The 113,501-nt window shown below is 64.8% G+C and carries 104 protein-coding genes (2 of these 104 running past the window's edge); 52 read left to right on the top strand and 52 right to left on the bottom strand.

Features of this window, described 5'->3' with window-relative positions:
- Both ACN8M7_RS07220 and ACN8M7_RS07215 read right to left on the bottom strand, forming a co-directional pair.
- Positions 1-1,099, bottom strand: the 5' end (the start) of a protein-coding gene (locus ACN8M7_RS07220; protein ID WP_490260273.1) for a TRAP transporter permease. It extends 1,460 nt beyond the left edge of the window; only the first 1,099 of its 2,559 coding nucleotides appear in the window; it begins with the start codon at positions 1,097-1,099; its stop codon lies beyond the left edge, outside the window.
- 386 nt (positions 1,100-1,485) lie between these two features.
- Complete coding sequence (locus tag ACN8M7_RS07215; protein ID WP_490260272.1) at positions 1,486-2,457, bottom strand: TAXI family TRAP transporter solute-binding subunit; 972 nt, start codon at positions 2,455-2,457, stop codon at positions 1,486-1,488.
- A 315-nt stretch (positions 2,458-2,772) separates the two neighbouring features.
- On the opposite strand from ACN8M7_RS07215, the gene ACN8M7_RS07210 reads away from it, so the two are divergent.
- The 4 genes from ACN8M7_RS07210 to ACN8M7_RS07195 all read left to right on the top strand — a co-directional run bounded on the left by ACN8M7_RS07210 (position 2,773) and on the right by ACN8M7_RS07195 (position 7,192).
- Positions 2,773-3,090 (top strand): hypothetical protein, encoded by a 318-nt coding sequence (locus ACN8M7_RS07210; RefSeq protein WP_490260271.1) that lies wholly within the window; start codon positions 2,773-2,775, stop codon positions 3,088-3,090.
- 145 nt (positions 3,091-3,235) lie between these two features.
- Positions 3,236-5,488 carry a putative bifunctional diguanylate cyclase/phosphodiesterase gene (locus ACN8M7_RS07205; RefSeq protein ID WP_490260270.1) on the top strand — a complete coding sequence of 751 codons (2,253 nt, stop codon included), beginning with the start codon at positions 3,236-3,238 and terminating at the stop codon, positions 5,486-5,488.
- 193 nt (positions 5,489-5,681) lie between these two features.
- Positions 5,682-6,683, top strand: coding sequence for an LLM class flavin-dependent oxidoreductase (locus ACN8M7_RS07200; RefSeq protein WP_490260269.1), 1,002 nt, complete (start codon positions 5,682-5,684; stop codon positions 6,681-6,683).
- An 83-nt stretch (positions 6,684-6,766) separates the two neighbouring features.
- Entirely contained in the window at positions 6,767-7,192 is a 426-nt protein-coding gene (locus ACN8M7_RS07195; protein WP_490260268.1) for an OsmC family protein, read from the top strand.
- Positions 7,193-7,245: 53 nt separating this feature from the next.
- On the opposite strand, the gene ACN8M7_RS07190 is transcribed toward ACN8M7_RS07195, so the two are convergent.
- Positions 7,246-7,668, bottom strand: a complete 423-nt coding sequence (locus tag ACN8M7_RS07190; protein ID WP_061238665.1) for a PA0061/PA0062 family lipoprotein — start codon at positions 7,666-7,668, stop codon at positions 7,246-7,248.
- 124 nt (positions 7,669-7,792) lie between these two features.
- Here ACN8M7_RS07190 and ACN8M7_RS07185 point away from each other — a divergent pair, with 124 nt between their 5' ends.
- Positions 7,793-8,860, top strand: coding sequence for an aminopeptidase (locus ACN8M7_RS07185; RefSeq protein ID WP_490260267.1), 1,068 nt, complete (start codon positions 7,793-7,795; stop codon positions 8,858-8,860).
- Between the two features lie 57 nt (positions 8,861-8,917).
- Positions 8,918-9,148, top strand: coding sequence for a DUF1161 domain-containing protein (locus ACN8M7_RS07180; RefSeq protein ID WP_061238667.1), 231 nt, complete (start codon positions 8,918-8,920; stop codon positions 9,146-9,148).
- A gap of 9 nt (positions 9,149-9,157) precedes the next feature.
- On the opposite strand, the gene ACN8M7_RS07175 is transcribed toward ACN8M7_RS07180, so the two are convergent.
- The 4 genes from ACN8M7_RS07175 to ACN8M7_RS07160 all read right to left on the bottom strand — a co-directional run bounded on the left by ACN8M7_RS07175 (position 9,158) and on the right by ACN8M7_RS07160 (position 12,028).
- Positions 9,158-9,811: an HAD family hydrolase gene (locus tag ACN8M7_RS07175; protein WP_490260266.1), complete on the bottom strand. Its 654-nt coding sequence runs from the start codon at positions 9,809-9,811 to the stop codon at positions 9,158-9,160.
- Between the two features lie 65 nt (positions 9,812-9,876).
- A complete protein-coding gene (locus ACN8M7_RS07170; RefSeq protein WP_490260265.1) occupies positions 9,877-10,842 on the bottom strand; it encodes a hypothetical protein in 966 nt (321 codons plus the stop codon).
- Between the two features lie 146 nt (positions 10,843-10,988).
- Complete coding sequence (locus ACN8M7_RS07165; RefSeq protein ID WP_490260264.1) at positions 10,989-11,489, bottom strand: GNAT family N-acetyltransferase; 501 nt, start codon at positions 11,487-11,489, stop codon at positions 10,989-10,991.
- Positions 11,486-12,028 (bottom strand): gamma carbonic anhydrase family protein, encoded by a 543-nt coding sequence (locus ACN8M7_RS07160; protein WP_061238671.1) that lies wholly within the window; start codon positions 12,026-12,028, stop codon positions 11,486-11,488. The genes ACN8M7_RS07165 and ACN8M7_RS07160 overlap by 4 nt, the downstream gene beginning before the upstream one ends.
- Before the next feature lie 131 nt (positions 12,029-12,159).
- On the opposite strand from ACN8M7_RS07160, the gene prlC reads away from it, so the two are divergent.
- The 3 genes from prlC to ACN8M7_RS07145 are packed head-to-tail and all read left to right on the top strand — an operon-like array spanning position 12,160 to position 15,583.
- A complete protein-coding gene (prlC, locus tag ACN8M7_RS07155) occupies positions 12,160-14,208 on the top strand; it encodes an oligopeptidase A (RefSeq protein WP_490260263.1) in 2,049 nt (682 codons plus the stop codon).
- The gene (locus ACN8M7_RS07150; protein ID WP_490260262.1) at positions 14,205-14,492 is read left to right on the top strand and encodes a YheV family putative zinc ribbon protein; all 288 of its coding nucleotides are present in this window, start codon (positions 14,205-14,207) and stop codon (positions 14,490-14,492) included. The genes prlC and ACN8M7_RS07150 overlap by 4 nt, the downstream gene beginning before the upstream one ends.
- A 26-nt stretch (positions 14,493-14,518) precedes the next feature.
- A complete protein-coding gene (locus tag ACN8M7_RS07145; RefSeq protein ID WP_490260261.1) occupies positions 14,519-15,583 on the top strand; it encodes a hypothetical protein in 1,065 nt (354 codons plus the stop codon).
- Between the two features lie 52 nt (positions 15,584-15,635).
- On the opposite strand, the gene ACN8M7_RS07140 is transcribed toward ACN8M7_RS07145, so the two are convergent.
- Positions 15,636-16,400: an AraC family transcriptional regulator gene (locus ACN8M7_RS07140; protein WP_490260304.1), complete on the bottom strand. Its 765-nt coding sequence runs from the start codon at positions 16,398-16,400 to the stop codon at positions 15,636-15,638.
- A 108-nt stretch (positions 16,401-16,508) separates the two neighbouring features.
- On the opposite strand from ACN8M7_RS07140, the gene ACN8M7_RS07135 reads away from it, so the two are divergent.
- From ACN8M7_RS07135 to ACN8M7_RS07075, 13 genes are all read left to right on the top strand, one after another.
- The gene (locus ACN8M7_RS07135; protein ID WP_490260260.1) at positions 16,509-17,495 is read left to right on the top strand and encodes a bile acid:sodium symporter family protein; all 987 of its coding nucleotides are present in this window, start codon (positions 16,509-16,511) and stop codon (positions 17,493-17,495) included.
- Positions 17,496-17,571: 76 nt separating this feature from the next.
- Positions 17,572-18,633, top strand: coding sequence for a PA0069 family radical SAM protein (locus ACN8M7_RS07130; protein WP_061238677.1), 1,062 nt, complete (start codon positions 17,572-17,574; stop codon positions 18,631-18,633).
- Between the two features lie 61 nt (positions 18,634-18,694).
- Entirely contained in the window at positions 18,695-19,600 is a 906-nt protein-coding gene (locus ACN8M7_RS07125; RefSeq protein WP_061238678.1) for an AraC family transcriptional regulator, read from the top strand.
- 227 nt (positions 19,601-19,827) lie between these two features.
- The gene (locus ACN8M7_RS07120) at positions 19,828-21,138 is read left to right on the top strand and encodes an ABC transporter substrate-binding protein (RefSeq protein ID WP_490260259.1); all 1,311 of its coding nucleotides are present in this window, start codon (positions 19,828-19,830) and stop codon (positions 21,136-21,138) included.
- A gap of 130 nt (positions 21,139-21,268) precedes the next feature.
- Positions 21,269-22,201 carry a carbohydrate ABC transporter permease gene (locus ACN8M7_RS07115; RefSeq protein WP_490260258.1) on the top strand — a complete coding sequence of 311 codons (933 nt, stop codon included), beginning with the start codon at positions 21,269-21,271 and terminating at the stop codon, positions 22,199-22,201.
- A 9-nt stretch (positions 22,202-22,210) separates the two neighbouring features.
- Positions 22,211-23,044: a carbohydrate ABC transporter permease gene (locus ACN8M7_RS07110; protein WP_061238681.1), complete on the top strand. Its 834-nt coding sequence runs from the start codon at positions 22,211-22,213 to the stop codon at positions 23,042-23,044.
- A 15-nt stretch (positions 23,045-23,059) separates the two neighbouring features.
- Complete coding sequence (locus tag ACN8M7_RS07105; protein ID WP_490260257.1) at positions 23,060-24,163, top strand: ABC transporter ATP-binding protein; 1,104 nt, start codon at positions 23,060-23,062, stop codon at positions 24,161-24,163.
- Positions 24,164-24,189: 26 nt separating this feature from the next.
- Positions 24,190-25,665 carry a mannitol dehydrogenase family protein gene (locus ACN8M7_RS07100; RefSeq protein ID WP_490260256.1) on the top strand — a complete coding sequence of 492 codons (1,476 nt, stop codon included), beginning with the start codon at positions 24,190-24,192 and terminating at the stop codon, positions 25,663-25,665.
- A 15-nt stretch (positions 25,666-25,680) separates the two neighbouring features.
- Positions 25,681-26,643, top strand: a complete 963-nt coding sequence (gene tal / locus ACN8M7_RS07095; RefSeq protein WP_490260255.1) for a transaldolase — start codon at positions 25,681-25,683, stop codon at positions 26,641-26,643.
- A gap of 2 nt (positions 26,644-26,645) precedes the next feature.
- The gene (gene xylB, locus ACN8M7_RS07090) at positions 26,646-28,145 is read left to right on the top strand and encodes a xylulokinase (protein WP_490260254.1); all 1,500 of its coding nucleotides are present in this window, start codon (positions 26,646-26,648) and stop codon (positions 28,143-28,145) included.
- 29 nt (positions 28,146-28,174) lie between these two features.
- Entirely contained in the window at positions 28,175-29,128 is a 954-nt protein-coding gene (locus ACN8M7_RS07085) for a carbohydrate kinase family protein (RefSeq protein WP_490260253.1), read from the top strand.
- Positions 29,129-29,141: 13 nt separating this feature from the next.
- Positions 29,142-30,806, top strand: coding sequence for a glucose-6-phosphate isomerase (gene pgi / locus ACN8M7_RS07080; protein WP_490260252.1), 1,665 nt, complete (start codon positions 29,142-29,144; stop codon positions 30,804-30,806).
- Between the two features lie 157 nt (positions 30,807-30,963).
- Positions 30,964-31,692: a carbonic anhydrase gene (locus tag ACN8M7_RS07075; protein ID WP_490260251.1), complete on the top strand. Its 729-nt coding sequence runs from the start codon at positions 30,964-30,966 to the stop codon at positions 31,690-31,692.
- A gap of 251 nt (positions 31,693-31,943) precedes the next feature.
- Here ACN8M7_RS07075 and oadA read toward each other — a convergent pair whose 3' ends face one another.
- Positions 31,944-33,755 (bottom strand): sodium-extruding oxaloacetate decarboxylase subunit alpha, encoded by a 1,812-nt coding sequence (oadA, locus tag ACN8M7_RS07070; protein ID WP_061238688.1) that lies wholly within the window; start codon positions 33,753-33,755, stop codon positions 31,944-31,946.
- 8 nt (positions 33,756-33,763) lie between these two features.
- Complete coding sequence (locus tag ACN8M7_RS07065) at positions 33,764-35,179, bottom strand: acetyl-CoA carboxylase biotin carboxylase subunit (protein ID WP_061238689.1); 1,416 nt, start codon at positions 35,177-35,179, stop codon at positions 33,764-33,766.
- A gap of 154 nt (positions 35,180-35,333) precedes the next feature.
- Here ACN8M7_RS07065 and ACN8M7_RS07060 point away from each other — a divergent pair, with 154 nt between their 5' ends.
- Together ACN8M7_RS07060 and ACN8M7_RS07055 are read left to right on the top strand one after the other, a co-directional pair.
- Positions 35,334-36,308, top strand: a complete 975-nt coding sequence (locus tag ACN8M7_RS07060; protein ID WP_061238690.1) for a LysR family transcriptional regulator — start codon at positions 35,334-35,336, stop codon at positions 36,306-36,308.
- An 81-nt stretch (positions 36,309-36,389) separates the two neighbouring features.
- Entirely contained in the window at positions 36,390-37,577 is a 1,188-nt protein-coding gene (locus tag ACN8M7_RS07055; protein WP_490260250.1) for an XdhC family protein, read from the top strand.
- Positions 37,578-38,106: 529 nt separating this feature from the next.
- Here ACN8M7_RS07055 and ACN8M7_RS07050 read toward each other — a convergent pair.
- From ACN8M7_RS07050 to ACN8M7_RS07020, 7 genes are all read right to left on the bottom strand, one after another.
- Positions 38,107-40,341 (bottom strand): xanthine dehydrogenase family protein molybdopterin-binding subunit, encoded by a 2,235-nt coding sequence (locus ACN8M7_RS07050; protein ID WP_490260249.1) that lies wholly within the window; start codon positions 40,339-40,341, stop codon positions 38,107-38,109.
- Between the two features lie 14 nt (positions 40,342-40,355).
- A complete protein-coding gene (locus ACN8M7_RS07045; RefSeq protein ID WP_490260248.1) occupies positions 40,356-40,814 on the bottom strand; it encodes a (2Fe-2S)-binding protein in 459 nt (152 codons plus the stop codon).
- A gap of 212 nt (positions 40,815-41,026) precedes the next feature.
- Complete coding sequence (locus tag ACN8M7_RS07040) at positions 41,027-41,239, bottom strand: PA3496 family putative envelope integrity protein (protein WP_061238694.1); 213 nt, start codon at positions 41,237-41,239, stop codon at positions 41,027-41,029.
- 107 nt (positions 41,240-41,346) lie between these two features.
- The gene (locus ACN8M7_RS07035) at positions 41,347-42,633 is read right to left on the bottom strand and encodes an NAD(P)/FAD-dependent oxidoreductase (protein ID WP_490260247.1); all 1,287 of its coding nucleotides are present in this window, start codon (positions 42,631-42,633) and stop codon (positions 41,347-41,349) included.
- Complete coding sequence (locus tag ACN8M7_RS07030; protein WP_061238696.1) at positions 42,630-43,373, bottom strand: amino acid ABC transporter ATP-binding protein; 744 nt, start codon at positions 43,371-43,373, stop codon at positions 42,630-42,632. The genes ACN8M7_RS07035 and ACN8M7_RS07030 overlap by 4 nt, the downstream gene beginning before the upstream one ends.
- A complete protein-coding gene (locus ACN8M7_RS07025) occupies positions 43,370-44,026 on the bottom strand; it encodes an amino acid ABC transporter permease (RefSeq protein ID WP_061238697.1) in 657 nt (218 codons plus the stop codon). The genes ACN8M7_RS07030 and ACN8M7_RS07025 overlap by 4 nt, the downstream gene beginning before the upstream one ends.
- A 60-nt stretch (positions 44,027-44,086) precedes the next feature.
- Positions 44,087-44,842 (bottom strand): substrate-binding periplasmic protein, encoded by a 756-nt coding sequence (locus tag ACN8M7_RS07020; protein WP_061238698.1) that lies wholly within the window; start codon positions 44,840-44,842, stop codon positions 44,087-44,089.
- 169 nt (positions 44,843-45,011) lie between these two features.
- Between ACN8M7_RS07020 and ACN8M7_RS07015 the strand changes: the two genes are divergently transcribed.
- Positions 45,012-45,788 carry an IclR family transcriptional regulator gene (locus tag ACN8M7_RS07015; protein ID WP_061238699.1) on the top strand — a complete coding sequence of 259 codons (777 nt, stop codon included), beginning with the start codon at positions 45,012-45,014 and terminating at the stop codon, positions 45,786-45,788.
- Positions 45,789-45,794: 6 nt separating this feature from the next.
- Here the strand turns inward: ACN8M7_RS07015 and hexR are convergent, their stop codons facing one another.
- Positions 45,795-46,661 (bottom strand): transcriptional regulator HexR, encoded by an 867-nt coding sequence (hexR, locus tag ACN8M7_RS07010; RefSeq protein ID WP_061238700.1) that lies wholly within the window; start codon positions 46,659-46,661, stop codon positions 45,795-45,797.
- Between the two features lie 276 nt (positions 46,662-46,937).
- Here hexR and zwf point away from each other — a divergent pair, with 276 nt between their 5' ends.
- Positions 46,938-48,362 (top strand): glucose-6-phosphate dehydrogenase, encoded by a 1,425-nt coding sequence (zwf, locus tag ACN8M7_RS07005; RefSeq protein ID WP_490260303.1) that lies wholly within the window; start codon positions 46,938-46,940, stop codon positions 48,360-48,362.
- Between the two features lie 23 nt (positions 48,363-48,385).
- On the opposite strand, the gene ACN8M7_RS07000 is transcribed toward zwf, so the two are convergent.
- Positions 48,386-49,627, bottom strand: coding sequence for an MFS transporter (locus tag ACN8M7_RS07000; protein ID WP_490260246.1), 1,242 nt, complete (start codon positions 49,625-49,627; stop codon positions 48,386-48,388).
- Between the two features lie 226 nt (positions 49,628-49,853).
- Positions 49,854-50,792 (bottom strand): zinc ABC transporter substrate-binding protein ZnuA, encoded by a 939-nt coding sequence (gene znuA, locus ACN8M7_RS06995; RefSeq protein ID WP_490260245.1) that lies wholly within the window; start codon positions 50,790-50,792, stop codon positions 49,854-49,856.
- Positions 50,793-50,858: 66 nt separating this feature from the next.
- Here znuA and zur point away from each other — a divergent pair, with 66 nt between their 5' ends.
- The 7 genes from zur (at position 50,859) to ACN8M7_RS06960 (ending at position 56,531) form a co-directional block, all read left to right on the top strand.
- The gene (gene zur, locus ACN8M7_RS06990) at positions 50,859-51,344 is read left to right on the top strand and encodes a zinc uptake transcriptional repressor Zur (RefSeq protein WP_490260244.1); all 486 of its coding nucleotides are present in this window, start codon (positions 50,859-50,861) and stop codon (positions 51,342-51,344) included.
- On the top strand, positions 51,341-52,129 hold the full coding sequence (gene znuC / locus ACN8M7_RS06985) for a zinc ABC transporter ATP-binding protein ZnuC (RefSeq protein ID WP_061238705.1): 789 nt from the start codon (positions 51,341-51,343) through the stop codon (positions 52,127-52,129). The genes zur and znuC overlap by 4 nt, the downstream gene beginning before the upstream one ends.
- Positions 52,129-52,917, top strand: a complete 789-nt coding sequence (gene znuB / locus ACN8M7_RS06980; protein ID WP_490260243.1) for a zinc ABC transporter permease subunit ZnuB — start codon at positions 52,129-52,131, stop codon at positions 52,915-52,917. The genes znuC and znuB overlap by 1 nt, the downstream gene beginning before the upstream one ends.
- Positions 52,918-53,007: 90 nt before the next feature.
- A complete protein-coding gene (locus tag ACN8M7_RS06975; RefSeq protein ID WP_490260242.1) occupies positions 53,008-53,838 on the top strand; it encodes a PA5502 family lipoprotein in 831 nt (276 codons plus the stop codon).
- Positions 53,839-54,020: 182 nt separating this feature from the next.
- Positions 54,021-55,028, top strand: a complete 1,008-nt coding sequence (locus tag ACN8M7_RS06970; protein WP_061238708.1) for a methionine ABC transporter ATP-binding protein — start codon at positions 54,021-54,023, stop codon at positions 55,026-55,028.
- Positions 55,028-55,696: a methionine ABC transporter permease gene (locus tag ACN8M7_RS06965; protein WP_490260241.1), complete on the top strand. Its 669-nt coding sequence runs from the start codon at positions 55,028-55,030 to the stop codon at positions 55,694-55,696. Before ACN8M7_RS06970 ends, ACN8M7_RS06965 begins: the two co-directional genes overlap by 1 nt.
- 64 nt (positions 55,697-55,760) lie before the next feature.
- Positions 55,761-56,531 (top strand): MetQ/NlpA family ABC transporter substrate-binding protein, encoded by a 771-nt coding sequence (locus tag ACN8M7_RS06960; protein WP_061238710.1) that lies wholly within the window; start codon positions 55,761-55,763, stop codon positions 56,529-56,531.
- 75 nt (positions 56,532-56,606) lie between these two features.
- On the opposite strand, the gene ACN8M7_RS06955 is transcribed toward ACN8M7_RS06960, so the two are convergent.
- The gene (locus tag ACN8M7_RS06955) at positions 56,607-57,035 is read right to left on the bottom strand and encodes a GFA family protein (RefSeq protein WP_061238711.1); all 429 of its coding nucleotides are present in this window, start codon (positions 57,033-57,035) and stop codon (positions 56,607-56,609) included.
- Between the two features lie 3 nt (positions 57,036-57,038).
- Entirely contained in the window at positions 57,039-57,929 is an 891-nt protein-coding gene (locus tag ACN8M7_RS06950; protein ID WP_490260240.1) for a LysR family transcriptional regulator, read from the bottom strand.
- Positions 57,930-58,025: 96 nt separating this feature from the next.
- Here ACN8M7_RS06950 and ACN8M7_RS06945 point away from each other — a divergent pair, with 96 nt between their 5' ends.
- Entirely contained in the window at positions 58,026-58,451 is a 426-nt protein-coding gene (locus ACN8M7_RS06945; RefSeq protein WP_490260239.1) for a VOC family protein, read from the top strand.
- Here the strand turns inward: ACN8M7_RS06945 and ACN8M7_RS06940 are convergent.
- Positions 58,448-59,173, bottom strand: coding sequence for a hypothetical protein (locus ACN8M7_RS06940; RefSeq protein WP_490260238.1), 726 nt, complete (start codon positions 59,171-59,173; stop codon positions 58,448-58,450). The two genes, ACN8M7_RS06945 and ACN8M7_RS06940, sit on opposite strands and share 4 nt — an antisense overlap.
- Positions 59,174-59,294: 121 nt before the next feature.
- Positions 59,295-62,177, bottom strand: coding sequence for an EAL domain-containing protein (locus ACN8M7_RS06935; RefSeq protein ID WP_490260237.1), 2,883 nt, complete (start codon positions 62,175-62,177; stop codon positions 59,295-59,297).
- A 291-nt stretch (positions 62,178-62,468) separates the two neighbouring features.
- On the opposite strand from ACN8M7_RS06935, the gene uvrD reads away from it, so the two are divergent.
- From uvrD to ACN8M7_RS06915, 4 genes are all read left to right on the top strand, one after another.
- Positions 62,469-64,652 (top strand): DNA helicase II, encoded by a 2,184-nt coding sequence (gene uvrD, locus ACN8M7_RS06930; protein ID WP_490260236.1) that lies wholly within the window; start codon positions 62,469-62,471, stop codon positions 64,650-64,652.
- A gap of 26 nt (positions 64,653-64,678) precedes the next feature.
- The gene (locus ACN8M7_RS06925; RefSeq protein ID WP_490260235.1) at positions 64,679-65,773 is read left to right on the top strand and encodes a TRAP transporter substrate-binding protein; all 1,095 of its coding nucleotides are present in this window, start codon (positions 64,679-64,681) and stop codon (positions 65,771-65,773) included.
- Between the two features lie 154 nt (positions 65,774-65,927).
- Complete coding sequence (locus ACN8M7_RS06920) at positions 65,928-67,010, top strand: TRAP transporter substrate-binding protein (RefSeq protein WP_490260234.1); 1,083 nt, start codon at positions 65,928-65,930, stop codon at positions 67,008-67,010.
- Positions 67,011-67,176: 166 nt separating this feature from the next.
- Complete coding sequence (locus ACN8M7_RS06915; protein ID WP_490260302.1) at positions 67,177-68,031, top strand: Tim44 domain-containing protein; 855 nt, start codon at positions 67,177-67,179, stop codon at positions 68,029-68,031.
- An 88-nt stretch (positions 68,032-68,119) separates the two neighbouring features.
- Here ACN8M7_RS06915 and ACN8M7_RS06910 read toward each other — a convergent pair whose 3' ends face one another.
- A complete protein-coding gene (locus tag ACN8M7_RS06910) occupies positions 68,120-68,587 on the bottom strand; it encodes a GNAT family N-acetyltransferase (RefSeq protein ID WP_490260233.1) in 468 nt (155 codons plus the stop codon).
- Between the two features lie 104 nt (positions 68,588-68,691).
- Here ACN8M7_RS06910 and ACN8M7_RS06905 point away from each other — a divergent pair, with 104 nt between their 5' ends.
- Positions 68,692-69,099 carry an SMI1/KNR4 family protein gene (locus ACN8M7_RS06905; protein WP_037005543.1) on the top strand — a complete coding sequence of 136 codons (408 nt, stop codon included), beginning with the start codon at positions 68,692-68,694 and terminating at the stop codon, positions 69,097-69,099.
- A gap of 101 nt (positions 69,100-69,200) precedes the next feature.
- Here the strand turns inward: ACN8M7_RS06905 and ACN8M7_RS06900 are convergent, their stop codons facing one another.
- Entirely contained in the window at positions 69,201-69,854 is a 654-nt protein-coding gene (locus ACN8M7_RS06900) for a GntR family transcriptional regulator (protein ID WP_061238720.1), read from the bottom strand.
- A gap of 234 nt (positions 69,855-70,088) precedes the next feature.
- Between ACN8M7_RS06900 and ACN8M7_RS06895 the strand changes: the two genes are divergently transcribed.
- Positions 70,089-71,480, top strand: coding sequence for an aspartate aminotransferase family protein (locus tag ACN8M7_RS06895; RefSeq protein WP_490260232.1), 1,392 nt, complete (start codon positions 70,089-70,091; stop codon positions 71,478-71,480).
- Positions 71,481-71,570: 90 nt separating this feature from the next.
- Entirely contained in the window at positions 71,571-72,938 is a 1,368-nt protein-coding gene (locus tag ACN8M7_RS06890; protein WP_061238722.1) for a glutamine synthetase family protein, read from the top strand.
- A 42-nt stretch (positions 72,939-72,980) separates the two neighbouring features.
- Here the strand turns inward: ACN8M7_RS06890 and ACN8M7_RS06885 are convergent, their stop codons facing one another.
- Positions 72,981-74,234: a hypothetical protein gene (locus tag ACN8M7_RS06885; RefSeq protein WP_490260231.1), complete on the bottom strand. Its 1,254-nt coding sequence runs from the start codon at positions 74,232-74,234 to the stop codon at positions 72,981-72,983.
- Positions 74,231-74,953: a tetratricopeptide repeat protein gene (locus ACN8M7_RS06880; protein ID WP_490260230.1), complete on the bottom strand. Its 723-nt coding sequence runs from the start codon at positions 74,951-74,953 to the stop codon at positions 74,231-74,233. The genes ACN8M7_RS06885 and ACN8M7_RS06880 overlap by 4 nt, the downstream gene beginning before the upstream one ends.
- A 90-nt stretch (positions 74,954-75,043) precedes the next feature.
- On the opposite strand from ACN8M7_RS06880, the gene ACN8M7_RS06875 reads away from it, so the two are divergent.
- Positions 75,044-75,535, top strand: coding sequence for an acyl-CoA thioesterase (locus ACN8M7_RS06875; RefSeq protein WP_490260229.1), 492 nt, complete (start codon positions 75,044-75,046; stop codon positions 75,533-75,535).
- A 27-nt stretch (positions 75,536-75,562) separates the two neighbouring features.
- On the opposite strand, the gene ACN8M7_RS06870 is transcribed toward ACN8M7_RS06875, so the two are convergent.
- Positions 75,563-76,096: a zf-TFIIB domain-containing protein gene (locus ACN8M7_RS06870; protein WP_490260228.1), complete on the bottom strand. Its 534-nt coding sequence runs from the start codon at positions 76,094-76,096 to the stop codon at positions 75,563-75,565.
- Between the two features lie 126 nt (positions 76,097-76,222).
- Between ACN8M7_RS06870 and ACN8M7_RS06865 the strand changes: the two genes are divergently transcribed.
- The gene (locus ACN8M7_RS06865; RefSeq protein WP_490260227.1) at positions 76,223-76,618 is read left to right on the top strand and encodes a DUF3301 domain-containing protein; all 396 of its coding nucleotides are present in this window, start codon (positions 76,223-76,225) and stop codon (positions 76,616-76,618) included.
- Positions 76,619-76,630: 12 nt separating this feature from the next.
- Here ACN8M7_RS06865 and ACN8M7_RS06860 read toward each other — a convergent pair whose 3' ends face one another.
- Together ACN8M7_RS06860 and ACN8M7_RS06855 are read right to left on the bottom strand one after the other, a co-directional pair.
- Positions 76,631-77,509, bottom strand: a complete 879-nt coding sequence (locus ACN8M7_RS06860) for an alpha/beta fold hydrolase (protein WP_490260226.1) — start codon at positions 77,507-77,509, stop codon at positions 76,631-76,633.
- A gap of 37 nt (positions 77,510-77,546) precedes the next feature.
- Positions 77,547-78,524 carry a CobW family GTP-binding protein gene (locus ACN8M7_RS06855; protein WP_490260301.1) on the bottom strand — a complete coding sequence of 326 codons (978 nt, stop codon included), beginning with the start codon at positions 78,522-78,524 and terminating at the stop codon, positions 77,547-77,549.
- A 96-nt stretch (positions 78,525-78,620) separates the two neighbouring features.
- Between ACN8M7_RS06855 and ACN8M7_RS06850 the strand changes: the two genes are divergently transcribed.
- Positions 78,621-78,971: an NADH:ubiquinone oxidoreductase gene (locus ACN8M7_RS06850; protein WP_490260225.1), complete on the top strand. Its 351-nt coding sequence runs from the start codon at positions 78,621-78,623 to the stop codon at positions 78,969-78,971.
- 150 nt (positions 78,972-79,121) lie between these two features.
- Here ACN8M7_RS06850 and ACN8M7_RS06845 read toward each other — a convergent pair whose 3' ends face one another.
- The 3 genes from ACN8M7_RS06845 to dksA are packed head-to-tail and all read right to left on the bottom strand — an operon-like array spanning position 79,122 to position 81,410.
- Complete coding sequence (locus ACN8M7_RS06845) at positions 79,122-79,766, bottom strand: DUF1826 domain-containing protein (RefSeq protein WP_490260224.1); 645 nt, start codon at positions 79,764-79,766, stop codon at positions 79,122-79,124.
- Positions 79,766-80,971, bottom strand: a complete 1,206-nt coding sequence (gene zigA / locus ACN8M7_RS06840; RefSeq protein WP_490260223.1) for a zinc metallochaperone GTPase ZigA — start codon at positions 80,969-80,971, stop codon at positions 79,766-79,768. Before zigA ends, ACN8M7_RS06845 begins: the two co-directional genes overlap by 1 nt.
- Positions 80,972-80,987: 16 nt before the next feature.
- Positions 80,988-81,410 (bottom strand): RNA polymerase-binding protein DksA, encoded by a 423-nt coding sequence (gene dksA / locus ACN8M7_RS06835; protein ID WP_394326848.1) that lies wholly within the window; start codon positions 81,408-81,410, stop codon positions 80,988-80,990.
- Between the two features lie 69 nt (positions 81,411-81,479).
- Between dksA and folE2 the strand changes: the two genes are divergently transcribed.
- A complete protein-coding gene (gene folE2, locus ACN8M7_RS06830) occupies positions 81,480-82,376 on the top strand; it encodes a GTP cyclohydrolase FolE2 (protein ID WP_490260222.1) in 897 nt (298 codons plus the stop codon).
- A gap of 65 nt (positions 82,377-82,441) precedes the next feature.
- The gene (locus tag ACN8M7_RS06825; RefSeq protein WP_490260221.1) at positions 82,442-83,002 is read left to right on the top strand and encodes a gamma carbonic anhydrase family protein; all 561 of its coding nucleotides are present in this window, start codon (positions 82,442-82,444) and stop codon (positions 83,000-83,002) included.
- Positions 83,003-83,010: 8 nt separating this feature from the next.
- Here ACN8M7_RS06825 and ACN8M7_RS06820 read toward each other — a convergent pair whose 3' ends face one another.
- Positions 83,011-84,939 carry a DUF2207 domain-containing protein gene (locus tag ACN8M7_RS06820; RefSeq protein WP_490260220.1) on the bottom strand — a complete coding sequence of 643 codons (1,929 nt, stop codon included), beginning with the start codon at positions 84,937-84,939 and terminating at the stop codon, positions 83,011-83,013.
- Positions 84,940-84,941: 2 nt separating this feature from the next.
- A complete protein-coding gene (locus tag ACN8M7_RS06815; protein WP_490260219.1) occupies positions 84,942-85,508 on the bottom strand; it encodes a LemA family protein in 567 nt (188 codons plus the stop codon).
- 115 nt (positions 85,509-85,623) lie between these two features.
- On the opposite strand from ACN8M7_RS06815, the gene ACN8M7_RS06810 reads away from it, so the two are divergent.
- From ACN8M7_RS06810 to ACN8M7_RS06800, 3 genes are all read left to right on the top strand, one after another.
- On the top strand, positions 85,624-87,543 hold the full coding sequence (locus tag ACN8M7_RS06810; RefSeq protein WP_061238735.1) for a DUF294 nucleotidyltransferase-like domain-containing protein: 1,920 nt from the start codon (positions 85,624-85,626) through the stop codon (positions 87,541-87,543).
- A complete protein-coding gene (locus tag ACN8M7_RS06805; protein ID WP_061238736.1) occupies positions 87,540-88,247 on the top strand; it encodes a 3'-5' exonuclease in 708 nt (235 codons plus the stop codon). The genes ACN8M7_RS06810 and ACN8M7_RS06805 overlap by 4 nt, the downstream gene beginning before the upstream one ends.
- A gap of 289 nt (positions 88,248-88,536) precedes the next feature.
- Entirely contained in the window at positions 88,537-88,698 is a 162-nt protein-coding gene (locus ACN8M7_RS06800) for a DUF2986 domain-containing protein (RefSeq protein WP_490260218.1), read from the top strand.
- 99 nt (positions 88,699-88,797) lie between these two features.
- Here ACN8M7_RS06800 and ACN8M7_RS06795 read toward each other — a convergent pair whose 3' ends face one another.
- On the bottom strand, positions 88,798-89,700 hold the full coding sequence (locus ACN8M7_RS06795) for a LysR family transcriptional regulator (protein ID WP_490260217.1): 903 nt from the start codon (positions 89,698-89,700) through the stop codon (positions 88,798-88,800).
- Positions 89,701-89,843: 143 nt separating this feature from the next.
- Between ACN8M7_RS06795 and ACN8M7_RS06790 the strand changes: the two genes are divergently transcribed.
- Positions 89,844-91,232, top strand: coding sequence for an L-serine ammonia-lyase (locus tag ACN8M7_RS06790; protein ID WP_061238738.1), 1,389 nt, complete (start codon positions 89,844-89,846; stop codon positions 91,230-91,232).
- A gap of 422 nt (positions 91,233-91,654) precedes the next feature.
- Here the strand turns inward: ACN8M7_RS06790 and ACN8M7_RS06785 are convergent, their stop codons facing one another.
- Together ACN8M7_RS06785 and ACN8M7_RS06780 are read right to left on the bottom strand one after the other, a co-directional pair.
- Complete coding sequence (locus tag ACN8M7_RS06785) at positions 91,655-93,307, bottom strand: BCCT family transporter (RefSeq protein WP_490260216.1); 1,653 nt, start codon at positions 93,305-93,307, stop codon at positions 91,655-91,657.
- 192 nt (positions 93,308-93,499) lie between these two features.
- Positions 93,500-95,167 (bottom strand): BCCT family transporter, encoded by a 1,668-nt coding sequence (locus ACN8M7_RS06780; protein ID WP_061238740.1) that lies wholly within the window; start codon positions 95,165-95,167, stop codon positions 93,500-93,502.
- 325 nt (positions 95,168-95,492) lie between these two features.
- Here ACN8M7_RS06780 and cls point away from each other — a divergent pair, with 325 nt between their 5' ends.
- Together cls and ACN8M7_RS06770 are read left to right on the top strand one after the other, a co-directional pair.
- On the top strand, positions 95,493-96,938 hold the full coding sequence (gene cls / locus ACN8M7_RS06775; RefSeq protein ID WP_490260215.1) for a cardiolipin synthase: 1,446 nt from the start codon (positions 95,493-95,495) through the stop codon (positions 96,936-96,938).
- Between the two features lie 58 nt (positions 96,939-96,996).
- Complete coding sequence (locus ACN8M7_RS06770) at positions 96,997-97,722, top strand: substrate-binding periplasmic protein (RefSeq protein ID WP_490260214.1); 726 nt, start codon at positions 96,997-96,999, stop codon at positions 97,720-97,722.
- On the opposite strand, the gene ACN8M7_RS06765 is transcribed toward ACN8M7_RS06770, so the two are convergent.
- The 13 genes from ACN8M7_RS06765 to ACN8M7_RS06705 all read right to left on the bottom strand — a co-directional run.
- Complete coding sequence (locus ACN8M7_RS06765) at positions 97,705-98,916, bottom strand: PepSY-associated TM helix domain-containing protein (protein WP_490260213.1); 1,212 nt, start codon at positions 98,914-98,916, stop codon at positions 97,705-97,707. The two genes, ACN8M7_RS06770 and ACN8M7_RS06765, sit on opposite strands and share 18 nt — an antisense overlap.
- A gap of 50 nt (positions 98,917-98,966) precedes the next feature.
- Complete coding sequence (locus ACN8M7_RS06760; protein ID WP_490260212.1) at positions 98,967-101,102, bottom strand: TonB-dependent siderophore receptor; 2,136 nt, start codon at positions 101,100-101,102, stop codon at positions 98,967-98,969.
- Positions 101,103-101,267: 165 nt separating this feature from the next.
- Complete coding sequence (locus ACN8M7_RS06755) at positions 101,268-101,783, bottom strand: DUF3617 domain-containing protein (protein ID WP_490260211.1); 516 nt, start codon at positions 101,781-101,783, stop codon at positions 101,268-101,270.
- A 143-nt stretch (positions 101,784-101,926) separates the two neighbouring features.
- Positions 101,927-102,334: a DUF1850 domain-containing protein gene (locus tag ACN8M7_RS06750; protein ID WP_061238746.1), complete on the bottom strand. Its 408-nt coding sequence runs from the start codon at positions 102,332-102,334 to the stop codon at positions 101,927-101,929.
- On the bottom strand, positions 102,331-104,358 hold the full coding sequence (locus ACN8M7_RS06745) for a TRAP transporter permease (RefSeq protein WP_490260210.1): 2,028 nt from the start codon (positions 104,356-104,358) through the stop codon (positions 102,331-102,333). The genes ACN8M7_RS06750 and ACN8M7_RS06745 overlap by 4 nt, the downstream gene beginning before the upstream one ends.
- A 244-nt stretch (positions 104,359-104,602) precedes the next feature.
- Positions 104,603-105,556 (bottom strand): TAXI family TRAP transporter solute-binding subunit, encoded by a 954-nt coding sequence (locus ACN8M7_RS06740; protein WP_490260209.1) that lies wholly within the window; start codon positions 105,554-105,556, stop codon positions 104,603-104,605.
- A 471-nt stretch (positions 105,557-106,027) separates the two neighbouring features.
- The gene (locus tag ACN8M7_RS06735; protein ID WP_490260208.1) at positions 106,028-107,368 is read right to left on the bottom strand and encodes a sigma-54-dependent transcriptional regulator; all 1,341 of its coding nucleotides are present in this window, start codon (positions 107,366-107,368) and stop codon (positions 106,028-106,030) included.
- 213 nt (positions 107,369-107,581) lie between these two features.
- Positions 107,582-109,339 carry a sensor histidine kinase gene (locus ACN8M7_RS06730; RefSeq protein ID WP_490260207.1) on the bottom strand — a complete coding sequence of 586 codons (1,758 nt, stop codon included), beginning with the start codon at positions 109,337-109,339 and terminating at the stop codon, positions 107,582-107,584.
- Positions 109,340-109,379: 40 nt separating this feature from the next.
- Positions 109,380-110,564 carry a C17 cyclopropane fatty acid synthase CfaB gene (gene cfaB, locus ACN8M7_RS06725; protein WP_490260206.1) on the bottom strand — a complete coding sequence of 395 codons (1,185 nt, stop codon included), beginning with the start codon at positions 110,562-110,564 and terminating at the stop codon, positions 109,380-109,382.
- A gap of 126 nt (positions 110,565-110,690) precedes the next feature.
- Positions 110,691-111,494 (bottom strand): HvfC/BufC N-terminal domain-containing protein, encoded by an 804-nt coding sequence (locus ACN8M7_RS06720; protein WP_490260205.1) that lies wholly within the window; start codon positions 111,492-111,494, stop codon positions 110,691-110,693.
- Positions 111,491-112,330 carry an MNIO family bufferin maturase gene (gene bufB, locus ACN8M7_RS06715; protein ID WP_490260204.1) on the bottom strand — a complete coding sequence of 280 codons (840 nt, stop codon included), beginning with the start codon at positions 112,328-112,330 and terminating at the stop codon, positions 111,491-111,493. The genes ACN8M7_RS06720 and bufB overlap by 4 nt, the downstream gene beginning before the upstream one ends.
- Before the next feature lie 56 nt (positions 112,331-112,386).
- Positions 112,387-112,641: a BufA2 family periplasmic bufferin-type metallophore gene (gene bufA2 / locus ACN8M7_RS06710; RefSeq protein WP_061238754.1), complete on the bottom strand. Its 255-nt coding sequence runs from the start codon at positions 112,639-112,641 to the stop codon at positions 112,387-112,389.
- Positions 112,642-112,756: 115 nt separating this feature from the next.
- On the bottom strand, positions 112,757-113,501 hold the 3' portion of the coding sequence (locus ACN8M7_RS06705; RefSeq protein WP_490260203.1) for a FecCD family ABC transporter permease. Its footprint extends 263 nt past the window's final position; 745 of the gene's 1,008 nt are visible here — the last part of the coding sequence; its start codon lies off the right edge, out of view; its stop codon occupies positions 112,757-112,759.

Below are 113,501 nucleotides of genomic sequence, written 5' to 3'. Positions count from 1 at the left end.
TCAGCGCCGCGCCAAAGGCGAAGCCGGTCAGGCGACGCAGCCACGGCTTGGGCTGATGGCCGCCGATGGGCTGCAGGCCGAGCTTGAGCGACTCCAGGTGCACGATGTAGAGCAGCGCGATGTAGGAAATCGCGGCTGGCAGGAAAGCGTGCTTGATGATCTCGACATAGGGCATGCCGATGTACTCGACCATCAGGAAGGCCGCAGCCCCCATTACCGGCGGCATGATCTGGCCATTGACCGACGAGGCCACTTCGACCGCACCGGCCTTCTCCGCGGAGAAGCCGGTGCGTTTCATCATCGGAATGGTGAAGGTACCGGTGGTCACCACGTTGGCGATCGACGAACCGGAAATCATCCCGGTCAGGCCGGAAGCCAGCACCGCCGCCTTGGCCGGGCCGCCGCGGAAGTGACCGAGCAGGCTGAACGCCAGCTGGATGAAATAGTGCCCGGCACCGGCACGCTCGAGCAGCGCACCGAACAACACGAAGAGGAACACGAAACTGGTGGATACGCCGAGGGCGATACCGAACACGCCTTCGGTGGTGATCCACTGGTGGTTGGCCAGCGCGGTGAAGCTGACCCCGCGATGCGCGAGCAGGCCGGGCATGTATGGGCCGGCCAGGCTGTAGACCAGAAACACCAGGGCAATGATCGCCAGGGGTGGGCCCAGCGCACGGCGCGTGGCTTCCAGCAGCAGGGGGATACCGATGCAGGCGGTCACCAGGTCGCCCGTGGTCAGGCTGCCAGGGCGCAGGGCCAACTGCTGGTAGAAGATGAACAGATAGGCGGCACTGGCAGCGGCGACCAGGCCAAGGGCGATATCCAGCAGCGGCACCCGATCACGCGGCGACCTCTTGAACGCCGGGTAGGCGAGAAAGGCCAGCAGCAAGGCGAACGCCAGGTGGATGGCGCGGGTCTGGGTATCGTTGAGTACGCCGACACCGAAGATGAACGGCAGTGGCGAGGCGATCCACAACTGGAACAGCGACCAGAGCAAGGCAAGCCCGGTGATCACCTGAGCCATCGGACCGACGGGCGTACGCGCGCCGACATCCTGGGCAATCAGTTCTTCGGTGGACAGTTTTTTTTCGGCCATAGGGTAGGACACCTACGTTGTCATTCTGATAAAAACGGCGAGCCCCTCGCGAACGGAGGGGCTCGGTTTTTGACCCTTTCAAGGGTCTCTGAGCACGCAGTTTACCTTTGCACGCCCAGCCGCGCCCGTTATCCAAGAGTTTAGAGCCCCGTCCGAGTCTCTCAAGCTCAGCTGGAGCCAGCCCTTTTCCTCGTAGAAGCGTAGCGCGCCTTCGTGCATGGCAGCGCTCAGTCCGGCCTTCATCATGCCCTCGGCATTCAGCAAGCCCTGCTGAAACGCCTGCAGACACTGGCCATCGACCTGCTCGGTGAGCAGGGTTGAGGCAAAACCGGGAACAAAAAACCGCGGCACAGGCCGCGGTTTCGTCCATCACCGCAAGTGCTGACTTACAGCCAGCCGCGTTCCTTGTAGTAACGCTCAGCGCCCTCGTGCAGCGGGGCGGTCAGACCGACCTTGATCATGTCCTCTTCCTTCAGGTCAGCGAAGGCAGGGTGCAGACGCTTGAAGCGATCGATGTTGTCGAACACCGACTTGACCAGTTGGTAGACCACTTCCGGGTCGGCCTTGGCGCTGGTGGACAGCACCGCCTTGCCGCCGATGGACGGCGTCGGCTGGTCGTTACCCCGGTACAGGCCGCCTGGGATGTCGGCCTTGGTGTAGTAGGTCTTCTCGGCCAGCAGCTTGTCGATTTCGGGACCGGTCACCGGAACCAGAACGGCGTCGGTGGTAGTGGTGGCTTCCTGGATCGCACCATTGGGATGACCGACGAAGTAGGTCATGGCGTCGATATTGTTGTCGCCCAGAGCGCTGGCCTGTTCGGCCGGCTTCAACTCGGCAGCCAGAGCGAAGGCGGAACGATCCCAGCCCTTGACGGCCATGATCTCTTCCAGGGTGTCACGCTGGCCGGAACCCGGATTGCCGACGTTGACGCGCTTGCCCTTGAGGTCATCGAAGCTTTTGATGTTGGCATCGCGACGGGCGAGGATGGTGAACACTTCGCTCTGCAGGGAGAAGACGGCGCGGATGTCGCTCATCGCCCCTTCGGCCTCGAACGGTGCAAGACCGTTGAGCGCCTTGTACTGGTGGTCGGACTGCATGATGCCGAAGTTGAATTCGCCGCTGCGAATGCCATTCACGTTGGCCACGCCACCGCCACTGGCCGGAGCGTTGCACTTGATGCCATGCTCGGCGGTGCCACGGTTGAGGAAGCGGCAGATGGACTGGCCGGCGACGTAATACACACCTGTCTGGCCGCCGGTGCCGATGGTGACGAATTTTTCTTCGGCCTGTGCCATGCCACTCAGGGCAGTGCCCGCGAGTGCGGCGGACAGGACCCATGCCAAGGATGTGCCTTTCATGGGAAATCTCCTTTTTCTGTTGTTTTGAGCGAGCGCGCCTTATGAGCGACGTCCGGGAGGGAAGTCTAACCCCTCAGGCCGAATATGCACGCCTTGTTGGCCAATCGCTCGTAACGGCGTGTGTGAGGCTCGGGCCTGGGCCTGCTCCAGGCAACCGGAGACTCGCCAGCCCGCCGCTGGCCATGCTGCACGGCGCTGGCTGCAGCCGGCTGGTACAGCCTCGGTACGAGCACGAGCCGGACTGATCCTGATCAATAAACCACCAGCGGCGGCGCCGTAGCATTAGATAGCCACTTGCCATATAGCGCGACGGTCATGTCTCAGACTCACTTACTGCTCAGCCTGCCGGACGCCGCGTCCAGTCAGCGCATCGCAAGGCTTGTGCGCCAGCAGGCGCCACTCTGTCAGGTCATCGACAGCCTCGACGGCTGCCAGCAAAAGCCGCTGTGTGGCTGGTTACAACGCCTGCCGACAGGCAGCCTCGGCGACGTACAAAGCCATCTGGACGACGCCATCGCAGTTCTGGAGGGCACCCGCCATGCATTCAAGTCCGTGCAATTGGCCCAGTTGCGCAAACGCCTGAGCCAGCTGCGTGAAGAGTTGTCCGCTCTGGGGCAATGCGGTAAAAGCTAGCCACAGTAGGTTCCGCCCCATGCGGAGACCGGCTTTGCCGGGCAGGACACAGGGCCTGCAAGACAGAGCGCCGCTGGCTGCCTTCCTTCGAGGAAGTGCGGTCGGCGGCGCTTTTTTTTGCGCTGAGGAAAAGCACGAGGCTGAAATGGGCAACGAACAAGAATTCCAAGACCTGCTGCAACATATCGCGCCAGACCCGGATGAGCTGCACCAGCGCCTGCGCTTTCTCGGCTGGAGACAAACCGACAACGAGCGCTTGTCGCGTTGCGCGCAACGGGCCGAACACGCCAATCAGCATTTCGTCGACACGCTCTACCAGCAACTGGCCGACTACCCGGCCCCGGCTGCGATCCTCGGCGATCCGGCCACGACCGAACGCCTCAAGCAGCGCCAGGCCGACTATTACCGGGGCCTGTGGCAAAGCCCGCTGGACGAAGCGTACGTATTGGAACGCCTGCGCATCGGCTGGGTGCATCAACACACCGGGGTCGACCTGAAGTGGTACCTGGGTGCCTACCGCCTGTACCTGGACCGACTGCTTGGCGAGCTGCTCGGATCTTCCGTAGCCAGCGACTGCTTCTCCAGCCTGATCAAGAAGGTGTTCTTCGACATCGGCCTGGCGCTGGACAGCTACGGCGCCGCCCAACGCAAGGCGCTGCAGGACAGCGAGGCGCGCTATGCCCGCGCCATGCGCGGCGCCAACGATGGACTCTGGGAATGGCAGCTGGAGCAAGACCAGCTGTACCTCTCCGAGCGCTGGATTCGCATGCTCGACCTCGACCGCGACAGCCTCTCGCCCACCAGCCAGAGCTGGTTCAGCCGCGTGCACGGCGACGACCTGCCCGGCCTGCGTCAGGCCATCGACAACCACCTGCGCGGGCTCACGCCCTTCCTCAACCACGAATATCGCATTCGCCGTCAGGACGGCAGCTACCTGTGGGTGCTGGTACGTGGCGTGGTGGAAATCTGCAGTGGCGGCCTGCGCCGCATGGCGGGCTCGCAGAGCGACATCAGCCAGCGTCGTGCAGCCGAGGAGCAACTGCATCATGCCGCACGTCACGATCCGCTCACCGGCCTGGCCAACCGCGCGCGGCTCGGCGAGCTGCTGCAACAGGCCATGCAACGCCAGCAACGTCCGGGGGCACGTGAGGCTGCCCTGCTGTTCATCGACCTGGATCGCTTCAAGCTGATCAACGACAGCCTCGGCCACCAGACCGGCGACCGGGTTCTGGTGGAGGTGGCCGAACGCCTCAGCCACTGCCTGCGCCCCGGCGATCACCTGGCGCGTTTCGGTGGTGACGAGTTCGTCGCCCTGCTCGATGACCTGGCCTGCATGGGGGACGCCGAGCGCGTCGCCCAGCGCATGCTGGACAACCTGCACCTGCCGCTCAAACTGCAGGAGCAGACTCTGGCCATCAGCGCCAGCATCGGCATCGCCGCCCTGCGGGAGAGCGGCCAGCCGCTGGATCCGCTGCAGGCCGCCGACCTCGCGCTGTACCGGGCCAAGAGTGCGGGCAAGGCGCAATTCGCCCGCTACAGCAACGAACTGCAGCAACAGGCGCAGCGCCAGCTGGAGTTGCAAAATGCCCTGGCCCAGGCCGGCATGCGACACGAACTGCACCTGGCGTACCAGCCGATCTGCCAGCTCGACGGCAACCAGCCGCAACTGATCGGCGTGGAAGCCCTGCTGCGCTGGCAGCACGAGGGCCGCGAGGTCGCACCGCTGGAATTCATTCCCTGCCTCGAAGAGTCCGGTGAAATTCTCGCGGTGGGTGACTGGGTGCTGCAGCAGGCCTGCAGCCAGGTACGCATCTGGCAGCGCACCGGGCAGCCGCACCTGCGCTGCTCGGTGAATCTGTCGAGCCGCCAGTTGCAGCAGAGTGATTTCGCTGCGCGCGTCGCCGACATCCTCCAGCGAACCGGCTTGCCACCCTCCAGCCTGGTGCTGGAGATCACCGAAAGCCAATTGATGGAGGACAGCGCGCAGAACCTGGCCTGCCTGCGCGAGCTGGCCAGCCTCGGCATTCAGCTGGCGCTCGATGATTTCGGCACCGGCTACTCGTCGCTCGGCTATCTCAAGCGCTTCCCCCTGCACATCATCAAGGTGGACAAGAGCTTCATCGCCGGCGCCCCGCAGGACACCGAATCGCTGGCCATCAGCCGGGCGATCATCGGCCTCGGTCATAGCCTGGGCCTGGCAGTGGTCGCCGAAGGTGTGGAAAAACAGGCGCAGCTCGACTTCCTTACCAGCGAAGGCTGTCACTACGCCCAGGGGTTCTGGTTCAGCCGCCCGCGCTCCCCGCAGGAATTGCAGCGCCTGCTCAGCGGTGAGGACTGCTTCGACGGCCTGCGCAGCCCCCAGGACGAGGGAAAGCCGACCCCGGAGGTGCAGACGTGAGACACCACCAGCCCGGCAGCGGACGCCAGATCCCAAGCGCTTTGTACAACGATGCGGCGACGCAACCGGGCTGGGCAAAGGGGTCTTGCCGCCAGCGCATCAGCCACATCGATGATGACTATGCCTGCGCCTGGCGTGCGCGGCCTCGACCCGAAGGGTTAGAGTAGCCAGCCACGCAACGAGGAGACTCTCCATGAGCCGACTGGCCTCCATCAAGCTCTCCACCCTCGACCTGGCACCGATTCGCGACGATGGCGACGCTGCCCAGGCCCTGCACAACTCGCTGGCGCTGGCGCGCCACGTCGAGAGCTTGGGTTTCGAACGTTTCTGGGTGGCCGAGCACCACAACATGGACGGCATCGCCAGCTCCGCCACTTCCGTGCTGATCGGCTACCTGGCCGCCGGCACCTCGAAGATCCGCCTCGGAGCAGGCGGCGTGATGCTGCCCAACCATGCGCCGCTGGTGATCGCCGAGCAGTTCGGCACCCTCGCCACGCTCTACCCTGGTCGTATCGAGCTGGGCCTGGGCCGTGCGCCCGGTGCCGACCAGTTCACCGCCCATGCCCTGCGCCGCAGCCGTGATGGCAGCGCCGACGACTTCCCCAGTGACGTGGAAGAGCTGCAGGCCTACCTCGGTCCGCGCCAGCAAGGGCAACGGGTGATCGCCATGCCCGGCACCGGCACCAATGTGCCGCTCTGGCTACTCGGCTCCAGCCTGTTCAGCGCCCAGCTGGCCGGCAGCAAGGGCTTGCCCTATGCCTTCGCCTCGCACTTCGCGCCGCGCTTCATGCACGAGGCAATCCGCATCTACCGCAATCACTTCCGCCCCTCGCAAGTGCTGGACAAGCCCTACGTGATGCTCGGTGTACCGCTGCTGGCAGCGGACAGCGACGAGCAGGCGCAGTACCTGGCCACCTCGGCGTTCCAGCGTATCCTGTCGCTGATCCGCGGCCAGAGCCTGGTGCAACGCAAACCGGTACCAAGCATGGAAGGCCTGTGGCTGCCACATGAGCGTCAGGCTGTCAGCGAATTCCTCGGCCTGGCGGCGATCGGCGGGCCACAGACCGTGCGCCAACGCCTGGAACAGTTGCTGGAACAGACCGAAGCGGACGAACTGATCTTCACCTGCGACATGTACGACTTCAGCGACCGCCTGCATGCCTTCGACATCCTCGCCGAGCTGCAACGCGGTTGAATTCGAACTTGTGCGCGTGACCGCCCTCTGAATCAGAACAGGTCGCCAGACCGGCGGCCTCGTTCATTCGATGGGAGACGCACATGAAGAAGACAGCTTCGGCCCACTGGCAGGGCGGCATCAAGGACGGCAAGGGCACCATCTCGACCCAGAGCGGCGCCCTCAAGGACTCACCCTACGGTTTCAACACCCGTTTCGAAGACAAGCCCGGCACCAACCCCGAAGAGCTGATCGGCGCCGCGCATGCGGGCTGTTTCTCCATGGCACTGTCCAAGGAACTGGGCGACGCAGGCATGACCGCCGAGAGCATCGAAACCACCGCGCAAGTGACCTTGGACAAGGTGGAGGGCGGCTTCGAGATCAGCGCCGTGCACCTGACACTGCGGGCGAAGATCCCTGGCGCCGAGCGCACCGCATTCGAGAAAGCCGTGGAAGCGGCCAAGACCGGCTGCCCGGTGTCCAAGGTGCTGAACGCCACGATCACCCTGGAAGGCATACTCGAAGCCTGATCCTGCCTGCGCGTCGCCCCCGGCAGCAGCCGGGGACGCCGAGCAGATCCGATCTAGATCCCCGTCCCGCAGCGCAGCACCTCACCACGTGCCAGCACATTACGCTGATCGTCGTACAGCCAGGCCTGCGCCTTCATCAGCAGCTGGCGTGCCTCGACGCGGTAGCGCTGGCCGGCGGCGAAGTCGTCATAGCGCAGGCGAATCTCGCAGGTCATGCGCAACGGCTCACTCTGCATGCCTATCGACCCGCCGCTACGCACCTCGAACTGAAAGCGGGTCTCCAGTTCATGCTTGCCCGGCGTCACCTGAAAGTAACGGCCATCGGGCCAGCGCTTGCCATCCAGACGTTGGGCCATCAGCAGGGTGTCGGCGCTGGAATACAGCTCGACCCAGGCCTGCTGCGGGTCAGGTTGAGGAACAGATGATGCACAGGCCCCGAGCATCATCAGGGCAGGAGCGAGAAGCAGGGCACGCATGGCGGCCTCCACAATGGGGTTCAGACACCAGCCTACACCGGGAGGCGGGTAAAACCGAGGCGAAGCGGGCGTATTCGAGCCGCCGGGGCTGGAGACAACCCGTGCAATCAGCTAGCGTGACGCCATGCCCAACGCCTCCCCTAAAGACCTGCTGCGCCGCTTCGCGGTTCCCCTGCTCGCCCTGCTGCTGGGCGGCTGCTCGACCCTCGACTACTACGCCCATCTTGGCCAGGGCCAGTGGCAACTGTTGCAGGCGCGCCAACCGGTGGAGCAACTGCTCGAAGCCCCCACTACCGATCCCGACCTGGCCAGGCGCCTGACGCTGAGCCAGCAGGCACGGGACTTCGCCAGTGCACGACTGCACCTGCCTGAGAACCGCAGCTATCGCCTGTACGCCGACCTGAAGCGCCCCTTCGTGGTGTGGAATGTCTTCGCCACGCCGGAGTTCTCCCTCGACCCCGAGCTGCACTGTTTCCCCATCGCCGGTTGCGTCGCCTACCGCGGCTACTATCAGCAGGGCCGTGCCCGCGGTGCGGCCGCGCTGCTGCGCCAGCAGGGACTGGACACCTACATCGGCGGCGTCGAGGCCTATTCCACCCTGGGCTGGTTTGACGACCCACTGCTGAACACCATGCTGCGCTGGAACGACGAGCGCTTCATCGCGGTGATCTTCCACGAGCTGGCGCACCAGCAGTACTACCTGTCGGGTGACACGGCCTTCAACGAATCCTTCGCCACCTTCGTCGAGCGCGAAGGCCTGCGCCAGTGGCACGCGAGCCGCGGGGAAACGCCTCCAGCCACGGATGATCGCCAGCGCCAGCAGTTCATCGAACTGGTGCTGGCCAGTCGCGAACATCTGCGCCAGCTCTACGCCAGCGACCTCCCAGAAGCAGACATGCGCATCGCCAAACAGGCCGAGTTCGAGCGCCTGCGCCGCGACTACCGCGCCATGCGCCAGCGCGAGTGGGGCGGCCAGGGGCGCTATGACGCCTGGATCGAAAGCCCGCTGAACAATGCCAAGCTGCTGCCCTTCGGCCTCTACGATCAATGGGTGCCGGCCTTCGCCGCCTTGTTCGAGCGTGCTCAGCGCAACTGGCCGGCCTTCTACGCGGCCGTTGCCGCGCTTGGTCGGTTGCCGGCAGACGAGCGCCTGAGCGAGCTGCAAGGCCTGCTGCAAAACAGCCAGAACTGAGCGGCCATTTGCCAGTCCAACCTACTCAGGTTTCGCCCAACACCGGAGGTACAAGCGATGCAACGACTGATTCCCGCTCTGGCCCTGATGCTGCTTGCAGGCAGCGCACTGGCCGCGACCAAGCCCTGCGAAGAACTCAAGCAGGAAATCGAAGTGAAGATCCAGGCCAACAACGTACCCAGCTATACCCTGGAAATCGTGCCGAACGACGAAGTTCAGGATCAAAGCATGGTCGTCGGCAGCTGCGACGGCGGTACCCAGAAGATCGTCTACCAGCGCAACGACTGATACACAGGCCTAGACGCCGGGCAGAAACGCCCGGCGCATGTCTTCCAGCGTCTCGAAATGAAAGTCCGGCGCCTCGCCGAGCAACTCCTCGCGACTGCCAAATCCGTACCCCACCGCCACCGCCTGCAAGCCGTTGCTGCGCGCGCCGATCAGGTCATGCTTGCGATCGCCGATCATCAGCGCCGAGCCGGGCGCCAGGCGTTCCGACTCCAGCAGATACGCCAGCAGCTCCACCTTGTTGGTACGCGTGCCATCCAGCTCGCTGCCATAGATGCGCTTGAAGTAACGGGCGAAACCGAAGTGCCGGGCAATCTCCTCGGCGAACAGCGTCGGCTTGCTGGTGGCGATATACAGCGTGCGCCCCTGCGCCACCAACGCCTCGAGCAGTGCCTCCACGCCTTCGAACACGCGGTTCTCGTAGAGGCCCGTCACCCGAAAGCGTTCACGGTAGTGATTGACCGCCTGCCAGCCAGTGGCCTCATCCAGCGAATAGGTGGTCATGAAGCACTGCAGCAACGGCGGGCCGATGAAATGTTCCAGCGCGGCCAGATCCGGCTCATCGATACCCAGCTTGGCCAGCGCGTACTGCACCGAACGGGTAATGCCCTCACGCGGGTCGGTCAGGGTGCCGTCGAGGTCGAAGAGAATGGTGGAGTGATGCATGGCGAGCGCCTATTCGCAATCGGAACGGTGGCGAAGGATACCCGCCTTTGTCACCGGCTTCACGCTCAGGCAGCCTGCGCCCGATAGCCCCAACGCAGGCCGAGACGGCTGAATGGCCAGAGCAGCGCCAGTTGCAGCAAGCCGATTAGCAACATCAGCACGAAGCCATCCATGAGATCGAACCAGAGCGCCGCCAACACCAAGGTCATGCCCAGCACCGCGCTGCAGAACCACAAGGCAAAAGTGATCAGGCAGGCAAGCGCCAGCCGCCCACCCCGAAAACCCTGCACCTGCGCCGGCAGTACCGAACGCGCAGCGAAGAAGGCAACCAGCACGCTCAGGCCGGCGCTGACCAGTCCGGTCAGCCCTGACCAGCCATCGAACACCTCGCTTGCCATGCCTCCCATCGACAGGCGTACCGCCAATCCATTCAACTGCAGGCTGATCACCACCACGCCCAGAGCGAAAAACCAAGCCAGGGCATTCGCCGATACCTGCAATGGGCTCTCTGCCGGCCTGGCCTTGTGGCGAAACAGGTGCAACACCAGCCACAGCGTCAACAGCGCCTCGACGGCGAAACGCAACAGGCCGACCAGCCACCACAGGCAATCATTGAGCAAGCGGCCAGCACCGCCATAATCGAGGTTTTCATACAGCCACATGTACAGGTGGCTAAGGGCAAATCCCAACGTCCAGGCCAGCAGAAACCAGGCTACCCCATAGGCAAGCATGAGCACTGCAGGCTGCGGATAGTTCGCCAGGTGATTGCGCTCCAGATAGGCCAACGTCACCCAGTAGGCAGCCAGCGCCGACATCAGCAGATGGCTCAGCCAGAACGACAGCGACTGACGCAGCAAACTGGCGTAGTCGAAATCGTCGATCCGGTTCCAGGCAATCAGCGTGATGACAATGCCGGTCACGCCTACCACCAGCGCAACCCAGGCCATCTGGCGCGGTAATGCCGGCCACTCGCTCGGGCTGGGGCTCACTGCAGCAGTCGACATAGATTCGAAGGGATTGGGTTCGGTCATAGGGCGATCCTTGTCGTTGACACAGTCCACTGGGAGGCGGTCGGAGGATAACGATACTGGCGACAGAAGAAAGTGCGACAGCCTGTATACGTACTGCAGTCGATGCAGAAGCCAGGCTACTTATCCGCCTTGCTGGCGCATGCTTCTCAATCCAGCAGACTGCGAAACATCACATGGCAATCCACCAGCCCCAGTCGCGCATGGCGGTAGGCCTTGGGCAGGGTGCCGACGATCTCGAAGCCGTGTTTCTGCCACAACGCCACGGCCACCGTATTGGTGGCCACCACGCTGTTGAACTGCATGGCGCTGAAACCCAGTTCGCGCGCCACCTCCAGCGAGTGGGCGCAGAGCTGGCTGGCCACGCCCTTGCCCCGCGCCGCGGGAGCGGTCATGTAGCCGCAGTTGCACACATGGTCGCCGGGGCCTGCGGCATTGGCCTTGATGTAGTAGGTGCCGAGAATCTGCCCGCCCTGCTCCGCGACGAAGGTGGCGCGCGGCAGTTCGACCCAGGTTTTCCAGGCGGTTTCGCGCGTCATTTCCGGGGCATAGGCGTAGGTTTCCTGCGCCTGCACCACGCCTTCGATGATCGGCCAGACCTGGTCGAAATCGGCCGCCTCGATGGGGCGGATGATCAGCTCGGCGCTCATTGGTCGTAGCCCTCGACCAGGTGCTGATCCTTGAGTTTCACGTAGTTGCCGGCGGTGTAGCTGAAGAAGTTGCGCTCCTTGTCGGTCAGCGCTCGCGCCTGCTTCACCGGGCTGCCGACGTACAGGTAGCCGCTTTCCAGGCGCTTGCCCGGCGGCACCAGGGAGCCGGCACCGATGATCACGTCGTCTTCGACCACTGCGCCGTCCATAACGATGCTGCCCATGCCGACCAGAATGCGGTTGCCCAGGGTGCAGCCGTGCAGGGTGACCTTGTGCCCGATGGTCACTTCGTCGCCGATGGTCAGCGGGAAGCCGTCCGGGTTGAACGGCCCGGCGTGAGTGATGTGCAGCACGCTGCCATCCTGCACGCTGGTGCGTGCACCGATGCGGATGCGGTGCATGTCGCCGCGGATCACGGTCAGCGGCCACACCGAGCTGTCCTCGCCCAGCTCGACATCGCCGATGACCACGGCGCTGGCGTCGACGAAGACGCGCGCGCCCAGTTGCGGGAAGTGTTGCTGGTATTTGCGAATCGCCACGATAGAGGCTCCTGGGCTGCGGGAAAGCTTGATTGTAATTAAGATGGCCCCCATGTCTGTTGTCTGCGTACTGGATTCGCGCGAATGCCAGCCAGTACAACACCGTCTTCCTTCGCCACAGGTGCCTCGTCGTGACCGCGAACAACCCCCTGCTGCAAGACTTCGACCTGCCGCCCTACTCGCAGATCAAACCGCAACACGTCGAGCCTGCCGTCGACCAGATCCTCGCCGACAGTCGCGCCGCCATCGCCAAGTTGCTCGAACAGCAGCAGGCCAACCCGAGCTGGGATGGCCTGGTACTGGCGCTGGACGAGCTGGGCGCGCGCCTGGGCCGTGCCTGGAGCCCGGTGAGCCACCTCAACGCAGTGTGCAACAGCCCTGAGCTGCGCGCGGCCTACGAGGCCTGCCTGCCCAAGCTGTCGGAATACTGGACCGAGATGGGCCAGAACAAACCCTTGTTCGAGGCCTACGATGCGCTGGCCAAAAGCCCGGCGGCCGAAGGCTTCGATGTGGCGCAGAAGACCATTCTCGAGCACGCCCTGCGTGATTTCCGCCTGTCCGGCATCGACCTGCCAGCGGCGCAGCAGAAGCGCTACGGCGAGATCCAGATGCGCCTGTCCGAGCTGACCAGCAAATTCTCCAACCAGTTGCTCGACGCCACCCAGGCCTGGACCAAGCACATCAGCGACGAAGCGCGCCTGAACGGCCTGACCGACTCGGCCAAGGCGCAGATGCAGCAGGCGGCCCAGGCCAAGCGCCTGGATGGCTGGCTGATCACCCTGGAATTCCCCAGCTACTACGCGGTGATGACCTACGCCGACGACCGCGCCCTGCGCGAAGAGGTGTATGCCGCCTACTGCACCCGTGCCTCCGACCAGGGGCCGAATGCCGGACAGAACGACAACGGCCCGCTGATGGCCGAGATTCTCGACCTGCGCCAGGAGCTGGCGCGCCTGCTCGGCTTTGCCCACTACAGCGAGCTGAGCCTGGCCAGCAAGATGGCCGAATCCACCGATCAGGTGCTGAGCTTCCTGCGTGACCTGGCGGTGCGCAGCAAGCCCTTCGCCGAACAGGATCTGGCCGAGCTGAAAGCCTTCGCCGCCGAACAGGGCCTGGATGACCTGCAGAGCTGGGACGTCGGCTACTACAGCGAGCGCCTGCGCCAGCAGCGCTACAGCATCTCCCAGGAAGAAGTGCGCGCCTGGTTCCCGGTGGACAAGGTGCTGACCGGCCTGTTCGCCATCGTGCAGAAGCTCTACGGCATCGAGATTCGCGAGCTCAAAGGCTTCGACACCTGGCACCCGGACGTGCGCCTGTTCGAGATTTCCGAGAACGGCCAGCACGTCGGCCGCTTCTTCTTCGACCTCTACGCCCGCGCCAACAAGCGCGGCGGCGCCTGGATGGACGGCGCCCGCGACAAGCGCCGCGACGCCGACGGCCAACTGATCGCCCCGGTGGCCAACCTGGTATGCAACTTCACCCCGCCGGTCGGCGGCAAGCCGGCGCTGCTGACCCACGACGAGGTCACCACCCTGTTCCACGAATTCGGCCATGGCCTGCACCACCTGCTGACCCGTGTCGAGCATGCCGGCGCCTCGGGTATCAACGGCGTGGCCTGGGATGCGGTCGAGCTGCCCAGCCAGTTCATGGAGAACTGGTGCTGGGAGCCGGAAGGCCTGGCGCTGATCTCCGGTCACTATGAAAGTGGCGAGGCGCTGCCGCAGGCCATGCTGGACAAGATGCTTGCGGCGAAGAACTTCCAGTCCGGGCTGATGATGGTGCGCCAGCTGGAATTCTCGCTGTTCGACTTCGAGCTGCACGCCACCCACGGCGACGGCCGCAGCGTGCAGGACGTGATCGAGGCGATCCGCAGCGAAGTTTCGGTGCTGCGCCCGCCGGCTTACAACCGCTTCGCCAACGGTTTCGCACACATCTTCGCTGGCGGCTATGCGGCCGGTTACTACAGCTACAAGTGGGCCGAAGTGCTCAGCGCCGACGCCTTCTCCAAGTTCGAGGAAGAAGGTGTGTTCAACGCCGATACCGGCCGCGCCTTCCGCGAGGCGATCCTGGCCCGTGGTGGCTCGCAGGCGCCGATGGTGCTGTTCGTCGACTTCCGTGGCCGCGAGCCGAGCATCGACGCCCTGCTGCGCCATCTCGGCCTGAGCCAGGAGGCCGCATGAGCGATACGCCTGTGAACAGCACGCCGAAACGCTTCATCGCCGGCGCCGTGTGCCCGGCGTGCAGCGAGACCGACAGCATCAAGATGTGGAACGTCGACGGTGTGCCGCACCGCGAATGCGTCAAGTGCGGTTACGCCGACACCCTCGATGCCAACGGCAACTCGGTGCCCAAGGAACTGCCGACACGGGTCAACGTCAGCGGCCTGAAGCCCAAGGCGGCCGACCCGAACGTGCAGGCGGTGCAGTTCTTCCCCAATCCGAAGCTGAAAAAACCCAACGAGTAGTCCCACTTCTGGCCATGGAGGGCCATATGCGTTTTCTTTTCCTCTTCCTGCTCAGCGCCGCATTGCCGGTAGCCGCCGAGCTGCGTGTCGAGAACCTGGAAGCCAAGCGTAGCGACTGGGAAACCTACCGTTTCCCCCTGTTCAACGGCGACAGCCCTGCCATCGGGCGTATCAACACCTACCTGCATGCGGTCGTGCTGAACGGCCTGCCAGGGCGCTTCGAGCGCTCGCCGTTCGAACGCATCTGGCCCAAGGACGGCGAAATCTGGGGGACCAACAGCATCGAATACATGATCGATGGCCAGGGACCGGGTTACCTGTCCCTGAGCGTGACGGGCGAATACACCGGGGCCTATACCAGCATGGGTACCTTCAGCTACCCGTTCGACCTGCGCAGTGGCCGCCCCATCGGTCTGGAGCAGTTGTTCACGGCAGCGGGCCTGCAACGACTGGGCGAACGTGTAGGTCTTGAGCGCGGCCAGCGCATCGAAGCTTTTCTCGCCGAATTGCCGCCTCCGACCGACACCGCGACAGAGCTGGACGAGGATGACGAGCGCCTCGAAACCCAGCGTGACATGTACCAGCAGTGCCTGCCGCGTCGAAGTAGCAGCGACCTGCAATACAACCGTGTGGAGCTGCACCGCGATACTCTGGTTCTGGTCGCCGAGGGCTGCGCGGCACACGTCGTGCGTGCCCTGGACGACCTGGGCGAATACAGCAACAGCATTCCCTATACACAACTGGCCGATGACTTCAGCCCCTACGGCCGCTGCCTGCTGCTGGAGCAGCGCAGCGACTGCCAGCGCCCTGCCGACCTGCGCGCCGGTGGCGCCTACCAGGGCAAGATCGCGGGCCGCTACGCGATCAGCCTGGTGCTCGGGAGCAGCGTCTATGCCTCCAGCAGCTACTTCTACGAGCGTTACGCCCGGCAGATCGAACTCAGCCCGCAGAGCATCAGTGCTGACCAGGTTCGCCTGTACGAAGGCGGCGACGACCCTGCCGTTTTCGACCTGCACTTGCAGCCAGATGGCTCGCTAACCGGCACCTGGCAGCAGCAGGGCGGCAAGGCGCTGCCCGTGGAACTGCACTGATCTGCTCATGAAACGCGCAATGTGCGTGAACATGGGTCCCGCACATTACACCCTACTGGCGAAAGAATTCCCCAGGTGTTGCACCGAACTGGCGGCGAAAGGCAGCGATAAAAGCCGATAACGAGTCATACCCGCAGGCCAGCGCCACATCGGTGACGCGCTCGCCCTGCTCCAGCGGGGTCAGCGCATCGAGCAGACGCTGGCGCTGACGCCACACGCGAAAGCTCAATCCCGTCTCGCGCAGGAACAGACGGCTCAGGGTTTTCTCCGAAACCCCCAGACGCTCGCCCCATTCGCCCAGGCCAAGCTGGCGCAGCCGCGCATTCTCCAACCCCTTGCATACCTCGCGCAGCCGCGCGTCCTGCGGCAGCGGCAGCACCAGCGCCACCTCCGGTGCGGCGCGCAGCTCGTCCAGCAGCACCGCGGCCAGCCGGCCCGGCGCGCCCTGCTCGTCGTACTCCGCAGGCAGCGCACTGAAACCACGAATCAGTTCGCGCAGCAGCGGGCTGACCGCCAACACGCGGCAGTCGGCCGAGCCCCAGGGCACGGCGCTGCCGTCGATATACAGGCTGCGCATCTCGGTACGGGGCGAGCTGAAAACCTGGTGCTCGACACCCGCCGGCACCCACACCGCGCGCTGCGGCGGGGCGACGAAGCGGGCACCCGCAGTCTGCACCTCGAGCACCCCGGCGATGGCGTAGGAGAGCTGCACCCAGGGGTGCGTATGGCGGAAGGTCAGGGCACGGTTGGTCAACGATTCGGTGCGGCCATAGAGCGGCCGGGGCAGGCTCGGCAGCTCGGGCAGGCGGCGATGCATGGCGGCGGGATGTCTGTTTGGCGACACTTGCTGGCTCTTTGGCGTTAGCCGGAAATTTTCGACGACGATAGTCTGGCGCCCTCCTGTATCGCAAGTCCGAGATTCGCCATGTTCCTGCGCCGCCTGCTGCCCGACAATTTCACCCTGACCCTGCTCGCCGTGGTACTCGCCGCCACGCTGCTACCTGCCAGTGGCCAGGTCGCCACGATCTTCGAGTGGATCACCAACCTGGCCATCGCCCTGCTGTTCTTCATGCACGGCGCCAAGCTGTCGCGCCAGGCGATTCTCGCCGGCGCCGGGCACTGGCGCCTGCATCTGCTGGTGTTCGCCTGCACCTTCATCCTCTTTCCGCTGCTCGGCCTGGCGCTGCGCCCTGCCCTGGAGCCGCTGCTGGGCACCGAGCTGTTCATGGGCATGCTCTACCTCTGCGCGCTGCCGGCCACCGTGCAGTCGGCCATTGCCTTCACCTCGCTGGCGCGCGGCAATATCCCGGCAGCGATCTGCAGCGCGGCGGCTTCCAGCCTGCTCGGCATCTTCCTCACCCCGCTGCTGGTGGCCCTGCTGATGGGCGTGCACGGCGACAACGGCTCGACGCTGGACGCCATCGGCAAGATCAGCCTGCAACTGCTGCTGCCGTTCGTGCTCGGCCAGGTCGCCCAGCGCTGGATCGGTGGCTGGGTCACCAAGAACAAGAGCTGGCTGAAATACGTCGACCAGAGCTCGATCCTGCTGGTGGTCTACACCGCCTTCAGCGCTGCGGTCATTGGCGGCCTGTGGCAGCAGGTGCCGCTGACCACCCTGCTGATGGTGATTGCCGCCTGCTGCGTGCTGCTGGCCCTGGCCCTGCTGATGACCCACCTGCTGGGCAAATGGCTGGGTTTCAACCAGGAAGACCGCATCACCATCCTCTTCTGCGGTTCGAAGAAGAGCCTGGCCACCGGCGTGCCCATGGCCCAGGTGCTGTTCGCCGGCAGCACCATCGGCGTGCTGATCCTGCCGCTGATGCTGTTCCACCAGATCCAGCTGATGGTCTGCGCGGTGCTGGCGCAGCGTTACGCCAAGCGCGAGGAAGCGCCACAGATCGCGGCGGCCTGATCGACGCAGCGATAGAAGGGACTTGCTCGGCTCTCAAATAACTGTATTTTTATACAGTATATTTTGGAGTCCGAGCATGTCCATCAGCCTGCCGCCACGTGGCCGTGGCACCGCCAGCAACCCGCATAACCGCTATGCGCCCACCCGTTCGCAGCGGGAAGACGACGGCTGGTATCAGGACGAAACGCCGCCCAGCCGCGCCACCGAAGTGCGCCAGGAGAAGGCGAAGACGGCGATCACCCGCAACAACTCGCCGGACGTCGGCTTCGACCGCTCGGTGAACCCGTACCGTGGCTGCGAGCATGGCTGCATCTACTGCTTCGCCCGGCCAAGCCATGCCTACTGGGACATGTCGCCCGGCATCGACTTCGAAACCCGCCTGATCGCCAAGACCAATCTGGCCGAGCGCCTCGAAGAACAACTGCAGAAGCCCGGCTACGTGCCGCAACCCATCGCTCTGGGCATCAACACCGACGCCTACCAACCCATCGAGCGCGAACAGCGCCTGACCCGCCAGGCGCTGGAAATCCTGCTGCGCTACAAGCACCCGCTGCACATCATCACCAAGGGCTCGCTGATCCTGCGTGACCTCGACCTGCTCAGCGAGCTGGCCAGCCACAACCTGGTCAGCGTGGCCTTCAGCCTGACCACCCTGGACGACGAGCTCAAACGCATCATGGAACCGCGCACCGCCGCGCCAGCGGCGCGCCTGAGGGCCATGCGCACGCTGCACGAGGCGGGCGTACCGGTCAGCGCCATCTGTGCCCCGATGATTCCCATGATCAACGACATGGAGCTGGAAGCGCTGCTCGAAGCCGCCCGCGATGCAGGCGCCCGCTCCGCCGGCTACGTGCTGCTGCGCCTGCCGCTGGAAATCGCCGAGCTGTTCGAAGAGTGGCTGCAGGTGCACTTTCCGGATCGCGCCGCCCACGTGATGAGCCTGATTCGCCAGAGCCGTGGCGGCCGGAACTACGACAGCCGTTTCGGCAGCCGCATGCGTGGCGAGGGCCAGTTCGCCGATCTGCTGGAGCAGCGCTTTCGCCTGGCGCGGCGCAGGTTCGGCCTGGATCGACGCGGCAGCGTGATGCTGGACTGTTCGCAGTTCTGCCCGCCAGGTGCGCAATTGAGCCTGCTCTGACTTGGCAGCAGGTCGCGATATGTTAAAACGTGAGCAACCGAGGCTTTGACCGGCACTGCCCATGACCCGCACATCTCGCGTAGCCGACCCGTCCTACGAGCTGATGGACGACCATGAAGGTCATTCGCTGATCTACCGTCAGCATGGCTTTCCCTCGCCCCTGGTGCGCTGGCACTTCCACAAGGAATACGAGCTGCACCTGATCGTCGCCAGCTCCGGCAAGGTATTCATCGGCGACTACATCGGCAACTTCTCCCCCCATACCCTGTTCCTCACCGGCCCTGGCCTGCCACACAACTGGATCAGCCAGGTCGAGGAAGGCGAGGTGGTGGAGACCCGCGACATGCTGGTCAATTTCACCGACGAAGTGCTGGAAAGCGGCACCGCCGTGTTCGCCGAGCTCAAGACCCTGCAACCCTTGCTGGCCCGCGCGCAGTTCGGCATCGAGTTCCGCGACCCACAGTTGATTCGTGAAGCCGCCGTGCTGATGGGCAAGATCGCCAGCAGCCGTGGCATCACCCGTCTGGGCCACTTCTTCATCCTCATGGAGCTGCTGGCCGGCAGCGAGGACTACCAGTTGCTCTCGGCCGTGACCTCGTCGGAGCTGGGCGACGAACAGCATGTCGAACGCATCAACCGGGCGGTGGACTACATCTTCCAGCACTACGCTCAGGGCATCACCCAGGAAGAGGTCGCCGAACACCTGGGCATGACCACCAGCTACTTCTCGCGCTTCTTCAAGCAGGCCACCGGGCGTGGTTTCGTCGAGTTCGTCAATCGCCTGCGCGTGAGCAAATCCTGCGAGCTGCTGAGCAAGAGCGACAAGCCGGTGACCGACGTATGCTTCGAGTCCGGCTTCAGCAACATTTCCAACTTCAACCGCCGCTTCCAGCAGCTCAAGGGCATGACGCCCTCGGGCTATCGCAAGCTCGCGGTGCAGCGCCTGACCGAACAAAACCTGTACTGAATCGGCCATGCCGCTCTGCAGCAATACCCTCCTCAACCCTGATTCCAGGCAGCTTCCTCGATAGCGAGGCTGGTTTTCATTTGCCCTGACAGTGCAAAAAAGTATCGATCACTGTGCACTCAAGGATTTGTCCGCGCGGGCCTGCGGGGGTGTAATCCGGCCCGAGCGAAACAAAAACAATAACGTTCTTCCGTAGCCGTGCCGGCGCGGGAGAGGAGTTCACAAGCATGAACAACTCGATCAAAGCACTCGTTGCAGCCTCTTGCCTGTCCCTCACCGTAGTCGCCCAGGGCGCCGAAACCCTGACCATCGCCACGGTCAACAACAGCGACATGATCCGCATGCAGCGGCTGTCGAAAACCTTCGAACAGCAGAACCCGGACATCAAACTCAAGTGGGTGGTGCTCGAGGAGAACGTGCTGCGCCAGCGCCTGACCACTGACATCGCCACCCAGGGCGGCCAGTTCGACGTGCTCACCATCGGCATGTACGAAGCGGCACTGTGGGGCGAGAAAGGCTGGCTGGAGCCGATGACCGACCTGCCCGCCGACTACGACCTCGACGACGTCTTCCCCTCGGTACGCGAAGGCCTGTCCGCCAAGGGCACGCTGTACGCCCTGCCGTTCTATGCCGAAGCCTCGATCACCTATTACCGCAAGGACCTGTTCGAGCAGGCCGGCCTGAGCATGCCCGAACAACCGACCTGGGAGCAGATGGCCGAATTCGCCAGCAAGCTGCATCAGCCGGACAAGGGCGTCTACGGCCTGTGCCTGCGCGGCAAGGCCGGCTGGGGCGAGAACATGGCGCTGATCACCACCCTGGCCAATGCCTACGGTGCGCGCTGGTTCGACGAACAGTGGCAACCGGAATTCACCGGTAGCGAGTGGAAGAACGCGCTGAACTTCTACGTCGACAACATGAACAAGTACGGCCCACCCGGCGCCTCCAGCAACGGCTTCAACGAGAACCTGGCGCTGTTCAACAGCGGCAAGTGCGCGCTGTGGGTCGATGCCAGCGTGGCCGGCTCGTTCGTTACCGACAAGTCCCAGAGCAAGGTCGCCGACGCAGTGGGCTTCACCTTCGCGCCGACCCAGGTCACCGACAAGGGCGCCTCCTGGCTGTATTCCTGGGCGCTGGCGATTCCCACCAGCTCCAAGTCCAAGGACGCCGCCAAGACCTTCAGCGCCTGGGCCACCTCGCAGGCCTACGCCAAGCTGGTGGCCGACACCGATGGCGTGGCCAACGTGCCGCCAGGCACTCGTAACTCGACCTACAGCGATGCCTACATGCAGGCCGCGCCGTTCGCCAAGGTCACCCTGGATTCGCTGAAGAAGGCCGATCCGGCCGACCCCAGCGCCAAGCCCGTGCCCTACGTGGGAATCCAACTGGTGACCATTCCCGAGTTCCAGGCCATCGGCACCAGTGTCGGCAAGCTGTTCGCCGCCGCGCTGACCGGGCAGATGCAGCCGGAACAGGCCCTGCAAGCCGCGCAGCAGAGCACCGCACGGGAAATGAAACGCGCCGGGTATCCGAAGTAGCCATCTGCAGGGTGGACAACGCGAAGCTTGTCCACCGCTCGATGTCGCCATAGGCGGACAAAAAGAGCGGCGTTCACCCTACGCCTACACACCGCGTCTCTGTCACCACGACACCGCCCTCGGAGGCATGATGAATTCTCCGGCCATCGACTCACCCGCAACGCAGGTCAGCACGCTCGGCGGGCACAAGCCCCGGCGTCTGGCGCCCGGCTGGTACCTGGTCAGCCCGTCGGTGCTTCTGCTGCTGATCTGGATGATCGTGCCGCTGGGCATGACCGTCTATTTCTCGCTGATCCGCTACAACCTGCTGTATCCCGGCGAGAACGATTTCGTCGGTCTGGAGAACTTCGAGTACTTCGTCACCGATGCCGCCTTCCTCTCCGGCGCGGGCAATACCGTGCTGCTGGTGGGCAGCGTGCTGCTGATCAGCGTGGTGCTCGGCGTGCTGATCTCCGCCCTGCTGGAGGCCAGCGAGTTCTTCGGCCGCGGCATCGTGCGGGTGCTGCTGATCTCGCCGTTCTTCATCATGCCCACGGTCAGCGCGCTGCTGTGGAAGAACCTGATCTTCCACCCGGTATCGGGGATTCTCGCCGCCGTCTGGCAATTCTTCGGCGCCCAGCCGGTGGACTGGCTGGCGCACTATCCGCTGTTCTCGATCATCATGATCGTGTCCTGGCAGTGGCTGCCGTTCGCCATCCTGATCCTGATGACCGCCATGCAGTCGCTGGATCAGGAGCAGAAGGAAGCCGCGCGCCTCGACGGCGCCGGCCCCATCGCCATTTTCTGGCACCTGACCCTGCCGCACCTGGCGCGGCCGATTGCGGTAGTGGTGATGATCGAAACCATCTTCCTGCTCTCGGTGTTCGCCGAGATCTACACCACCACCAGTGGTGGCCCCGGCTACGAGTCGACCAACCTCGCCTACCTGATCTACAACCAGGCCCTGCTGCAGTTCGACGTCGGCATGGCGTCTGCGGGCGGGCTGATCGCGGTGGTCATCGCCAACATCGCCGCCATCGTGCTGATCCGCATGATCGGCAAGAACCTGACCGACCGGCAGTAGGAGCGAAGCATGCTGACCCTCAAGCAATCCCGTCGCCTGCAAAGCGTGCTGGTCGGCGCCCTGGCCTGGGCCATCGCCGCGCTGATCTTCTTCCCGATTTTCTGGATGGTGCTGACCAGCCTGAAGACCGAGATCGACGCCTTCGCCACGCCGCCGCAGTTCATCTTCACCCCGACCCTGGAGAACTACCTGCACATCAACGAGCGCAGCGACTACTTCGCCTTCGCCTGGAACTCGGTGCTGATCTCCGTCTCCGCGACGCTGCTGTGCATGCTACTGGCGGTGCCGGCGGCCTACTCCATGGCCTTCTTCGAAACCAAGCGCACCAAGGCCACGCTGCTGTGGATGCTGTCGACCAAGATGCTGCCGCCGGTCGGCGTGCTGGTGCCGATCTATCTGCTGGCCAAGCAGTTCGGCCTGCTCGATTCGCGCCTGGCGCTGATCATCATCTACACCCTGATCAACCTGCCGATCATCGTGTGGATGGTTTACACCTACTTCAAGGACATCCCCGTGGACATCCTCGAAGCGGCGCGTCTGGACGGCGCCACCACCTGGCAGGAGATCGTCCGCGTGCTGCTGCCGATCGCCCGTGGCGGCCTGGCCTCGACCATGTTGCTGTCGCTGATCCTGTGCTGGAACGAGGCGTTCTGGTCGCTCAACCTGACCAGTTCCGCCGCCGCCCCGCTGACCGCCCTGGTGGCCTCCTACTCCAGCCCCGAGGGCCTGTTCTGGGCCAAGCTTTCCGCCGTTTCGACCCTGGCCTGCGCGCCCATCCTGATCTTCGGCTGGATCAGCCAAAAACAACTTGTACGCGGCCTGTCCTTCGGCGCGGTGAAATAACGGGAGACCTTCAACATGGCTGATCTGAAGATCCGCAATCTGCAAAAAGGCTTCGACGGCACGGCGATCATCAAGGGCGTCGACCTGGACATCCGCGACCGCGAATTCGTGGTCTTCGTCGGCCCCTCGGGCTGTGGCAAGTCCACCCTGCTGCGGCTGATCGCCGGCCTCGAGGAAGTCAGCAGCGGCCATATCGAGCTCGACGGCCAGGACATCACCGACATGGCGCCGGCCAAGCGTGACCTGGCCATGGTGTTCCAGACCTACGCGCTGTACCCGCACATGACCGTGCGCAAGAACCTGTCGTTCGCCCTCGACCTGGCGCGGGTGGGCAAGCAGGAGATCGAGACCAAGGTGGCCGACGCCGCGCGCATCCTGCAACTCGACGCGCTGCTCGAACGCAAGCCCAAGCAGCTCTCCGGTGGTCAGCGCCAGCGCGTGGCCATTGGCCGCGCCATCGTGCGCAACCCGAAGATCTTCCTGTTCGACGAGCCGTTGTCCAACCTCGATGCTGCCCTGCGCGTGCAGACCCGTCTGGAGCTGGCGCGCCTGCACAAGGACCTGCAGGCCACCATGATCTACGTGACCCACGACCAGGTCGAAGCCATGACCCTGGCCGACAAGGTGGTGGTGCTCAATGGCGGGCGCGTCGAGCAGGTCGGCTCGCCACTGGAGCTGTATCACCACCCGGCCAACCTGTTCGTCGCCGGCTTTCTCGGTACGCCGAAGATGGGCTTCTTGCGCGGCACCCTGAGCAAGGTCGAGGCCGACAGCTGCAGTGTGCAACTGGAATGCGGCACGCAGCTGCAACTGCCATTGTCCGCCGCCGGCCTCGGCGTCGGCAGCAGCGTGACCCTGGGCGTGCGCCCGGAGCACCTCAACGTGGTCAACGCCGGCGCCGGGCGCCTGCAGGTGAGCGCCGATGTCAGCGAGCGCCTGGGCAGCGACACCTTCTGCCACGTGCGTTGCAGCTCGGGCGAGATGCTCACGGTGCGCGTGCGCGGCGACTTCGCGCCGCGTTACGGCGCGGCCCTGTCGCTGGATTTCGAGCCGGCGCACTGCCACCTCTTCGACGCCGATGGCCAGGCCGTCGCCAAACCACTGCAGCAGGCCGCCTGACGCCGCTCCACCACGGGATGTTCCAGATGAAACTCAATCGCCAGCAGCTTTCCCGGCTTGGCGGCGCTGTCGCGCTGCCCAGCTACTCCGCGGACACGATCCGCACCGGCATCGCCCATATCGGTGTCGGCGGCTTTCATCGCGCCCACCAGGCGGTCTATACCGACGCCCTGATGAACCAGGGCCTAGCGCTCGACTGGGGCATCTGCGGGGTCGGCGTACGCGCCGAGGACCGCGCCATGCGCGACGCCCTGGCCAGCCAGGATTACCTCTACACCCTGGTCGAACTGGGCGACACACCGAACCTGCCCGTGCGGGTGATCGGCGCGATCAGCGACATGCTGCTGGCCGAGGAGTCGCCGCAGGCGCTGATCGACAAACTGGCCGATCCGGCGATTCGCATCGTCTCGCTGACCATCACCGAAGGCGGCTACTGCATCGACGACAGCACGGGAGAATTTCTCGCCGAGCTGCCGGCCATCGCCCACGACCTGCGCCACCCCGAGTCGCCGCAAAGCGTGTTCGGCTTTCTCTGCGCCGCCCTGGCCAAACGTCGCGCCGCCGGCACGCCAGCCTTCACCCTGATGTCCTGCGATAACCTGCCGCACAACGGCGATGTCACGCGCAAGGCGCTGCTGGCCTTCGCCCGGCTGGCCGACCCTGAGCTGGCCAGCTGGATCGACCAGCACGTCAGCTTCCCCAACGCCATGGTCGACCGCATCACGCCGATGACCAGCGCCGCCCACCGCCAGCAACTGGCTGAGCAGCACGGCGTCGAAGACGCTTGGCCGGTGGTCTGCGAGCCCTTCGTGCAATGGGTGCTGGAAGACAAGTTCGTCAGCGGCCGGCCGGCCTGGCAGGAGGTCGGCGTGCAGTTCACCGACGACGTCACGCCCTACGAGGAGATGAAGATCAAGCTGCTCAACGGCAGCCACCTGGCGCTGACCTACCTGGGCTTTCTCAAGGGCTATCGCTTCGTCCACGAGACCATGAACGACCCGCTGCTGCGCCAGTACGTGCGTGCGTTCATGGACCTCGACGTGACGCCGCAGCTGGCACCGGTGCCGGGCATCGACCTGAGCACCTACAAGGACACGCTGATCGAGCGCTTCTCCAACCAGGCCATCGCCGACCAGCTGGAGCGCGTCTGCTCCGACGGCTCGTCGAAGTTTCCCAAGTTCATCGTGCCGACCCTGCATCGCCTGATCGAAGACGGCAAGCCGCTGGATCGCGTAGCGCTGGTGGTCGCGGCCTGGGCGCTGTACCTCAAGGGTGTGGACGAGAACGGAACACGCTACAAGATTCCCGACCCGCGTGCCGCGCACTGCCAGGCACTGGTGGCCGACGATGCGCAGATCACCGCGCGGATACTCGGCGAGGAGGCGATCTTCGGCAGCGCCCCGGGGCGGTCGGCCGAGTTCGTCGCCGCCTTCGAACGCTGCCTGGCCAGCCTGCGCGAGCACGGCGTCAGCCAGACCCTGCACAACCTGCTGCACGCCTGAGCCCCGGAGACGCACATGCCCAGCCCGCTCGCCCAACTCAGGCAGTACAGCGTGGTGGTCGCCGATACGGGCGACCGCGCCGCCATCGAGCGCTTCCGACCCGAGGATGCCACCACCAACCCGTCGATCATCCTCAAGGCGCTGCGAGCCGGACAGTACCGCCAGCAGATGGACGACGCGCTGCGCCAGGCAATGGCCAGCGGCACTGCGACCCCGACGATCATCGCCGAAGCCTGCGACCAACTGGTGGTGAGCATGGGCGTGGAGATTCTCGCAGCGATCGACGGCAAGGTTTCCACCGAAGTGCCGGCAGCGCTGTCGTTCGACACGACAGCCACAGTGGCGCGGGCGCGTTCGCTGCATCAGCGCTACCTGCAACTGGGCGTGCCCGGCGAGCGTGTGCTGGTGAAGATCGCCGCCACCTGGGAAGGTATCCAGGCGGCGCGCCAGCTGGAACGCGAGGGCATTTGCTGCAACCTCACGCTGATCTTCAACCTGGCCCAGGCCCGCGCCTGCGCCGAGGCCGGCATCTATCTGGTATCGCCCTTCGTCGGGCGCATTCTCGACTGGCACCAGCAGCACAGCCCGGACGCCAGCTTCGACGCCGAGAACGATCCCGGCGTATTGTCGGTGCGCCAGGTCTATCGCTTCTTCAAGCAGCATGACTACGCCACCGTGGTAATGGCGGCGAGCTTTCGCAACATCGGTGAAGTGCTCGCCCTGGCCGGCTGCGACCGGCTGACCATCAGCCCTGCCCTGCTCGCCGAACTGGAACAATCCAATACGGAGCTACAGCGGGCACTGGCCGATGACGGCCGTCGCGAGCCAGCGCCGAGCCCGCTCGACGAAGCGCAGTTTCGCTGGCAGATGAACGAAGACCCCATGGCCACCGAGAAACTTGCCGAGGGTATTCGCCAGTTCCATGCCGATCAGCTCGCCCTGGAAGCGCTGCTGATCGAGCGCATGCGGGAGCTCTGAGCATGTACCTCGGCATCGATTGCGGCACCCAGGGCACCAAGGCCCTGGTACTCGACGCCGACAGCGGCCAGGTGCTCGGCGCCGGCAGCGCCAGCCATACACTGCAAAGCGCGGCCAACGGCCGCCGCGAGCAGCAGCCGCAGCAGTGGCTGGAGGCCTTCGAGCAGGCCACGCGCCAGGCGCTGGCGGCCGCTGGCGTTCGCGGCGAGCAGATTCTTGGCATCGGCGTCTCCGGCCAGCAGCATGGGCTGGTCCTGCTCGACGAGCAGGGCGCAGTGCTGCGCCCGGCCAAGCTCTGGTGCGATACCGAGTCAACACCGGAGAACCAGCGCCTGCTCGATCATCTCGGCGGCGAAGCCGGTTCGCTGCAGCGCCTGGGCGTGGCCATCGCCCCCGGTTACACGGTGTCCAAGCTGCTGTGGACGCGCGAGCAGCACCCCGAGCTGTTCGAGCGCATCGCGCATATCCTGTTGCCGCACGACTACCTCAACTACTGGCTCACCGGGCGCGCCTGCAGCGAGTACGGTGACGCTTCCGGCACGGGCTATTTCGACGTGCGCACACGCCGCTGGGACGGCGCACTGCTGGATTTCATCGACCCCAGCGGGCGCCTGCAGCGCGCGCTGCCGCACCTGCTGGAGGCGCACCAGCCGGTGGGCCACATCCGCCCGCAGATCGCCCGGCAACTGGGGCTGAACCCGCAGGCCGTGGTGGCCAGCGGCGGCGGCGACAACATGATGGGCGCCATCGGCACCGGCAACATTCGCCCCGGGGCGATCACCATGAGCCTGGGCACCTCCGGCACGCTGTACGCCTACAGCGAGCAGCCGATGATCAGCCCGCACCCGCAGGTGGCGACCTTCTGCTCATCAAGCGGTGGCTGGCTGCCGTTGATCTGCACCATGAACCTGACCAGCGCCACCGGACTGATCCAGCAACTGCTGGAGCTGGACATCCAGGCGTTCGGCGCGCTGGTCGAGCAGTCGCCGATCGGCGCCGAGGGTCTGCTGATGCTGCCGTTCTTCAACGGCGAGCGGGTGCCGGCGCTGCCCAGTTCGCGCGCCAGCCTGCTGGGCATGGACAGCGACAACCTGACCCGCGCCAACCTGTGCCGGGCGGTAGTCGAGGGCACCAGCTTCGGCTTGCGCTATGGTCTCGACCTGCTGCGCGCCAGCGGCCTGCAGAACCAGACCATCCGCCTGATCGGCGGCGCAGCGAAGAGCCCGGTGTGGCGCCAGGTGATCGCCGACATCATGGGCACGCCGCTGGTCTGCCCGCAGCACACCGAAGCCGCCGCGCTGGGCGCTGCGATCCAGGCCGCCTGGTGCCTGACGCCCGGAGCGGATCACCAGGCGCAGCTGGCCGCGCTGTGCGAGCGGTGCGTGCACCTCGATGTCGGCACGCAAACCCAGCCGGACCCGGCACGCACGGCGCAGTACGAACAGGTCTATCAACGCTACCGCGAGCAGGTCAGCCTGCTTGCCAATAGCAAACCGGCGTGATCACGCCTTGATTCATTAGGGAGAGGAACATGTACCTGGTCTGTGGCGAAGCGCTGTTCGACGTGTTCATCCAGGGTGATGGCGCACGTGGCAATGAGCTGGTGTTCAAGGCCATCGCCGGTGGCTCGCCGTTCAACGTGGCGCTGGGCTTGCGCCGCATGGGCGCCAACTCGGCGCTGTTCACCGGGATTTCCTCGGACCACCTTGGCCAGCGCCTGCGTCAGGTACTGCACGACGAAGGCGTGAGCGATGCCTACCTGATCGCCAGCGAGGCGCCGACCACCCTGGCGATGGTCGGCGTGGATGCCGCCGGCTCGCCACAGTATTCCTTCCGTGGCGAGGGCTGCGCCGACCGCCTGCTGCAGGCCGAGCACCTGCCGACACTAGATGCACAGGTGCGCGGCGTGCATGTCGGCTCATTTTCCCTGGTGGTGGAGCCGGTGGCCAGCACGCTGCTGGCGCTGGTACAGCGCGAACATCAGAGACGCCTGATCAGCCTCGACCCCAACGTACGCCTCGGCCCGGCGCCGGATGTCGCGCTGTGGCGCGAACGGGTCGAAGCCTTCGCCGGCTATGCGCATCTGATCAAGGTCAGCGAAGAGGATCTGCAGCTGCTGTACCCCGAGCGCGAGCCGCAGCAGGTCGCCGCAAGCTGGCTCAACCAACGTTGCCAACTGGTGTTTCTCACCCACGGCAGCAAGGGCGCCAGCGTCCACAGCCGCCACGGGCACTGGTCGGCACCGGCGGTGGAGGTGTACACCCGTGACACCGTCGGCGCCGGCGATACCTTCCAGGCCGCGCTGCTCAGTTACCTGGCCCGCCACGATCTGGACGCCCCCGAGGCACTGGCGACGCTGAGCCGCGAGCAGGTCAACGACATGCTGCGCCTGGCCATCGAGGCGGCTGCGCTGACCTGCTCGCGGGTCGGCCCTGACCTGCCCTATCTGCATGAGCTGGATCGCCATCACCTGGCAGCGCGCTGAAGAGGGTTGCCCCATGCCTTACACCCCGCCCACCCAGGACGTCACCCAACTGCCCAGCTGGCAGGCGCTGAGCGAACATCGTCAGGCGCTGGACGGCTTCAGCCTGCGCCAGGCATTCGCCGACGACCCACAGCGTTTCAGCCGTTTTTCCCTGGATGACTGCGGCCTGTTCCTCGACTACTCGAAGAACCTGATCGACCAGCGCACGCGCAGCCTGCTGGTCGACCTGGCCAGCGACGTCGGCCTGGCGCAGGCCATCGCAGCGCTGTTCGAGGGTGCTAAGGTCAACGCCTCGGAACGCCGCCCGGCGTTGCACACGGCGCTGCGCCGGCCCCTGGGCGACCGCGTGCTGGTCGACGGCGTGGACGTGATGCCAGAGGTACACCACGCGCTGCAGCGCATGAGCGAGCTGGTCGGCCGTGTGCACCATGGCCTGTGGCGCGGCTATAGCGACAAGCCGATCACCGACGTGGTCAACATCGGCATCGGCGGCTCCTTTCTCGGCCCGCAACTGGTCTCCGAGGCGCTGCTGCCCTTCGCCCAGCGCGGCGTGCGCTGCCACTATCTGGCCAATATCGATGGCAGCTCGTTCCAGGAGCTGGCCGCCAAGCTGTGCGCCGAAACCACCCTATTCATCGTCTCGTCGAAAACCTTCGGCACCCTGGAAACCCTGAAGAACGCCCAGGCCGCGCGCGGCTGGTACCTGGCCCAGGGTGGCAGCGAAGACGAGCTGCACCGGCACTTCATGGCGGTATCGAGCAACGTCGAAGCGGCCTGCGCCTTCGGCATTCGCGAGGAAAACATCCTGCCGATGTGGGACTGGGTCGGCGGGCGTTACTCGCTGTGGTCGGCCATCGGCCTGCCGATCGCCATGTCCATTGGTATCTCCAACTTCAAGGAGCTGCTCACCGGCGCCTATCGCATGGACCTGCATTTCCAGCAGGCGCCGTTCGAACGCAACATGCCGGTGCTGCTGGCCCTGCTCGGCGTCTGGTACGGCAATTTCTGGGGCGCGCAGAGCCACGCCATCCTGCCGTACGACCATTACCTGCGAAACATCACCAAGCACCTGCAGCAACTGGACATGGAGTCCAACGGCAAGCGCGTACGCCAGGATGGCAGCGCCCTGCAGATCGCCAGCGGGCCGGTGATCTGGGGCGGTGTCGGCTGCAACGGCCAGCACGCCTACCACCAGTTGCTGCACCAGGGCACGCAGCTGATCCCGGCAGACTTCATCGTCCCGGTAAGCAGCTACAACCCGGTGGCCGACCACCACCAGTGGCTGTTCGCCAACTGCCTGTCGCAAAGCCAGGCGCTGATGCTCGGCAAGAGCCGCGCGGAGGCCGAAACCGAGCTGCGCGCCCAGGGCCTGAGCGAAGACGAAGTGCAGCGCCTGGCGCCGCACAAGGTGGTGCCCGGCAACCGTCCGAGCAATACCCTGGTGCTGGAGCGGGTCAGCCCCGGCCGCCTGGGCGCGCTGATCGCCCTCTACGAGCACAAGGTCTTCGTGCAGAGCGTGATCTGGGGCATCAACGCCTTCGACCAGTGGGGCGTGGAACTGGGCAAGGAATTGGGCAAGGGCGTCTATTCGCGCATGGTCGGCAGCGCGACCAGCGGCACCGAGGACGCATCCACCCAGGGCCTGATCGACTTCTTCCGCAGCCACCATCGCGGCTGACGTTCGGCGGCGCGCCCGGCCGCTAACATCGTGCCTCAATTGAGAGAATCTGCCGGTTGTCGCACCGTCTGGCGCAGGAGAAACTTGCGGTGTGACTCGCGCAGCGCAGCGGCAGTCGTTTTAGCTGCGTATTTTCGATAACAAAGAGGTTCAGGGCATGCCTTACAAACACCAGGTGATTCCGCTTCAGACCCATGAGGGCAACGAAACTGCCGAACAGGCGCTGCACAGCATCGTCGACGGCTTCAAACGCTTTCGTACCGAGGTGTTCCCGCAACAGGAAGAGCTGTTCAAGAAGCTCGCCACCGCCCAGAACCCACGCGCCATGTTCATCACCTGCGCCGACTCGCGCGTGGTGCCGGAACTGATCACCCAGAGCTCGCCTGGCGACCTGTTCGTCAACCGCAACGTCGGTAACGTGGTGCCAGCCTACGGGCAGATGATGGGCGGCGTTTCCACCGCCATCGAATACGCGGTGATGGCCCTGGGCGTGCAACACATCGTCGTCTGCGGTCACTCCGACTGCGGCGCGATGAAGGCAGTACTCAACCCGGCGTCGCTGGAAACCATGCCCACGGTAAAAGCCTGGCTGCGCCATGCCGAGGTGGCACGCAGCGTGGTGGCCGAGAACTGCAACTGCAGCGACGATAAGGAAACCCTGGCGGTGCTCACCGAAGAGAACGTGGTGGCGCAGCTCAACCACCTGTGCACTCACCCGTCGGTGGCGGCCAAGCTGGCGCGCGGTCAGTTGTTCATCCATGGCTGGGTGTATGACATCGAAACCAGCCAGATCAAGGCCTACGACGCCGAACTGGGCAGCTTCCTGCCGCTCGATGGCGACAAGATTCCAATGGCTACGCCGCGCTCACGCTTCCCGCAGAGCTGAAACGCGCCGGCCGGAGTCAAGGCTCCGGCCGGCTGAAGGAAAAGACCATGCCCCGCGCCAGCGGTGCTGATCGCCCGCGCTGTGCTTGCGCACCTGGGGCATGGCCAGAGAACTGCAGTAAAAAAAAGAGCCTTGCGACTCCTGGGTCTCAAACCCTGAGGCGCCTCATGCGAAACGCCTGCGAATAAAAAAGGAGCCCGGGTTACACCCCCGTCAAACTTGCCCATCCAACAGGCCGGGCTCCATAGAGGTTAACCTTCGATTTCCACCAGTACTTCGCCCGGATTGACGCGGTCGCCCTTGGCCACGTGAACGGCCTTGACCTTGCCGGCAATCGGCGCCTGCACTTCGGTTTCCATCTTCATTGCTTCAGTGATCAGTACCGCCTGACCGGCCTTGACCGTGTCACCTTCCTTGACCAGCACATCGACGATGTTGCCCGGCATGGTGGTGGACACGTCGCCCGGCGCACCGGCCTGCTTGCGCTTGCCGCCAGCACCCGCCACGAAATCGTTGAGCGGTTCGAACACCACTTCTTCCGGCATGCCGTCGATGGACAGGTAGAAGTGGCGCTTGCCGTCGCCCTTGACGCCGACACCGGTGATGTCCACGCGGTAGCTTTCGCCATGCACGTCGACCACGAACTCGGTCGGTACACCTTCGCCACCCACCGGTGCCGCCGCGCCCTGACCATTGGGCATGGGCAGCAGCTCTTCCGGCTTGAGGGTGCCAGCGGCGCGCTCTTCGAGGAACTTGCGCCCGATATCGGGGAACATGGCGAAGGTCAGCACGTCCTCTTCGGACTTGGCCAGGCTGCCGATCTCTTCACGCAGGCGCGCCAGCTCAGGCTTGAGCAGGTCGGCCGGGCGCACGTCGATGACTTCCTCGCTGCCGATGGCCTGCTTGCGCAGTTGCTCGTCGACCTTGCCCGGCGCCTTGCCGTAGCGGCCTTGCAGGTACAGCTTCACCTCGTTGGTGATGGTCTTGTAGCGCTCGCCGGCCAGCACGTTGAAGAACGCCTGGGTGCCGACGATCTGCGAAGTCGGGGTCACCAGCGGCGGGAAGCCGAGGTCGGCGCGCACGCGCGGAATCTCTTCCAGCACCTCGTTCATGCGGTTCAGCGCGCCCTGTTCCTTGAGCTGGTTGGCCAGATTGGAAATCATCCCGCCCGGCACCTGGTTGACCTGCACGCGGGTATCCACGCCGGTGAACTCACTCTCGAACTGGTGGTACTTCTTGCGCACGGCATGGAAGTACATGCCGATTTCCTGAATCAGTTCCAGGTCCAGGCCGGTGTCGAACTCGCTGCCCTTGAGCGCGGCGACCATCGATTCGGTGCCCGGGTGGCTGGTGCCCCAGGCCAGACTGGAGATGGCGGTGTCGATATGGTCGGCGCCGGCTTCGATGGCCTTGAGCTGGCACATCGCGCCGAGGCCGGCGGTGTCATGGCTGTGGATGAACACCGGCAGGTCGACTTCGCTCTTCAGCGCCTTGACCAGCGCAAAGGTGGCATAGGGCGTGAGCAGGCCGGCCATGTCCTTGATCGCAATGGAATCGATGCCCATCGCCTGCATGGCCTTGGCCTGGGCGACGAAGGCGTCGGTGGTGTGCACCGGGCTGGTGGTGTAAGCGATGGTGCCCTGGGCATGCTTGCCAGCGGCCTTGACCGCCTCGATGGCCACGCGCAGGTTTCGCACGTCGTTCATCGCGTCGAAGATGCGGAACACGTCGATGCCGTTGACGGCCGCCTTGGCGACGAAGGCCTTGACCACGTCATCGCTGTAGTGGCGGTAGCCGAGCAGGTTCTGCCCGCGCAGGAGCATCTGCAGCCGGGTGTTGGGCAGCGCGGCCTTGAGCTGGCGCAGGCGCTCCCACGGATCTTCCTTGAGGAAGCGCACGCACGAGTCGAAGGTGGCGCCACCCCAGACTTCCAGCGACCAGTAGCCAACGCGGTCGAGCTTGTCGCAGATCGGCAGCATGTCTTCGGTGCGCATGCGCGTGGCCAGCAGCGACTGGTGGGCATCGCGCAGGACGGTATCGGTAACGGTGATCTTCTTGCTCATGATGTCCCCTACAGGCCCGCGTGGGCAGCGATGGCGGTGGCGATGGCGATGGCCAGGTGCGACGGGTTGCGCTTGATCGAGTACTGGGTCAGTTCCGGATGGCTTTCGACGAAGCTGGTGTTGAACTGGCCGCTACGGAACTCCGGATTACGCAGGATCTCCTGGTAATAAGGTGCGGTGGTGCGCACGCCCTGCACACGCATGTCGTCCAGTGCGCGCAGGCCACGGTCCATCGCCTCTTCCCAGGTCAACGCCCAGACGATCAGCTTCAGGCACATCGAGTCGTAATAAGGCGGAATGGTGTAGCCGGTGTAGATCGCCGTGTCGGTACGCACGCCAGGGCCGCCGGGCGCGTAGTAACGGGTGATCTTGCCGAACGAGGGCAGGAAGTTGTTCTTCGGATCCTCGGCGTTGATGCGGAATTGCAGGGCATAACCACGGTGGATGATGTCTTCCTGCTTGACCGACAGGGCCAGCCCCGAGGCGATGCGGATCTGCTCGCGGACGATGTCGATGCCGGTGATTTCCTCGGTGATGGTGTGCTCCACCTGCACCCGGGTGTTCATTTCCATGAAGTACACCTCGCCTTCGGCGAGCAGGAACTCCACGGTACCGGCGTTCTCGTAACCCACGGCCTGCGCGGCGCGCACGGCCAGGTCGCCGATGTAGGCACGCTGCTCGGGGGTGAGCTGCGGGCTGGGGGCGATCTCGATAAGCTTCTGGTTGCGGCGCTGGATCGAGCAGTCACGCTCGTACAGGTGCACGGTATTGCCGAAGCTGTCGGCGAGGATCTGCGCCTCGATGTGCTTCGGATTGACGATGCATTTTTCCAGGAACACTTCCGCGCTGCCGAAGGCCTTGGTCGCTTCGGAGATGACACGCGGGTAGGCCTGCTCCAGCTCGGGGCGCGAGTTACAACGGCGAATGCCGCGCCCGCCACCACCGGAAGTGGCCTTGAGCATCACCGGATAACCGATACGCTCGGCTTCACGCAGGGCCTCGGCCAGATCGGCGACGTTGCCTTCGGTGCCCGGAGTGCAGGGTACGCCAGCGGCCATCATGCTGCGGCGGGCCTCGGTCTTGTCGCCCATGCGGCGGATGACTTCCGCGCTCGGACCTATGAATTTGATCCCACGTTCGGCGCAGATCTCTGCAAGTTCTGCGTTTTCGGACAGAAAACCATAGCCGGGGTGCAGTGCATCGCAGCCGGTTTCAACGGCCAGGTTGACCAGTTTGCGCGGGTTCAGATAGCCGGCCAGCGGGTCTTCGCCAATGCTGTGCGCTTCATCGGCACGCTTTACATGCAGGGCATGGCGGTCCGCATCGGAGTAGATCGCAACCGAACGGATGCCCATCTCGGCGCAGGCCCGCACGATGCGGACGGCGATCTCACCACGGTTAGCGATCAGTATTTTTCTTATCACGATCCAATCCTCAGCGCAGAGCTGCAAGGGCCGCTGCAACAGTTGGTTGCAAACGTGGGCAAACCCTATCCGGCTATACGAATTAACAAAAATGAATAATTATTTGATCATGCATAAGTAATTATTTATGTATTGATCGAACGAGGACGAAAACGTGCGTAAAACCCTGCTTCGCATGACGCTGCGCCAGCTTCAGGTGTTTCGCGCCGTGTGCGAACACGGCTCCTATAGCCGCGCTGCCGAAGAAATGGCACTGACCCAGCCAGCCGTCAGCCTGCAGATTCGCCAGCTCGAAGAACTGGTCGGCCAGCCGCTGTTCGAATACGTCGGCAAGAAGCTCTACCTCACCGAAGCCGCCCAGGCACTGCGCCGCGCCAGCAGCGATATCTTCGGCCGTCTGGAAAGCCTGGACATGCAGCTGTCGGACTTGCAGGGCTCGCTGCAGGGGCAGCTGAACCTGTGCGTGGAGTCCAGCGCCAAGTACTTCATTCCCCATCTTTTCGCCGACTTTCGCCGCAGTTACCCGGAAGTCAGCCTGAACCTGACCGTGGTCAACCATGCCCTGGTGGTGCGCCGCCTGACCCAGAGTCGCGACGACCTGATGATCATGAGCCAGGTGCCGCAGGACATGGCGCTGGACTTCATGCCCTTCCTCGAGAACCCGATCATCGCCGTGGCGCCACCGGACCATCCCCTGTGCGAGGCAGACAGCCTGCACCTGCCGGATCTCACCCCCTACCCGCTGCTGATCCGCGAAAGCGGCTCGGGCACCCGTCGCGCCTGCGAAGAGTATTGCCACCAGAAACGCGCGCACTTCCCGCACACCCTGGAGATCGGCTCACTGGAGTCGCAGCGCGAGGCGGTGCTGGCTGGCCTCGGCCTTGCCTTACTGCCCCGCCACGCCGTGCGCCTGGAGTTGCAGCATGGCCTGCTGCGCGAGCTGCCGGTGGTGGAGCTGCCCTTGCAGCGCAGCTGGTGCGTGGTGAATATCCGTGGCCGGCGCCTGTCACCGGTGGCGCAGGCCTTCGTCGACTTCATCCGCACCGAGCGCGCCCATATCGGCAAGCTGGCCGAGCGTTTTCAGGCCTGCAGCGCAGGATCGGGCAAGAATCTCGCAGGATCGGCCTAACCCTTCTCAACGGCCATACAGGACATTGGCAGCCTGGCAGCCGCCTCGTATCGGCCTGCCTCAACTGCCTGGGAGAAACCTATGCTGTCGGGAACCAGCGCCCTGCTCGGCGCTATCCGCGCGCTCGAACACGACAACGGCCAGGCCGTGCTCGCCACCGTGGTCAAGGTCGAAGGCTCGGCCTACCGCCGCCCCGGTGCACGCATGCTGATCCCGCTCTACGGCGGCACCGTGGGCACCATCAGCGGCGGCTGCCTGGAGTCCGAAGTGGCGAAGAAGGCCTGGTGGCTGACCGATGGCGGCGACGCCGTGGTCCGCCGTTACAGCACGGCCACCGAGGACGACGATGACGACCAGGACGCCGCGCTGACCTTCGGCCTCGGCTGCAACGGCACCGTGCACGTACTGCTCGAACGCCACAGCGCGGAACAGCCGCTGGCGGTGCTCGATCTATTGCGCCGGGTGCGTGAAAGCGGTCAGGCCGGGGCGGTGGCGACGGTAATCGGCAGCTACCGCAATGCCCGTGTCCGCGTGGGCGAACGCCTGTACCTGCATCCGGCGCTGACCGACCGCAGCCGCATGCTCGACCCTGCACTCGACGCCGAGGTGCGTGCCGACCTGCAGCAGAGCCTCAGCCAGCGCCGCTCCTCGCTGCGCAGCTACCGCGACGAGCGTGGCGAGATCGAAGTGTTTTGCGAATACCTGGCGCCGCAACGCCGCCTGGTGATCTTTGGCGCCGGCCACGACGCCCAGCCGCTGACCCACATGGCCAAGCTGCTGGACTGGCATGTCACCGTGGTCGATGGCCGCGCCCATTTCGCCCGCGCCGAACGCTTCCCCGATGCCGACGCCGTACTGCAGGTCGATGCACGTCCGCCCTATGACCTGCACGCGCTCACCGACGGCGCCCTGGTGGCGATCATGAGCCATAGCTACAGCCAGGACCGCCACTGGCTGGGCCATGTACTGCAGGGCAGCCCGGCCTACATCGGGCAGCTGGGGCCGCGTGACCGCACCGAGCGCCTGCTGGGCGAGATCAGCCAGCACACCGGGCAACTGCCGGCACTGGATCGCCTGCACTACCCCATCGGCCTGGATATCGGCGGCGATACGCCGGAGAGCGTGGCCACGGCCATCCTCGCCGAGATGACGGCTGCGCTGAATCAACGCGACGGTGGCATGCTCAAGCATCGCCAGGCGGCAATCCACACGCCAACGCCGCTGGATTGCAGCGAGATCGAAACCGCGACCAGGCTGACCGCCTCCTGAGCGCCCACGGATTGCATCCGGGCTACGGCCTGACGCAGCACCTCTGTCGGAGCGGCGCTCCGTTTCAGCCGCGATCAACCGCAAAAGCTCGCCGCTAAAGCGCCTCCTACACAGAGCGGCACCGTGCGGTCTAACGCCCGACACAGCCTCTGTAGGAGCGGCTTCAGCCGCGATCAATACTAAAAACTTGCCGCTACGACTGCATGAATGCAGGAGCTAGAGCGAAGCAGGATGCCCGAGCCGAAAGCGCTCCCACACAAAGCGACACCGCGCGCTGCTGCCGATCTAACTCCCGACACAGCCCCCCGTAGGAGCGGCTTCAGCCGCGATCAATACTCAAAAAACTCGCCGCTACGACTGCATAAATGCAGGAGGTAGAACGAAGCAGGATGCCCGAGCCGAAAGCGCCCCCTCTAACCCCATCCGATCTACCGCCTGGCGCGCCCCTTGTGGGAGGGGCTTTAGCCGCGACTGGCCGAAACAAAACGCCCGGGCAATTGCCCGGGCGTCGTGTCTAGCGCACCTGAACTCAGGCCTTGATCTGCGCCGGGAACGGCAGCTTGCGCAAACGCACCCCGGTCGCGGCGAACAGCGCATTGGCCAGGGCCGGCGCCAACGGCGGCACACCCGGCTCACCGACACCGGTGGGGTTTTCCGCAGACGGCACGATATGCACCTCGACCTTGGGCATGTCGTTCATGCGCAGCACCTGGAAGTCGTGGAAGTTCGATTGCTCGACCCGCCCTTCCTTCAGGGTGATCGCACTGTGCCGGGCCGCCGCCAGACCGAAGCCGATCCCGCCCTCCATCTGCGCCTTGATCACGTCCGGGTTGATGGCGATGCCACAGTCCACGGCACACACCACGCGATCCAGGCGGTAGCTGCCATCGGCCTTGACCGTGACCTCGGCCACCTGCGCCACGAAGGAGCCGAACGACTCGTGCACGGCAATGCCACGGCCACGCTTCTCGCCTTCGCCAGCGGGGGCCAGCGGCTTGTCCCAACCGGCCTGCTTGGCGGCCAGCTCCAGCACGCCGCGGTGACGCGGGTGGCTTTCCAGCAACGCATGACGGTAGGCGTAGGGGTCCTGCCCTGCTGCGACCGCAGCCTCGTCGATCATGGTTTCGGCGACATAGCCGGTGTGGGTGTGGCCAACCGAGCGCCACCACAGCACCGGCACCTTGATATTGCTCGGGGTGCTCAGCTCCACCTGCAGGTTGGGCACGGCGTAGGAGAGGTTGGAGACGCCTTCGACGGAAGTGTGGTCGACGCCATCCTTGACCATGAACGGCTCCAGCGAGGTGCCGGCAATGATCGATTGCCCAACGATGCGGTTGTGCCAGGCCTGCAGCTTGCCAGCCTCATCCAGGCCAATGCGTGCGCGGTGCAGGTACAGCGGGCGGTAGGAACCACCACGGGTATCGTCCTCGCGCGTCCAGACCATCTTCACCGGCGCATCCACGCCCTTGTCACGCGCAGCCTTGGTGATCGCCACCGCCTCCAGCAGATAGTCCGAGACCGAGCTGGCGCGACGGCCAAAACTGCCGCCGGCATACAGCTGGGTCAGGGCAACCTGCTCGGGCTTGAGGCCCAGGTAGCCGCTGATCATGGCCTGGTCGACGGTCTGGAACTGCTCGCCGTTCCAGATTTCACAGCGGTCGCTGGAGAGTTTCACCAGGCAGTTCATCGGCTCCATCGCCGCATGGGCCAGGTAAGGGAACTCGTAGTCAGCCTCGACGGTTTTCGCCGCCTGGGCCAGCGCCGCATCGGCGTCGCCCTTGCTCGCTGCCGGCAAGCCGGGCTTGCCCGCGCTGTCGCGGTACTGCGCGAGAATCTCCTCGCTACCGAGAGTGAAGGCCTGGCTCTCGTCCCAGTCGATCACCAGGGCATCACGACCCTGGCGCGCGGCCCAGGTGTTCTTCGCCAGCACCGCGACCCCGGAGCGACCATGGGGCAGGTCGCGAAATTCCACCACTTCGACCACATCACGCACGGCCTTGGCCTTGCTGCTGTCGACCGAGCGCAGCACGCTACCGAAACGCGGCGGATAGGCGACCACGGCCACCAGCATGCCCGGCAACTTGAAGTCCTGAGTGAACACAGCGCTGCCATCGGTCTTGCCCGGACTGTCCTTGCGGCGCAGTTCACGCTTGCCGATCAGTTTGAAATCCTTAGGGTCCTTGAGTTGCACCTGCTCGGGCACCGGCAGCGCTGCCGCCGCTTCGACCAGCTCACCGAAGCCGGCACTGCGACCGGAGGCGTGGCTGAGCACACCCTTGTCGACACGGATTTCGCTGGCCGGCACGCCCCAGCGCTGCGCCGCAGCGGCCACCAGCATGGCCTTGGCCGTGGCCCCGGCGTTGCGCATCTGCTCCCAGGAGTTGGCCATGGCGGTGCTGCCGCCGGTGCCCTGCATCGGGCCGAAGGCGAAGTTGTTGTAGCGTTTCACATCGGCCGGTGCGCCTTCGACGCGTACCTTGTCCCAGTCGGCATCCAGCTCTTCGGCCAGCAATGTGGCCAGGCCGGTGTAGCTGCCCTGGCCCATCTCCAGGTGTTTGGCCAGCACGGTCACGCTGCCATCGAGATCGATGCGCACGAAGGCGTTCGGCTCCAGCGGAGCAGCGGCGGCCAGTGCATCCATGCCGCGTATCAGCGGCGCGAAGAAAATGCCCAGCGCCAGCCCGCCCGTGCCCTTGAGCAACGAACGACGGCTGACATTGAGAATGCCGCGAGCGGCGCTATCGGGGGTTTCGATCTTGCCCATGATGACGCGCCTCCTCAGGCCAGTTGTTCGGCCGCTTGATGGATAGCGGCACGAATCCGCACGTAGGTGGCGCAGCGGCAGATATTGCCGCTCATGGCCGCATCGATATCGGCGTCGCTCGGCGTCTTGTTGCTGCTCAGCAGCGCCGTTGCCGCCATGATCTGCCCGGACTGGCAGTAGCCGCACTGCACCACATCGAGTTGCCGCCAGGCGTCCTGAACCACCTTGCCCACGGCGTCTTCGCCGACCGCTTCGATGGTGCTGATGCGCTTGCCGACCACCGCCGATACCGGGGTGACACAGGAGCGCGTCGGCTGCCCCTCGACGTTCACCGTGCAGGCGCCGCACAGGGCCATGCCACAGCCATACTTGGTGCCGGTGAGATTGGCGACATCGCGCAGCGCCCACAGCAGCGGCATGTCATCGGCTACGTCCAACTCGTGGTCGTGGCCATTGAGATTCAGGGTAATCATGGTCTGCCCACCTTGTTCTGATGGTGTCTGATGGTTCCGGCATGGCTTGCCGGTGGTCACGGTCAACCCCGCACGCAGGCGGGCCAGGCCATCACTGTAGAGGGCGTCAAAGCGGCTGTCGCCGCCAACCGCAGAGATCAGCAGAACCGGGCAACAAGTTCGTAGAATCGGGCAAGATCGCCGCTCTGCATGGGCAGGGCGGCGAGCAAAGGTCAGGCAGCGCGGCGCGGCGTGCGCTCGGCCTGTCGCGAGTAGCCAGCGGCCAACAACTCGGGGAAATCGGCAATTTCACGCTGCAGCTGGCACTGCTCGGCATAGTGTTCGATGGCCCGGCGATAGGCCATACGGCGCTGATCCTGCAGTTTGCGCCGGGTCTTGGCGTCAGGTTGGTTGTGCAGTTGCGCGTCATCGAAGATACGAGGCATCTCGGTACTCCCGGAGCGAGGACTGGAGGCCTCAGCTTGCTCCGGGCAGATGACGCTTTGACGGCAATGCAGTGAAACTCCAGTGACCATGGAGCCGGCGCAGCCACCTACAACAGCGCGTCCAGCAGCCGGTACCAGGCGATCCCAGCCCCCAGATAGAGACGCTGCAGGCCATGCAGGGGAATGCGCCGGATCGGCGTCACGGGAAAGGGAAAGTCCCCAGCCTGCCCGGCCAGACGCTTGGCCATATGCCGGCCGAGGCTGGTGGCCAGGGCCACGCCGCGACCGTTGTAACCCAGCAGCATCGACAAGCCAGGCGCCGGCTCATGGACATGAGGCAGGAAATCCTGGGTCAGGGCCACGCGCCCACTCCAGCGGTACTCGATGGGCACACCGGCGAGCTGCGGAAAAAGCCCGCTGAGGGAGCGCTCAAGATGGGCCCAGTCACTCGCCTGACGCGGCTCCGGAAAGGGGCCACGGCCGCCCAGCAGCACGCGTCCCTGAGCATCCTGCTTGAAGTACAGCAACAATCGGCGCGCATCCGAACACACCTCGCCTCCCGGCAAGACGGTTCTGCGCAGGTGCTTGGGCAGCGGCTCGGTGGCGATGATGAAGCTGTTGGCGGCGATCAGCGTCTGCCGCAACCCTGGCCACAGATCGTCGGTGTAGCCGTTGCCCGCCAGCAGCACGCGTTCGGCACGCACGCTGGCACCCTGCGCGGTACTCAGCTTCCAACGTTGCCCCTCGCGAGTGAGCGCGGTGACCCGGCTGTGCCCATGCAGGGCGGCACCGGCGGCAAGCGCGGCAGCGGCCAGGCCACGTGCATAACTCAAGGGCTGCAGGCTGCCGGCACGCGGGTCGACCCAGGCGCCGAGGTAGGCCTGGCTGCCGATGCGCCGCGTCACGGCTGGCTGATCCAGCAGTTCGACGGCAACGCCACGGGTGCTCCATTGCTTGGCGCGCTGCTCCAGGCCACGCAAGGCGACGCTGGAAACCGCCGGCTGGATCCAGCCCTTGCGACTGGCATCGCACTGGATACCGAGCCGCTCGATCAAGGCAAACACCTCGTCGGCAGCGCCACCGGCGGCCTCTATCATCGCTTCGCCACGCGCGCCGAACCTGGCGAGCAGTTGCTCCGGGTCGTACTTGAGCCCCGGAATGACTTGCCCACCGTTACGTCCGGACGCCCCCCAGCCTGGCTCGCCGGCATCCAGTACGCAGACGCGCACGCCGGCCTCGGCCAGGTACAGCGCCGTGACCAACCCGGTGTAACCGGCACCGACGATGGCCACATCGGCTTCACAGCTTTCGGACAAGGGAGGTGCGTTGACTGCGGGAAGCGCGGTGGCGGCCCAGAGGGAGGCGGGCAATACGGGATTGGCGATCGCGTTCATGCCGAGGCCTCGGGGTTGTTCAGCAGGCGCCGCAGAAATTCCTGGGTACGCGGATGGCTGGGCGCACCAAGCACCTCACGAGCTGGGCCGGACTCGACGATGCGGCCGCCATGGAGAAAGCACACCTTGTCGGCCACGTCACGGGCAAAACCCATCTCGTGGGTGACCACGACCATGGTCATGCCTTCGTCGGCGAGCTTGCGCATTACCGCCAGAACCTCGCCGACCAGTTCGGGATCGAGGGCCGATGTGGGTTCGTCGAAGAGGATCGCCTTGGGCTTCATCGCCAGGGCGCGGGCAATCGCCACACGCTGTTGCTGACCACCGGAAAGCTCATCCGGATAGGCATTCATGCGATGCGCGAGGCCGACTTTGTGCAACAGCGCCTCGGCCTGCAGGCGAGCTTCACGCGGCGCTTCCTTTTTCACGTAGATCGGCCCCTCCATCACGTTTTCCACAGCCGTGCGATGGGGGAACAGATTGAAGCGCTGGAACACCATGGCCACCTGGGTGCGAATCTGGTGGATGCTGTCATGGTGACGGTTGACCAGCTGCCCGCTGACCAGAATCTCGCCACGGTCGTGGGTCTCGAGCCCGTTGATGCAACGCAGCAGGGTGGATTTGCCCGAGCCCGACGGGCCGATCAGGCACACCACCTCACCGCTTTCGATGTTCAGGTCGATGCCTTCCAGCACGGCCAGGTCGCCGAAGCTCTTGTGCAGTTGCTTGATCTCGATCATGCCTTGCCCCTCTTGCCGATACGCGCTTCCAGACGACGCAGCCCGTAGCCCAGCGGCAGGCTCAACGCCAGGTAGAGCAAGGCAACCAGGGTGTACACCGTCATGTTCTCGAAGGTGGAGGACGCGATGAGCTGACCAGCGCGGGTCATCTCCGCAACGGTGATGGTCGATACCAGCGAGGAATCCTTGAGCATCATCACCAGGGTATTGCCGTAAGGCGGCAGGGCGATGCGGAACGCCTGCGGCAGCACCACCCGGCGCATCACCATGGCACCGCGCATGCCGAGGGACTCGGCGGCCTCGACCTGGCCTTGCTGAATGGCCTGGATACCGGCACGGAAGTTCTCTGCCTGATAGGCCGAGTAGGCAATACCGAGGCCGATCACACCGGCCTGAAAGGCGGTGAGCTGAATGCCAAAATCCGGTAGCACGAAGTAGATATAGAAGAGCTGCACGATGATCGGCAGGCCGCGGATCACGTTGACCACGCCGATGGCGAACAACGCTATCGCGCGCACCTTGGAAACCATCATCAGCGCGAAGACCAGGCCGACGACGGAGCTGAGCAGGAAGGAACCAGCCGTGACCTGCACGGTGACCACCGCCCCTTTCAGAAGAATGGGGAGGAAGTCCAGAGCGTTCTGGAGAAACATGGGGCTACTTGCTCGCAGAAAGAAGGAACGGCCCGCACGAATGCGCGGGCCGGAGGCCGATCAGTCGAGTTGCCACTTCTCGATGATCTTCTCGAGCGAGCCATCGGCCTTGATCGCGGCGATGCCCTGGTTGACCTGCTCGAGCAACGCCGGCTCACCCTTGCGGACGATCAGACAGACGTCGCCCATGATCACCGGCTGGTAGCTCTGCACCAGTCGCACGCGCTCATTGGCCCCCTGGGAGAGCTGATAGGCGAGGATTGGGCGGTCGGCGAAACCGGCCTTGACCCGTCCAAGCGTCAGGTCACGCATCAGGTCGGAAATCGAGTCGTAACTGCGCACTTCCTTGAAGATGCCGCGCTTGTTCAACTCGTCGATGAACACGGTACCGACCTGGGCACCGACCACCTCGCCGGCAAGGTCCTCCATGCTGGTGTAAGCGGTGTCGTCATCGGCGCGCACGATCAGGCCTTCGCCATAGCTGAACACCGGTTCGGAATACTGCACCACCTTCTCCCTGGCGGGCGTGCGCAGCATGGCGGCGGAGATGAGGTCGATCTTCTTGGTGGTCAGCGAAGGAATCAATGCGGCGAAATTGGTCTGCTGGATTTCCACCTCGAAACCACCGGCCTTGGCCACGGCCTGGGCGGCGTCGACCATCATGCCCTGAATGCTCTGGGTCTTGACGTCGAGAAAGGTGAAAGGCACGCCGGTGGCGGTGGCACCGACACGGAGGGTTTCGGCACTGGCGGTGACGGACACGAGGCCGGCGAACAGAGCGCAGGCACAGGTAAGACTACGAAGACTGAGACGCATGGCGGTACTCCCATTGGACGCTGTTTTATTGTCTTTAGTGCGCTATGGATGGCCTCTTGGTTATCGGCAGGAGGCGTCGAATTCAATATAAACAATTTACAAGAATCGTAAAGAGATTTATAAATATCGATTATCGATATTTAGGCACTTAAAACAAAAGGAAGCCGCTGTGAGCGAGAGCGAAAACTCACTGTTCAATCAGTCTCTGGAGAAGGGACTCGCAGTCCTGCGCGCCTTCAATGCGCAGCGACGCACCATGAACCTGGCGGAAGTCGCCGAGGCGGCGAGCATCAACAAGAGCTCGGCGCAACGCATGATTCATACGCTGGAAACCCTGGGCTACGTACGCAAGCATCCACAGACCAAGCGCTTCCAGCTCACGCCGCGAGTGATGGAGATCGGTTACAACTACCTGGCGGCCGATACGCTGGTGGACGTGGCCAATCCCTTTCTCGCCGAGCTGGCGCAAACCACCGGCGAGACCACCAACCTGACCGAGCCGGACGGTCTGGAGATGGTCTATGTGGCGCGCTTCGTGGCGCCGAAGTTCATCCCCATCCACATGCCCATCGGCAGCCGCATTCCCATGTACTGCACAGGCTCTGGCCGTGCCTACCTCAGCGCCCTGGGCAGCGACGAGGCGCGCGAGGTACTGATCAGCAGCGATCTGAAGCGCCATACCCAGCAGACCATCATCGATTTCGAGGAAATTCTTCGACAGATCGAGACGACTCGGCGCAAGGGCTATGCAATCAACAACGAAGAACTGTTCCTCGGCGACATGACCATCGCCGCGCCCATCATCGGCAGTCAGGGACAGCCAGTAGCAGCGGTACATGTGGTGGCGCCGACCAGCCGCTGGACGCTCGAGGAGGCCGAACGCCGCCTGGCGCCAGCGGTCATCGAATGCGCGCGAGCGATCCGAACCTCCATCAGAACGCTCTGAGGGGAATCAGTCTTCCGTGGTCTTGATCGACTTCGGCGACAGGCGCAGGCCGCGCAGGCTGCGCTTGACGCTCTTGAGGTGATTGACCAGGCTCGGCCCGCGCGCCATGGCCACGCCCATGGCCAGCACGTCGATCACCACCAGGTGGGCGATGCGCGAGGTCAGCGGGGTGTAGATCTCGGTGTCTTCCTGCACGTCGATGGCCAGGTTGACGGTCGACAGCTCCGCCAGCGGCGTCTGGCTCGGGCACAGAGTGATCAGGCTGGCGCCGGATTCACGCACCAGGTTGGCGCTGATCAACAGGTCCTTGGAACGGCCGGACTGCGATATGCACACCGCCACATCGCCCGGCTGCAGGGTCACCGCACTCATCGCCTGCATGTGCGGGTCGGAATAGGCCGCGGCGTTGAGCAACAGGCGGAAGAACTTGTGCTGGGCATCGGCCGCCACGGCGCCGGATGCGCCGAAGCCGTAGAACTCCACGCGCTGTGCATTGGAGCAGGCGGCGATGGCGCGCTGCAGCGCCTCGGGGTCGAGTTTCTCGCGCACCTCGATCAACGTATGCAAGGTGGTGTCGAAGATCTTCAGACTGAAGTCGGCGACCGAGTCATCCTCGTGAATCGCGAACTGCCCGAAGCTGGCACCAGCGGCCAGACTCTGCGCCAGCTTCAGCTTGAGGTCCTGAAAGCCAGTGCAACCGATGGCCCGGCAGAAGCGCACGATGGTCGGCTCGCTGATACCCACGCTGTGTGCCAGCTCGGCCATGGAGCTGTGCATCACCGATGCAGGGTCGAGCAAAACGTAATCGGCCACCTTGAGCTCGGACTTGCGCAGCAGGTGGCGCGACTGGGCGATGTGTTGCAACAGATTCACTGAGATAGGCTCTATGCAGAAAAGGGTCTACGGCGGCACCCGGCGACTCATAGCTCGGTTATGATCGGCGGGCGGCGGTTGTAGTGACCTTGTAGTTATACTACATAGCTCGCTATCGCGCACAACCAAGCGCCTGCCAATTCGCTGAACGAACCTTTCGGGCATGCCCGCATGCCAAACAACACAGGCATATTTGAGGACGTTTTCGCGGCCTCTTTGCATGCATGACGGCCCGCCCCAACGAATCGGAGTCTTCCCTTGAGCATTCCCTGCGACATGCTGGTATTCGGTGGCACCGGCGACCTGGCCCTGCACAAGCTGCTGCCCGCGCTCTATCACCTGCACCGCGACGGACGTCTGCACGCCGACGTGCGCATCCTCGCCCTGGCCCGCAGCAGCCACAGCCGCGAGTCCTACCAGGCGCTGGCCGAGCGTCACTGCCGCGCCCAGGTCGCGCGCGCCGACTTTACCAACGAGGCCTGGGCCAGCTTCTCCGCACGCCTCGACTACTTCGCCATGGACGCCGCGCAGAGCGCCGACTTCGGCCGCCTGGCCAAACGTCTGGGGCGTGACGACGTACGTGTGCGGGTCTACTACCTGGCCACCGCCCCGAGCCTGTTCGAAGACATCGCCGCGCACCTGGCCAACGCCGGCCTGGCAGGCCCTGCGGCGCGCATCGTGCTGGAAAAGCCCATCGGCCACTCGCTGGAGTCGGCCCGCGCGATCAACGCCGCCATCGGCGCGGTATTCGACGAAGCGCGGGTGTTTCGCATCGATCACTACCTGGGCAAGGAAACCGTGCAGAACCTGATGGCGCTGCGCTTTGCCAACGCCCTGTTCGAGCCGGTGTGGCGCGCCGGGCATATCGATCACGTACAGATCAGCGTGTGCGAAACCCTCGGCGTGGAGAACCGCGGCGGCTACTACGACAAAGCCGGCGCCATGCGCGACATGATCCAGAACCACCTGCTGCAACTGCTCTGCCTGGTGGCCATGGAAGCGCCGGTGCGCTTCGACGCCGAAGCGGTGCGCAACGAAAAGGTGAAGATTCTCGAAGCCCTGAAGCCCATCAGCGGCCTCGACGTGCAGGACAAGACCGTGCGCGGCCAGTACACCGCCGGCAAGATCGGTGGCCAGGACGTGCCCGCCTACTACTTCGAGAAGAACGTCGATAACGACAGCGACACCGAAACCTTCGTCGCCGTGCAGGTGGAAATCGACAACTGGCGCTGGGCCGGGGTGCCTTTCTACCTGCGCACCGGCAAACGCCTGGCGAAGAAGGCCTCGGAGATTCTCATCCAGTTCAAGCCGGTCCCACACCGCCTGTTCAACGGTGGCGAAGCCAACCAGTTGTTGATCCGCCTGCAGCCGGAAGAGCGCATCAGCTTGCAATTGATGGCCAAGAATCCTGGCAAGGGTATGCACCTGAAACCGGTGGAGCTGGACCTCAACCTGGCCAACGCCTTCAACCAGCAACGCCGCTGGGACGCCTACGAACGCCTGCTGCTCGACGTGATCGAGGGCGACTCCACGCTGTTCATGCGCCGCGACGAAGTGGAAGCCGCCTGGCAATGGGTCGACCCGATTCTGCAGGGCTGGCACCAGCACTACCAAAGCCCGCGTCCCTACCCGGCCGGCAGCGACGGCCCGGAGCAATTGCAGCACCTACTGGAACGCCATGGTCGGCACTGGGCGGAGTGATCCGCCCCGCATGCCAGCGCTGCTCAGGCGAGACTGCGGCGCGCATGCCCCCACACAACCGCCAGCACCAGCATCCCCACCCCGCCGGCAACCACGAACAACCCCTCATACCCCAACGCCTTGGCCAGCACGCCGCTGCTGGCGCCGACGAAGCCTGATAGCAGCAACTGCGCCGACGCCTGTAGGGTGAAGTCGGCGCCTTCGTGTTCGGGGCGGCACATGCGCATCATGGCGGCGAACAGGGCGACGGTGGACATACCGTCGGCCACTTGCTCGAACAGCGTCACGGCGTACACCAGCCCGGTATTGGCGCCCTGCCCCACCAGCACGGCCAGTGCGGCGATGCCGATGGCCTGCAGAGCGCCGAACAGGATCAGCGCGCGCAGCACACCGATGCGGGCGTAGAGCAGGCCGCCAAGCAGGGCGCCGCCGATGCCAGCGAGGCTGCTGATCAGGGTCAGTTGGCCAAGGTCTCCAGTGCTCCAGTCCTGATCCACCAGCATTGGCTTGATCATCGGTGAGCCCAGCGAGTCGCCGAGCTTGAAGGTCAGCACCACGGCCAGCCACAGCAACATGCCGGGTTGCGCCAGCAGCCCACGGTAGTGATCGAGTAAAAGGCGCGGGCCGAGGGCGCGCTCCGCCTGGGCGGGCTGAAAAGGCAGGACGCGGCGCTCGGGGAACAGCCAGATCGGCACGCTCATCAGCAGAATCAGACCCGCCAGCAGGCCGAGAGCCAGGTTCCAGCCCAGCGGATCGATCACCAGCAGCAGGCCGCTACCGCTGACGATCATGCCGACCTTGTAGCCGCCCACCTGCAGGCTGTTGCCCAGGCCGCGCCAGCGCTCGGGCAGCAAGCGCACGGTGAGGCCATCGGTGGCGATGTCCTGGGTGGAAGCCTGCAGATTGATCAGCAGCAGCACACCGAGCAACAGCCACAGGCCGCTGCCGAACAAGGTCTGCGGGGCGAGCATTGCCAAGGCGGCAACACAGAGCATCACCCCGCTCTGCAGCGGCAGAATCCAGCCACGGTGGTGACCCAGGCGAGGTGAAGCCAGACGGTCGACCCAGGGCGCCCACAAGACCTTGAGCAACCAGGGCAGCGCCAGCAGCTTGAGCAGGCCGATCAGCGTCAGGTCGACGCCGTGTTGGCGCAGCAACACCGGCAGCGAGTGGGCGATCAGCCCGGAAGGCAGGCCCTGCGCGCAATACAGCGAGGCCAGCAGCACCAACGTGGCATTGGACGGACGAGGTGCGGTTGGCGACATGGCGGGCGCTCGCGGCAAAAGCGCAAGCCTAGTGGTTTGCGCCTGCATGCAGCAACGAGGCGCTGGTTACAGTTCGTAGCTTGGCGGGTCGCGGCTGAAGCCCCCCCCCACAAAAGCCTCGCCAGCCCCTAGCCCGGATGCAATCCGGGGCGCTTCAATCGCGAATGAATTCGCTCCTACACAGGGTTTGCCGCCAGATTCCCCGGTGCGTAAGGCGTGTTCCACCTTACAGGCTGTTCAGGCACTCGGTCAGACCGTTTGCCAGATTCTGCAGCAGGTGTTCGTAGCCGTTGGCGTCGACCGGCAAGGTACCGCCCAGGGCATCGAGTTCGGCCAGTTTGACCGGCAAACCCGCAGTGAGGGTCTCAGCCAGGCGGGGACGCAGTGGCGGTTCGCTGAACACGCAGCTCGGCCCCGTCTGCTGCAGACGCTCGCGCATGGCAGCGACATGCCGCGCACCCGGCTGTACCTCAGTCAGTACGCTGAACACGCCGGCGTGCTTGAGGCCGTAGGTGGCCTCGAAATAGTCGAAAGCCTCGTGGAAAACGAAGTACGGCTTGCCTTGCAAGGCAGCCAATTGCGGACGGATACGGCCATCGAGCGCATCCAGACGTGCCTCGAATGCGTTCAGGTTGGCGGCGTAGCGCTCGGCGTTGGCGGCATCCAGCTTGCTCAGGTCTGCCGCCATGCGCGCGGCGATGACCTTGGCGTTGGCGGCAGCCAACCACAGATGGGCATCCAGGCTACCCGGGCGGTGATCGTGGTCATGGCCCAGATCGCCACCATCCGCTTCGTGCACATGAGCATCGTGGTCATGATCGTGTTCGCCATCGCCATCACCGAAGTGGCGCAGGGTCATGCCGGGCAGGTCCTGCACCGCCACCTGAGGTTTGTCGCGGCCGCTCAGTACGCGAGGCAGGAAGGCTTCCATGTCCGGGCCGATCCAGTACAGCAGGTCGGCGTCACGCACGCGCCGTACGTCGGATGGGCGCAATGCATAGTGATGCGGTGAGGCGCCCGGCGGCAGCAGCACCTCGGGCTCGCCAACCCCGTCCTGCACTGCTGCGGCGATCAGTTGCAGCGGTTTGATACTGGTCAGGACGCGCACCTCGGCCTGGGCGCTGGTGACGAAAAACAGGGCAATAAGACAGAAAAGACGCGACACGGGGCATACTCAAGCGGGATTGAACAGGTAACATAATAACGTCTCTTCCCAGCGCCGTCCTTGCCCATGACCGACACGCCCCTGGCTTCACGCCCCCATGACCACTCCCGCTGCGTCAGCCATGCCCTGGCCGAAGCCGAAGCCATCTGCGCGCGCCAGGGTCTGCGCCTGACCGCCCTGCGCAAGCGTGTGCTAGAGCTGGTGTGGGCCAGCCACAAGCCGCTCGGCGCGTACGACATCCTCGGCGTACTGAGCGACGAAGACGGCCGCCGCGCCGCGCCCCCCACGGTTTATCGCGCGCTGGATTTCCTCCTGGAAAACGGCCTGGTGCACCGTATCGCTTCGCTCAATGCCTTCGTAGGCTGCAGTCACCCCGAGCACGCGCATCAGGGCCAGTTCCTGATCTGCCGCGAGTGCCACGCGGCGACCGAGCTGGAGCAGTCGGCGATCAGCCAGGCCATCGTCGACGGCGCCGCGGGTGTCGGCTTCACCGTGGAAAGCCAGACTGTGGAAGTGGTTGGCCTGTGCGCAGGTTGCAAGGGCAAGGCATGAGCGAGGCCTTGATCCAGCTCGAGGGCGTCGCGGTCAGCTTCAACGGCCAGGCGGTGCTCGACGATGTGCAACTGAGCGTGCGGCCCGGCGAGATCGTCACCCTGATCGGCCCCAACGGTGCCGGCAAGACCACCCTGGTGCGCGTGGTGCTCGGTTTACTGCAACCGGAGCGCGGCAGCGTGCGCCGCACCCCGCGCCTGCGTATCGGCTACATGCCGCAGAAACTGCATGTCGATGCCACCCTGCCGCTGTCGGTGCTGCGCTTCCTGCGCCTGGTGCCGGGCGTGGATCGCAAACGCGCGCTGGCGGCACTGGCCGAGGTTGGTGCCGAGCAGGTGATCGACAGCCCACTGCAGAGCATTTCCGGCGGCGAGATGCAGCGCGTGCTGCTGGCCCGCGCCCTGCTGCGCGAGCCGCAACTGCTGGTGCTCGATGAGCCGGTACAAGGTGTCGATGTCGCCGGCCAGGCCGAGCTGTACCGGCTGATCTCGCGGCTGCGCGAGCGCCATGGCTGCGGCGTGCTGATGGTCTCGCACGACCTGCACCTGGTGATGAGCGCCACCGATCAGGTGGTCTGCCTCAACCGCCACGTGTGCTGCTCCGGCCACCCGGAACAGGTCAGCGGCGACCCCGCCTTCATCGAACTGTTCGGCCAGGACGCCAAGAGCCTGGCCGTCTATCACCACCATCACGACCACGCTCACGACTTGCACGGCGGCGTGGTCAAGCCCGGCCTGACCATTCACGGCCCGGCTCACGTTCACGGCCCAGGTTGCAAACACTGATGCCCGATTTTCTTCTCAACGCCCTGCTCGCCGGCCTGGCGCTGGCCCTGGTGGCCGGCCCGCTCGGCTCCTTCGTGGTCTGGCGGCGCATGGCCTACTTTGGCGACACCCTTTCTCACGCCGCACTGCTCGGCGTGGCGCTGGGCCTGCTGCTCGACGTCAGCCCAACCCTTACCGTGACCGTCGGCTGCGTGCTGCTCGCCGTACTGCTGGTCACCCTGCAACAGCGCCAGCCGCTGGCCTCCGACACCCTGCTCGGGATCCTCGCCCACAGCACGCTGTCGCTGGGTCTGGTCGCGCTCAGCTTCATGCACGACGTGCGCATCGACCTGATGAGCTACCTGTTCGGCGACCTGCTCGCCGTGAACACGACCGATCTGGCCTGGATCGTCGGCGGCAGCGCGCTGGTGCTGGCCCTGCTGGCCTGGCTCTGGCGCCCGCTGCTGGCGATCACCGTGCATGAGGAGCTGGCGCGCGTCGAAGGTCTGCCGGTGGCTGCGATCCGCCTGGCGCTGATGCTGCTGATCGCCGTGGTAATCGCCGTGGCGATGAAGATCGTCGGCGTGCTGCTGATCACCTCCCTGCTGATCATCCCCGCCGCCGCCGCCCAGCGCCACGCACGCACGCCGGAGCAGATGGCCGTGGGCGCCAGCCTGCTCGGGCTGCTGGCTGTATGCTGCGGCCTGGCGCTGTCCTGGTATCAGGACACACCGGCCGGGCCGTCCATCGTGGTCAGCGCCGCCGCCCTCTTCCTGGCCAGCTTTGCGTTACCCAGGCGCAGCGCCTGATCGCCTGCGGGTCGTAGCCCGGGCAAGGTGAAATCGGCGCTACGAACCTGTATGATTGCGCGTTTTTTGCACAATTCGAGACGCGTAGTCATGAAGTCGTTCGCTTTTCGTGGTCTTCCTATTCTTCTGGTTCTGCTGCTGGCCGGCTGCCAAAACACGCAGCCGCACAGCGTTCCGCCAGTCGATGATCTGGTCATCGCTTTCCGCCAGCTTGACCTGAGCCTGGCCGAAGAACGCCTCGACGATGCTCGCAGCCAGCTCGACGCCCTGCAGCAGCGCGCCAGCCGTGATACGCGCCTGGAGCAGTACCAGCGCCAGCTCGCCGAAGCCTACATGGAACAGGGCCAGCAAGCGCTGCAAGGGGGCGATCTGGACCGCGCCGCGCAGGCGCTGGGCCAGGCCCGCAGCCTGATGCCGCAAGCCCCGGCCCTGAGTCATGACCTCAATCGGGCCATCGACAGCGCCCGCGCCGCCCGCCAGGCGGCAACCGAGCAACAGGCCCGCGAAGCGGCCGCCAGACTCGACGCCGAACGCCAGCAGCGCCTGGCCAGTGAGCGCCAGGTCGCAGCCAAGGCAGCAATCGTCAAGGCGCCGGCCAGCCAGCCGACAGTAGAGGCCGAAAGCAAGCCCACAGCGCGCCTGATCGACCCGAACGCCGCCAGCAGCACGGTCGCGTTACCAATGCTGGACAACCAGGACAACGAGAACCTGCGGCGCCTGCTCGATAGCGTGGCCGCCGATGTCGTGACCTTTCGCTGCGCCGTGCGCATCGAAGTGCGTCAGGCCAAGGACTACCCCTGGGTCGCGGCGCTGCTTTCGGCGCGGATCAAGAAGCTCGACCCGACCTTCCATCCGCGCTTGAGCCAGAGGATCGCGCCGCAACAGGTACCGCGCCTGCTGTTGAGCCCACAGCACAACTGATGCAGGGCGCAACGCCGGTTGCGGATCGGTAATGCCATTTTGTAATAACCATAGGCCAACAAAGATTTTCTCGGCCTAAACACCGCCGGGTAGACTAGCGCCCCTTTGCGCCTCACCCGGTGCCCGATGGCCGGCTCGATACCCACGCAGCCCGCCCTGAACATACCCAAAAGGTCGTTCGCGTGATCCACTTTCAATCCGTCCACAAGGCCTACCGCGTCGCGGGCCGCGAGATTCCGGCATTGCAGCCCACCACGCTGCAGATCGGTCGCGGCCAGGTGTTCGGCATCATCGGCCACTCCGGCGCCGGCAAGAGCACCCTGCTGCGCCTGATCAACCGCCTGGAGGAGCCCTCCGGCGGGCGCATCGAGATCGACGATGTCGACGTCACCGCCCTCGACGCCGGTGGCCTGCGCCGCTTCCGCCAGCAGGTCGGGATGATCTTCCAGCACTTCAACCTGCTGTCGTCGAAGACCGTCGAAGACAATATCGCCATGCCGCTGCGCCTGGCCGGCGAGCTGAGCCGCGCCGAGATCGACGCCCGCGTGGCCGAGCTGCTGGCCCGCGTCGGCCTGCAGGAACATGCGAAGAAATACCCGGCGCAGCTCTCTGGCGGGCAGAAACAGCGCGTCGGCATCGCCCGGGCGCTGAGCACCCGACCGAAGATCCTGCTGTGTGACGAAGCCACCAGCGCCCTCGACCCGCAGACCACCACCGCCGTGCTGCAGTTGCTGGCCGAGATCAACCGCGAGCTGGGCCTGACCATCGTGCTGATCACCCACGAGATGGACGTGATCCGCCGCGTCTGCGACCGCGTGGCGGTGATGGACGCCGGTGTCATCGTCGAAGAAGGCCCGGTGGCCGAGGTGTTCCTGCACCCGCAGCACCCGACCACGCGGCGCTTCGTGCAGGAGTCCGAGCACGTCGATGAAAGCGAGCAGCGCGACGACTTCGCCCATGTCGAAGGCCGCATCCTGCGCCTGACCTTCCAGGGCGAGGCCACCTACGCACCGCTGCTGGGTACCGTGGCCCGCGAGACCGGGGTGGACTACAGCATCCTCGCCGGGCGCATCGACCGCATCAAGGACAGCCCCTACGGCCAGCTCACCCTGGCTCTGACTGGCGGCGACATCGACGCCGCGCTGGCGCGCTTCGAAGCCGCCGACGTGCATCTGGAGGTACTGCGCTGATGCTCGAACAACTGCTGCCCAACGTCTTCTGGCCGGAAATCTGGCAGGCCAGTCTCGACACCCTGAACATGCTGCTCGGCTCGATGCTGTTCACCGTGCTGCTCGGCCTGCCGCTCGGCGTGCTGCTGTTTCTCACCGGCCCGCGCCAGCTGTTCGAGCAGAAGGCCCTGTATGGCGTGCTGTCGCTGGTGGTGAACATCCTGCGCTCGGTGCCCTTCGTCATCCTGCTGATCCTGATGCTGCCGGTCACAGAAGTGGTGGTCGGCACCTCGCTGGGTGTGGCCGGCGCCATCCCGCCCCTGGTGGTCGGTGCCACCCCGTTCTTCGCCCGCCTGGTGGAAACCGCCCTGCGTGAAGTGGAGCGCGGCATCATCGAGGCGACCCAGGCGATGGGCGCCAACACCTGGCAGATCATCACCCGCGCGCTGCTGCCCGAGGCACTGCCTGGCCTGCTCGCGGCCACCACAGTCACCGCCATCACCCTGGTCGGCTACACCGCCATGAGCGGCCTGGTCGGCGGCGGCGGCCTGGGCGACCTGGCCGTGCGCTACGGTTACCAGCGTTATCAACCGGACGTGATGGCCGTGACCGTGGTGCTGCTGCTGATCCTGGTGCAGGTGCTGCAGATGGTCGGTGATCGTCTGGTCATCCATTTTTCTCGCAAGTAATGATGAATAGCGGCGACTCGCCACCCGCGAGACCCGCAATAACCTTCCCAAAAGGAACCTTGAAATGAAGAAACTGCTGACTGCCCTGGCGGCCTGCGCCGCCTTCTCGGCCCAGGCCGAAACCCTCAACGTCGCCGCCACCCCGGTGCCGCACGCGGAGATCCTCGAATTCGTCAAACCGGCTCTGGCCAAAGAAGGCGTGGAGCTGAAGGTGCGCGTGTTCACCGACTACGTGCAGCCCAACCTGCAGGTGCAACAGGGCAACCTGGACGCCAACTTCTTCCAGCACCAGCCGTACCTGGACGAGTTCAACGCCAGCCGCAAGACCGAGCTGGTCAGCGTTGCCGGTGTACACGTCGAGCCCTTCGGCGCCTACTCCAGCAAGATCAAGAGCCTCGACGAACTGCCGCAAGGCGCCATCGTCGCCATCCCCAACGACGCCACCAACGGCGGCCGTGCCCTGCTGCTGCTGCAGAAGGCCGGCGTGATCAAACTCAAGCCGGACGCCGGCATCCTCGCCACGCCGAAGGACATCGTCGAGAACCCGAAAGGCATCAAGGTGCGTGAACTGGAAGCGGCGACCCTGCCGCGCGTGCTGAGCCAGGTCGACCTCGCCCTGATCAACACCAACTACGCCCTGGAAGCCAAGCTGAACCCGACCCAGGACGCCCTGGCCATCGAAGGCAGCGACTCGCCGTACGTCAACATCCTGGTGACCCGCGCCGACAACAAGGATGCCGAGGCCGTACAGAAACTGGTCAAGGCCCTGCACAGCGCCGAGGTCAAGCAGTTCATCGAAGAGAAGTACAAGGGCGCTGTCGTACCGGCGTTCTGATCGCCGCTTACGCTCTGAGTAGTGCCCAATGCCGCGCCGCTGCAAAGCCGCGCGGCATTTTCATCTCTGCGCCGCTCACGACGGGATGAAGCGCAGTACACCGGCCTGCCGTGGCCCGGCGCCAGTCGGATCATCGCTGGGGTGGGCGATGCCATCGCTGACCGGCACCTCGGCGAAGTCGAACGGGCTGATGCCCTCCAGGCAGGCGACATTGACCCCGTACTGATGGGGATTGGAGCGGCGCTGGTGGTGGGTGTAGATGCCGCAGCGCGAGCAGAAGAAGTGCTGCGCGCTGTGGGTGTTGAAGCTATAGGTGCTCAGCAGGTCTGCACCCTGCAGGATGCGAAAGCCGGCCAGCTCCGCCGAAACCGCCACCGCCCCACGCATGCGGCAGTAGGAGCAGGTGCAACGCCGCGCACTGTGCAAACCATCGCTCAAGGTCACGTGAAAGCGGACGCCGCCGCAATGGCAGGCGCCGTTGATTGCACCGATATCCTTGTTCATCCGTCATACCTCCGCCCGACAGGAAGCGCCATCATAGGTTGGTTCGGCCAGGCACTGCAGCAGCCAGTCCAGAGCCGGCTGACGCTGGGCGCGGCGCAACGTGGCCACCAGCTCGCGGTGGAAGGTGAGTTCACCCAGCTCCAGCACGCGCAGCGCCTGAGGCCGCTGGCACCACAGGCCGGCGCGCGGTATCAGCGACACGCCCAAGCCACATTCGACCATGCGCACGATGGCTTCCAGCTCGTCCAGCTCCAGCGCTTCGCGGGGCGTCAGCCGTTGTTCGCGGAGAAAACGCTCGACCTGGCGACCACCGAAGGAACGCCGGTCATAGCGTACGAAGGGCTGCTCACGCAGTAATTGCAGCGGGTCGTCACCCGGCAGGCCGGGCGGCGCGATCAGCACGAAGGGTTCGCGGGCCAGGGCAACCTGCATCAGCTCCTTGGGCAGCTCGAAAGGCGGACGAATCAGCACCGCCAGGTCCAGCTCGCCGGCATCCACCTGCCCCAGCAGATCGAGAGAGACGCCTGGCACCAGCTTCAACTCGACCCGTGCGGCCTGGGTGCGGAAACGCACCAGAGCTTCGGGCAGCAGCCCGGTCTGGACACTGGCGATGGCGCCGATTTTCAGCTCGCCCTGCCATTCCGCCAGCGCAGTCGGCACGGCCATCTGCGCGTACAGACCCAGCATCTGCTCGGCCAGTGGCAGAGCATGGCGCCCCGCGGCGTTGAGCACGGCCGCACGGCCACTGCGGTCGAACAGGCGCACGCCCAGGTTCTGCTCCAGCACACGCATCTGCGCGCTGACCGCAGACTGGGTCAGGCCCACGCGCAGCCCGGCAGCGGCGAAGGTGCCATGCCGGGCCACAGCCACGAAGGTTTTCAGTTCACGGATCATTGATCGATTTCTTTGGAGCTCGACCTCAAGGATATTCGCTTTTAATCAAAAACCTTGCACCTAGAATCGACAGCTACCGACCTGAGGAGCCCGCACATGACACTGTCCCCCTTTCACCTGGCAATTCCCGTGTACGACCTGGCCGCCGCCCGGCATTTCTATGGCGAGGTGTTCGGCTGTGCCGAGGGTCGCAGCAGCGAGCACTGGGTCGACTTCGACTTCTTCGGCCACCAGTTGGTGATCCACGAGGCACCAAAGATGGCCTATCAGGAGTCGGCCGTGAGCAACCCGGTGGACGGCCACGACGTGCCGGTGCCGCACTTCGGCGTGGTGCTCGGCTGGGAGGCCTGGGAAGCGCTGGCCGAGCGCCTGCGCAGTCGCGAAACCCAGTTCGTCATCGAACCCTACGTGCGCTTCCAGGGGCAGGTCGGCGAGCAGGCCACCATGTTCCTCCTCGACCCCTGCGGCAACGCCCTGGAGTTCAAGGCGTTCAAGGATATCGGTCAGCTGTTCGCTCGCTAGGTCTGCGTAGGAGCCGGCTTGCCGGCGATCAGTGCTGGAGCGCCCGCAACGGGCGCCTCCAGCCGCTCCGGAACAGCCTGCAGACGTTCTGGCAGTAGCTCGCGCAGCCCGTCGTTGACCTCCAGCAGCAGCGGCAACAACTCGTGCAGCAACGCCGGATCGAGATGCGCGCAGACATCGGCCTGGCGTGGCAGCGCCAGGCCGCTCAACACGCGGGCGGAGATGGCCACATTGTCATCGGCCGCGGCAGCCTCGGTGAGCCGACACAGGTAGCCCGTGGAAAAGCTGCGCAGGCTCTGCACGATCAGGTCAATGTCGACGATATGGCGAGCGATCTGCAGCACGTGGTCGGTGTCGTTGATGCCATAGATCAGCACCTTCACCTGCTTGGCCGACAGGCATTCGGCATAACGCGCGGCAGTGGCGAAGGCGCCGATGGCGCAGAGTTGACGCGCCACCTGCAGGTGCACCTCATCCGGCAGTGCCAGGTAGGTCTGCAGAATCATCTGCGGGTCGAGGTGGGTAGTGACCTGGGCGAGAAAGTCGATGGGCAGTTCGAGGATCAGCTCACGCAGTTGCGCCGGCGGCATGTGCGGCGACAGTTGCGCGGCCTGTTCGGGGCCGAGCTTCTGCACCAGCGCGGCCTTCACCGCCACCGGCGCCATGCTCTGCGAAGCCAGCAGCAAGCGCTGGGCCATGCTCAGGGACGGGGCTTTGGCCATCGGGTACTCCTTGTCGTGAGCGAGGCCAGCAGCATCCCGCAGTGGCCGTTATGGCACAGCCATCTTTGCGCCGGTCGCGTCCGCGCCCGGTTTAAGCGACTGGGTAGAGAAGAAACGCCGCTCAAGCCAGCGGGTTGTCGATCTGCGCCCGTAGCAGCTCGGCGAAGGCGCTCGCTTCCACCGGACGGCTAATCAGGTAGCCCTGGATCTCGTCGCAGTTCTGACTCTTGAGGAAGTCCATCTGCGCCTGGGTTTCCACGCCCTCGGCCACCACTTTCAGCTCCAGGCTGTGGGCCATGGCGATGATCGCGCGGGTGATCGCCGCATCCTCGCCACCAGGCGAGAGGTCGCGGATGAAGGTCTGGTCGATCTTCACGTAATGCACCGGGAAGCGTTTGAGATAGCTGAGCGAGCTGTAGCCGGTGCCGAAGTCGTCGATCGCCAGCTTGACCCCCAGTTCGCGCAGCTGGCGGAAGGTGACGATGACGCTGTCGACGTTGTCCAGCAGTTGGCTTTCGGTCAGTTCCAACTCCAGGTACTGCGGCGCCAGACCGGTCTCTTCCAGCACCTGACGGACCAGACTGGTGAGGTTGCCCTGACGCAGCTGATGCACCGAGATGTTCACCGACACGCGGATTTTCGCCAGCCCCTGGCGCTGCCATGCGCAGGCCTGCTGGCAAGCCTGGCGTAGCACGAACTCACCAATCGGCGCGATCAACCCGGTTTCCTCGGCCAGGCCGATGAACTCGCTCGGCGCTATCATGCCCTGCTGCGGATGGCGCCAGCGCACCAGCGCTTCGGCGGCATTGAGCTGGTCGTCGGCCAGGTTCAGCTTGGGTTGGTAGAACACCTCGAGCTGGCCTTCATCGATGGCCTTGCGCAGTTGGTTCTCCAGTTGCAGGCGCTCCAGGGTGCAGGCCTGCAGGTTGTCGGTGAAGAACTGGAAGGTGTTGCCGCCCAGGTGCTTGGCGTGTTGCACGGCCATGTTGGCCTGACTGATCAAGGCACTGATCTCGCGCGCGTAGTCAGGCAGCAGGCTGATCCCCAGCGAGGCGCTGACCACCAGTTCGTGGCCGCCGACGGTCATCGGCACGCGCAGCTTGGCCAGCAGCCGGCTGGCCACCCGCGCCAGGCTGGACAGGCTGCCGTAGGCATCGAGGATGATGACGAATTCGTCGCCCGACAGCCGCGCGATGCAGTCGGCTTCCGGCACCGCCTGGGTCAGGCGGCGGCTCATCTGACGCAGCAGCTGGTCCGCCACTTCATGGCCGAGGCTGTCGTTGAGCAGCTTGAAACGGTCCAGATCGATATGCACCAGGGCGATGCTACGGCCACTCTGGCGCGCGCGCTGGCTGGCGTCATGCAAGCGTTCCCGGAACAGGCTGCGGTTGGCCAGGCCGGTCAGGTCGTCGTAATGCGACAGGTAGCGCAGGCGCTCTTCGGCCTCGCGCCGTGCGGTCAGGTCGGCAAAGAAGCCGACGATTTGGCTGGGCCGACCAGCCGCGTCGCGCACCAGGTTGAGCTGCAGCCACTGCGGGTAAAGCTCACCGCTCTTGCGCGTCTCGATCAGCTCACCCTGCCAGGTGCCACTGTTGTCCAGTTCCTGGCGGATCATCTGGTATTGCCTGCGCATCTCGCGGCTGCCGATCAGGCGGGTCACCGTGCGTCCGACCACTTCCTCGCTGCTGTAGCCGGTGACTGCGCTGAACGCGCGATTGACCGCCAGCACGCGATAGTCGGGATCGAGAATGAAGATGCCTTCGCTGGCCGCCTCGAACACCGTAGCCGCCAGGCGCTGCTGCTGCTCCTGCTGGCGCCGCGCGCTGACGTCACGCCGGGTGCCGAGCATGCGCAGCACACGCCCCTCGGCGTCGCGCTCCACCGCCCGGCCACGGTCCTCGACCCAGACCCAGTGACCATCGGCATGCCGCACGCGGTATTCGATGTGGTAGTCCTCGCTGCGCCCCTTCATGTGCGCCACCAGCGCCCGCCGCAGCGCCGGCAGATCGTCCGGGTGCAGGCGCGGCGTCAGGTCGCGCAGCATCACCTGCACCAGCTCGGGATCCAGGCCGAACAGTTCGCGCAGGTGCGAGTGATGCACCTGATCGCTCTGCAGATCCCAGTCCCACAGCCCCAGCTCGCTGGCCTCCAGCGCCAGGCTCAGGCGTGCCTGACTCTTGCCCAGGGCGTGGGTCGCTTCGTCCAGCTCCAGGGTGCGCTCGGCCACGCGCATTTCCAGTTCGCCGTGGGCACTGCGCAATTCGCGCTCGGCGCGGCGGCGCTGCTCGACCTCGCGCGCCAGCTCTTCGTTGAGGCCTTCGGCGCACTGCTTGGCGTGTTCGAGATTGCTGATCAGCGCCAGGTTGTGGAAGCGCTGTACCAGGCTGCGCTGCACCAGGCGATTGACCTGCCAGGCCACCACCAGCAAGGCGAGGAACAGAATCACGCTGATCAGTCCCCAGCCGCGTTGCAGGGGATTGTCGCTGAGCAGCAAGAAGGCCGCCGACGGCAGCAAGCAGGGCAGTGCGAAGGTGAGGAAGGCGGACAGGCTGACGGCATAGGCCACGCTGGCCGAGAGAATCGCCGCGGCGATCAGCCCATAGACCAGCGCCTGCTGGTAGAACACATCGGCAGGCACCAGCACGATCACGGCGAAGGCCAGGGTCAGCCCGGATGCACCGGCGCCGAAGAGAAAGATGCGCCGCCAGTAGGGCTCGGCCTGCCGGCTGGGCAGCGCCTCGTTGAAGGCATTCACCTGGGTCAGGCGCAACAGCACCAGCAGGACCACCCAGCCCAGCCAGGCAGCGAGCATCGGTGCGCCCTGCTGATTCCACAGCAATAGGCTGCAGGCCAGGCCGACCAGCAGCATGAGCAATGTGGGCAGGCGTGAGCCCTGGAACAACAGACGGGTACGCTCGACGGCAATATCCGTGGCGAACTGACGTTCAGCCTGGTGCGGGTCCAGCGTCACCTCTTGAATTACGGCGCTAGTCGTGGCGGTCATAGGCGATTTTCTTGTAATGGTTGCCTAAGGGTCTGCGGGGCAAATATCGGCACCCTCAGCCCTGACGTCGCGGGAGAATACCCGAGACAGACGCGCTGCCCAACATGGATGTGGGCAATTTCACTGCTTGACACCCCACGCTGGGAGAGCGCCGGTAACCCATGATTGCCACCGGCCTGCCATCCGCGCATCTCCATGCCCTGATCTGCCATTCGTCGGTTGCGCCCTGGTGGTTTCGCCGCCACGAACCGGCGGTTTGCCCTCCCCTGTCCGGCCCCCTAGAATGCCGCGATGCAAAACGACCCCGAACTCCTCCTCGCTTCGCTCAACGACGCCCAGGTCCAGGCTGTGGCCGCTCCGCTCGGCCGCCAACTGGTGCTGGCCGGCGCCGGCTCCGGCAAGACCCGCGTGCTGGTGCACCGCATCGCCTTCCTGATCCAGGCAATGGGCGCTTCGCCTCATTCGATCCTGTCGGTGACCTTTACCAACAAGGCCGCCGCCGAGATGCGCCACCGCATCGAACAGATGCTCGGGCACAACCCGGCCGGCATGTGGGTCGGCACCTTCCACGGCCTGGCCCACCGCCTGCTGCGCGCGCACTGGCAGGAAGCCGGGCTGGCCGAGAACTTCCAGATCCTCGACTCCGACGACCAACAGCGCCTGATCAAGCGGGTGATCCGCGAGCTGGGCCTGGACGAACAGCGCTGGCCGGCCAAGCAGGCGCAGTGGTTCATCAACGGACAGAAGGACGAAGGCTTGCGCCCGGCGCACATCCAGGCCGGCGGCGACCTGTTCCTGGCTACCATGCGTGGCATCTACGAGGCCTACGAAGCGGCCTGCGCCCGCACCGGGGTGATCGACTTCTCCGAGCTGCTGCTGCGCGCGCTGGATCTGTGGCGCGACAAGCCGGGCCTGCTCGAACATTACCAGCGGCGCTTCCGCCATATCCTGGTCGACGAGTTCCAGGACACCAACGCCGTGCAGTACGCCTGGCTGCGGCTGCTGGCCAAGGGCGGCGACAGTCTGATGGTGGTCGGTGACGACGACCAGTCGATCTACGGCTGGCGCGGCGCACGCATCGAGAACATCCAGCAGTTCTCCAGCGACTTTGCCGATACCCAGGTGATCCGCCTGGAGCAGAACTACCGCTCCACGGCCGGCATCCTCAAGGCCGCCAACGCCCTGATCGCCAACAACAACGGGCGCCTCGGCAAAGAGCTGTGGACCGACGGCAGCGACGGCGAGCCGCTGGCCCTGTACGCCGCCTTCAACGAGCACGACGAAGCGCGCTACGTGGTCGAGACCATCGAGGACGCCCTGCGCAAGGACGGCCTCAAGCGTAGCGAGATCGCCATTCTCTATCGCTCCAACGCCCAGTCGCGGGTACTGGAAGAGGCGCTGCTGCGCGAAAAGATCCCTTACCGCATCTACGGCGGCCAGCGCTTCTTCGAGCGCGCCGAGATCAAGAACGCCATGGCCTACCTGCGTCTGCTCGACGGCCGTGGTAACGACGCGGCGCTGGAGCGCATCGTCAACGTGCCGGCGCGCGGCATCGGCGAGAAAACCATCGAGACCATCCGCGAGTACGCCCGCGCGCATGACGTGCACATGTGGGAGGCGATCCGCCTGATGCTGGCCAACAAGGCCCTGCCAGGCCGTGCCTCGAGTGCCCTGAACGGCTTCATCGAGCTGGTCGAGGGCCTGGCGGAAAAGGCACTGGCCATGCCGCTGCATCAGATGACTCAGGTGGTCATCGAGCAGAGCGGCTTGCTCGCCTATCACGAAGCGGAAAAGGGTGAGAAAGGCCAGGCCCGGGTGGAGAACCTCGAGGAACTGGTCAGCGCCGCACGCGCCTTCGAGAACGATGAGGACGAGGAGCTGAGCCCACTGCAGGCCTTCCTCACCCACGCTTCGCTGGAGGCCGGGGATACCCAGGCCGCCGAGAACGAAGACAGCGTCCAACTGATGACCCTGCACAGCGCCAAGGGCCTGGAATTCCCCCTGGTGTTCCTGGTTGGCATGGAGGAGGGTCTGTTCCCGCACAAGATGAGCCTGGAAGAACCGGGCCGCCTGGAAGAAGAACGCCGCCTGGCCTATGTCGGCATTACCCGTGCCATGCAGAAGCTGGTGATCAGCTACGCCGAAACCCGGCGTCTCTACGGTAGCGAGACCTACAACAAGGTGTCGCGCTTCGTCCGCGAAATCCCCGCACCGCTGATTCAGGAAGTACGCCTCTCCAACAGCGTCAGCCGCCCGGTGAGCACCAGCTCCATGGGTGGCAGCAGCCTGTTCGCCGGTAGCGCCGTACCGCAAACGCCCTTCAACCTGGGCCAACGCGTACGCCACAGCCTGTTCGGCGAGGGCACCATCCTCAACTTCGAGGGTGCCGGCGCCCAGGCGCGGGTCCAAGTGAATTTCGAAAACGAAGGCAGCAAGTGGCTGATGCTGGCGTACGCCAAGCTGGAAGCCTGTTAGAACCTACCGTATCTGGAGAAACATCGATGAATCGCCGCAACCTGTTCGGCGCCGCCCTGGCAGTGATCGCCGCCATCGGCCTGGTTGGCTGCAAAGAAGACAAGCCAGGCAGCGAGCAAGCCGCCGCCAAGCCGGCAGAAACCATCCACTGGAAGATGGTCACCTCCTGGCCGAAGAACTTCCCCGGCCTGGGCACCGCTGCCGAACGCCTGGCCGAACGCATCAACGCCATGAGCGCCGGGCGCCTGACCGTCAAGGTCTACGCCGCTGGCGAGCTGGTGCCGGCACTGGAGGTGTTCGACGCCGTTTCCCGTGGCACCGCCGAAATGGGCCACGGCACCCCGTACTACTGGAAGGGCAAGGTGCCGGCTGCGCAGTTCTTCAGCAGCGTACCTTTTGGCCTCTCCACCCTGGAGATGAACGCCTGGCTCAGCCATGGCGGTGGCCAGGCGCTGTGGGACGAAACCTACGCACCCTACGGCGTCAAACCGCTGTCCGCTGGCAACACCACCATGCAGATGGCCGGCTGGTTCAACAAGGAAATCAACAGCCTGGATGACATCAAGGGCCTGAAGATCCGCATGCCGGGCCTCGGCGGCGAAGTCTGGAGCAAGCTCGGTGCGATCACCGTCAACCTGCCTGGCGGTGAGATCTTCACCTCGCTGCAGACCGGCGCCATCGATGCCACCGACTGGGTCGGCCCCTACAACGATCTGGCCTTCGGCCTGCACAAGGCGGCCAAGTTCTACTACTACCCGGGCTGGCAGGAGCCGCAGGCGGTGGTCGAGTCGATGGTCAACCAGAAGGCCTTCGACGCACTGCCGGCCGACCTGCAGGCCATCGTCGTCGAGGCCGCGCGTGCCGCGACCCTGGACATGATGGACGACTACGTATTCAACAACGCCAAGGCGCTGCAAAGCCTCAAGGCCGAAGGCGTGCAGCTCAAGCGTCTGCCGGACGAGGTGCTGCAGGCCATGCGTGAGCAATCCAGCGTGGTGCTCGAGTCCCTGGCTGCGGAAAACGATCTCAATGGCCGCATCTGGGCCTCGCAGAAAGCCTTCCTCGAAGAGGCCAGCGCCATGCAATCGCTGACCGAGAAAGAGCTGTACAACTGGCGTTGAGCCGCTCGCTCCCCTCTCCCATTCATGGGAGAGGGGCCGGGGGAGAGGGCTGAGATAGCGCGAAAGCCTTAACCTCTCCTGTCGTTACGCAGCCAGATGACACTGCAGCGAATGGCATTGGGTTCTGGCCCCGTTTTTCTTAGAGATCCTGCCCATGCATCTTCGCTCTCTGCTGCTCCTGCCCCTGCTCGCCCTCGGCCTGATCGGCTGCAAGGACGACTCCGCCCCCGCCAACCAGGCCACCACACCCGCGCAAAGCTTCCACTGGAAGATGGTCACCACCTGGCCGAAGAACGCCCCGGGCACCGGCACTGCTGCCGAACGTCTGGCCGAGCGGATCAACGCCATGAGCGCCGGGCGCCTGACCATCAAGGTCTACGCGGCCGGCGAACTGGTACCGGCGCTGGAGGTGTTCGACGCCGTTTCCCGCGGCACCGCCGAACTGGGCCACGGCACGCCGTATTACTGGAAGGGCAAGGTGCCGGCTGCGCAGTTCTTCGGCGCCGTGCCGTTCGGCCTGTCGACCCTGGAGATGAACGCCTGGCTCAGCCATGGCGGTGGCCAGGCGCTGTGGGACGAAGCCTATGCACCCTTCGGCCTCAAGCCGCTGACCGCCGGCAACAGCACCATGCAGATGGGCGGCTGGTTCAACAAGGAAATCAACAGCCTGGATGACATCAAGGGCCTGAAGATCCGCATGCCGGGCATCGGCGGCGAAGTCTGGAGCCGGCTCGGCGCCACCACCGTGGTGTTGCCGGGCGGCGAGATCTTCACCGCCCTGCAGACCGGTGCCATCGATGCCACCGACTGGGTCAGCCCCTACAACGACCTGGCCTTCGGCCTGCAAAAAGCCGCCAAGTATTACTACTACCCAGGCTGGCAGGAGCCGCAGTCGGTGCTGGAGCTGCTGATCAACCAAAAGGCCTTCGACGCCCTGCCGGCCGATCTGCAAGCCATCGTCACCGAGGCCGCGCGCGCCTCGACCCTGGACATGATGGACGACTACGTGTTCAACAACGCCCTGGCCCTGGACGAACTGAAGAAGAGCGGCACCCAGCTCAAGCGCTTCCCCGATCCGGTGCTGCAGGCCATGCAGCACGAGACCGAACAGGTACTCGGCGAGCTGGCCGCGCAAAGCGAGCTCAACGGTCGCATCTGGGCCTCGATGAAAGCCTTTCAGGCGCTGGCCACCTCGATGCAGGCTCTATCGGAAAAAGAGCTGTACGACTGGCGCTGAATGAGCGGAGCCTCAGGCTCCGTTTGTCGCTCGGGCAATACGGCGGGATTGATCCGCGCCGGGTCTGCCATCCCCAGGCAAAAGCAAGAAACATTCTGTCACTGGCCATGCCCACCCTTGCCGGGCAAGATGCCGCCCAAGCTTTTCCAAAAGAGAGAAAACCGTGATGCAGCGTTTCCTCAGTATCGCCATGGTTCTGTGCCTGGCACTGACCTTCAGCTTCGAAGCCCACGCCAAGCGTTTTGGCGGTGGCAAATCCTTTGGCTCCGCACCCAGCCACCAGTCCCGCCAGGCTGCGCCGCAGTCGCAACCGGCCGCCGCTGCGCCCACCGCAGGTCGTCAACCTGCTGCCGCCAGCGGCGCTTCGCGCTGGCTCGGCCCACTGGCCGGCCTGGCCGCCGGTGGCCTGCTGGCCTCGATGTTCATGGGTGATGGTTTCGAAGGTCTGCAAATCATGGACATGCTGATCTTCGGCCTGATCGCCTTCCTGCTGTTCCGCTTCCTCGCCGCCCGTCGCGCTCGCCAACAGCCACAAATGGCCGCTGCCGGTGCGCCTTACCAGCGTGAGATGCCGAACGCCGAAAACGCTCCGGCCGCTGGCAGCAACATCTTCGGCGGTCGCCTGGCTACGGCCGCTCCGGTGATCAACGCCCCGGCCTGGTTCAACGAGCAGAGCTTCCTGGCCGCTGGCCGTGAGCACTTCATGAACCTGCAGCAGCACTGGGACGCGAACGAGATGGAGAAGATCGCCGAGTTCGTCACCCCGCAACTGCTGGACTTCCTCAAGCGCGAGCGCGCCGAACTGGGTGACGGCTTCCAGTCCACCTACGTCGACAACCTCGACGTGCAACTCGACGGTGTCGACGACAACGCCGAGAAGACCATCGCCACCCTGACCTTCAGCGGTGTGTCGAAGACCTCGCGCTTCGACCAGGGCGAGCCGTTCAGCGAAAGCTGGCGCCTGGAGCGCGCTCAGGGCGACAACCAGCCCTGGCTGATCGCAGGCATTCGCCAGAACTGATCGCTACTGCGCATAAAAACCCGGGCTTGCCCGGGTTTTTTATTTCGGCATTTGCCGATTATCGCGGCTGAAGCCGCTCCTACGCCGATCAGGATGGATCAGCCGCCCGGCGCATGCCGATATGCGGGATGTCGTCCTCCAGGTACACCTCGGTCACTGCCACGAACCCATAACGCCCGTAGTAGCCCTGCAAGTGCGCCTGTGCCGACAGATACACCGGCACACCCGGCCAACGCTGACGGCACTCGACCAGCGCCTGATCCATCAGCCGGTGGCCCAGGCCAGTACCGCGCCCCCGCTCGGCGATCACCACGCGGCCAATCACCACCTCGCCCTCCATGCGCTGCGGGTCGAGCAGGCGCAGATAGCCGAGCAACCCAGACTCGTCGCGCGCCAGCAGGTGACAGGTGTCACCTGCCAGGTCCTGGCCATCGGTTTCCAGATAGGGACAGTTCTGCTCGACCACGAACACCTGGGTGCGCAGGGCCAGCAGCTCATAAAGGGTGGCCGTGTCGAGCGCACTATGGTGCAGGCAGTGCCAAGAAACAGAGGACATGAATGGGCTCCGCAAAAGCGCCAGTATGCAGTGACGACGACATGTTTTCATTCTGCCGGCCAGCTACTGTATAAAGCCGATCCCCCTGATGAGGAGCCAACGCCGTGGAAGAAGTCATCGAACAGCTGCGTGAACTCAACGAGCCGGTACCGGTACCGCTGGAGCTGCCGGAAGAAGAGACCCTGGTGGAGATTCAGGAGCAGATCCTCATCCACCTGCCCTTCGAGCTGCGTGAATACCTGCTCAAGGTCAGCGACGTGGTGTACGGCCGCCTGGAGCCGGTGACCGCCAGCGATCCGCAATCGCACACCTACCTGCCCGAAGTCGCTTCGGTGGCCTGGGATCTCGGCCTGCCGCGCGATCTGGTGCCGCTGTGCCAGGACGGCCGCGACTACTACGCCGTGGACGTGGAAGGTCAGGTCTGGCTATGGGACGGCGACGAAGGCGAGCTGACCGACGAAAGCTGGGACTCGGTCTGGCACTGGTGCCGCGACGTCTGGCTGGAAAGCTGAGCGGCGTCGCCGCTAAGGCGCCTCCCGCAGTTGGCGGTCGCACGTGACGCCGTGGGAGGAGCTTGAGCCGCGACCGGAACAGCACATCAGCTAACCCCGGCTCACACCTCGCCCTGCTCCAGCGCCAGCAGGTTGAGCAGAAAACGCGCGAAGTACAGCAGGTCCTGCTCCATTGCCTGACGCGCGCCCTTGGCGTCACCGGCCTCGATGGCGGCGAAGGCGTCTTCATGAAAATCGTTGAGCCGCAGCGACAGATCGGCCTCGGTGAACAGACGATTGAAGAAAGGGCCGATCTGCAGCCATAGCGACTCGATCGAACGCAGCAGCACCGGGTTGCCGCAGGCGCCATACAGATACAGGTGGAACTGGCTGTTGGCGTTGAGGTAGTCCTGCACCTGGCGCTGTTCGATGGCCGCGTCCATGCGCTTCACGCAGTCCCGCAGCAGGGCCAGGTCGTCGCGACTCAGACGTGGGGTGGCCAGCTCCACTGCCAGCCCCTCCAGCGCCAGGCGCACCTGAAAAATACTTTCGTAGCGTTCGCGAGTCATCGCGGGGACCCGCACCGAGCGCTGCTGCTCACCCTCGAGCGCGCCCTCGGCCACCAGCCGCTGCAGGGCCGCGCGAACCGGCATCGGGCTGGTGCCCCATTCGGCCGCCAGATCGCGGATCTTCAAGGCCTGCCCCGGCCGAAAGTGGCCGGCCAGCAGGCCCTTGCGAATTCGTTGGTATAGCTGTTCCTGCAGATTGTCGCTCATGGTTTCAACGTCCTTGTGGCGGTGCAGGAAGCTGGGACAGGGTGAGCAGGCATTCGCGCATGATGTTCTCCAGAGGGGCGCCTGATGACGAAGGGGTGATATCCACCCGATCAAATCGTTATTCTGTGATCACAGAACAGGGGAAATACTAACGTATTCTAAGTATAACGAGATAGCTTGTAATTTCTGTGATCACAAAATACCATGTGTGGAAATTCGAACGAGGTGTTCAAAATGACTGCCAGTGGCATCGCCCCAACCGCCGTGGAAACCTTCGCTGCCCGTGAACGGGCCCGCTTTCTCGAACGCAATCCAAAGTCGGTAGCACTGGCCGAACGCGCCCGTCACTCGCTGTACGGCGGCGTGCCGATGCACTGGATGGCCGACTGGTCGACTCCGGTGCCCCTGTTCGTCGAGCGGGCCAAGGGCGCGCGCTTCTTCGATGTCGACGGTCACGAGTACATCGACTTCTGCCTGGGCGACACCGGCACCATGTTCGGCCACTCGCCCGATCCGGTGGCTCGCGCCCTCGCCGAGCAAGCGAACAACGGCCTGACCACCATGCTGCCCGGCGAGGACGCTGTGGTCTGCGGTGAACTGCTGGCCCAGCGCTTCGGCCTGCCTTACTGGCAGGTGACCGCTACCGCCACCGACTCCAACCGCTATGTGCTGCGCTGGGCGCGCGCCATTACCGGCCGCAAGACCCTGCTGGTGTTCGACGGCTGCTACCACGGCACCGTCGACGACGTGATGGTGCGCAATCGTGACGGCCAGACCGTGCACCGCTCCGGCCTGGTCGGCCAGGCCTACGACCTGACCGAGCACAGCCGCGCCATTCCCTTCAACGATGTCGAAGCCCTGGAAGCCGCGCTGGCTCAGGGCGACGTCTGCGCCCTGCTCTGCGAGCCGGCGATGACCAATATCGGCATGGTCCTGCCCGACCCGGGCTTCATGCAGAAATGCCGCGAACTCACGCGCAAGTACGGCAGCCTGCTGATCATCGACGAAACCCACACCATCTCCACCGATATCGGCGGCTGCACCCGGCTGTGGGACCTCGACCCAGACTTCTTCGTGGTCGGCAAGCCCATCGCCGGTGGCGTGCCATGCGGCATCTTCGGTTGCAGTGCGGACATGGCCGACGGCATGAACCAGGCGCGCCAGCGCGCCAGCGAAGAAAGCCACGGTCACGGCCACAGCGGCATGGGCACCACTCTGTCGGCCAACGCCCTGGCCATGCACTGCATGCGCGCCAACCTGGAGCAGGTGATGACCCAGGCGGCGTACGACCACATGCTGCCCCTGGCGGCGCGCCTGGCCGATGGCTTCCGCCAGTTGATCGGCAAGCACGGGCTGAACTGGTCGGTGACCGAGCTGGGCGCGCGCTGCGAATTCCAGTTCTGCGCCACCTCGCCGCGTACCGGCGCCGAGGCCGAAGCGGCGTTCCACGACGAGCTGCAGATGGCCCTGCACCTGTACCTGATCAACCGCGGCATCCTGATCACACCGTTCCACAACATGACCCTGTGCTGCCCGAGCACCACGACCGAGGATGTGGACAAACTGGTCGCCATGCTCGATCAGGCCCTCAACGAGCTGCTGGCCATTCCCGGCGCCCGCGAGTAATCCTCGTGGGAGGCGCTTCAGCGGCGACAATCGCGGCTGAAGCCCTCCCACAGGATGAACTGCGCCCCACGACCTTTTGCGAGAACCACCATGCAATTCGCCAACCCCCAAGAAGCGCACGACTTCCTCGAACGCCACCCCGAGGTACGCAGCATCGAGCTGATGCTGATCGACGCCAACGGCATCCCGCGCGGCAAGCTGCTGCATCGCGACGAACTGCTGGCGATTTACGAAAATGGCCGGCCGCTGCCCAGTTCGATCCTGTCTCTGACCATCCAGGGCGAGGACGTCGAAGCAAGCGGCCTGGTCTGGGAAGTGGCCGATGCCGACTGCTGGACCTACCCGCTGCCCGGCAGCCTGACCCTGCAACCCTGGCGCGCGGTACCCACCGGCCAGCTGCAGGTGAGCATGCACCCGACCCAGGGTCTGCCAGCCACGCCGGGCGACCCGCGCCATGTACTGGTACGCGCCGTCGAGGCACTCAAGGCCGATGGTTACCACCCGGTAATGGCAGTGGAACTGGAGTTCTACCTGCTGGACAAGCAACGCGACGCCAATGGCCGCCCGCAACCAGCCGTGCAGATGAACGGCGTGCGCCCAGAGGCGCCGCAGGTGTATGGCGTGTATGAACTGGAACAGGTGCAGCCGTTCCTCGACGACCTCTATGCCGCCTGCGAGGCGCAGGGCCTGCCGGTACGCACGGCGATCTCCGAATATGCGCCCGGCCAGCTGGAACTGACCCTGGAGCACCGTTTCGACGCGCTGCAGGCCGTGGATGAAGGCGTGCGCTACAAGCGCCTGGTCAAGGGCGTGGCCAACAAACATGGCTTGCAGGCCTGCTTCATGGCCAAGCCGTTCGGCGACCTGGCCGGCAATGGCATGCACATGCACGTGTCACTGGCCGATGCCGAGGGCAACAACCTGATGGCCAGCGAAGACCCGCAGGGTACGCCGCTGCTGCGCCATGCCATCGGAGGCATGATGGCCACGCTCAACGACGCCCTGGCGATCTTCTGCCCCAACGCCAACTCCTTCCGCCGTTTCCAGGCCAACAGCTATGCGCCGCTGGCCAAGAGCTGGGGGGTGAACAACCGCACCGTGTCGTTCCGCGTACCCGGCGGGCCGGCCAAGAGCCGCCACGTCGAGCACCGTATCTGCGGTGCCGACGCCAACCCCTACCTGGCTGCTGCGGCGATTCTCGCCGGCATCCACAAGGGCATCCGCGAGCAGATCGATCCCGGCCAGGCTATCGTCGGCAACGGCTATGAGCAGGCCCGCGAGACCCTGCCCACCGACTGGCTGACCGCCCTGCGCAACCTGGAACAATCGAGCTGGGCGCGCGAAGCGCTGGGCGAGGACTTCCTCAAGGTGTTCCTGGCGATCAAGTGGGCCGAGTTCCGCCAGTTCATGGGTGAAGTGGGCGAGCAGGACTGGCGCTGGTACCTGAATCACGCCTGAGCCGGGCGGGTGGATGAACAAGCGTCATCCACCCCACATTGCTCAAAGTGGCAGACAACGCGCGCCGTCACCCTCGTGCAGGGGACCGGCAAAACACAGCTGGCCCCGCTCATCGAGCTGCGCCGGCTGCCCGGGGTAGTAGGGATTGTCGAAGGCGCGCAACTGTTCGGCACTAGGGCTACCTTCCGACAGCTGCGCCAGCCCCTGCAACAGTCGGCGCAGGGCTTCGAGGTCTTGCACACGCAGGGCGTAGTCACGGAAGTCCTGTATGGCAATACCGAGCAGCACGTTACCCACCGGATTGCGCCGACTCTTCTGCCACTGAGGGTCAGGCAATTGCTGGACCTCACGGGCAAACTCCGCAGGCGGGAGCTGCGACAGCTCAGCCATCGGCTTATAGAACGTCAAGCTGGCATTGATGCTCATCTGTGGGCGCAGACCCCACCGCAGCATCAGCCACTCGCCCAAGCTGTTCTCCGCCTTGGGCAGCGCCTCGAAAAGTAACGCCATCCCCTGAAACTCATGCTGCAACGGCTTCAGCAGGCTGCGTTCGGCTTCATCGAATGCAGGCACGCTGCTCGGTGCGGGCATCAGCCCCTGGCGATAGAGCACAGCCTGCCAGCGCATATTGCGCTCGACCATACGCGCCATGATCATCTTCGCGATCAGCGTATCGGCGCGGCGCATCTGCCCTCGCAGCAGGTGCAGCTCCTCATCGAGACGAGCCCGAACCTGCTCGCCTTCCCCTGCCTGAGCCGCCTTGAGCAAGTACAGAGTCAGCAACTGCTGACCGCTCATTAGATAACGGTGCGGTGGTAACGGGGCATTTATGCTGGCTTCCTGCAGATTGCGGTAATCATCGAACTGGAGAAACTGCCAGTAACGCTCGCGCAGAAGACGCTGCTCATCCGTCTCGACCCAGCCAGACACCCCACTCAGCAACGTCGTCAGACAGCCCTCTTTTTCTATCGCACAGAACAAGGGGCCCTGCGGTAAAGCCAGGGTGGCAACCACCGGCTCGGTAAAGCCTTCATCCATCGGGCCGTGACTACTGCGCCAACTGCGATATGCCTGCAGGCGCTCGGCACCCAGCGCCTCTGGCGCCTGTCCAGGGGCGGCATCCAGACCATTGAGAAACACATAGGCCCGACTCTGCCTCTTATCCACCTGTGCTTGTTCCAGCCAGGCCTGCGCGTCGGCACTGAGCGGCTCATCCTGCAGCCAGGCACTCCCGCCGGCCAGCAACGTCAGCACCAGGATCCCGCCACCAAACAGAGCGGCACGACGCAGATTCACGGACGCACCTGCGCATCGACCTTGATGTACCTACCATCCACGCTGATACCCATACCGCCATAGTCCTGGCAGCCATCGTCATATACCTCCTGCACGCGCAGCTCGATGCCCTCACGCAGCAGCTGCACCGCACAGTCGCGGCCCAGGCCGGCATCCTCCAGGCGCATCTGCACGCCGTCGCCGACCAGCTTGCCGTCCAGCTCGCCAATCGCGGCCGGGCCGTATTGCTCGACCCTGGCACCGACGCGCACGGGCGCGAAACTGGCGAGATAACCACCATTACCGTCCTCGCTGATCAGCAATTCGCTCCATACCGCCTGACCGCTGTAGCGCAGGTAGCGGCCCACGGGGTTGGCGCTCAGCGCCGGATAATCCAGCGCCTCGGAGACCTTGCGCAGATGCAGGCGAGTCGAAGAGCCGTTGAGGTGGTTATCCAGCGCCACGCCCAGCCAGGCGCGGGCCATGCCCGCATCGCCAGCGCGCAAATTGGCCAGGATCAGGTTATTCAGCGCCAACTCCAACTGTGCCGTGTCGCCATCCTCGACGCGTCGTAACTGACGTTCGAATGCCTCGATGGCCTGCTCATAACGGCCATCCTGATAAGCCTCGGTGCCAACCTGGTTGCACTGCACCACGGTGGCGCACTCCTCGGTGGCCTGTACGGTACCGACTAGGCCCAGCAACAGTGGTAGAAACAGCGATTTCGAGCGGATGAGCATAAATAGCATCCTTGCAGTAGTAAGTTTGAATCTTGCATGCACCTGGCCGGCAGGCCTTACTCTCATAAGCCCCACACGATCGGAGCAACGATGGAAGCCGGAACAGCGCAACTGACGATGACCGTACTGATGACACCGGACATGGCCAATTTCTCCGGCAATGTTCACGGCGGCACGCTGCTCAAGTACCTCGATGAAGTGGCCTACGCCTGCGCCAGTCGCTATGCCGGCTGCTACACGGTAACCCTGTCGGTGGATCAGGTGATGTTCCTCGAACCGGTGTATGTCGGCGAACTGGTCACCTTCCTCGCCTCGGTCAACCACACCGGGCGCACCTCCATGGAAGTCGGCATCAAGGTGATCACCGAGAACATCCGCGAGCGCTCGGTACGCCACACCAATAGCTGCTTCTTCACCATGGTCGCGGTCGATCATCAGGGCCGCTCGGTGCCGGTGCCGGAACTCCAGCCGACCACCCCGGAAGGCCTGCGCCGCCAGCGCCAGGCCAAGCAGCGCCGGCAGATTCGTGAAGAATTGCAGCAGCGCTATCAGGCGCTGAGCGAGGAGAAGCACCGGCCCTAGGCACGAAAGTGGCGCCCGGCATGCCCTTCAGTCGTGACCGATGTAGAACAGCAGCTCGCGCCGCTGCGGATGATCCTTGAGCCAGGCGCGAATCTCGTCGGCGCGGGCGATGGCCTCGTCACCGGCGATGCGACTGAAGCGCTCGCGCCGTGCCTGTTCGCTGGCCTCCTGACGCACCTGGCGCTGCCAGGCGTCGGTGAAGATCGCCGGCATGCGCTGGCTCAGCTCCAGGGCCTTGAGCAGTTGCCATTCGCCGCGGTCCAGCCAGGCTTCGTCGCAGGTGCCGCACAGGTCCAGGCGATTGGCGCGGGTACCGCTGATCTGGAACTTGCTCATCAGCTTGGCGCACTTGGGGCAGCTCAGGGCATGGCTGGTTTCGCCGGCTTCGGCTTCAGCGGCCAGGGCTGCTGGCGTTTCCTGCGCCGGCTGGCGTTCGGCCCAGTCGCGGTAGTGCAGCAGGCTGACCAGCGTGCCTGCGCATTGCGGGCAGCCATGGCCGAGCAGGCCATCTTCGAGTTTTGCCGGTTGCAGGCGGCTGGTGCGGCAGGCAGGGCAATGCATGATGCTGACATCCTTTTCAGAGTTGAGTGGGCGAACGCTAGTGCAGAGCCGACGCACGGGCAAGTGGCTATGCTGAGAACTGCGAGGTAGATAGGCTAAGCTCTGCCTCCCGGAGTCGGAGTCACCATGATCAACCTGTTCGATGTCTTCCTGCTGATGCTGTTCGCCACTGCCTGCGCCTGGCTATGGCGCGGTCATGGCATTCGCGAGCGCGCCCTGCAACTGGCCAAACAGCACTGCGCCAAGCTCGACGTGGAGTTGCTCGACGGCGCCGTGGCGCTGCGCCGCCTGGCCATCCAGCGCGATGGCAAGGGGCATCGACGCCTGGCTCGGCTGTATGACTTCGAATTCACCGTCACCGGTGAGCAGCGCCTGCGCGGACATATCAGCATGTTCGGCCAGCACCTCGGCCGCATCGAGCTGGAGCCTCACCCGGTGCTGGAGCCGCAACCCGAGCCGGTTGCGGTGCAGCACCCGGGTAACGTCATTCACCTCGAAGACTGGCGGCGCAAGGCGCAGTAAAGCCCTCCCGACTCAGCCCCGCTGCAGCAGGAAATCGGCCACGCGCTCGGCGCTGTCGGCCGGCTGCTCCTGCATGAAGCAGTGCCCACCCGGCACCACCTGACTGCGTACGTGCGCGTTACTCGCGCACCAGCGCGCTACCGACCTGGCGACGAAGGGGTAGGTGTGCGAGCCGTAAATCACCTCGGTCGGCGTCGTCACCCTGGCCAGCGACGGCCACAGGCGCCGCGGGTAGGAGCCGAAGATATCCGCCTCGCGGCTGGGCCGACACTTCAGCTCCACGCCGCCCTCGACATCCTTCAACGCATGCTCGATATAGGCGTCGAACGCCGCTTCGTCCCAGCCCCGGAACATACCGCGGCCATGCAGCGCGGCATGTGCACTGGCGCGATCCGGCCACTGTCGGCGGCGCTTCTGGGCCCTCTTGGCCAGGCCGGTGCGCTGCGCCAGACCAACCACGTCGGACAGCGCCATCACCCCGATCATCGCCGGGCCGAACAGCACCGGGTCGAGCAGCACCGCGCGGCGGAACAGTTGGGGATGGCGCGCCAGGATCAGGCTGCTGAGTACGCCGCCGAAGCTGTGGCCGAGGGCGTAGCGCGGCACGTCGCCGAACGGCCCACGCGAGGTCTCGAAGGCCTCCACCGCCAGCTCGGCGCTGCGGTTCCAGCCATGGAAGCGACCACCGTGATCACTGTCGCCGTGACCCTGCACATCGCACAGCCAGAGGTCGAAGTCCTCGGCCAGCAATGCCAGCAGCGGCGTGTAGACGCGCCCGCAATAACCGTTGCCATGCAGAAAGTGCAGCAGCGGCTTGCCCGATGGTGGCGTATGCCAACCGCGCAGGGTGAAGCCGGCAGAGGTGTCGTGAGACCAGGGCAGCAATTGCATGGGGGTTATCCACAGCGAGGAGCGCGCGGCGAGTTTATCAGCCGGCAGCAGGGATTCGGCAGATTGCAAAGGCGGCGCTCAGGCCGGCGGCGTCCTGCGCCTGATCGAAGATCAGCTCCAGCCGCGAGTCCTTGCGCCACTCGCTCGGCCCCCAGGCCGGTAGCGCTGGCCCTTGCAGGGCGTTCAGCGCACGCCAGCCCTCGACGCCCTGCAAGACGGCCTTGGCTCGGCGCCAATCCAGGCCCTGCAACCACTGGCTGACCTGCTCGAGATCAAAGCGCTGGCTCGGATGCCAGCGCCAGCCGATGCTCCAGCCTTCGGGCTGTTCCTGCACCTGACAGATCGGCTCGGCGACGTTGCGCCAGATCTGCGCCAGGCCCGGCGCGGTCGCGGGTAACTCGGGCGTCATCTCGATGGGCGCCGCCTGCGCCGCCAGCCCCGGCAGCAGCGCCAGATCGAGCCGGCCCTGCTCGGTCCAGTGCAGCGGCACCGGCGGCAGGTTCGCGGCAATCCGTGCCCGGCTCGCAGCGCCCAGGGATTCGGCCTTGTTCAACAGCAACAGCCCGGCCTCATCCAACGCCTGGCGCTGCACATCCGGCAACGTCTGTCCTGCCGCCAGCGCAGCGGCATCGAGCACCAGCAGCGCCGGTTGCACGGCCAACACGCCACGCCAGGGTGGCTGGCGCAGTTGCGCCAGCAGCTGCGCCGGATGCCCCAGGCCGGACGGCTCGATCAGCAGGCGGTCGGGCCTGGCCTTGCGCAGCAGGCGCCCAAGGCCGACCTGAAACGGCGCGCCATTGACGCAGCACAGGCAGCCGCCAGCCACTTCGGCCAGAGCGATGCCGTCCTCGCCCTGCTCGAGCAAGGCAGCGTCCAGGCCAATCTGGCCGAATTCATTGATCAGCACCGCCCAGCGCTCGTACGCCGGTTTCTGCGCCAGCAGGTGGCGAATCAGGCTGGTCTTGCCGGCGCCCAACGGGCCAGCGATGAGGTGAGTGGGAATTTGACTGAGCATGCGTCCATGGTCGGTGGTTTGCGCGGCGAGTGCCAGCACAGACTACGCCGCGACGGCGTGCTAGATTCGCCGGCAGTTTTTTCTGGAGCCGACAAGATGCGTGCATGGTTGTTGCTGTTCTCTCTGCTACCCGGCCTGGCTTTGGCCGAAGCCTGCATCGTGCATAGCCAGGCCGAACGCCTGGACGTAAAGGTCTGCCAGGAGAATCGCAACATCCCCGCCACGCTGTTCCGCGACGGCTTCTGCCAGCCGCAACTGCAGGGACAAACGGTCGAGGTGGAGTTCGTCGAGCAGTGCCCGAAGGGCGCCTACGGCGTCTGCCAGAACGCACGGGCCGGCAGCAATCTGTATCTGCAGGATATCCACTACTACGGCGTGGCCAGCGACGCGCTGTATCTGGAGCCGGCCTGCAGCACTCAGTACCAGGGCACCTGGATCAAACCCTGACATCAAAGCGTCACCAAACAAGCGCCTAATGACTGCGGGTACCTCACATGACCCTCATGTCGAGTCACTCCTCGACATGATCTCTTGGTGCTTAAGGCCGGCGCAGCTGCTCCGGCCTATTTTTTACCATGCAATAGGCTGCGCGCGGCCTCAGGCCAGCCAGTCCAGGGTCAGCAGCAGGCGCCGCTCGCCAGCCGGCGGCTGCGGCGAGCGATGGATCAGACCGCGTCCTTCGTTGCCCTGCCATTTTTCCCCTTTGGCCAATGCCACATGACCGGTGCCCAGACGCTGGATCGACACCTCGTCCTGCGGCTCTGCACCCGGCTGACCGAGCCTGCTGCGCAGCATGCCCCCCTCCTCCAGCCAGTCACTGCCGACACCGGCGTAGCTGGTGATCAGCCGCAGCGGCACGTGATCGACGTGAAAGCGCGGGCACATGGCCTTGTCCAGCGCACGCAGACGTAAACCGATGCGTTGGGCATCGAGCAGGCAGGCATAGGCGCGCACCAACCAGGCCACGTCGGCGAGAAAGGCCGCCTGCCCCGGCAGATCGGCGTACTGCGCCACCAGGCCATCGAGGTTCGGCTCACTGTCCGCGCGCGGCAGCTCCAGAGTGATGGACTGCGCCAGCGGCTCACCTTGCGCCAGCAGCGCGGCGGCGAAATCGGCGATCTGCGCCGGCAGACGGCGCTGCCAGACGGCCAGATTGACGCCGTCGTGCAGCACCTCACCGAGCACCTGAATGTCCTCGCCCAGCACCTGCCGGGCCAGGTTTGGCAACTGCAGGGCGAACATCAGGCGGCCTCCTGCTGCCAGGCGCCGAACGGGTCAGCCAGCAGGCGCCAGGCCTCAGGGCCACCGGCCATTTCCTCGTCGCTCAGCAGGCAGTCGTCCAGCTCACGCACCAGGCGCGCGAAATCGATGTTCTGGCCGATGAATACCAGCTCCTGACGGCAATCGCCGACCTCGGCGCTCCAGTGCTGCATGATCGCCTGCAGACCTTCCTCGTCCTGCGGCCAGTGCTGCTTGGGCACGAAGCGCCACCAGCGCCCGGCCAGGCCATGGCGCATCAGGCCGCCGGCCTGCGACCAGCTGCCGGCTTCCTGGTACTTGCTGGCCAGCCAGAAGAAACCCTTGGAGCGCAGCAGACGGCCGTTGCTCCACTCCTGCGAGAGGAAGTCGAAGAAGCGCTGCGGATGGAACGGCCGGCGCGCCCGGTAAGCGCTGGAGGCGATGCCGTATTCCTCGGTCTCCGGCACGTGCTCGCCGCGCAGCTCCTTGAGCCAGCCCGGCGCCTGCGAGGCGCGGTCGAAGTCGAAGCGACCGGTGTCGAGGATCTTGTCCAGGGCGATGCGGCCCATGCTCATGGCCTGAATATCGGCGTGAGTGTTGAGGCCACGCAGAATCGCCATCAGTTCCTCGCGCTCGGCCTGGCTGATCAGGTCGATCTTGCTGATCAGGATGACGTCGGCAAACTCCACCTGCTCGATCAGCAGGTCGGTGATCGAACGCTCGTCCTCCTCGCCGAGTGTTTCGCCACGGCTGGCCAGGCTGTCGGCCTCATGAAAGTCGCGCAGGAAGTTCACCCCGTCGACCACCGTGACCATGGTGTCGAGCCGCGCCAGATCGGACAGGCTGCGGCCCTGCTCGTCGCGGAAGGTGAAGGTCTCGGCCACCGGCAACGGCTCACTGATGCCGGTGGACTCGATCAGCAGGTAGTCGAAGCGGCCATCGCTGGCCAGGCGCGCGACTTCTTCGAGCAGGTCTTCGCGCAGGGTGCAGCAGATGCAGCCGTTGCTCATCTCCACCAGCTTCTCTTCGGCGCGGTTGAGGCTGACGTCGCGCTGCACTTCGCTGCCGTCGATGTTGATTTCGCTCATGTCGTTGACGATCACCGCGACCCTGAGGCCGTCGCGATTCTTCAGCACATGGTTGAGCAGGGTGCTCTTGCCGGCGCCGAGAAAGCCGGACAGCACGGTAACGGGTAGACGCGGGTTCATGGAGTGTTCCTCGTTTTCAGTCACGGTCACGCTGGTGTTTTTCACGCTGCTCCTGACGCTCCTTGGCTTCGATGCACAGGGTCGCGGTCGGGCGCAGCAGCAGGCGCTTGAGGCCGATGGCTTCGCCGGTCTCGGCGCACCAGCCGTATTCGCCACGCGCCAGGCGTTCGAGCGCCTGGTCGATCTTGTCCAGCAGCTTCTTTTCCCGCTCCAGCAGGCGCAGCTGCCACTGCCGCTGCTCCTCGGCGGCGCCTATGTCGGCCACGTCGCTGCTGGTGTCGGGCTCACGCAGTTGGGTGAATTCGTCGTCGATGCGTGCCTGCAATTCGGCACGCTGGGTCAGCAGCAGCTCACGGAAGAAGCGCTGCTGAGCGTCGTTCATATAGTCATCGGCTGGCTGGGTGAGCAGCTCGGCTTGGCTCAGGGCTGTATCGGTCATGGCTTCGTCTGAATAACTTTAATTGTTATAACATAACATTTATTATCACCAGCAACCTACGGATACGCAATGAACGAAATGACCCTGCCCGATATCGCCGCTCAGCCCACCCACCATGAACTCAGCCTGGACTGGGTGGGAATGGCCGGTATCGCCCTGCCCGTTCGTCTGCTCGACAGCCCCGTAGGTGCCCGTCTCGATATCGGCGTCAGCCTCGATGACCCCGGCGCCCGAGGCATTCACATGTCGCGCCTGTACCTGGCGGCGCAGCGGCTGGCACACCAGGCGCTGGACGTTGCCGCCCTGCAGCAGGTGCTCGACGAATGCCTCGGCAGTCACCAGCAGCTCTCCGACAGCGCCAGCCTGAGCCTGTATGGCGACGTCGTGCTGCAACGCCCCGCACTGGTCAGCCCGCTGCATGGCTGGAAGCCCTACCCCTTCGAGATCCACGCCCGCCAGGACGGCCGCGGCCTGAGCCTCGAGCTACAGGTCGAAGTCACCTACTCGTCCACCTGCCCCTGCTCTGCCGCACTCGCACGCCAGCTGATCCAGCAGCGCTTTGCCGAGGACTTTGCCGAAGATCAGGTGGACCGCCGGCAACTGCATGACTGGCTGGGCTCGACCCAAGGCATCGTGGCGACGCCGCATAGCCAGCGCAGCAGCGCCATCCTGCAGATACGCCTAGATGCCGACACGCTGCAGTTGCCGCTGCTGGAGCTGGTGGACACGGCCGAACTGGCGCTGGGCACCGCCGTACAGACAGCCGTCAAACGGGCCGACGAGCAGGCCTTCGCTCTGGCCAACGGGCAGAACCTGATGTTCTGCGAAGACGCCGCCCGCCGCCTGCACCGCGCCTTGCGTCAGCTGCCGCAGGCACAGGCGTTTCGCATCAAGGTGGTACACGGAGAAAGCCTGCATGCCCACGACGCCGTGGCCACCAGTCGCTGGAACTGGAACCAGCCATGATCAGCCCGCGCCGCTGGCGCCGGCAGCAAGGCCGGCGCCTGCCACCCAACGCTCAAGGAGCCTGCATGATCCGCAAGAACCCATCCGGCCATCTGCCGCTGATCGCCGAATCGGCCTACGTCGACAAGACCGCGATCATCTGCGGCAAGGTGATCATTCACGACAACGTCTTCGTCGGTCCCTACGCAGTGATTCGCGCCGATGAGGTGGACGCCAGCGGCGACATGCAGCCCATCGTCATCGGCGCCAACTCCAACATCCAGGACGGCGTGGTGATCCACTCCAAGTCCGGCGCGGCGGTAACCATCGGCGAACACACGTCCATCGCCCATCGCTCGATCATTCACGGCCCGTGCAGCGTCGGTAATCGCGCGTTCATCGGCTTCAACAGCGTGCTGTTCAACTGCGCCGTCGGCGATGGCTGCGTGGTGCGACACAACGCCGTGGTCGACGGCTGCGACCTGCCTCCGGGCTTCCACGTCACGTCGACCCAGCGCATCGGGCCGCAGACCGACCTCGCCAGCCTGCCGCGCGTGAGGGTATCGGCCAGCGAATTCTCGGAGGACGTGGCGCGCACCAATATCGACCTGGTACGCGGCTACAAGGCCCTGCAGAACGAGTTCTGAACGCCCGCCTACCAGCCCCCTCCACCGCCGCCGCCACCGCCTCCACCAGAGGAGCCGCCACCGGACGAACCACCACTGTCCGAGGAGCTGCTCGATGGCGGCGACGAGGCCAGTGCCGTGGCGCTGGCAAGCCCCGCAACCAGCGCGCCGCTCAGCGCCTGTGGCGAGCTGTAGCTGCTGTGGCTGTGGTACCAGTCGGGTTGGTAGTCGCGCTGCGCAGGGTCGATCAGACCGCTGGCCAAGGCCTCGCTGAAGCGTGCGCTCCATTTGTCTTCCACGCCCAGGGCCATGGCGAACGGCAGGTGGCGCTCGTACAGGGCGATGCTCATCGCCGGGGCGTCGCCGGCCAGGGCCAGGGCGTCACGCTCGGCCAACTGCAGATAATCGCGATAGCCTTCCAGGGCATCGAGCAGGCGCCGGCCTTTCAGGGTCGGTGCCGGCAACAGGTAATAGAACACCACCACCAGCACCGTATAAGCGACAACCAGCAACAGTGCCGGTACGGACACCGCCGCTGCGATCATCATCAGCCCCACCGGTACTGGCCAGCCGAACATCAGCGCCACCAGGTACAAGCCCATCTGCTTGCCGAAGCTCGGCTGGTGGCGGGCCATGCTGAACACGATCAAGGTCGGTACGCCAAAGCCCAGGCTGAACACCAGTCCGGCCAGACCTGCGGCCCAATCCTCGCCACCCTGACCACTCAGGAGCACGGTAGCCACACAGGCCAGTGCGGCCCACAGCAAGCCCCACACCCAGACGCCACGGTTGTTGGCGAACCAGGCCTTGCCTTGCTCCCTCAAGTGGCTGCTCAGCCCGGCCACCGCATCCGCCAGGCGCGGCTCGTACTCGCTGCCGATGGTCAGCGCGATGCCGACCTTGTTGGCCGGGAACAGGCGCTTGCGCAGGTCACGGTCGAGCTCGCTCATCTCACCATCTGCGCCCTGGTCACGGGCCAGGCTGAAACCACCGCCGTGCGCTTTGTCCTCGATATGCAGGTGCTTACCGATGGCCATGTCGGTCAGCCATACACTGAAAGCCCGTGCCTCGCCGAACGCGCCGCGCAACCCGCGATGCCAGAGGTAACCGGCCTGCACCGCACTCATGCCCTGCGGCGCCTCGAACAGCGGAATGATCACGCCCTTCTGCGGGTCTCGGCCAACACGGTTCCAGGCCTTGAGGTAGAACAGCAACAGGCCGATCAGCAACAGCGCGCCCAGACCCAGCCCCAGATTGTCCAGCAGCACCCGCGTGGCGCTCTGCAGCAGTCCCGGCCGTGGCACCAGCCCGGCTTGCCAGTCCACGGCCACGGTCAGACCGTTATGGGGCGGCAGCACTTTGGTGGTGACCAGGCGCAGGAAGTCGTCTCGCTGCTCGACTATCTGGAAATCCTTGCCCTGAGCCCCCTGGCCCCCGGTATAAGCGGCCCACTGACCGATCCGCGCACCTGTCGGCAAATGCACCTCGACCGACGCCTGGCGGATGGGAAAAACCCAGCCGTTGCCCGTGACGTTCCAGTACAGCTCGTCCGTGTCGGCGTGGTGCAACAGGGCTCGCCCGACCCGATAGCGCAGCTCGTAACTATGCCGTCCCGGCTCCAGCAGGACATTCGGCGAGCCGAGATAAAAGCGTATCCAGGCGCCGTTGCGCTCACGGCGCACCGCTTCGGGACGGCCATCGCGGGTCACGCCCAGCAGGCTGATCGGGCTGCTCTGCTCGAGCCCCAGTGGCAGCGCATAGCCGACCGGTAGATCGCGATAGATGCCGCGCCGGATATCCCGTCCCTCGGCGTGCACGGTGATGCGTTCGGTCACCAGCAGATTGCCGTCCGCCTCGACCTGCAGGCTCACGGCAAAATCCTCGATGGCCTCCTGCGCCGACACCAGGCCGGGCAACAGGCAGACAATCAGCAACAGGCCACGCAACCATCCCAGCATGTTCAGAACTCCATCTTCGGCGATTGGCCGTCACGCGGATCATCCAGCGTGAAGTAATCGGCGGGGCTAAAGGAAAACAGACGCGCCACCAGATTGCTCGGCACCGACTCGACCAGCACGTTGAGCTCGCGCACCGCCCCGTTGTAGTAACGCCGCGCCATCTGGATATGGTTCTCGACCTCGCTGATGTTGCCCTGCAACTCGCGAAATTGCTCGTCGGCCTTGAGCTCGGGATAGGCCTCGACCAGGGCGAACAGCTGGCGCAACTGGCTACCCAGCTGCGCCTCGACCGGTGCCCGCAGCCCCATTGGCGAGTCAACCAGTTGCATCGCCCGCGCGCGCTCCAGCACCAGCGCTTCGAGGGCGCTCTGCTCGTAACTCATATACTGCCGTACGCACTCCACCAACGCCGGAATCAGGCTGGAACGGCGCTTGAGCTGCACATCGATACCGCTCCACGCCTCGGCCACACGGTGCCGGTTGAACACCAGGCGGTTGTAGTAAAAGACCGTGGTGGCGCCCAGCAACAGCAACGCCGCCAGGCACCACCAGAACCACGAATGCGGCATACACCCTCCTTGTTGAGTCTGTTGTGACAGCCATTGTCCTCATAGCGACACCCCGGGAGGACATCCTATCGATATGCTCGTATCCTCTAATGCCAGCCTGCCAGCGAGGTCCACCATGCAGATCGAGCTGATCGAGATCCGCGATCACCTTAATCGCTTCGCCCCTTTCGATAACCTGCCGGAGCAAACGCTCGACGAGATCGCTCGTCAAGTGCAGGTTGGCTATTTCAAGGCCGGCAGCGAGATTCTCGCCGCTGGCGCGCCGATTCATGAGCTGCATTACGTGCGCAGCGGCGCGGTGGAGACCCATCGCCGCGGGGGCGAATTGCACAATCGCCTGACCGAGGGCGATATCTTCGGCCAGGCCGGCCTGCTGCGGGGCAACAAGGTACGCCTGGGTGCCAGGGCACTGGAAGACAGCCTGATCTATTTCATCCCCGGCCCACTGTTTCAGCAGCTCTGCGATCAGTTCGACAGCTTCGCCGACTTCGTCGAGGCCGAAGGCCAATCGCGACTCAAATCGGCCCTCGAGGACAGTCACGGCAAAGCCAGCGAGCTGATGAAGATCAAGGTACGCAAGCTGATCGGCCGCTCGCCGGTCAGCGTGCCGCTGGACATGTCCGTACAGCAGGTGGCGAAGGTGATGAGCGAGCAGAGCGTGTCCTCGGTGATCATCGTCAACCCCAGCAGGCGCTGGCCCAACCCGGCGCAGGTGCAGGTGGCCGATCAGCAGAATCAGGTGATGGCCGGGATCCTCACCGACCGCGACCTGCGCGTGCGTGTGCTGGCCGAAGGGCTGCCAGGCGACACCCCGGTGAGCCAGGTGATGACCCCAGGGCCGGTCACCGTGCAGGCCGACGAGTCGGTGTTCGAGGCCATGCTGTGCATGCTGCGCAACAACATCCACCACCTGCCCGTGCTGCAGCGGCGTCGCCCGGTGGGCATGATCTCGCTGGCCGACGTCATTCGCTATGAGTCGCGCAGCAGCCTCTATCTGGTCAACAGCATCTTCAACAAGGACTCCGTCGAGGGCCTCAAGAACCTGTTGCCTGACCTGCACGCCACCTTCGTGCGCATGGTCGCCGACGATGCCAGCGCACACATGGTCGGCCGCGCCATGAGCAGCATCGGCCGTGCCTTCACCCGTCGCCTGCTGATCCTCGCCGAAGAGAAGCTCGGCCCGCCGCCAGTGCCTTACTGCTTCATGATCGCCGGCTCGATGGCCCGCGATGAGCAACTGCTACTCACCGATCAGGACAATGCCCTGGTACTCGACGACAGCTTCGACCCGGAACTGCATGACCCCTACTTCGCGGAAATGGCGCAGTTCGTCAGCAACGGCCTGTCTGCCTGCGGCTACGCCTACTGCAAGGGCGGGATCATGGCCAGCAACTCGAAGTGGCGCCAGCCACTGAAGGTCTGGCGGCAATACTTCAGCGAGTGGATCGAACGACCCAACCCGGAAACCCTGCTCAACAGCAGCATCTTCTTCGACCTCGATGGCGTGTACGGCAAGACCGCGCTGGTGGAGAACCTCAAGGAAATGCTGGCAGAAAAGGCCAGCGCCACGCCGGCCTTCCTCGCCGCGCTGGCGCGCAATGCGCTCAACCGCACGCCGCCGCTGGGCTTCTTCCGCACCTTCGTGATGGAAACCGATGGCCGGCAGAAGAACATCATCAACCTCAAGGGCCGTGGCACGGCGCCGCTGACCGACCTGATCCGCGTGCATGCCCTGGCCTGCGGTTCCAAGGCGCAGAACTCGCTGGAGCGCCTCGACGCCATCGCCGCCACCAAACTGCTGCCGCAGGAAGCCCTCGATCATCTGCGCTACGCCTTCGAGTTCCTCAGCCTGGTGCGCATCCGCCACCAGGCACGTGAGGTGGAAGCCGGCAACCCACCCGATAACTATGTCGAACCGGAAAAATTCAGCTCCAGCGAACGCCACCACCTCAAGGAAGCCTTCCAGGTAGTGAGCAACGCGCAGAAATTCCTGCGCTTCCGCTACCCGGCCCAGCCTCTGGCGCGTCCGCAATGAGTGATTGTCAGACCCTAGACTGGCCGCAACGCTTCGCCGAGCTCGCGGCCAGCAGCAATGACGAACGCCTGCGCGCCTACTACGGCGCCGGTTGCATCGCCGCCGACACGCCCCTGGCCGAGGTGCCGCTGGTAGCACTGGACGTGGAAACCACCGGCCTCGACCCGCGCGAGCACGCCATCGTCAGCCTCGGCCTGGTGCCGCTGGATCTGCAGCGCATCCGCTGCGCCGAGTCGCGTTACTGGGTGGTCAAGCCCACCAGCGAGCTGAGCGCCGAGTCGGTGACCTTCCACCACATCACCCACTCCGATGTCCGCCATGCCCCGCGCCTGGCTCATGTACTGGATGAATTGCTCGAAGCCTTGGCCGGCAAGGTAGTAGTGGCGCACTACCGCAAGATCGAGCGCAACTTCCTCGACCAGGCCCTGCGCCAGCACCTGGGCGAAGGGCTGCTCTTCCCGATCATCGACACCATGGAGCTGGAAGCCCGGGTGCACCCCAAACGTAGCGTCAACTGGTGGGACCGCCTGCGTGGTCGCGAGCGCATCTCCATCCGCCTGGCCGACAGCCGCCTGCGCTACGGCTTGCCGCTGTATTCCGCGCACCATGCGCTGACCGATGCACTGGCCTGTGGAGAACTGCTGCAGGCGCAGGTGGCGGCGCACTATCCGGCGCATACGCCCGTGGGGGCGGTCTGGAGCTGATCGCCCCGGGGCGACGCTTTTTATTCGCGCATGCCGGCCGCTGCCGGCGCACAGGCCGATCTCATCGCACGGGCACGTCCGGGCATCGGTCTAGGCAGGCAGCTCAGCTCCAATGCTGCCGCCCTGCACTGCAAAAGGTGTCTTGATCGCCTCCAGGCTCCATGTGTAAAAGCATCCGGAACGCTCTGCGCTAATTCGGCTCGCACCAGTCGCGGTGCGATGCGTTACAAGCGCAGATACCCACACCAGGTATGGGCACCATCAATTCAGGGCAACGCAGACCAACACCATGAATCGCCGCAAAAAGATCAAGCAACTACTCGAAGCCCACGCCAAGAAGGCCAACGCCAAGCTCGCCCCAAAAAACAACAAGCCCAGGTACATCAGCAAGGCTGACAGGGCGAAGTTGGAGGCTGAAGCGGTTCAAGAGCCTTTCGCGCCCAGTGAGTAAAAACCGGATAGACGGATGATGGGGCGCACGTAGAGCGTGGGGCCCGTCGAAAAGCCAAGAGCATCGCGGCTGAAGCCGCTCCTACCCGGCCGTACGGGGCTAACCCAGCACTCTGTCGGCGGTGTAGACCGCTTCGTCGAGGAAGACGTTGACCGCCGGATGATCGCGCTCGCCCTTGCGGTAGGCGAGGAACACGCCGCGCTGGATATCCGGCAGCAGAGGCACGGCGATGACGCCGGGCAGCGGGCGCACCAGGCGCAGGCCGGAGACGATGGAGATGGAGTTGCCCGAAGCGACCATGGCCGCGACCATCTCGAAGCCGGCGCAGTGGGCGTTGATGCGCGGGGCAAAGCCGGAGCGGCGGCACAGGTTGGCGATGAACTCACCGAAGGAGCTGCCGCTGGAGTCCAGTGCCCAGGCTTCGTCGCGCAGGTCAGCGACGGTCAGGCTGTCGCGCCCGGCCAGGGCATGGTCGATGGGCAGCAGCACATGCAACAGATCCTGGGTCAGGGGAATCAGCGCGTAATGCTCGCGGTTCTCGTCCGGGGTCACGGCCAGGTCGTCGATCACCGCCACGTCGATCTGCCAGGAGCCCAGAGCGCTGAGGCTTTCCTGCGGCTCCAGATCCAGCACCACCACATTCAACCGAGGGTAAGCACCGCGTAGCGCGCGCACGGTTTCCGCGATCACCGCCACGGCGATCGAAGGGAAGGCCGCCACGCGCAGTTCGCCGGCAATTTCCCCGCGCAGCAGCGCCAGCTCGGAACGCGCTTCGTCGAGCACCACGAGGATGCGCTCGGCATGCGCCACCAGACGCTCACCGGCCGGCGTCAGCACCACACCGCGCCCACGCCGCTCGATCAATGCCACGTCGACTTCGCGTTCGAGCTGGGCGACCTGCTGCGACACCGCCGAGGGTGTCAGGTGCAGCGACTCGGCAGCGGCCGCCATGGTACGGCAGCGGGCCAGTTCGCGCAGGGTTCGCAGGCGGGTGATGTCCATGGCGCAATCTCAATAGTTAAGTGACGCTAACGAATACGTTAAAAATAAATCAGTATACATAATGATATGGCCGTTCTTAGATAGGACATCCGCACGCGCGTAACCGGGCGCGTGTTCATTCAATCGACAAGAAGATCTCCGCCATGGCTATCAGCGTTTTTGACCTGTTCAAAGTGGGTATCGGCCCGTCCAGCTCTCACACCGTCGGCCCGATGCGCGCCGCCGCGCTGTTCACCCACGCCCTGGAAAACCACGAGCACATGCCCAAGGTGACCCGTGTGGTCGCCGAGCTGTACGGCTCGCTGGGCGCCACCGGCAAGGGCCATGGCAGTGACAAGGCGGTACTGCTCGGCCTCAGCGGCCATGAGCCGGATACCGTCAACGTCGATCAGGTGCCCGAGTACATCGAGGCCATCCGTCGCGACAAGCGCATCGTCCTGGCCGGCAAGCATGCCGTGGCCTTCGATGAGAAAGCCGACCTGAAGATGTTCCGCAAGGCGCTGCCCCTGCATGCCAACGGCCTGCGCTTCGCCGCCTTCGATGCCGCCGGCATCCAGCTGCACGAGGCCACCTACTACTCGGTCGGCGGCGGCTTCGTGGTCAGCGAGGCGGTGCTGGCCGATGGCAGCAAGCAGAAGATCATCGCCCCGGACGCCACCTCGCTGCCGCTGCCCTTCCGCAGCGGCGCCGATCTGCTCAAGCTGACCCGCGAGCACGGCATCGGCATCGCCGAAGTGATGCGCCGTAACGAGCGCCACTGGCGCACGGACGAAGAGACCGACACCGGTCTGCTGAACATCTGGAAGGTGATGCAGGCCTGTGTGGATCGTGGCTGCCGCACCGAGGGCATCCTCGCTGGCGGCTTCAAGGTACGCCGCCGCGCCGCCATCCTGGCGCGCAAGCTGGGCGGTTTCCAACGCAGCTACATCGAAGACCCGCTGCGCATGCTCGACTGGGTCAATCTCTGGGCGCTGGCGGTGAACGAAGAAAACGCCGCTGGTGGCCGCGTGGTCACCGCACCGACCAACGGCGCCGCCGGCATCGTCCCGGCGGTGCTGCACTACTACGCCAATGCCATTTCCGGCGCCAACGAGCGCGGCATCATCGACTTCCTGCTGACCGCCGGCGCCATCGGCATCCTGTACAAGGAAAACGCCTCGATCAGCGGCGCTGAAGTGGGCTGCCAGGGCGAAGTGGGCGTGGCCTGTTCGATGGCTGCCGGCGCGCTGTGTGCGGTACTGGGCGGCACCCCGGAGCAGGTCGAGAACGCCGCCGAGATCGGCATGGAACACCACCTGGGCCTGACCTGCGACCCGGTCGGCGGCCTGGTGCAGATCCCCTGCATTGAGCGCAACGCCATCGCCTCGGTGAAGGCGATCAACGCCGCACGCATGGCGCTGTACGGCGACGGCGCGCACTACGTGAGCCTGGACAAGGTGATCAAGACCATGCGCGAGACCGGTGCCGACATGCTGACCAAGTACAAGGAAACCGCTCGCGGCGGCCTGGCGGTGAATATCATCGAGTGCTGATGCCCAGCCAGCCCTGAAAACGCCCCGCCTAGCCGGGGCGTTTTCATTTCGGGCGGACGGTCAGCGTTGACCTCTGCCGCACACTTGCCTCGATCCCGCAGACGCAAACCTCGACCCTATGCACAGCGATGGCGGCATTCGTCGCGGGACGCAGCGCCTGCAGGCCCACCGATTTCAGCGGCCGAGTGACGAGCCTCCCGATCCGCGCTTGCGCCAGCCTGTGAGCGCACCCTGGATCAGCGTCCCCACCTGCCTACCTGACAAGCGCTGAACGCAGCACGGTGCCTCCATCAGCGCAGCAACTGCAGCAGCGGAGAAGGGTCTCGCCTCGGTCTACCCCTAAACGAAAACGCCCCTATCTTGCGATAGAGGCGTTGTTGGCTGAACCCGGCTGCGCACTGCAGCCGAGCGTAGCGATGCGCTTAGCGCGGTTCGCTCATCAACCCCTTGACGATCGCCACGCAGCCGACCAGCAGCACGATGGTGAACGGCAGGCCGGTGGAAACCGCCATGGCCTGCAGGGCCACCAGGCCTCCGCCGAGCAACAGGGCCACGGCCAGGGCGCCTTCCATGATCACCCAGAACACCTTCTGCGAAACCGGCGAGTTGATCTTGCCGCCAGCGGTGATGGTGTCGATTACCAGCGAACCGGAGTCCGACGAGGTGATGAAGAACAGCACCACCAGCACGATGGCGATGAAGGAGCTGATGGCGCTGATCGGCAGCTGATCGAGCATGACGAACATTTTCAGCTCCAGTGCAGCCTGGCCCAGCTCGGTCAGACCACCGATGGCCTGGTGCAGCGCGGTGCCACCGAAGGTGCTCATCCAGATCACCGACACCAGCGACGGCACCAGCAGCACGGCAGTGAGGAACTCACGTACGGTACGGCCACGGCTGACGCGCGCGATGAACATGCCCACGAACGGCGACCAGCTGATCCACCAGGCCCAGTAGAAGGCGGTCCAGCCCTGGCTGAAGTTGGCGTCTTCACGACCCACCGGATTGGACAGCGACGGCAGGTATTGCAAATAAGCACCCAGGTTATCCAGCACACCGGTCAACAACAGCACGGTAGGGCCGGCGACCAGCACGAACGCCAGCAGTGCGAAGGCCAAACCCATGTTGATTTCGGAGAGGATCTTCACACCCTTGTCCACACCAGTGAGTACCGAGCACAGCGCGATCAGGGTGATCACGGTGATCAGCAGCACCTTGGTGGTAGTGTCGGCCGGCAGGCCGAACAGCGCGTGCAGGCCAGCGGTAGCCTGCTCGGCGCCCAGGCCCAGAGAGGTCACCAGACCGAACAGGGTGGCGAACACCGCCAGGATGTCGATGACGTGGCCCGGCCAGCCCCACACGCGCTCACCGAGCAGCGGGAAGAAGATCGAGCGGAACGACAGCGGCAGACCCTTGTTGAACGAGAACAGCGCCAGTGCCAGAGCGACGATGGCGTAGATCGCCCAGGGGTGCAGGCCCCAGTGGAAGATGGTGGTGGCCATGCTCAGGCGCGCCGCTTCGGCGGAGTTGCCAGCAGCCCCACCAAGCGGTGCCCAGTCGGTACGCACGCCATTGGCATCCACGGCCGTACCGCCGAGGGCGGTGCCGTAGTGCGACATCGGCTCGGCAACGCCGTAGAACATCAGGCCGATACCCATGCCTGCGGCGAACAGCATGGCGAACCAGGAAAAGTAGGAGTAATCGGGACGGGCCAGGGTGCCGCCCAAACGCACCTTGCCCAGCGGCGAAACGATCAGGCCCAGGCACAACAGCACGAAGATGTTGGCCGAACCGATGAAGAACCAGGAGAGGTGCACTGTCAGCCAGTCACGCACGGCCTTGAACAGCGGCTCCACCTGATCGTGCATGGCCAGCGCCAGCGCGACGAAGATGAGTGCGGCCACCGCCGATATCAGGAATACCACACCGTGGATATCGAGGTTGACCAGATAACGGCCACGGATGTTGTCCTGGCCAACCACATAGTCGGTGTCAATGAGATTGACGGCGCCGCTAGGGGCGGGAATACCGTCTGCGGATGAATCTTTCTTGCGGGATACGGGGCCTTGGCTCAAGGGGCTGCTCCTTCTTTTTTTACTCGCGAGCAATGCGGCGACCGCCGCTGCTATACGCGGATGCTGACGCTATCAGAAGGAAAATCGGCTCTGCGCTGCGCAAGCGGCGCAGGCTTTCCCATTAACGACCGCAAGGCGGGAATGAAAAAGCGCGCCGATGGGCGCGCTCTTTTCAGTGGTGTGCAGCAAGCTTCATCGAGGCTCGCTCATCAACCCCTTGACGATGGAAATACAGCCCACCAGCAGCACGATGGTGAACGGCAACCCGGTCGACACAGCCATCGCCTGCAGCGCCACCAGGCCGCCGCCGAGCAACAGGGCAATGGCGATGACGCCCTCGATGCTGGCCCAGAACACGCGCTGCGGTACCGGCGCATTGACCTTGCCGCCAGCGGTGATGGTGTCGATCACCAGCGAGCCGGAGTCCGACGAGGTGATGAAGAACACCACCACCAGCACGATGCCGATGAACGAGGTGATGCTGGTCAGCGGCATTTCACCGAGCATGCTGAACAGCTTCAGCTCCAGGCCGGCGTTCTGCGCACCGGTGAAACCATCGACCAGCAGCTGGTTGATGGCGGTACCCCCGAAGGCGGTCATCCACAGCACCGACACCAGCGACGGTACCAGCAGCACGGCCGTGAGGAACTCACGCACGGTACGGCCACGGCTGACGCGCGCGATGAACATACCCACGAACGGCGACCAGCTGATCCACCAGGCCCAGTAGAAGGCGGTCCAGCCCTGGCTGAAGTTGACGTCCTCACGACCAACCGGATTGGCCAGCGCCGGCAGGTACTGCAGGTATGCGCCGAGGTTCTTGAAGAAGTCGGTGAAGATCACCAGGGTCGGCCCGGCGATGATGACGAACAGCAACAGAGCCATGGCCAGGCCCATGTTGATCTCCGACAGGCGCTTGACCCCCTTGTCCAGGCCGGCGACGACCGAGGCCAGGGCGATCATGGTGATGGCGATGATCAACAGCACCTTGGTGGTATCCGTGGCCGGAATGCCGAACAGGTACTCCACCCCGGCAGCCGCCTGTTCGGCGCCCAGACCGAGCGAAGTGACCAGACCGAACAGGGTGGCGAACACCGCGAGAATGTCGACGATATGCCCGGGCCAGCCCCACACGCGCTCGCCGAGGATCGGGTAGAAAATCGAACGGATCGACAGCGGCAGGCCCTTGTTGAACGAGAACAGCGCCAGTGCCAGTGCGACGATGGCGTAGATCGCCCAGGGGTGCAGACCCCAGTGGAAGATGGTCGCGGCCATGCCCAGGCGCACCGCTTCCTCGGCGTTGCCTGCGGCGCCACCCAGTGGTGCCCAGTCGGTACGCACACCATCCGCCCCGACGCTGATGCCGCCCATCGCCGAGCTGTAATGCGACATCGGCTCGGAGACACCGTAGAACATCAGGCCGATGCCCATACCGGCAGCGAAGAGCATGGAGAACCAGCCCATGTAGGTGTAATCGGGGGTGGCATCCTTGCCGCCCAGACGCACCCTGCCCAACGGCGAGACGATCAGGCCCAGGCTGAGCAGGACGAAAATGTTGGCGGCGCCGATGAAGAACCAGGCCATGTGGTGGGTCAGCCAGTCGCGCACACCACTGAACAGCGGTTCGACCTGATTCTGCAGAGCCAGGGCGAGGATCACGAAGATCACCGCAACCAGCGCGGAGATGGTGAAGACCTTGCCGTGGATATCCAGCGAGAAGATGAACTGGCCTTTGATGTTGTCCTGGCCGATGACGTAATCGGTATCGATCAGATTGGCTTCACCGGTCGGCGCCGGGATGCCCTCGTGGGTTTCCGCTGCGGATGGCGGGGTCGTTTCATTCGAAGGGACGTTTCCCATATCTTGGCGTGCTCCTTGATGCGTTGACTCGCTAGACGAGCGTGAACAGGACAGATGCCCTCCTCTTATTAAGTGACGCCCCACACAGGCAGCCCTGAAAATCATCCGGTCTTCAGAGGCCTCCCAAGCGAGCCGTACTGGAAAAGGTAACACATGAATTCCGTTCACTCGGCTCCACAGACACATGAAAAGCCCGAATAATTCCCCAGAAGGTGGCAATCTGCCCGGTACTGCCACGCCACGAAACACCGTGGCAGGATGAACGTACAACGCTCTGCCACCGTCGTAGTCACTAGCACACGGCCCGTACAAAGGAAGACCCTGCATGCTCGCGGATTTCGGCATTCCCCATCTGTTCGCCTACCTGATCGCCACCATTCACAGCCTCGGCGTGGTGGCCGCGATCCACGCCGTGCTGACCGTCCGCACCGCCCAGGGCGCACTGGCCTGGGGCCTGTCGCTGTTCTTCATGCCTTACCTGACACTGCTGCCGTATCTGGTGTTCGGGCGCAGCCGCTTCGACGCCTACGTCAAGGCGCGGCGCCAAGCCGATCAGGAAATGCGCCTGGCGATGACCGAGCAGGACTGGCGCCCCTGGGTCGAGGAAGCCAAGGCTGCCCATCTGTCGCCCGCCTACAACCGCCTCCGCGCCCTGCCCCGCCTGTCGCATCTGCCTGGCCTGACCGGCAACCGCGTCGAGTTGCTGATCGACGGCGAGGCCACCTTCACCGCGATCCTCAAGGCACTGGCCAGCGCACAGCAGGTGATTCTGCTGCAGTTTTTCATCATCCGCGACGACGCCCTCGGCCAGCGCCTGCGCGACGTGCTGCTGGAGCGTGCGGCCGCCGGCGTTCGGGTGCATGTGCTGTACGACGGCGTCGGCAGCCACTCGCTGCCCCGCGCCTACATCGACCACCTGCGCCGCGGCGGCGTAGAGGTGCATGCCTTCCCCACTCGTTCCGGGTTGTTCAACCGCTTCCAGCTGAATTTTCGCAACCACCGCAAGATCGTCGTGGTCGACGGCGAGATCGGTTTTCTCGGCGGGCTCAACGTCGGCATCGAATACCTCGGGCAGAAGCCGCCCCTGGCGCCCTGGCGCGACACCCATGTGGAAGTGCGCGGGCCGGTGGTGGCGAGCCTGCAGGAAGCCTTCGCCGAAGACTGGTACTGGGCCTGCAAGCGATTGCCACCGCTGCTGATGCCGAGCAAGCAGGACGAGCCTGGCATGCTCTGCCAGGTGGTCGCCAGCGGCCCGGCCGACCCGCAGGAAACCTGCTCGCTGCTGTTCGTCGAGGCGCTGCATGCGGCGCGTGAGCGGGTCTGGCTGAGCAGCCCCTACTTCGTCCCCGATGAAGCCCTGTTCGCCGCCTTGCGCCTGGCGGTGATGCGCGGCGTCGACGTGCGCCTGCTGCTGCCGGCGCGCCCCGACCATCGCATCGTCTATGCCGCCTCCAGCCTGTATGCCTTCGAAGCCCTGCGCGCTGGCGTGCGCGTCTTTCGCTACCAGCCGGGCTTCCTGCACCAGAAGGCCCTGCTGATCGACCATGACGCCAGCATGCTGGGCAGCGCCAACCTGGACAATCGTTCCTTCCGCCTGAATTTCGAAGTCAGCCTGCTGACCTTCGACGAAGGCTTCAATGCCCGGGTCGCCGCCATGCTGGAAGACGACTTCAGCCGCTCACGCGAGTTGGTCAACGCCGACCGGCGCAACCTGCACCGTCTGCAGCAACTGGGCATGCGCGTGGCGCGCCTGATCTCGCCGATTCTCTGAGGCACGACTATGGTTAGGGGGCCAGCCGCTGTTAGCTGTCAGCGAGATCCAGCCTGCCATGACCAGATGCTTCGCCCTGCTGCTCTGCCTGATCGCTCTGCCTGCCGCGGCGCAGGAAGAGATTCGTGTCGGCGTCGAACTGCAGCCCTACCAGCCCTACTCCGATGTGGAGAACGGCGAGTACCGCGGCTACGCCCGCGACCTGCTGGACGCCTTCGCCGCCGAATACGGCTACCGCTTCGTCTACACGCCGCTGCCGGTTAGGCGCCTGCTCAGTGATTTCCTCTCGGGCCGGGTCGACCTCAAGTTTCCCGATCACCCGCAATGGAACGCCGATCAGAAAGCCGGCTATGACATCCACTACAGCCATCCGGCAGCGCCCTATATCGACGGGATTCTGCTGAAGCCGCAGCGCCTCGGCCAGGACCTGCAACGTATCGAACTGCTCGGTACGCAGAATGGCTTCACGCCCTGGCCCTACCTACCGGACATCCGCGCCGGGCGCATTCGCCTGATCCAGGCCAACCAGATCGAATCACTGCTGCGCATGGCCAGCAGCGACCGCGTCGACGCCGTCTACCTCAACCCCAAGGTCGTGGCGCATCAACTGAGGCAGATGCACATGGCGCCAGACAGCCTGGTGTACGACCCCTCGCTGCCGCATGTGCAAGACCACTACTACCTGTCGAGCATCCGCCATCCGCAGCTGATCGAGGCGTTCAACCGCTTCCTCGAAGAACGCGCCGATCAGGTCGCCGAACTTCGTTTACGCCACGGCTTGTGAAGCGCAACGCAGACGCTGCTCGGCGAGCACACGCGAGCGGCGCTTCCTGGCCCAGATCACCACGCCGGTGAGCGACAGACCGGCAACGGCCAGCCCCAGCAACGACACCAGAATCCGCCCCGGCAGGCCGATGATGCGCCCGGAATGCAGGGGGAACTGCGCCTGCAGGAAGATATCACCGGCGCTGCCAGTACCCGGCACATGCGCGCCAGCCAGTTCGCCACTGCGGCTATCGACATAGAGCCAGGGGTTGCCCAGACCGGCATCACCGTGGTCATCGCCCAGCTCGTAGAAGCCGACGCCATAGACGCCGAATTCGGCCGAATGGAACAGCGCAGCCGCCGGTGCCTGCCAGCCCAGCCGCCGCGCTTCGGCATCGGCAATGGCGATGGCCTGGCGACGGTCGATCTGCGGCACGATCTGCGTGTCCAGCGTCACCGGCGTGCGGCTGGCGAAGGGGCTCGGTGTCAGCGGCGAGAACAGCTCCACCAACGGCCGCACCACCTGGCGTTCGAGGTTCATCGATACCGAGGTAACCGCCAGGATCAGCAGCAGCAGCCAGATCCACACGCCACCGGAACGGTGCAGGTCGAAGTTGAGCTTGTAGCCACCCTGGCGCCAGCGAAAGGCGAACGACTTGCGCCAGCTGCGCAGATTGGGGAACGACAGCCACAGCGCGACCAGGCAATCGAGGCACCAGACGATGGCGACGATGCCGAACAGCAGCACGCCCAGCTCGATACCAAAGCCATCGGGGATATGCAGGCTGTAATGCAGCTTGTAGAGAAACGGCAGCAGGTTCTCCCGGCTCAGGGAAATCGCCCCCCACTCGCGCTGCCCCTGGACATCACCGCTGACCGGATCGATGCCAAGTTGATTGAAACTCAGATCAAAGGCCTTGCCGGTGGCCGGATCGATACGTGGATCGACGAAGATACCCAGCGCATGACCAGGCTCCAGCGCCAACGGCATGAAGCTCACCTGCAGGCGCGGGTCGCGTGCTTCCAGAGCATCCACCAGCTGCAGCGGGTCCTGCGCCGGCCCTGCGCTTTGCGCATCGAACAGGTGCGGGTTGAGCCACTCGTCCAGTTCGTGATCCCAGGAAATGACAGCGCCGGTCAAGCCGGCGGTGAACAGGAACAGGGCGATGAACAGGCCGCACCAGCGGTGCAGCAGTACCAGAATCGGGCGCATCGAATTCTCTCGTCGACGAACATGGCCGCCCTCGCGGGCGGCCCTGGCGATCAGTATTTCCAGGTCAGGGTCGCACTGAGGTTACGTGGAGCACCGTAGTAGGCCTGGCTCCAGTAAAGGCTGGTCAGGTACTTCTCATCGGTGAGGTTGTTGAGGTTGGCCGACACGCTCCAGTTCGGGTCGATGTCGTAGCTGGCCATCAGGTCGACCACGGCGTAGGCCTTCTGCTTGGCGTCGGCGCTACCGATGGAGGTCCGACCGTCGTCGGCCGTCAGTGGTACGGCGATCTTGATATCGTCCTGCCAACGCACGGCGGCGCCGATCTTGAGCTTCTCCATACCCGGGATACGGTAACTCGCAGCCGTCTTGATCATGTGCTTGGGCGAATAGGTCACGGCGTGCCCGCCGTCGGCATTGGTGATGTCGACGAAGGTGTAGCCGGCGCTGAGCTGCAGGCCGTCCAGTGGCTCGCCAGAGAACTCCAGCTCATAGCCTTCGCTGGTCAGGCCTTCGATGGCGCGGTAGTAGGCAACCGAACCTCTCATGCCGGCCTGCTCGGCGAAGTTGTCCTGTTCGGTACGGAACACCGCCAGGGATACGTTGACCTTGTCGTCGAACAGCTCACCCTTGATCCCGGCTTCGTAGTTCACCCCCTCGACCGGGGCCAGGCGTGAGCCGCCGGCATTGGTTTTGGTCTGCGGATCGAAAATCTCGGTATAGCTGGCATAGACCGAGTACTGATCGGTGATGTCGTAAACGATGCCAGCGTAGGGCACCACCTTGCCGCTGTTCTTCGATGACTTGGCCAGGCCGTAATTGGTGCCGTCACTCTTCACATCGACCACACGAGCACCAGTGATAAGGCTCAGATCGTCGGTCAGGCTCCAGCGAGCCGCACCGTAGACGCTCTTCATGCGGTCGGTGAAATCACTGCCGGCACTGCCGTTGTCATTGCGCGGTTTCGTGTAATCGCCACTCCAGTCTTCCAGGGGCGGCAGCATGGTGCCTTGGCTTAGGTCGTACCAGGAGCGGTCCTCCAGCTCGGAGCGCGACCAACTGCCGCCGAAGGTCGCTTCATGCTGACGACCGCCCAGATTGAAGGGCCCACTGGCCTGCACATCGACGATCAGCTGTTTGTTCTTTTCCTTGTACTCGGAGGGGTAGGAGTACAAGCCGGCGCCGGTCTGGCGGTTCGGCGTGCCGTAGATGTAGAACATCGAACCGTCGCTCTTCTTCTCGACACGAGTGAGTACGGTCTTGGCCTGCCAACCGCTGTCGAAGGTGTGGGCAAGCTCGGCGAAAGTGCGATTTTCCTGATTGTCCCAGTAGGCCCAATCGGTGGAGGTGCTGGTAGAGCGCGAATAATCGGTTTTACCACCGTCCTGATAGACCAGCGGCAACGCCCCCCACATCGGCGAGTTGGCATCACTGGTCTGCAGGGTGTGACCGAGGGTGAAGAGGGTGCGGTCATCCAGATCGAACTCCAGCACCCCATGGAAGACGTTCTTCTCACGCGAGTAGCGGTCGAGGTAGGAGTTCTTGTTTTCGTTGGCATACACCACGCGGCCGCGGATATTACCGGCATCGGTCAGCGCACCGGAGACGTCGGTGTCGATGCGGCGCTTGTCCCAGGAACCGGTTGTCAGGTCGACGCGCGCCTGTGGCGCCAACGTTGGCCGCTTGCGCACGAAGTTGACCGTCGCCGAGGGGTTGCCGGTGCCGGACATCAGGCCATTGGCGCCGCGTATGACTTCCACCCGCTCGTACATGGCAGTGTCCAGATCGCCCTCGACGTTGCCATAGACGAAGGGCACGGCGATGCCGTCGTACTGGAAGTTGGTGATGTCGAAGCCGCGCGCGGTGTAGTAGGTGCGATCCGTCTCGACCTCCTGCACCTGCACGCCCGGCACGGCCTTGAGCGCATCGTTGACGCTGCTGAGCTTGAAGTCGCGCAGTTGGGCGCCGCTCAGGGTCGAAATCGACTGCGGCGTCTGCCGCGGGGTCAGGTCGAGCTTGGTCGCAGCACTGCTGGGCGTGGATTTGTAGCTGTCGACCTCGGCCGCCGCACTATCGCCGACCACGGTCTGGGCATCGAGCTCGAGCTGCTCCCGCTCATTGGCCACGGCATGATTAAAACTGCAGGCGGCCGCAATCGCCACGGCCAGGTGGGTTCTTCTGCTGAACAAGGGACGTACTCCTGATGCGCTGTCGATAGCCGCAGATAGTCCCTTCGCAGCTGAGTGCCTCACTGGCAGGCATTTACTAAGTGCAAATGCAAATAATTAGCGACAAAAGTCTCGCAGCAGGACTCCCTTGCGTCAATACGAATAATTCACATCTTCTACTGCATCTCAGTTTCTTTTGAGAGCGCCGCAATCCGCCCCGACCCAACGGGCTCGGCTTTCCATGCTGCTCGGCTGGCCCTTGTAGGTGCCTTTGACCTGGGTGGTGAATTCCTTGTCACTGACGAAGCGGGTCTCCCCTTCACCCTGCGCATCCGGGCAGCTGAAGCGGAATTTCCACAGTGTCGCGTTGCGTTCGAGGATCTCGTTGCTGCAGCCTGAATCGGGGTCGTGCAAGGGGATTTCCTGGGCCTTGATCTGCTCGGCGGTGAGGCACATCTGCACGCCACCGGCACCTAGCTTGATGCCCTGCTCGGCCATCATGCTCTCCATCATCTGGCGTTGTTCCGGCGGCAGGTTCTGCAGTTGCGCCATCATTTGCTCCATACCCGGCATGGCCTGGCCGCCAACCTGCATGTTGTGCGAGCTGACCTCCCAGACGCCAGGTTGGATATCCAGGGCGCTGGCCATGACGGGCGACAGGCACAAGGCAACTGGGATAACGGAGCGCAAGATAGGGTGCATGGCGAATCTCCTGGATGGGGGTTCGCCTAGCCTAGCAGGCCGCAGACGAACAAAACCCCCACAGGCTCGCGCCACATGGGGGTTTCCTTCTTTTCATCCGGCACTTGTGGCGCCGGAAGCCTGGGTCCACTTTTCTGGTGAACCTAGCCCGCGTCGGCCGCGGGGGCGCTCAGCTCACAGCTCCAGAGTTCCAGCGCCGGCTGGCTCGCTTTTGGCGGGCCGAGCCAGTCGCTCATCGGGCGACAACGCTGGTCGATACACACTTGGTAGTCCCCGGCTTCGGGCGTACGCCCGACTCGCAGAGGTTGCAAAGGCGGTAGCTGACGCTGGTAGTGCCAGCTGCCATTGCGCAGTTCGGCGCCGTCGGGAATCTCCATTCCGGCGCCGGAACCCTTGACCCGCGCCTCACCAAGGACCAGGCCCTCGGCGGTGACGCGGTAATCCTCTTCCCAGCGGATCTTCTCGATGGTGTGGGTCCAGGCCAGGGTGAAGGCCGGTGTGGGCAGCTCTGCCCATACCGCCCCGGCCAAGCCCAGGCACAGGCCGATCACGCCGTTGCAGCCTGGGCGCGACGGGCACGCCAGAAGTGCTGAGCGATGAAGATGGCGCTGAGGGCGAAGCCGACTTCGTCACTGATCGGGGTGGCGAGAATCAGGCTGGCACCCGCGGCCAGACCCAGAATGCGCTCCCACCAGGTCAGCTTGGCCTGCAGGTAACCGGTGAACACCACACCCCAGATACCGATGGCCAGCATCGCCTTGAAGCCGACGTAGACAGTGGCCAGCAGGCTATCGCCCTGCAGCATCAGCGCCGGCGAATACACCGCCATGAACGGCACGACGAAACCGGCCACGGCGATACGCACCGCCCACAGGCTGATCTTCAGACCCCGTTCCTTGGCGATTGGCGCGGCTGCGAAGCAGGCCAGCGCCACCGGCGGCGTGAGGTCGGCCATGATGCCGAAGTAGAAGACGAACATGTGCGAGACGATCAGCGGCACACCCAGCTCCAGCAGCGCCGGTGCGGCGATCGAGCTGGTAATGATGTAGTTGGGGATGGTCGGGATGCCCATGCCCAGCACCAGGCAGGTGAGCATGGTCAGCACCAGCGACAGGAACAGGTTGTCCTGGCCGATGGAGAGGATGTAGCCGGCGAAGGTGGAGGCCACCCCGGTCAGCGACACCACGCCGATGATCACCCCGACCAGGGCGCAGGCGATACCGACCGGTACGGCATGCCGCGCACCTTCGACCAGCGCATGCAGGCACAGGGTCAGGGTGTCGCGACCGCCCTTGACGAACCAGCACGCGGCCACCAGCAGGGCGATAACGCCGAACACCACGCCGATACCGAGCTGGAAGAAGCCGGCGCAGAGCACGCCCAGGGCAATCCAGAAGGCGAAGCGCATGGCCTTCGACGACACCCGCAGGATGATCGCCGAACCTAGGATGACCATGGCGGTCAGGGCCAGGCCGACGGTACCGGAGAACAGCGGAGTACGCCCGGAGAACAGCAGGTAGATGAGGATGAATAGCGGAATCAGCAGGAACCAACGCTCACGCACGGCCTTCCACGGGTTCGGACATTCGTCCTTGGGCAGGCCGCGCAGGTTGGCGCGCTTGGCCTCCAGATGGACCATCCAGAACACCGAGCCGAAGTACAGCAGCGCCGGAATCAGCGCGGCCTTGGCCACCTCGAAGAACGGCACGTTGATGGTCTCGGCCATGATGAAGGCCACGGCGCCCATGATCGGCGGCATGATCTGGCTGCCCATCGACGAGGTCGCCTCGACCCCACCGGCGAACGCCGGACGGTAGCCGAAACGCTTCATCAGCGGGATGGTGAACTGGCCGGTCGTGACCACGTTGGCCACGCCGGAGCCGGTGATGGTGCCCATCAGCGCCGAGGACACCACCGAGACCTTGGCCGGGCCGCCGACCTTGTGGCCGAACAGGCCCATGGCGAAGTCGGTGAACAGCTTGATCATCCCGGCCTGCTCGAGGAAGGCGCCGAACAGGATGAACAGGAAGATGTAGGTCGCCGACACGTAAGTCGGGGTGCCGTACAGACCCTCGGTACCGAACGACAACTGGTTGACGATCTGGTCGAGGCCATAGCCGCGGTGCATGAGCTCGCCCGGCAGGTACGGGCCAAGCATGCCGTAGGCGAGGAACAGCGCGCAGATGATCGGCAGGGCGATGCCCATGACCCGGCGCGCGGCTTCGAACACCAGCACGATCAGGGTCAGGCCGATGATCATGTCGCTGCTGGTCAGGTCACCGGAGCGCTGGATCAGGTCCGCCTCGAAATACCACTGGTAGATGGCCGTGGCCATGCCCGCCAGGCCCAGCAGCCAGGCCAGCGGCTGCCACGGCCGGCCTTTGCCAAGTGCCGGGAAGCTGATGAACACCAGCAGCAGCAGAAAGCCGACGTGCACCGCACGCAGCACCTGGGTCGACACCGGGTGAAAGGCCGCAGTGGCGATCTGGAAGATGGAAAACAGCAGCGCGACGGCAAAGAGCGCCTTGGGCCAGTCGGACGGACTGGCGGCAAGACCGTTGTTTTGTTCACTCATGGAGTGCAAACCTCATGACTACTTCGATTGCGTTGACAGAGTCGCCAACAAAACCCACCGCCCGCAGGCGCCGGTTTTATTCGCGATTCTGGGGGCTACGGCCCATTCCGGTCTTTGCGCTGCAGGAGCGGCTTCAGCCGCGATCTGCTCGCGAACATCGCGGCTGAAGCCGCGCCTACAAAAGCAAGGTCGGCGTGGATGCAGAGCGATCAGGCCGCGACCCATGTCGCGGCCCGAGCCGGCATTACAGTACGCCGGCTTCCTTGTAGAAGCGCTCGGCACCCGGGTGCAGCGGGATCGGCAGGTTCTTGGTGGCGGTTTCCAGCTTGATGTCCTTGGCCGCGGAGTGAGCGGTGCCCAGGCGGTCGAGGTTGTCAAACATCAGCTTGGTCATCTGGTAGGCCACGTCGTCGGAAACGCCTTCATGGCTGACCAGGATGTTGGTGATGGCAACGGTGGGCACGTCAGCGTCCTGGCCGTCATAGGTGCCGGCTGGGATGGTGGCGGCCTGGTAGGCAGCGTTGTCGATCTTCGCGGTCACGTCGGCCGGGATCGAGACGAAGCTGATCTTCATGGTCGAAGCCAGGTCGCGGATGGCCGCCATGCCCAGGCCGGAGGACTGCAGGGTAGCGTCCAGCTGACGGTTCTTTATCAGCTCGACCGACTCGGCGTACGGCAGGAACTCGACCTTGCCCATGTCCTCGTAGCTCAGGCCAGCGGCTTTGAAGATGGCGCGGGCGTTGAGCTCGGTGCCGGACTTCGGCGCGCCGACGGAGATACGCTTGCCCTTGAGGTCATCCAGGGTCTTGATGCCGGATTCGGCGTTGGCCACGATCTGGATGTAGTTCGGGTAGGTACCGGCGATGGCCCGCAGCTTCTTCAGCGGCGCCTTGAAGCCCGCTTCTTCCACGCCATTCCAGGCATCGGCCACCGAGTCGCCGAGGGCGAAGGCCAGCTCACCACGACCCGCCTGCAGCAGGTTGAGGTTTTCCACCGAGGCCTTGGTCGCCTGGACCGAGGTCTTGGAGCCTTCGATGCCGTTGCTGTACAGCTGCGACAGGGCCACGCCAATCGGGTAGTACACGCCACTGGTACCGCCAGTGAGCACGTTGATGAAGGTCGGCGCAGCGAGCACGGCGGTGCTGGCAGTAATGGCCGCAGCAGCGGCAAACAGGCTGATTTTCTTGGTCAGTCGCATGGAAGTATCTCCGTCGTTGTTATGGCTTTATGCAGAGTTTCACTCTAGACGACGCCAACGAGGCGTCGTCAGCGTTGCGCGATCAGCCGCGCTGGGTGCAGCGATGGACAAGAGCCGCGGCGGGCGCGGAAGGGAGGCGACCCATGCACGGTAGCGAGTGCGTCAGGGCGCGAGGGGCATGGTGATTCATGGGGCTGACCTCTTGTCGTTGTTATGGTCGCCACGTCGGCAAGATGCTGCGCGGCTACAACGGACATAGCAGATGCCGTGCCAGAGGCTGAAACGCCCGAGATAGAGGGGTCGGCCTGCAAGACTGATGGGTCACTGAGCAAGAAACCGCTTACCCTCGCGTAGGCATAAGCAAAAATCCGCTTACCGAGTACCCCAAATGCAAACTGGAAAATCAGTGCGACACCAGCCGCCGGATTGCACCCGGGCTACGACTGGCCGCAAGCCCGCAGGCAGCGCCCGCTACTCCTCGCCGCCCGGCAGATAATCACCGCGCGCCAGGCCGTGGCGCTGCATCTTCTCGTTGAGGGTGCGGCGCGGCAGCTGCAGCATCTCCATTACCGCGGTGATGTTGCCCTGGCAGTGCAGCAAGGCGTTGTGCAGGCATTGCGCCTCGAAGGCCTCCATCTGCTGCGCCAGCGCCTGGCCGGCGAAACGCTCGGCCGGTGGCGGGCTGGACAGGCCCAGAGCATGACGCTCGGCCGCGTTGATCAGCTCGCGCACGTTGCCTGGCCAGTCATGCCCGAGCAGCCGCGCCAATTCGCTCGGCGCCAGCGGCGGCGCTTCGCGGCCATGACGCTGCGCGGCCTCGTGGGCGAAGTGCTCGAACAGCAGCGGAATGTCCTCGCGCCGCTCGCGCAGCGGCGGAATGTGCAGGGTGGCGACGTTGAGGCGGTACACCAGGTCCTCGCGGAAACGCCCGGCCCTGACCTCGTCGAGCAGGTCCGGCTTGGCCGCGCTGATGACCCGCAGATCGACCTGGATGCTCTTGTTCGAGCCGAGGCGCTCCAGGGTCTTTTCCTGCAGCACGCGCAGCAGCTTGACCTGCTGCGCCAGCGGCAGGCTCTCCACCTCGTCGAGGAACAGGGTGCCGCCGTCGGCGTGCTCGATACGGCCGATACGCTTGGCCTGGGCCCCGGTGAAGGCACCGCTCTCATGGCCGAACAGCTCGCTCTCGAAGATGGTCTCGGGGATCGCCGCGCAGTTCAGCGCGGCGAAGGCCTTGCTCGCTCGCGGGCTGAAGTCGTGCAGGCTGCGCGCTACGCGCTCCTTGCCGCTACCGGTTTCGCCGCGGATCAGCACGTTGACCGAGGTGCCAGCCAGTTCGAGGATCTGCCGCCGCAGGTTTTCCATCGGCCGGGAAATGCCGATCAACTGGCTCTCGATGCGGCCCTTGTCGGCCACCTGCCGGCGCAGCTGGCGGTTCTCACAGACCAGACGACGCTTGTCCAGGGCACGGCGTACGCTGTCGAGCAGGCGCTCGGGGGTGAAGGGTTTCTCGATAAAGTCATAGGCGCCCTGACGCAGCGCCTGCACCGCCATGGGCACGTCGCCGTGGCCGGTCACCAGGATCACCGGCAGGTCGCTGTCGATCTGCAGCAGCTTGTCGAGCAGTTGCAGCCCGTCACTGCCGGGCATGCGCACATCGCTGACGACGATACCGGGGAAGTCGCGGTCGACCACGGCCAGGGCTTCGGCGGCGCTGGCACAGGTGCGCACCGTGAAGCCGGACAGCTCCAGCCACTGCTGAACTGCCTCGCGAATCGCCGCTTCGTCGTCGACCACTATGACCTGAGCGCTCATGGCACCTCCTGATGAAAACGGCAGGCAGTGTAGCCCGGATGCAATCCACTGAGACCACCCGCTGCCCAAGGATGAGAACCCGTAGGAGCGGCTTTGGCCGCGATGGCCGAGCCTGCAAACCCTGGTCGCAGGGTGGATGACGCTGTTTTCATCCACCAAGCCTGGAGGCCATCGGTGGATGGGTGAAGCATCATCCACCCCAGGCCACGGGTATCAGGGCGCAGCCGGCAGACGCAGGGTGAATACCGCGCCCAGCTGGCCATTGTGCGCCTCCATGCTGCCGCCCAGATCACGCACGATACCGTAGGACACCGCCAGCCCGAGCCCCAGCCCCTGCCCCACCGGTTTGGTGGTGAAGAAGGGTTCGAACACGCGACCGAGGGTTTCCTCGTCAATGCCACCACCGCTGTCCTCGACGCACAGCAGGCAGCCATCGTCTTCACGATAGATGCGGACCTGCAGGATGCGCGGCTCGCTGTCGGCCATGGCATCGAGCGCGTTGTGCAGCAGGTTGAGGATCACCTGTTCGATGCGAATGGCATCGCCGAGCACTTCCGCCTCAGCGTCGATCTGCGTGCGCAGCTCGACCTGCTCGCTGCGCATGCGCGGCGCCAGCAACTGCAGGGCCTGCTCCAGTACATCGCTCAGGCACAGGCGCTCGCTGAGGCCGGCCGGGGTCTTGCGCGCGAAAGTCTTCAGGTGGCTGGTCAACGCGGCCATGCGCTGCAGCAGACCGTCGATACGCTGCAGCCCCTCGCGCACCGCTTCCGGCCTGCCTCTGTCCGCCAGCAGACGCAAGCTGCCGAGTTGCATCTGCAGGGCGGTCAGCGGCTGGTTGATCTCATGCGCCAGGGCCGCCGACATCTGCCCCAGTGCGGCCATCTTGGCAGCATGCACCAGGCCATCCTGGGCCTCGCGCAACTCGGCCGTGCGCAGCGCCACTTCGCGCTCCAGACGCTCGCGGATACCCGCCTGCAAGCGTTGGTTCTTGCGCCGCTGGGCGAGAAACAGCAGCAGGAAGGCGAAGGTCATCCACAGCCCGCCAGCAGCCAGGCGATAACTGCGCACACTGTCGGCCAGACCGACCGGCTCGCTGAGCAGATGCAGGGTCCAGCCTTCTTCGGGCATGTACATGCGCTGCCAGAGATAGTCGCGAATGCCGTCCGGGCCATCGAACCGCGCCCAGTCCGCATCGGCATCGATCTGTCGATACACCTGATGGGCCAGTGGCTGCAGCGCCTGCTCGGCGTAGCGGCGCACCTCTACCAGTTCCGCCCGCGCCTGCTCGTCGAGTGGCTGCAGGGCACGGAAACGCCAGATCGGCCTGTTGCTGAGGATCACCACCCCGTAGCTATCGGCGACCATGAGTACACCAGGCTGGCTGACCCATTCGCGCTGCAGGTCTTCAAGTTCCAGCTTGACCACCAGCACGCCGAGCAGCTCGCCCTTGTCATCGCGCACCGCGTGCGACAGGAAGTAGCCGGGAATACCGGTGGTCACACCCACGGCGAAGTAACGCGCCCCACCATCACGCAAGGCGTTCTGGAAGTACGGACGGAAGGCGTAGTTGTTGCCGACGAAGCTGCTCCAGTCGCGCCAGTTGCTCGCCACCAGGGTTTCGCCACGGGCATCGAGCAGGTACAGCACGGTGGAGCCAGCCGCAGCATTGAGGCGCTCCAGACGCTGGTTCAGCGCCTGGCGCAGCTGACGATCATCCGGTGCGCGCAGCAGGCTGCGGATGTCGCTGTCCAGCGCCAGCACTTCGGGCACCGAACTGAAGCGTTCGACCAGCGTGCGAATGGATTGGGCATACAGCTGCAGCTGCCCGCGCGCCTCAACGCTGCGCTCGTCCCAGGCCCGCTGCTCGGCATAGCGCCCGCCCAGCCACAGGCTCACCAGCAAGCCGGCGGCAATCGCCAGAACGGTAAGCAGAACGCGGTGGCGATAGCGGGGGCGCTGCAGCAGGGTCATGGGCGGCTCGCGAAATCAAGACGAGGCGCATGTTACTCCATCATGGGTAAAGGTCGGCGCGCGTCCAGGGCAGGTCATGATGCCCATCCTGGTAGGGCTTCACCGCCAGGATCTGATGCAGGTTCATCCAGCCATGCTGGAAGCCGTAGGCACAACCTGCCAGATACAGACGCCAGATACGCAGGGATTTTTCCGGCACCCATTGCGCAGCCTTGTGCAGTTGCCGCTCCAGACCCTCGCTCCACAGCTGCAGGGTGCGCGCGTAGTGCAGGCGCAGGCTCTCCACGTCGACGATCTCCAGCCCGGCCTCGCTGATCGCCTTGCTGATGGTCACCAGGTGCGGCAGCTCACCCTGGGGAAACACGTAGCGGTCGATGAACTCGCCGGCGCCACGGCCGACCGGGCGGCCATCGGTGAAGCGCGAGGTGATGCCGTGGTTCAGCACCAGGCCACCGGGCCTGGCCGCGCCGAACAGGCGCTGGCAATAAAGCGCCAGGTTGGCGTGGCCAACGTGCTCGAACATGCCGACGCTGACCACCTTGTCGAAGCGGCCGTCCTGCGGCAGATCGCGGTAGTCGAGCAACTCCAGGGTCACGTGCGCTTCCAGATCCTCTTCGGCCACACACTGCAGTCCCAGCTCCAGCTGCGCCTGGCTGAGGGTGATGCCGTAGACCTCGACGTCGAACTCGCGCGCGGCGAAACGCGCCAGGCCGCCCCAGCCGCAACCGACGTCGAGCAGCCTGTCGCCAGGCTGCAGGCGCAGCTTGCGGCACAGGTGGCGCATCTTCGCCTGCTGGGCCTGATCCAGGGTTTCCTTTCCATTTTCGAAATAGGCGCAGGAGTAAACCATGTCGCGATCCAGCCACAGCCGGTAGAACTCGTTGGACAGGTCATAGTGGTAACTGATCGCCTCGGCGTCGCTGCGCTTGTCGTGCGCGCTGTAAGGCTCCGAGGGCGCGGACTCGTCGCCCAGCAGCGCGGTGCTCAGCGCATCGCCCACTTCGATGGCGGCCTCGATGGGGCCTTCCAGATCGACGCGGCCTTCGACATAGGCGGCACCCAGTGCATCCAGGCTGGGGTGAGCCAGTTGGGTGACCAGGCTGGGGTCCTTCACCACCAGCGTCACGCGCGGTTGCGGCCCCAGATCGAGCTGCTTGCCGTCCCACAGTTTCAGGCGCAGCGGTAGCTGCAGGTCACGAAGTGCAGTAGGCAGTTGCGCGCGCATGGTCATCCCTCCTGGTCAGGTGAAACGAACTTCAAGCGGATGACCGGAACAATGTGCCCAAGTTCGATTCTGGCGACTAGCGGTGAGGGGGTAGCGCGGGCGCGCCTGGATGCGCTGTGAAGTGCGTCAGCCGGCGTCAGGGTGAACGCCATCGACCCGCTGCAACAGGCCGTCAGCCAGCCACTGACGCAACCAGCTCACGGCCTGAACCGGCGCCTGTTCGCCCAGATGCGCCAGTTCTGCGCACAACTCGGCAAAGCACCAGCCCTGCACGGCCATGCCCTGCAACGCCGCCGCTTCGTCGGCGGCCAGACTGCGATAGCGGGTGATCAGATGCTCGCGCCAGATCAGGCAGGTCTGCGCCTGCCCCAGCGGCTGGCTGCCGGGGAAGTCGTCCTGCTCCTTGCAGGCACGCCAGAGCGCCAGGCTGTTATGCCGGCACACCAGCCACTGCACACTCGGTAGCAGGCGCACCTGCAGATTCGGCCACGCCTCGGCGGGCAGTTCGGCCATCTGCGCCAGGCTCAGCGGCTGGCCCTCGGGCGCATCGAAGGCCAGGGTGAAGGCCCACTCCAGCCGCGCCAGCTCGCTGAGCGGCGCGGCCTGCGCAGGAATCAGATGACCATCGATGAACGCCGCCAGCTCGGCGCCGAGCCAGCGCAGGCTGAAGTGCTGCGAGGGGTGTGCGTCGATGTAGGCCAGCGCCAGGGCGTCGAATTCCTCGTCACCCAGCCAGCCATGCACTGCCGGATAGTCGCCACGCAAGGCTTCCAGCAAGCGTGCGCGGTAGGCGTTGTGGTAAATCGCCAGACCCTGTTCGACACTCAGCGCGGCGCTGCCCAGCAGGCTGGCTCGCAGAGCCGGGCTGGGCTGGGCATCGGGGTTCAGCAGGTAGGCCTGCACCTGCGCCTGCCAGTCTCTCAGGCTCATCGGGCGGTTCCTTGCAGCGCTTGGGCGGCAAACCGGCGCGCGCTATTCAGCTCGTCGAGCAGCACATCCAGGTCGGGGAAATGATCATCGCGTTCGAGCAGCGTAGACACCGGCCCAAGGTGCTGCAGCGTACGTTGATAGAGCTGCCAGACCGGGTCGCTGACTGGCTGATCATGAGTGTCGATCAGGTAGCTGCCGTAATCGCTGTGGCCGGCCAGATGCAGCTGACGGATGCGCTGCCTGGGCAGGCTGCTGATAAAGGTCCAGGCATCGAAATCATGGTTGCGTGCACTGACGTAGACATTGTTGACGTCCAGCAACAGCTCGCAGCCGCTCAGTTCGCTGAGCGCGGCGAGGAACTGCCATTCGCTGAACTGATCATCGGCGCAACGCAGATAGCTGGAGACGTTTTCCAGCACCAGCGGTCGCTCGATCACGTCCTGCACCTGGCGCACCCGCGCGGCCACGTGCTGCAGGCTCTCCTCGGTGTAGGGCAGCGGCAACAGGTCATGCAGCTGATGGGCATTGCCCTGGCTCCAGCACAGGTGATCGGAGATCCACGCCGGCTGGACGCGCTCGGCCAGTTGCTTGAGCTGGCGCAGGTAGTCGCGGTCCAGCTCATGCGGGCCGCCAATCGACAGCGACACGCCATGCATCACCAGCGGGTATTGTTCGCCGATGGCATCGAGGAAGTAGAGGGCCTTGCCGCCCGCTACCAGATAATTTTCCGAGACGATCTCGAACCAGTCGATCGCCGGCTGCTGTTCGAGAATGGCCTGGTAGTAGGTACTGCGCAAACCCAGGCCGAAACCCAGATTGCCGCGTTGAGCATTCATCGCTCGCGCCTCGCTCGCTGATGCGGGGCAACCGCCAGGCGGCTGCCCCGGCTCGATTACTCGCCGACAGTACCGCCTGCTGCATCGCACTCGGCCTTGGTCATGGCCTTGAAGCCGTGGCCCTTGCAGACAGCCTGACCTTTGCAGCTGTTCTCGGCGGTCTTGCAGTCGTTCTGGCCTTTGCAGGATGTAACGCCGTAGCAATGCACCTGGGCTTCTTCGGCGGCGACGACAGTGCCGGACATGCCAGCGAACATGGCAGCGGCAGCGAAAGCGATGGCGGCACCAGCAGCGGTGGATTTCATGGTCATGTGCGTATCCTCGGGTGATCTGGGTTAGCCGGGCTAAGGTGTTTTGCGTGCCGGCATTGAACTAGAGCGACGAGGTGAACGGGCGTTACAACCGGACTGAAAAAAAAATATCGACTCAGCGGCGCCGCAGCAACGCGACGAAGAACACCCCGCCGATGGCGGCAGTGACGATACCGATGGGCAGGTCCTGCGGCGCCAGCCAGGTGCGCGCGGCGACGTCGACCCAGACCAGGAACAGGGCCCCGAGCAGCGCCGCCACCGGCAACACGCGGCGGTGCTCGGCACCGACCAGAAAGCGCGCCACGTGCGGCAGCATCAGGCCGACGAAACCGATGGCCCCGGACAGCGACACCAGCACGCCGGTGAGCAAGGACGCCACCACGAACACCAGCAGGCGCACCCGCCGAGGCTCCAGGCCAAGGCTGACCGCGCTCTGCTCGCCGGCCATCAGCGCGTTCAGCGCGCGGCCCAGGCCCAGCAACAACGTCATGGCCAGCGCCAGGCACAGCGACGGCAGCCAGAGCAGCTCCCAGCGCGCCAGGCCAAGGCCGCCGAGCATCCAGAACAGTACCGAGCTGGCGGCGTGCGGGTTGCCCAGGTACAGCAGCAGATTGCTCGCCGCCATCATCACGAAAGACACCGCCACCCCGGCCAGCAGCAGGCGGTCGCTCTCCAGCCGCCCGCCCCGGCTGGCGATGGCCAGCACCAGCAGCATGCTCGCCAGCGCACCGACGAAGGCCGCCAGCGGCAGGCTGAGCAGGCCGGCGAATTCCCCCAGATAGAGCACCACGATCACCGCACCGAAGGCCGCGCCGGAGCTGACGCCGAGCAGATGCGGGTCGGCCAGCGGGTTGCGCGTC

The sequence above is a fragment of the Pseudomonas spartinae genome (genome assembly GCF_965197125.1).
GTDB lineage: Bacteria > Pseudomonadota > Gammaproteobacteria > Pseudomonadales > Pseudomonadaceae > Aquipseudomonas > Aquipseudomonas composti_A.
Note: the sequence above shows the minus strand (reverse complement) of the source record. Positions and strands in the feature narration are given on the sequence as shown.

Bases quoted from the DNA above. Each gene is read 5' to 3' on its own strand.
- ACN8M7_RS06805 (WP_061238736.1), top strand. From the start codon at position 87,540: ATGAGTGATTGTCAGACCCTAGACTGGCCGCAACGCTTCGCCGAGCTC.
- folE2 (WP_490260222.1), top strand. From the start codon at position 81,480: ATGAACGAAATGACCCTGCCCGATATCGCCGCTCAGCCCACCCACCAT.
- ACN8M7_RS07135 (WP_490260260.1), top strand. From the start codon at position 16,509: ATGTTCCTGCGCCGCCTGCTGCCCGACAATTTCACCCTGACCCTGCTC.
- pgi (WP_490260252.1), top strand. From the start codon at position 29,142: ATGCCTTACACCCCGCCCACCCAGGACGTCACCCAACTGCCCAGCTGG.
- ACN8M7_RS06880 (WP_490260230.1), bottom strand. From the start codon at position 74,953: ATGCTCATCCGCTCGAAATCGCTGTTTCTACCACTGTTGCTGGGCCTA.
- znuC (WP_061238705.1), top strand. From the start codon at position 51,341: ATGAGCGAGGCCTTGATCCAGCTCGAGGGCGTCGCGGTCAGCTTCAAC.
- ACN8M7_RS07105 (WP_490260257.1), top strand. From the start codon at position 23,060: ATGGCTGATCTGAAGATCCGCAATCTGCAAAAAGGCTTCGACGGCACG.
- ACN8M7_RS07175 (WP_490260266.1), bottom strand. From the start codon at position 9,811: ATGCATCACTCCACCATTCTCTTCGACCTCGACGGCACCCTGACCGAC.
- ACN8M7_RS07035 (WP_490260247.1), bottom strand. From the start codon at position 42,633: ATGAACGCGATCGCCAATCCCGTATTGCCCGCCTCCCTCTGGGCCGCC.
- ACN8M7_RS07190 (WP_061238665.1), bottom strand. From the start codon at position 7,668: ATGCGTGCCCTGCTTCTCGCTCCTGCCCTGATGATGCTCGGGGCCTGT.
- ACN8M7_RS06845 (WP_490260224.1), bottom strand. From the start codon at position 79,766: ATGTTCGCCCTGCAGTTGCCAAACCTGGCCCGGCAGGTGCTGGGCGAG.
- ACN8M7_RS07115 (WP_490260258.1), top strand. From the start codon at position 21,269: ATGAATTCTCCGGCCATCGACTCACCCGCAACGCAGGTCAGCACGCTC.
- ACN8M7_RS07050 (WP_490260249.1), bottom strand. From the start codon at position 40,341: ATGGGCAAGATCGAAACCCCCGATAGCGCCGCTCGCGGCATTCTCAAT.
- ACN8M7_RS07100 (WP_490260256.1), top strand. From the start codon at position 24,190: ATGAAACTCAATCGCCAGCAGCTTTCCCGGCTTGGCGGCGCTGTCGCG.
- dksA (WP_394326848.1), bottom strand. From the start codon at position 81,410: ATGACCGATACAGCCCTGAGCCAAGCCGAGCTGCTCACCCAGCCAGCC.
- ACN8M7_RS07110 (WP_061238681.1), top strand. From the start codon at position 22,211: ATGCTGACCCTCAAGCAATCCCGTCGCCTGCAAAGCGTGCTGGTCGGC.
- ACN8M7_RS07125 (WP_061238678.1), top strand. From the start codon at position 18,695: ATGACCCGCACATCTCGCGTAGCCGACCCGTCCTACGAGCTGATGGAC.
- ACN8M7_RS06900 (WP_061238720.1), bottom strand. From the start codon at position 69,854: ATGAGCGACAATCTGCAGGAACAGCTATACCAACGAATTCGCAAGGGC.
- xylB (WP_490260254.1), top strand. From the start codon at position 26,646: ATGTACCTCGGCATCGATTGCGGCACCCAGGGCACCAAGGCCCTGGTA.
- ACN8M7_RS06950 (WP_490260240.1), bottom strand. From the start codon at position 57,929: ATGATCCGTGAACTGAAAACCTTCGTGGCTGTGGCCCGGCATGGCACC.
- ACN8M7_RS06755 (WP_490260211.1), bottom strand. From the start codon at position 101,783: ATGCACCCTATCTTGCGCTCCGTTATCCCAGTTGCCTTGTGCCTGTCG.
- ACN8M7_RS06940 (WP_490260238.1), bottom strand. From the start codon at position 59,173: ATGGCCAAAGCCCCGTCCCTGAGCATGGCCCAGCGCTTGCTGCTGGCT.
- ACN8M7_RS06895 (WP_490260232.1), top strand. From the start codon at position 70,089: ATGACTGCCAGTGGCATCGCCCCAACCGCCGTGGAAACCTTCGCTGCC.
- ACN8M7_RS06720 (WP_490260205.1), bottom strand. From the start codon at position 111,494: ATGAGCCTGAGAGACTGGCAGGCGCAGGTGCAGGCCTACCTGCTGAAC.
- ACN8M7_RS06875 (WP_490260229.1), top strand. From the start codon at position 75,044: ATGGAAGCCGGAACAGCGCAACTGACGATGACCGTACTGATGACACCG.
- ACN8M7_RS07085 (WP_490260253.1), top strand. From the start codon at position 28,175: ATGTACCTGGTCTGTGGCGAAGCGCTGTTCGACGTGTTCATCCAGGGT.
- ACN8M7_RS07120 (WP_490260259.1), top strand. From the start codon at position 19,828: ATGAACAACTCGATCAAAGCACTCGTTGCAGCCTCTTGCCTGTCCCTC.
- ACN8M7_RS06915 (WP_490260302.1), top strand. From the start codon at position 67,177: ATGCAGCGTTTCCTCAGTATCGCCATGGTTCTGTGCCTGGCACTGACC.
- ACN8M7_RS07205 (WP_490260270.1), top strand. From the start codon at position 3,236: ATGGGCAACGAACAAGAATTCCAAGACCTGCTGCAACATATCGCGCCA.
- ACN8M7_RS06855 (WP_490260301.1), bottom strand. From the start codon at position 78,524: ATGCTCAGTCAAATTCCCACTCACCTCATCGCTGGCCCGTTGGGCGCC.
- ACN8M7_RS06795 (WP_490260217.1), bottom strand. From the start codon at position 89,700: ATGGACATCACCCGCCTGCGAACCCTGCGCGAACTGGCCCGCTGCCGT.
- ACN8M7_RS07150 (WP_490260262.1), top strand. From the start codon at position 14,205: ATGAGCGATACGCCTGTGAACAGCACGCCGAAACGCTTCATCGCCGGC.
- ACN8M7_RS06850 (WP_490260225.1), top strand. From the start codon at position 78,621: ATGCGTGCATGGTTGTTGCTGTTCTCTCTGCTACCCGGCCTGGCTTTG.
- ACN8M7_RS07140 (WP_490260304.1), bottom strand. From the start codon at position 16,400: ATGCATCGCCGCCTGCCCGAGCTGCCGAGCCTGCCCCGGCCGCTCTAT.
- ACN8M7_RS07040 (WP_061238694.1), bottom strand. From the start codon at position 41,239: ATGCCTCGTATCTTCGATGACGCGCAACTGCACAACCAACCTGACGCC.
- ACN8M7_RS07170 (WP_490260265.1), bottom strand. From the start codon at position 10,842: ATGACCGAACCCAATCCCTTCGAATCTATGTCGACTGCTGCAGTGAGC.
- ACN8M7_RS06955 (WP_061238711.1), bottom strand. From the start codon at position 57,035: ATGAACAAGGATATCGGTGCAATCAACGGCGCCTGCCATTGCGGCGGC.
- ACN8M7_RS07185 (WP_490260267.1), top strand. From the start codon at position 7,793: ATGCCCAACGCCTCCCCTAAAGACCTGCTGCGCCGCTTCGCGGTTCCC.
- ACN8M7_RS06780 (WP_061238740.1), bottom strand. From the start codon at position 95,167: ATGGGAAACGTCCCTTCGAATGAAACGACCCCGCCATCCGCAGCGGAA.
- ACN8M7_RS06800 (WP_490260218.1), top strand. From the start codon at position 88,537: ATGAATCGCCGCAAAAAGATCAAGCAACTACTCGAAGCCCACGCCAAG.
- ACN8M7_RS06745 (WP_490260210.1), bottom strand. From the start codon at position 104,358: ATGAGTGAACAAAACAACGGTCTTGCCGCCAGTCCGTCCGACTGGCCC.
- cls (WP_490260215.1), top strand. From the start codon at position 95,493: ATGCTCGCGGATTTCGGCATTCCCCATCTGTTCGCCTACCTGATCGCC.
- ACN8M7_RS06975 (WP_490260242.1), top strand. From the start codon at position 53,008: ATGAAGTCGTTCGCTTTTCGTGGTCTTCCTATTCTTCTGGTTCTGCTG.
- ACN8M7_RS07045 (WP_490260248.1), bottom strand. From the start codon at position 40,814: ATGATTACCCTGAATCTCAATGGCCACGACCACGAGTTGGACGTAGCC.
- ACN8M7_RS06910 (WP_490260233.1), bottom strand. From the start codon at position 68,587: ATGTCCTCTGTTTCTTGGCACTGCCTGCACCATAGTGCGCTCGACACG.
- ACN8M7_RS07055 (WP_490260250.1), top strand. From the start codon at position 36,390: ATGCTGTCGGGAACCAGCGCCCTGCTCGGCGCTATCCGCGCGCTCGAA.
- ACN8M7_RS07130 (WP_061238677.1), top strand. From the start codon at position 17,572: ATGTCCATCAGCCTGCCGCCACGTGGCCGTGGCACCGCCAGCAACCCG.
- ACN8M7_RS06935 (WP_490260237.1), bottom strand. From the start codon at position 62,177: ATGACCGCCACGACTAGCGCCGTAATTCAAGAGGTGACGCTGGACCCG.
- ACN8M7_RS07075 (WP_490260251.1), top strand. From the start codon at position 30,964: ATGCCTTACAAACACCAGGTGATTCCGCTTCAGACCCATGAGGGCAAC.
- cfaB (WP_490260206.1), bottom strand. From the start codon at position 110,564: ATGCGCGCGCAACTGCCTACTGCACTTCGTGACCTGCAGCTACCGCTG.
- ACN8M7_RS06960 (WP_061238710.1), top strand. From the start codon at position 55,761: ATGAAGAAACTGCTGACTGCCCTGGCGGCCTGCGCCGCCTTCTCGGCC.
- ACN8M7_RS07030 (WP_061238696.1), bottom strand. From the start codon at position 43,373: ATGATCGAGATCAAGCAACTGCACAAGAGCTTCGGCGACCTGGCCGTG.
- ACN8M7_RS06730 (WP_490260207.1), bottom strand. From the start codon at position 109,339: ATGACCCTGCTGCAGCGCCCCCGCTATCGCCACCGCGTTCTGCTTACC.
- ACN8M7_RS06890 (WP_061238722.1), top strand. From the start codon at position 71,571: ATGCAATTCGCCAACCCCCAAGAAGCGCACGACTTCCTCGAACGCCAC.
- zwf (WP_490260303.1), top strand. From the start codon at position 46,938: ATGCTGGTATTCGGTGGCACCGGCGACCTGGCCCTGCACAAGCTGCTG.
- znuB (WP_490260243.1), top strand. From the start codon at position 52,129: ATGCCCGATTTTCTTCTCAACGCCCTGCTCGCCGGCCTGGCGCTGGCC.
- ACN8M7_RS06810 (WP_061238735.1), top strand. From the start codon at position 85,624: ATGCAGATCGAGCTGATCGAGATCCGCGATCACCTTAATCGCTTCGCC.
- ACN8M7_RS07210 (WP_490260271.1), top strand. From the start codon at position 2,773: ATGTCTCAGACTCACTTACTGCTCAGCCTGCCGGACGCCGCGTCCAGT.
- uvrD (WP_490260236.1), top strand. From the start codon at position 62,469: ATGCAAAACGACCCCGAACTCCTCCTCGCTTCGCTCAACGACGCCCAG.
- ACN8M7_RS06765 (WP_490260213.1), bottom strand. From the start codon at position 98,916: ATGCGCCCGATTCTGGTACTGCTGCACCGCTGGTGCGGCCTGTTCATC.
- ACN8M7_RS06925 (WP_490260235.1), top strand. From the start codon at position 64,679: ATGAATCGCCGCAACCTGTTCGGCGCCGCCCTGGCAGTGATCGCCGCC.
- ACN8M7_RS06965 (WP_490260241.1), top strand. From the start codon at position 55,028: ATGCTCGAACAACTGCTGCCCAACGTCTTCTGGCCGGAAATCTGGCAG.
- ACN8M7_RS07020 (WP_061238698.1), bottom strand. From the start codon at position 44,842: ATGCGTCTCAGTCTTCGTAGTCTTACCTGTGCCTGCGCTCTGTTCGCC.
- ACN8M7_RS06860 (WP_490260226.1), bottom strand. From the start codon at position 77,509: ATGCAATTGCTGCCCTGGTCTCACGACACCTCTGCCGGCTTCACCCTG.
- ACN8M7_RS07000 (WP_490260246.1), bottom strand. From the start codon at position 49,627: ATGTCGCCAACCGCACCTCGTCCGTCCAATGCCACGTTGGTGCTGCTG.
- ACN8M7_RS06815 (WP_490260219.1), bottom strand. From the start codon at position 85,508: ATGCCGCATTCGTGGTTCTGGTGGTGCCTGGCGGCGTTGCTGTTGCTG.
- ACN8M7_RS06820 (WP_490260220.1), bottom strand. From the start codon at position 84,939: ATGCTGGGATGGTTGCGTGGCCTGTTGCTGATTGTCTGCCTGTTGCCC.
- bufB (WP_490260204.1), bottom strand. From the start codon at position 112,330: ATGAATGCTCAACGCGGCAATCTGGGTTTCGGCCTGGGTTTGCGCAGT.
- ACN8M7_RS06735 (WP_490260208.1), bottom strand. From the start codon at position 107,368: ATGAGCGCTCAGGTCATAGTGGTCGACGACGAAGCGGCGATTCGCGAG.
- ACN8M7_RS06825 (WP_490260221.1), top strand. From the start codon at position 82,442: ATGATCCGCAAGAACCCATCCGGCCATCTGCCGCTGATCGCCGAATCG.
- ACN8M7_RS06865 (WP_490260227.1), top strand. From the start codon at position 76,223: ATGATCAACCTGTTCGATGTCTTCCTGCTGATGCTGTTCGCCACTGCC.
- ACN8M7_RS07195 (WP_490260268.1), top strand. From the start codon at position 6,767: ATGAAGAAGACAGCTTCGGCCCACTGGCAGGGCGGCATCAAGGACGGC.
- ACN8M7_RS06945 (WP_490260239.1), top strand. From the start codon at position 58,026: ATGACACTGTCCCCCTTTCACCTGGCAATTCCCGTGTACGACCTGGCC.
- ACN8M7_RS06870 (WP_490260228.1), bottom strand. From the start codon at position 76,096: ATGCATTGCCCTGCCTGCCGCACCAGCCGCCTGCAACCGGCAAAACTC.
- zigA (WP_490260223.1), bottom strand. From the start codon at position 80,971: ATGAACCCGCGTCTACCCGTTACCGTGCTGTCCGGCTTTCTCGGCGCC.
- tal (WP_490260255.1), top strand. From the start codon at position 25,681: ATGCCCAGCCCGCTCGCCCAACTCAGGCAGTACAGCGTGGTGGTCGCC.
- ACN8M7_RS07145 (WP_490260261.1), top strand. From the start codon at position 14,519: ATGCGTTTTCTTTTCCTCTTCCTGCTCAGCGCCGCATTGCCGGTAGCC.
- ACN8M7_RS07200 (WP_490260269.1), top strand. From the start codon at position 5,682: ATGAGCCGACTGGCCTCCATCAAGCTCTCCACCCTCGACCTGGCACCG.
- bufA2 (WP_061238754.1), bottom strand. From the start codon at position 112,641: ATGACCATGAAATCCACCGCTGCTGGTGCCGCCATCGCTTTCGCTGCC.
- ACN8M7_RS07165 (WP_490260264.1), bottom strand. From the start codon at position 11,489: ATGAGCGCCGAGCTGATCATCCGCCCCATCGAGGCGGCCGATTTCGAC.
- ACN8M7_RS06740 (WP_490260209.1), bottom strand. From the start codon at position 105,556: ATGCGACTGACCAAGAAAATCAGCCTGTTTGCCGCTGCTGCGGCCATT.
- ACN8M7_RS07215 (WP_490260272.1), bottom strand. From the start codon at position 2,457: ATGAAAGGCACATCCTTGGCATGGGTCCTGTCCGCCGCACTCGCGGGC.
- ACN8M7_RS06790 (WP_061238738.1), top strand. From the start codon at position 89,844: ATGGCTATCAGCGTTTTTGACCTGTTCAAAGTGGGTATCGGCCCGTCC.
- zur (WP_490260244.1), top strand. From the start codon at position 50,859: ATGACCGACACGCCCCTGGCTTCACGCCCCCATGACCACTCCCGCTGC.
- ACN8M7_RS06770 (WP_490260214.1), top strand. From the start codon at position 96,997: ATGACCAGATGCTTCGCCCTGCTGCTCTGCCTGATCGCTCTGCCTGCC.
- ACN8M7_RS06920 (WP_490260234.1), top strand. From the start codon at position 65,928: ATGCATCTTCGCTCTCTGCTGCTCCTGCCCCTGCTCGCCCTCGGCCTG.
- ACN8M7_RS07180 (WP_061238667.1), top strand. From the start codon at position 8,918: ATGCAACGACTGATTCCCGCTCTGGCCCTGATGCTGCTTGCAGGCAGC.
- oadA (WP_061238688.1), bottom strand. From the start codon at position 33,755: ATGAGCAAGAAGATCACCGTTACCGATACCGTCCTGCGCGATGCCCAC.
- ACN8M7_RS07025 (WP_061238697.1), bottom strand. From the start codon at position 44,026: ATGTTTCTCCAGAACGCTCTGGACTTCCTCCCCATTCTTCTGAAAGGG.